The 115,343-nt window shown below is 72.8% G+C and carries 91 protein-coding genes and 2 pseudogenes (1 of these 93 cut by a window edge); 34 read left to right on the top strand and 59 right to left on the bottom strand.

Translation table 11 applies throughout. The features are described from left to right. Positions 1–189: 189 nt before the first annotated feature. A complete protein-coding gene (locus tag ACWDVB_RS00960; protein ID WP_451513408.1) occupies positions 190–558 on the bottom strand; it encodes an NTP pyrophosphohydrolase in 369 nt (122 codons plus the stop codon). A gap of 67 nt (positions 559–625) precedes the next feature. On the opposite strand from ACWDVB_RS00960, the gene ACWDVB_RS00955 reads away from it, so the two are divergent. After that, positions 626–1,708 carry a hypothetical protein gene (locus ACWDVB_RS00955; RefSeq protein WP_451513407.1) on the top strand — a complete coding sequence of 361 codons (1,083 nt, stop codon included), beginning with the start codon at positions 626–628 and terminating at the stop codon, positions 1,706–1,708. A 103-nt stretch (positions 1,709–1,811) separates the two neighbouring features. On the opposite strand, the gene ACWDVB_RS00950 is transcribed toward ACWDVB_RS00955, so the two are convergent. From ACWDVB_RS00950 to ACWDVB_RS00930, 5 genes are all read right to left on the bottom strand, one after another. After that, positions 1,812–3,944, bottom strand: a complete 2,133-nt coding sequence (locus tag ACWDVB_RS00950) for a 3-hydroxyacyl-CoA dehydrogenase NAD-binding domain-containing protein (protein WP_451513406.1) — start codon at positions 3,942–3,944, stop codon at positions 1,812–1,814. Next, positions 3,941–5,167 (bottom strand): thiolase family protein, encoded by a 1,227-nt coding sequence (locus tag ACWDVB_RS00945; protein WP_451513405.1) that lies wholly within the window; start codon positions 5,165–5,167, stop codon positions 3,941–3,943. The genes ACWDVB_RS00950 and ACWDVB_RS00945 overlap by 4 nt, the downstream gene beginning before the upstream one ends. A 362-nt stretch (positions 5,168–5,529) precedes the next feature. Next, complete coding sequence (locus ACWDVB_RS00940) at positions 5,530–6,795, bottom strand: ribonuclease D (protein ID WP_451513404.1); 1,266 nt, start codon at positions 6,793–6,795, stop codon at positions 5,530–5,532. 78 nt (positions 6,796–6,873) lie between these two features. Continuing rightward, positions 6,874–7,536, bottom strand: coding sequence for a response regulator transcription factor (locus ACWDVB_RS00935; RefSeq protein ID WP_030687574.1), 663 nt, complete (start codon positions 7,534–7,536; stop codon positions 6,874–6,876). Between the two features lie 271 nt (positions 7,537–7,807). Further along, complete coding sequence (locus tag ACWDVB_RS00930) at positions 7,808–8,473, bottom strand: DUF3000 domain-containing protein (protein WP_451513403.1); 666 nt, start codon at positions 8,471–8,473, stop codon at positions 7,808–7,810. A gap of 85 nt (positions 8,474–8,558) precedes the next feature. Between ACWDVB_RS00930 and hemE the strand changes: the two genes are divergently transcribed. Next, positions 8,559–9,632 carry a uroporphyrinogen decarboxylase gene (hemE, locus tag ACWDVB_RS00925; protein WP_451513402.1) on the top strand — a complete coding sequence of 358 codons (1,074 nt, stop codon included), beginning with the start codon at positions 8,559–8,561 and terminating at the stop codon, positions 9,630–9,632. Positions 9,633–9,667: 35 nt separating this feature from the next. Here hemE and ACWDVB_RS00920 read toward each other — a convergent pair whose 3' ends face one another. The 10 genes from ACWDVB_RS00920 to ACWDVB_RS00875 form a co-directional block, all read right to left on the bottom strand. Then, on the bottom strand, positions 9,668–10,462 hold the full coding sequence (locus ACWDVB_RS00920) for an endo alpha-1,4 polygalactosaminidase (protein WP_451513401.1): 795 nt from the start codon (positions 10,460–10,462) through the stop codon (positions 9,668–9,670). Further along, the gene (locus tag ACWDVB_RS00915; protein ID WP_451513400.1) at positions 10,459–11,124 is read right to left on the bottom strand and encodes a spherulation-specific family 4 protein; all 666 of its coding nucleotides are present in this window, start codon (positions 11,122–11,124) and stop codon (positions 10,459–10,461) included. The genes ACWDVB_RS00920 and ACWDVB_RS00915 overlap by 4 nt, the downstream gene beginning before the upstream one ends. Beyond that, complete coding sequence (locus tag ACWDVB_RS00910; protein ID WP_451513399.1) at positions 11,121–12,047, bottom strand: NAD-dependent epimerase/dehydratase family protein; 927 nt, start codon at positions 12,045–12,047, stop codon at positions 11,121–11,123. Before ACWDVB_RS00910 ends, ACWDVB_RS00915 begins: the two co-directional genes overlap by 4 nt. A 7-nt stretch (positions 12,048–12,054) precedes the next feature. Continuing rightward, positions 12,055–12,768 (bottom strand): nucleotidyltransferase family protein, encoded by a 714-nt coding sequence (locus ACWDVB_RS00905; protein WP_451513398.1) that lies wholly within the window; start codon positions 12,766–12,768, stop codon positions 12,055–12,057. Between the two features lie 48 nt (positions 12,769–12,816). Beyond that, positions 12,817–13,818, bottom strand: coding sequence for a GDP-mannose 4,6-dehydratase (locus ACWDVB_RS00900; RefSeq protein ID WP_451513397.1), 1,002 nt, complete (start codon positions 13,816–13,818; stop codon positions 12,817–12,819). Between the two features lie 122 nt (positions 13,819–13,940). Then, entirely contained in the window at positions 13,941–15,398 is a 1,458-nt protein-coding gene (locus ACWDVB_RS00895) for a hypothetical protein (protein ID WP_451513396.1), read from the bottom strand. Continuing rightward, entirely contained in the window at positions 15,395–16,930 is a 1,536-nt protein-coding gene (gene pelF / locus ACWDVB_RS00890) for a GT4 family glycosyltransferase PelF (protein WP_451513395.1), read from the bottom strand. The genes ACWDVB_RS00895 and pelF overlap by 4 nt, the downstream gene beginning before the upstream one ends. Before the next feature lie 285 nt (positions 16,931–17,215). After that, positions 17,216–19,375 carry a hypothetical protein gene (locus tag ACWDVB_RS00885; protein ID WP_451513394.1) on the bottom strand — a complete coding sequence of 720 codons (2,160 nt, stop codon included), beginning with the start codon at positions 19,373–19,375 and terminating at the stop codon, positions 17,216–17,218. Positions 19,376–19,935: 560 nt separating this feature from the next. After that, positions 19,936–21,327, bottom strand: a complete 1,392-nt coding sequence (locus ACWDVB_RS00880) for an FAD-dependent oxidoreductase (RefSeq protein WP_451513393.1) — start codon at positions 21,325–21,327, stop codon at positions 19,936–19,938. Positions 21,328–21,346: 19 nt separating this feature from the next. Beyond that, entirely contained in the window at positions 21,347–22,339 is a 993-nt protein-coding gene (locus tag ACWDVB_RS00875; protein ID WP_451513392.1) for a DUF4349 domain-containing protein, read from the bottom strand. Positions 22,340–22,464: 125 nt separating this feature from the next. Here ACWDVB_RS00875 and hemG point away from each other — a divergent pair, with 125 nt between their 5' ends. Together hemG and hemQ are read left to right on the top strand one after the other, a co-directional pair. Beyond that, entirely contained in the window at positions 22,465–23,928 is a 1,464-nt protein-coding gene (hemG, locus tag ACWDVB_RS00870) for a protoporphyrinogen oxidase (RefSeq protein ID WP_451513391.1), read from the top strand. A 4-nt stretch (positions 23,929–23,932) separates the two neighbouring features. Beyond that, positions 23,933–24,652 carry a hydrogen peroxide-dependent heme synthase gene (gene hemQ, locus ACWDVB_RS00865; protein WP_451513390.1) on the top strand — a complete coding sequence of 240 codons (720 nt, stop codon included), beginning with the start codon at positions 23,933–23,935 and terminating at the stop codon, positions 24,650–24,652. Positions 24,653–24,683: 31 nt separating this feature from the next. Here hemQ and ACWDVB_RS00860 read toward each other — a convergent pair whose 3' ends face one another. The 10 genes from ACWDVB_RS00860 to ACWDVB_RS00815 form a co-directional block, all read right to left on the bottom strand. After that, a complete protein-coding gene (locus tag ACWDVB_RS00860; RefSeq protein ID WP_451513389.1) occupies positions 24,684–26,285 on the bottom strand; it encodes an alpha/beta hydrolase in 1,602 nt (533 codons plus the stop codon). A 108-nt stretch (positions 26,286–26,393) separates the two neighbouring features. Then, positions 26,394–27,170, bottom strand: coding sequence for a TIGR04222 domain-containing membrane protein (locus ACWDVB_RS00855; protein WP_451513388.1), 777 nt, complete (start codon positions 27,168–27,170; stop codon positions 26,394–26,396). Between the two features lie 137 nt (positions 27,171–27,307). Then, positions 27,308–28,057, bottom strand: coding sequence for a DUF4142 domain-containing protein (locus ACWDVB_RS00850; RefSeq protein WP_451513387.1), 750 nt, complete (start codon positions 28,055–28,057; stop codon positions 27,308–27,310). A gap of 119 nt (positions 28,058–28,176) precedes the next feature. Beyond that, on the bottom strand, positions 28,177–29,361 hold the full coding sequence (locus ACWDVB_RS00845; protein WP_451513386.1) for a TIGR04222 domain-containing membrane protein: 1,185 nt from the start codon (positions 29,359–29,361) through the stop codon (positions 28,177–28,179). Positions 29,362–29,365: 4 nt separating this feature from the next. Then, entirely contained in the window at positions 29,366–30,691 is a 1,326-nt protein-coding gene (locus ACWDVB_RS00840) for a DUF692 domain-containing protein (protein WP_451513385.1), read from the bottom strand. Between the two features lie 128 nt (positions 30,692–30,819). After that, the gene (locus ACWDVB_RS00835) at positions 30,820–31,587 is read right to left on the bottom strand and encodes a DUF4142 domain-containing protein (protein WP_451513384.1); all 768 of its coding nucleotides are present in this window, start codon (positions 31,585–31,587) and stop codon (positions 30,820–30,822) included. 67 nt (positions 31,588–31,654) lie between these two features. Then, positions 31,655–32,419 (bottom strand): TIGR03086 family metal-binding protein, encoded by a 765-nt coding sequence (locus ACWDVB_RS00830; RefSeq protein WP_451513383.1) that lies wholly within the window; start codon positions 32,417–32,419, stop codon positions 31,655–31,657. Beyond that, the gene (locus ACWDVB_RS00825; RefSeq protein WP_451513382.1) at positions 32,416–32,841 is read right to left on the bottom strand and encodes a hypothetical protein; all 426 of its coding nucleotides are present in this window, start codon (positions 32,839–32,841) and stop codon (positions 32,416–32,418) included. The genes ACWDVB_RS00830 and ACWDVB_RS00825 overlap by 4 nt, the downstream gene beginning before the upstream one ends. Before the next feature lie 89 nt (positions 32,842–32,930). Further along, positions 32,931–33,581 (bottom strand): TetR/AcrR family transcriptional regulator, encoded by a 651-nt coding sequence (locus ACWDVB_RS00820; RefSeq protein ID WP_451513381.1) that lies wholly within the window; start codon positions 33,579–33,581, stop codon positions 32,931–32,933. 390 nt (positions 33,582–33,971) lie between these two features. Beyond that, on the bottom strand, positions 33,972–34,721 hold the full coding sequence (locus tag ACWDVB_RS00815; protein ID WP_451513380.1) for a peptidyl-tRNA hydrolase: 750 nt from the start codon (positions 34,719–34,721) through the stop codon (positions 33,972–33,974). A 124-nt stretch (positions 34,722–34,845) separates the two neighbouring features. On the opposite strand from ACWDVB_RS00815, the gene ACWDVB_RS00810 reads away from it, so the two are divergent. Both ACWDVB_RS00810 and ACWDVB_RS00805 read left to right on the top strand, forming a co-directional pair. Beyond that, entirely contained in the window at positions 34,846–35,844 is a 999-nt protein-coding gene (locus ACWDVB_RS00810) for an ABC transporter ATP-binding protein (RefSeq protein WP_451513379.1), read from the top strand. After that, complete coding sequence (locus ACWDVB_RS00805) at positions 35,841–36,509, top strand: ABC transporter (protein WP_451513378.1); 669 nt, start codon at positions 35,841–35,843, stop codon at positions 36,507–36,509. The genes ACWDVB_RS00810 and ACWDVB_RS00805 overlap by 4 nt, the downstream gene beginning before the upstream one ends. Positions 36,510–36,755: 246 nt before the next feature. Here ACWDVB_RS00805 and ACWDVB_RS00800 read toward each other — a convergent pair whose 3' ends face one another. Together ACWDVB_RS00800 and ACWDVB_RS00795 are read right to left on the bottom strand one after the other, a co-directional pair. Next, complete coding sequence (locus tag ACWDVB_RS00800; protein WP_451513377.1) at positions 36,756–36,974, bottom strand: hypothetical protein; 219 nt, start codon at positions 36,972–36,974, stop codon at positions 36,756–36,758. A gap of 10 nt (positions 36,975–36,984) precedes the next feature. After that, positions 36,985–37,860 (bottom strand): polysaccharide deacetylase family protein, encoded by an 876-nt coding sequence (locus ACWDVB_RS00795; RefSeq protein ID WP_451513376.1) that lies wholly within the window; start codon positions 37,858–37,860, stop codon positions 36,985–36,987. 1,023 nt (positions 37,861–38,883) lie between these two features. Here ACWDVB_RS00795 and ACWDVB_RS00790 point away from each other — a divergent pair. The 3 genes from ACWDVB_RS00790 to ACWDVB_RS00780 all read left to right on the top strand — a co-directional run bounded on the left by ACWDVB_RS00790 (position 38,884) and on the right by ACWDVB_RS00780 (position 41,768). Beyond that, on the top strand, positions 38,884–40,404 hold the full coding sequence (locus ACWDVB_RS00790; RefSeq protein WP_451513375.1) for a glycosyltransferase family 39 protein: 1,521 nt from the start codon (positions 38,884–38,886) through the stop codon (positions 40,402–40,404). Between the two features lie 141 nt (positions 40,405–40,545). Beyond that, positions 40,546–41,115 (top strand): hypothetical protein, encoded by a 570-nt coding sequence (locus ACWDVB_RS00785; RefSeq protein WP_451513374.1) that lies wholly within the window; start codon positions 40,546–40,548, stop codon positions 41,113–41,115. A 155-nt stretch (positions 41,116–41,270) separates the two neighbouring features. Continuing rightward, complete coding sequence (locus tag ACWDVB_RS00780) at positions 41,271–41,768, top strand: GNAT family N-acetyltransferase (protein ID WP_451513373.1); 498 nt, start codon at positions 41,271–41,273, stop codon at positions 41,766–41,768. A 120-nt stretch (positions 41,769–41,888) separates the two neighbouring features. Here ACWDVB_RS00780 and ACWDVB_RS00775 read toward each other — a convergent pair whose 3' ends face one another. Next, a complete protein-coding gene (locus tag ACWDVB_RS00775) occupies positions 41,889–42,581 on the bottom strand; it encodes an alpha/beta fold hydrolase (RefSeq protein ID WP_451513372.1) in 693 nt (230 codons plus the stop codon). On the opposite strand from ACWDVB_RS00775, the pseudogene ACWDVB_RS00770 reads away from it, so the two are divergent. Further along, positions 42,517–42,924: pseudogene (locus ACWDVB_RS00770) on the top strand (ATP-binding cassette domain-containing protein); the annotation flags it as partial. The gene ACWDVB_RS00775 and the pseudogene ACWDVB_RS00770 overlap by 65 nt on opposite strands. A 366-nt stretch (positions 42,925–43,290) precedes the next feature. Here the strand turns inward: ACWDVB_RS00770 and ACWDVB_RS00765 are convergent. Further along, positions 43,291–43,473: pseudogene (locus ACWDVB_RS00765) on the bottom strand (ATP-binding cassette domain-containing protein); the annotation flags it as partial. Between the two features lie 214 nt (positions 43,474–43,687). On the opposite strand from ACWDVB_RS00765, the gene ACWDVB_RS00760 reads away from it, so the two are divergent. The 4 genes from ACWDVB_RS00760 (at position 43,688) to ACWDVB_RS00745 (ending at position 46,872) form a co-directional block, all read left to right on the top strand. Continuing rightward, positions 43,688–44,905, top strand: a complete 1,218-nt coding sequence (locus tag ACWDVB_RS00760) for a Cmx/CmrA family chloramphenicol efflux MFS transporter (protein ID WP_451513371.1) — start codon at positions 43,688–43,690, stop codon at positions 44,903–44,905. A gap of 47 nt (positions 44,906–44,952) precedes the next feature. Then, positions 44,953–45,531 carry a TetR/AcrR family transcriptional regulator gene (locus ACWDVB_RS00755; protein WP_451513370.1) on the top strand — a complete coding sequence of 193 codons (579 nt, stop codon included), beginning with the start codon at positions 44,953–44,955 and terminating at the stop codon, positions 45,529–45,531. Between the two features lie 117 nt (positions 45,532–45,648). Next, on the top strand, positions 45,649–45,735 hold the full coding sequence (locus ACWDVB_RS00750) for a tryptorubin family RiPP precursor (RefSeq protein WP_451513520.1): 87 nt from the start codon (positions 45,649–45,651) through the stop codon (positions 45,733–45,735). Positions 45,736–45,822: 87 nt separating this feature from the next. Next, entirely contained in the window at positions 45,823–46,872 is a 1,050-nt protein-coding gene (locus ACWDVB_RS00745; RefSeq protein ID WP_451513369.1) for a cytochrome P450, read from the top strand. On the opposite strand, the gene ACWDVB_RS00740 is transcribed toward ACWDVB_RS00745, so the two are convergent. Beyond that, on the bottom strand, positions 46,869–47,615 hold the full coding sequence (locus tag ACWDVB_RS00740; protein WP_451513368.1) for a class I SAM-dependent methyltransferase: 747 nt from the start codon (positions 47,613–47,615) through the stop codon (positions 46,869–46,871). The genes ACWDVB_RS00745 and ACWDVB_RS00740 overlap by 4 nt on opposite strands. A gap of 184 nt (positions 47,616–47,799) precedes the next feature. On the opposite strand from ACWDVB_RS00740, the gene sph reads away from it, so the two are divergent. Continuing rightward, positions 47,800–48,801, top strand: coding sequence for a sphingomyelin phosphodiesterase (gene sph / locus ACWDVB_RS00735; RefSeq protein ID WP_451513367.1), 1,002 nt, complete (start codon positions 47,800–47,802; stop codon positions 48,799–48,801). Positions 48,802–48,866: 65 nt separating this feature from the next. Here sph and ACWDVB_RS00730 read toward each other — a convergent pair whose 3' ends face one another. Both ACWDVB_RS00730 and zapE read right to left on the bottom strand, forming a co-directional pair. Beyond that, complete coding sequence (locus tag ACWDVB_RS00730) at positions 48,867–50,228, bottom strand: alkaline phosphatase PhoX (protein WP_451513366.1); 1,362 nt, start codon at positions 50,226–50,228, stop codon at positions 48,867–48,869. 113 nt (positions 50,229–50,341) lie between these two features. Further along, complete coding sequence (zapE, locus tag ACWDVB_RS00725; protein WP_451513365.1) at positions 50,342–51,484, bottom strand: cell division protein ZapE; 1,143 nt, start codon at positions 51,482–51,484, stop codon at positions 50,342–50,344. Between the two features lie 36 nt (positions 51,485–51,520). On the opposite strand from zapE, the gene ACWDVB_RS00720 reads away from it, so the two are divergent. The 4 genes from ACWDVB_RS00720 to msrB all read left to right on the top strand — a co-directional run bounded on the left by ACWDVB_RS00720 (position 51,521) and on the right by msrB (position 54,981). Continuing rightward, a complete protein-coding gene (locus ACWDVB_RS00720; protein ID WP_451513364.1) occupies positions 51,521–52,297 on the top strand; it encodes a pyrimidine reductase family protein in 777 nt (258 codons plus the stop codon). A gap of 132 nt (positions 52,298–52,429) precedes the next feature. Further along, complete coding sequence (locus tag ACWDVB_RS00715) at positions 52,430–52,903, top strand: indole-3-glycerol phosphate synthase (RefSeq protein ID WP_451513363.1); 474 nt, start codon at positions 52,430–52,432, stop codon at positions 52,901–52,903. 232 nt (positions 52,904–53,135) lie between these two features. Then, complete coding sequence (gene murC / locus ACWDVB_RS00710) at positions 53,136–54,539, top strand: UDP-N-acetylmuramate--L-alanine ligase (protein WP_451513362.1); 1,404 nt, start codon at positions 53,136–53,138, stop codon at positions 54,537–54,539. 34 nt (positions 54,540–54,573) lie between these two features. Beyond that, positions 54,574–54,981 (top strand): peptide-methionine (R)-S-oxide reductase MsrB, encoded by a 408-nt coding sequence (gene msrB / locus ACWDVB_RS00705; RefSeq protein ID WP_451513361.1) that lies wholly within the window; start codon positions 54,574–54,576, stop codon positions 54,979–54,981. Positions 54,982–55,212: 231 nt separating this feature from the next. Here the strand turns inward: msrB and ACWDVB_RS00700 are convergent, their stop codons facing one another. Beyond that, on the bottom strand, positions 55,213–58,245 hold the full coding sequence (locus ACWDVB_RS00700; protein WP_451513360.1) for a BTAD domain-containing putative transcriptional regulator: 3,033 nt from the start codon (positions 58,243–58,245) through the stop codon (positions 55,213–55,215). Between the two features lie 217 nt (positions 58,246–58,462). On the opposite strand from ACWDVB_RS00700, the gene ACWDVB_RS00695 reads away from it, so the two are divergent. Continuing rightward, complete coding sequence (locus ACWDVB_RS00695; RefSeq protein ID WP_451513359.1) at positions 58,463–60,991, top strand: tetratricopeptide repeat protein; 2,529 nt, start codon at positions 58,463–58,465, stop codon at positions 60,989–60,991. Here the strand turns inward: ACWDVB_RS00695 and ACWDVB_RS00690 are convergent. The 8 genes from ACWDVB_RS00690 to ACWDVB_RS00655 form a co-directional block, all read right to left on the bottom strand. Beyond that, positions 60,909–61,289 carry a hypothetical protein gene (locus tag ACWDVB_RS00690; protein WP_451513358.1) on the bottom strand — a complete coding sequence of 127 codons (381 nt, stop codon included), beginning with the start codon at positions 61,287–61,289 and terminating at the stop codon, positions 60,909–60,911. The genes ACWDVB_RS00695 and ACWDVB_RS00690 overlap by 83 nt on opposite strands. Next, a complete protein-coding gene (locus ACWDVB_RS00685) occupies positions 61,286–62,515 on the bottom strand; it encodes a hypothetical protein (RefSeq protein WP_451513357.1) in 1,230 nt (409 codons plus the stop codon). Before ACWDVB_RS00685 ends, ACWDVB_RS00690 begins: the two co-directional genes overlap by 4 nt. Before the next feature lie 111 nt (positions 62,516–62,626). Beyond that, positions 62,627–63,931, bottom strand: coding sequence for a M28 family metallopeptidase (locus ACWDVB_RS00680; protein ID WP_451513356.1), 1,305 nt, complete (start codon positions 63,929–63,931; stop codon positions 62,627–62,629). 221 nt (positions 63,932–64,152) lie between these two features. Continuing rightward, entirely contained in the window at positions 64,153–64,542 is a 390-nt protein-coding gene (gene rbsD, locus ACWDVB_RS00675) for a D-ribose pyranase (protein WP_451513355.1), read from the bottom strand. Then, on the bottom strand, positions 64,539–65,543 hold the full coding sequence (locus ACWDVB_RS00670; protein ID WP_451513354.1) for a ribokinase: 1,005 nt from the start codon (positions 65,541–65,543) through the stop codon (positions 64,539–64,541). The genes rbsD and ACWDVB_RS00670 overlap by 4 nt, the downstream gene beginning before the upstream one ends. Before the next feature lie 71 nt (positions 65,544–65,614). Further along, complete coding sequence (locus tag ACWDVB_RS00665) at positions 65,615–67,567, bottom strand: ABC transporter permease/substrate-binding protein (RefSeq protein ID WP_451513353.1); 1,953 nt, start codon at positions 67,565–67,567, stop codon at positions 65,615–65,617. Next, the gene (locus ACWDVB_RS00660; protein ID WP_451513352.1) at positions 67,557–69,098 is read right to left on the bottom strand and encodes a sugar ABC transporter ATP-binding protein; all 1,542 of its coding nucleotides are present in this window, start codon (positions 69,096–69,098) and stop codon (positions 67,557–67,559) included. The genes ACWDVB_RS00665 and ACWDVB_RS00660 overlap by 11 nt, the downstream gene beginning before the upstream one ends. After that, positions 69,095–70,168, bottom strand: coding sequence for a LacI family DNA-binding transcriptional regulator (locus ACWDVB_RS00655; RefSeq protein WP_451513351.1), 1,074 nt, complete (start codon positions 70,166–70,168; stop codon positions 69,095–69,097). Before ACWDVB_RS00655 ends, ACWDVB_RS00660 begins: the two co-directional genes overlap by 4 nt. Positions 70,169–70,638: 470 nt before the next feature. On the opposite strand from ACWDVB_RS00655, the gene ACWDVB_RS00650 reads away from it, so the two are divergent. Beyond that, positions 70,639–71,091: a lactococcin 972 family bacteriocin gene (locus ACWDVB_RS00650; protein WP_451513350.1), complete on the top strand. Its 453-nt coding sequence runs from the start codon at positions 70,639–70,641 to the stop codon at positions 71,089–71,091. 157 nt (positions 71,092–71,248) lie between these two features. Continuing rightward, positions 71,249–71,875 (top strand): DUF6518 family protein, encoded by a 627-nt coding sequence (locus ACWDVB_RS00645; protein ID WP_451513349.1) that lies wholly within the window; start codon positions 71,249–71,251, stop codon positions 71,873–71,875. 27 nt (positions 71,876–71,902) lie between these two features. On the opposite strand, the gene ACWDVB_RS00640 is transcribed toward ACWDVB_RS00645, so the two are convergent. The 3 genes from ACWDVB_RS00640 to ACWDVB_RS00630 all read right to left on the bottom strand — a co-directional run bounded on the left by ACWDVB_RS00640 (position 71,903) and on the right by ACWDVB_RS00630 (position 75,404). After that, the gene (locus ACWDVB_RS00640) at positions 71,903–73,243 is read right to left on the bottom strand and encodes a DUF1266 domain-containing protein (protein ID WP_451513348.1); all 1,341 of its coding nucleotides are present in this window, start codon (positions 73,241–73,243) and stop codon (positions 71,903–71,905) included. A gap of 89 nt (positions 73,244–73,332) precedes the next feature. Further along, on the bottom strand, positions 73,333–74,607 hold the full coding sequence (locus ACWDVB_RS00635; protein WP_451513347.1) for a cytochrome P450: 1,275 nt from the start codon (positions 74,605–74,607) through the stop codon (positions 73,333–73,335). Further along, positions 74,604–75,404, bottom strand: coding sequence for an alpha/beta fold hydrolase (locus ACWDVB_RS00630; protein ID WP_451513519.1), 801 nt, complete (start codon positions 75,402–75,404; stop codon positions 74,604–74,606). The genes ACWDVB_RS00635 and ACWDVB_RS00630 overlap by 4 nt, the downstream gene beginning before the upstream one ends. Before the next feature lie 258 nt (positions 75,405–75,662). Here ACWDVB_RS00630 and ACWDVB_RS00625 point away from each other — a divergent pair, with 258 nt between their 5' ends. The 4 genes from ACWDVB_RS00625 to ACWDVB_RS00610 all read left to right on the top strand — a co-directional run bounded on the left by ACWDVB_RS00625 (position 75,663) and on the right by ACWDVB_RS00610 (position 81,129). Next, the gene (locus tag ACWDVB_RS00625; protein WP_451513346.1) at positions 75,663–78,047 is read left to right on the top strand and encodes a GTPase-associated protein 1-related protein; all 2,385 of its coding nucleotides are present in this window, start codon (positions 75,663–75,665) and stop codon (positions 78,045–78,047) included. A gap of 122 nt (positions 78,048–78,169) precedes the next feature. Further along, positions 78,170–78,829: a vWA domain-containing protein gene (locus ACWDVB_RS00620; RefSeq protein ID WP_451513518.1), complete on the top strand. Its 660-nt coding sequence runs from the start codon at positions 78,170–78,172 to the stop codon at positions 78,827–78,829. Further along, entirely contained in the window at positions 78,826–79,737 is a 912-nt protein-coding gene (locus ACWDVB_RS00615) for a protein phosphatase 2C domain-containing protein (RefSeq protein WP_451513345.1), read from the top strand. Before ACWDVB_RS00620 ends, ACWDVB_RS00615 begins: the two co-directional genes overlap by 4 nt. 42 nt (positions 79,738–79,779) lie before the next feature. Further along, on the top strand, positions 79,780–81,129 hold the full coding sequence (locus ACWDVB_RS00610) for a protein kinase domain-containing protein (protein WP_451513344.1): 1,350 nt from the start codon (positions 79,780–79,782) through the stop codon (positions 81,127–81,129). Positions 81,130–81,165: 36 nt separating this feature from the next. Here ACWDVB_RS00610 and ACWDVB_RS00605 read toward each other — a convergent pair whose 3' ends face one another. The 9 genes from ACWDVB_RS00605 to ACWDVB_RS00565 are packed head-to-tail and all read right to left on the bottom strand — an operon-like array spanning position 81,166 to position 98,771. Next, a complete protein-coding gene (locus ACWDVB_RS00605) occupies positions 81,166–83,271 on the bottom strand; it encodes a hypothetical protein (RefSeq protein WP_451513343.1) in 2,106 nt (701 codons plus the stop codon). A gap of 3 nt (positions 83,272–83,274) precedes the next feature. Beyond that, positions 83,275–83,766, bottom strand: a complete 492-nt coding sequence (locus ACWDVB_RS00600; RefSeq protein WP_451513342.1) for a hypothetical protein — start codon at positions 83,764–83,766, stop codon at positions 83,275–83,277. Further along, positions 83,763–85,991, bottom strand: a complete 2,229-nt coding sequence (locus ACWDVB_RS00595) for a hypothetical protein (protein ID WP_451513341.1) — start codon at positions 85,989–85,991, stop codon at positions 83,763–83,765. The genes ACWDVB_RS00600 and ACWDVB_RS00595 overlap by 4 nt, the downstream gene beginning before the upstream one ends. Before the next feature lie 51 nt (positions 85,992–86,042). After that, complete coding sequence (locus ACWDVB_RS00590; protein WP_451513340.1) at positions 86,043–88,028, bottom strand: Hsp70 family protein; 1,986 nt, start codon at positions 88,026–88,028, stop codon at positions 86,043–86,045. Then, positions 88,025–90,169, bottom strand: coding sequence for an Hsp70 family protein (locus tag ACWDVB_RS00585; protein ID WP_451513339.1), 2,145 nt, complete (start codon positions 90,167–90,169; stop codon positions 88,025–88,027). The genes ACWDVB_RS00590 and ACWDVB_RS00585 overlap by 4 nt, the downstream gene beginning before the upstream one ends. Beyond that, entirely contained in the window at positions 90,166–90,624 is a 459-nt protein-coding gene (locus ACWDVB_RS00580; RefSeq protein ID WP_451513338.1) for a nucleotide exchange factor GrpE, read from the bottom strand. Before ACWDVB_RS00580 ends, ACWDVB_RS00585 begins: the two co-directional genes overlap by 4 nt. Beyond that, a complete protein-coding gene (locus ACWDVB_RS00575) occupies positions 90,617–90,976 on the bottom strand; it encodes a hypothetical protein (protein ID WP_451513337.1) in 360 nt (119 codons plus the stop codon). Before ACWDVB_RS00575 ends, ACWDVB_RS00580 begins: the two co-directional genes overlap by 8 nt. Beyond that, positions 90,973–97,443, bottom strand: a complete 6,471-nt coding sequence (locus ACWDVB_RS00570) for a CHAT domain-containing protein (RefSeq protein WP_451611932.1) — start codon at positions 97,441–97,443, stop codon at positions 90,973–90,975. The genes ACWDVB_RS00575 and ACWDVB_RS00570 overlap by 4 nt, the downstream gene beginning before the upstream one ends. After that, positions 97,440–98,771 carry a hypothetical protein gene (locus tag ACWDVB_RS00565; RefSeq protein ID WP_451513334.1) on the bottom strand — a complete coding sequence of 444 codons (1,332 nt, stop codon included), beginning with the start codon at positions 98,769–98,771 and terminating at the stop codon, positions 97,440–97,442. Before ACWDVB_RS00565 ends, ACWDVB_RS00570 begins: the two co-directional genes overlap by 4 nt. Before the next feature lie 582 nt (positions 98,772–99,353). On the opposite strand from ACWDVB_RS00565, the gene ACWDVB_RS00560 reads away from it, so the two are divergent. Further along, positions 99,354–99,761 carry a hypothetical protein gene (locus tag ACWDVB_RS00560; RefSeq protein ID WP_451513333.1) on the top strand — a complete coding sequence of 136 codons (408 nt, stop codon included), beginning with the start codon at positions 99,354–99,356 and terminating at the stop codon, positions 99,759–99,761. A 436-nt stretch (positions 99,762–100,197) separates the two neighbouring features. Here the strand turns inward: ACWDVB_RS00560 and ACWDVB_RS00555 are convergent, their stop codons facing one another. Next, entirely contained in the window at positions 100,198–100,668 is a 471-nt protein-coding gene (locus ACWDVB_RS00555) for a hypothetical protein (protein WP_451513332.1), read from the bottom strand. A 222-nt stretch (positions 100,669–100,890) separates the two neighbouring features. Here ACWDVB_RS00555 and cyc2 point away from each other — a divergent pair, with 222 nt between their 5' ends. Next, the gene (gene cyc2 / locus ACWDVB_RS00550) at positions 100,891–103,056 is read left to right on the top strand and encodes a germacradienol/geosmin synthase Cyc2 (protein WP_451513331.1); all 2,166 of its coding nucleotides are present in this window, start codon (positions 100,891–100,893) and stop codon (positions 103,054–103,056) included. A 49-nt stretch (positions 103,057–103,105) separates the two neighbouring features. Here the strand turns inward: cyc2 and ACWDVB_RS00545 are convergent, their stop codons facing one another. Continuing rightward, on the bottom strand, positions 103,106–103,852 hold the full coding sequence (locus ACWDVB_RS00545) for a CTP synthase C-terminal region-related (seleno)protein (RefSeq protein ID WP_451513517.1): 747 nt from the start codon (positions 103,850–103,852) through the stop codon (positions 103,106–103,108). A gap of 113 nt (positions 103,853–103,965) precedes the next feature. Between ACWDVB_RS00545 and ACWDVB_RS00540 the strand changes: the two genes are divergently transcribed. Together ACWDVB_RS00540 and ACWDVB_RS00535 are read left to right on the top strand one after the other, a co-directional pair. After that, positions 103,966–104,835, top strand: a complete 870-nt coding sequence (locus ACWDVB_RS00540; protein ID WP_451513330.1) for a LysR family transcriptional regulator — start codon at positions 103,966–103,968, stop codon at positions 104,833–104,835. A 49-nt stretch (positions 104,836–104,884) separates the two neighbouring features. Next, positions 104,885–105,550: a PDZ domain-containing protein gene (locus tag ACWDVB_RS00535; protein ID WP_451513329.1), complete on the top strand. Its 666-nt coding sequence runs from the start codon at positions 104,885–104,887 to the stop codon at positions 105,548–105,550. A 103-nt stretch (positions 105,551–105,653) separates the two neighbouring features. Here the strand turns inward: ACWDVB_RS00535 and treZ are convergent, their stop codons facing one another. Continuing rightward, on the bottom strand, positions 105,654–107,399 hold the full coding sequence (gene treZ, locus ACWDVB_RS00530; RefSeq protein WP_451513328.1) for a malto-oligosyltrehalose trehalohydrolase: 1,746 nt from the start codon (positions 107,397–107,399) through the stop codon (positions 105,654–105,656). Positions 107,400–107,571: 172 nt separating this feature from the next. On the opposite strand from treZ, the gene ACWDVB_RS00525 reads away from it, so the two are divergent. Beyond that, positions 107,572–108,123, top strand: coding sequence for an FHA domain-containing protein (locus ACWDVB_RS00525; RefSeq protein ID WP_451513327.1), 552 nt, complete (start codon positions 107,572–107,574; stop codon positions 108,121–108,123). A 9-nt stretch (positions 108,124–108,132) separates the two neighbouring features. Here ACWDVB_RS00525 and treY read toward each other — a convergent pair whose 3' ends face one another. After that, complete coding sequence (gene treY / locus ACWDVB_RS00520; protein WP_451513326.1) at positions 108,133–110,568, bottom strand: malto-oligosyltrehalose synthase; 2,436 nt, start codon at positions 110,566–110,568, stop codon at positions 108,133–108,135. Between the two features lie 81 nt (positions 110,569–110,649). Between treY and ACWDVB_RS00515 the strand changes: the two genes are divergently transcribed. Beyond that, complete coding sequence (locus ACWDVB_RS00515) at positions 110,650–111,915, top strand: MFS transporter (protein ID WP_451513325.1); 1,266 nt, start codon at positions 110,650–110,652, stop codon at positions 111,913–111,915. Here ACWDVB_RS00515 and glgX read toward each other — a convergent pair. After that, a complete protein-coding gene (glgX, locus tag ACWDVB_RS00510) occupies positions 111,890–113,998 on the bottom strand; it encodes a glycogen debranching protein GlgX (protein ID WP_451513324.1) in 2,109 nt (702 codons plus the stop codon). The two genes, ACWDVB_RS00515 and glgX, sit on opposite strands and share 26 nt — an antisense overlap. Positions 113,999–114,156: 158 nt before the next feature. Here glgX and ACWDVB_RS00505 point away from each other — a divergent pair, with 158 nt between their 5' ends. Both ACWDVB_RS00505 and ACWDVB_RS00500 read left to right on the top strand, forming a co-directional pair. Beyond that, the gene (locus ACWDVB_RS00505) at positions 114,157–114,948 is read left to right on the top strand and encodes a Tat pathway signal sequence domain protein (protein ID WP_451513323.1); all 792 of its coding nucleotides are present in this window, start codon (positions 114,157–114,159) and stop codon (positions 114,946–114,948) included. 64 nt (positions 114,949–115,012) lie between these two features. After that, a protein-coding gene (locus ACWDVB_RS00500) for a copper amine oxidase (protein WP_451513322.1) crosses the window boundary here: on the top strand, positions 115,013–115,343 show its beginning. The gene runs 986 nt beyond the window's last position; the window shows 331 of its 1,317 coding nt (coding positions 1–331); it begins with the start codon at positions 115,013–115,015; the stop codon falls past the right edge of the window.

Below are 115,343 nucleotides of genomic sequence, written 5' to 3'. Positions count from 1 at the left end.
GCGTTCGCCGCGGAGCGTCGCCCCGGTCGCCTGGGTCCTGATCTCGACGCGAGCCCGGGGACTGGGGGCCGGGGCACGGACTAGTGCCCCTCTGGCCAAGAACTGTAGGCCCGGGGAGCCGGGGCCGGAGCACCGAAAACTGGCCTACTTGGCGCGCCGCCGATGCCGTGCGGGACAGGGAGGGCGGCTTCAAGGGCGTACGGTCCGTGGGCCCACGCACTCGGCGCCCGACTCCGCGACCCTGCGGCGCAGTTCACGGTCGGCCGTGACCACCACGCACGGCCGGCCCGCCGCCTCGGCGGCCACCTCCACGATGCGGTCGTCGCCACTGCCGGGCGCGCTCTCGACACGTACGCCGGGCACCGGATCGACGCCTCTCGCGGCCCCCTCGACGACGAGGACCATGTCCAGCGGCCCCGGATGCCCCGGGATGCCTTCCTCGGCGTACGCGACGAGCCGGTCGCGCAGCCGCTCGGCGGCCCCGCGGCGGTCGTGCCACCAGCCGTCCGGCACGGAACCGACGACGTTCGCGGCGTCGACGACGACAAGAGTTCTCATACGGCAAACGTAAACTAATGGGCAGAACGCTGTGCGCACGTGAACGTGGAAGGGTTGCCGCCGAGTCATGCCGTCGAGGACGAGGTACGTCAGCACCGGTGCCCCGGAGACCGCCCGCTGGCTGCTGCGCGGCAGCGGCGGCCGGCTCACCGCGTACGCCCGTACCGAAGGCGGGCTGCTGCGCTGGACGGAGAGCGCGCCCGGCGGCCCCGACTGGACGGGCCCCGACTTCTTCGAGGCGCCCGACCTGACGTATCTGACGCTGGCTCAGGGCGCCGACGGATACGTGCACTTCGTGGGCCGCCGTGAGCGGCGTGAAGCCGACGGCGAGGGCGTCGTCGACCTCGTGCACTCCATCCAGTACCAGACGGGGCGGCCGCTCATGGACTGGCGCTCGCTCGGCAACCCGCACACCAAGGCCGTCGAGCGCGCGCCGCACCTCGGCGCGCCCGCCGCCGCCGTGGACGCCGCGGGCACGGTCCACGTCTTCGTGCGGGACGCCGTGAACAGCGTACGGATGCGGCGTGAGGGCAAGGGCGGCAAGTGGGAGGGCTGGAAGGACTTCAAGGTCCGCGCGGCCCTGGACGGCATCGTCGCCCTCGCCACCAGCGGCGGCCGCGTGGAGGTCCTCGCGCCCGGCGCCGAGGCGACGCTGCGCTGGGCCCAGGAGAAGCAGGGCGGCGAGCTGCTGCGCGCGGACGACATCCCGCTCGCCCCGGCCCCCGGCTCGGGCGCCGCCCTGGAGACCGCTCCCGACCGTCTCACGTACTACGCCGCCGATGTCCTCGGCGGCGGCATGCTCGCCCACCGTCCGGCGGACGCCGGTCCCGCGACCGTGGTCCCGCTCGGCGGAGCCCCCGGTACAGGGCCCACGGCGGTCCTGCGGACGACCATAGACGGCCATGACTGCACGGTCCTCGCGCACCGCGCGAAGACCGGCCGCCCCGCGCTCGCCGCGTTCCCCACGGAGGACGAGGGCGCGGGCCTGTGGTGGGCCGAGACCGGCGAACGGTGCCTGGGCGCACCGGCGCTGGCGCTGGACGCGCGGGGCCGCGTCGTCATGGCGGCGATCGGCCTCGACGGCACGCTGCGTCTCGCCCGCCAGAAGGCGGAGCCGGGCCTCGCGCTGGAGGCGTGGGCCCGGGTGTGAACAGACGGGTGTGATCAGACGGGTGTGAACAGCCGGACGTGAACAGACGACGGTGGGCCGTACGGGTCGACTCCCGTACGGCCCACCGTCGTTGCCGTGCGCGTTACGCCGGGACGCTCGCCACGCCCTGCGCCAGGAACCGCTTGCCGTTCACCCGCTCGCTGACGCCCTCACGGTCCAGGTACGGCGTGATGCCGCCCAGGTGGAAGGGCCAGCCCGCGCCGGTGATCAGGCAGAGGTCGATGTCCTGGGCCTCGGCGACGACGCCCTCGTCGAGCATGAGCCCGATCTCCTGCGCCACCGAGTCGAGGACGCGGTCCCGCACCTGCTCCTCGGTCAGGACGACATCGCCCTGCTGGAGGAGAGCGGCGACCTCGGGGTCCAGCTCCGGCTTGCCGGAGTCGTAGACGTAGAAGCCGCGCTTGCCCGCCTTGACGACGGCCGCGAGGTTCGGGGAGACCGTGAAGCGCTCCGGGAAGGCGCGGTTGAGCGTCTCCGAGACGTGCAGACCGATGGCCGGGCCGACCAGCTCCAGGAGCACCAGCGGCGACATCGGCAGACCGAGCGGCTCGATGGCCTTCTCGGCGACCGCGACCGGGGTGCCCTCGTCGATGACGTTCTGGATCTCGCCCATGAAGCGGGTGAGGATGCGGTTCACGACGAACGCCGGGGCGTCCTTCACGAGCACCGCGGTCTTCTTCAGCTTCTTGGCGACACCGAACGCCGTGGCCAGCGAGGCGTCGTCGGTCCGCTCGCCGCGCACGATCTCCAGGAGCGGCAGGATCGCGACCGGGTTGAAGAAGTGGAAGCCGACGACCCGCTCGGGGTGCTTCAGCTTCGACGCCATCTCGGTGACCGACAGCGACGAGGTGTTCGTGGCGAGGATGGCGTGCGCCGGGGCGACGGCCTCGACCTCGGCGAACACCTGCTGCTTGACGCCGATCTCCTCGAAGACCGCCTCGATGATGAAGTCGGCGTCGGAGAAGCCCTCGGCCTTGTCCAGGACACCGCTCACCAGCGCCTTGAGGCGGTTGGCCTTGTCCTGGTTGATGCGGCCCTTGCCGAGCAGCTTGTCGATCTCGGCCTGGACGTAGCCCACACCCTTGTCGACGCGCTCCTGGTCGATGTCGGTCAGCACGACCGGCACCTCCAGGCGGCGCAGGAAGAGCAGGGCGAGCTGCGAGGCCATCAGACCGGCGCCGACGACGCCGACCTTGGTGACCGGGCGCGCCAGGTTCTTGTCCGGGGCGCCGGCCGGCCGCTTGCCGCGCTTCTGCACGAGGTTGAACGAGTAGATGCCCGCGCGCAGTTCACCGCCCATGATGAGGTCGGCGAGCGCCTTGTCCTCGGCGTCGAAGCCCTTCTGGAGGTCACCGTCCTTGGCGGCCTCGATGATCTCCAGGGCGCGGTAGGCGGCCGGAGCGGCGCCGTGCACCTTGGAGTCGGCGATGGCACGGCCGCGGGCGACGGCGGCGTCCCAGCCCTCGCCGCGGTCGATCTCGGGACGCACGACCTCGACCGAGCCGGTCAGGACGGAGGCCGTCCAGATCAGCGACTGCTCCAGGAAGTCGGCGCCCTCGAAGAGGGCGTCGGCGATGCCGAGCTCGAAGACCTGCTTGCCCTTGAGCTGACGGTTCTGGTTGAGCGAGTTCTCGATGATGACCGAGACGGCCTTGTCGGCGCCGATCAGGTTCGGGAGCAGCGCGCAGCCGCCCCAGCCCGGGACCAGGCCGAGGAAGACCTCGGGCAGCGAGAAGGCGGGCAGCGCCTTGGAGACGGTGCGGTAGGAGCAGTGCAGACCGACCTCGACGCCACCGCCCATCGCGGCGCCGTTGTAGTACGCGAAGGTCGGCACGGCGAGCCCGGAGAGCCGCTTGAAGACCTCGTGGCCGCCCTTGCCGATGGCGAGCGCGTCCTCGTGGCGCTTCAGCAGCTCGACGCCCTTGAGGTCGGCGCCGACGGCGAAGATGAACGGCTTGCCGGTGATGCCGGCACCGACGATGCTGCCCTCGGCCGCCTCCTTCTCGACCTGGTCGATCGCCGTGTTCAGGTTGGCGAGGGACTGCGGCCCGAAGGTGGTCGGCTTGGTGTGGTCGAAGCCGTTGTCGAGGGTGATGAGCGCGAAGCGGCCCGCACCCTGGGGGAGGTCGAGGTGGCGTACGTGCGCCTGCGTGACGACCTCGTCGGGGAACAGCTCGGCTGCACCCTTCAGAAGCTCAGTGGTCGTGGTGCTCACTTGTCGCCTCCGGCGTCCTTGTGGTTCGGGTTCTCCCAGATGACCGTCGCGCCCATGCCGAAGCCGACGCACATGGTCGTGAGGCCGTAGCGCACCTCGGGCTGCTCCTCGAACTGCCGCGCCAGCTGCGTCATCAGGCGTACGCCGGAGGAGGCGAGCGGGTGGCCGTACGCGATGGCGCCGCCGTACTGGTTGACGCGCGTGTCGTCGTCCGCGATGCCGTAGTGCTCCAGGAAGGCGAGCACCTGCACGGCGAACGCCTCGTTGATCTCGAAGAGACCGATGTCGGAGATGGACAGGCCCGCCTGGGCGAGCGCCTTCTCCGTGGCCGGGATCGGGCCGTAGCCCATGACCTCCGGCTCGACGCCCGCGAAGGAGTACGAGACGAGGCGCATCTTGACGGGGAGGTTGTTCTCCCGCGCGAACTCCTCGGAGGCGATGAGGGAGGCGGTGGCGCCGTCGTTGAGGCCCGCGGCGTTGCCCGCCGTGACGCGGCCGTGCGTACGGAACGGCGTCTTCAGCCCGGCGAGGTTCTCCAGGGTGGTGCCCGGACGCATCGGCTCGTCGGCGGTGGCGAGGCCCCAGCCGGTCTCACCGGCCTCTTCGTTGGTACGGCGTACGGAGACCGGCACCAGGTCCGCCTGGATCTTGCCGTCGGCGTACGCCTTGGCGGCCTTCTCCTGCGAGCGCACGGCGTACTCGTCGGCGCGCCGCTTGGTGATGCTCGGGTAGCGGTCGTGCAGGTTCTCGGCGGTCATGCCCATGAAGAGGGCGGACTCGTCGACCAGCTTCTCGCTGACGAAGCGGGGGTTCGGGTCGACGCCCTCGCCCATGGGGTGGCGGCCCATGTGCTCGACGCCACCGGCGATGGCGATGTCGTACGCACCGAAGGCGACGCTGCCCGCGACCGAGGTCACGGCGGTCAGGGCACCGGCGCACATCCGGTCGATGGAGTAGCCGGGCACGGACTGCGGGAGCCCGGCGAGGATGCCGGCGGTGCGGCCGATCGTCAGGCCCTGGTCGCCGATCTGCGTGGTCGCGGCGATGGCGACCTCGTCGATCTTGGCGGGGTCGAGGTCCGGGTTGCGGCGCAGCAGCTCCCGGATGGCCTTCACGATGAGGTCATCGGCACGGGTCTCGTGGTAGATGCCCTTCGGACCCGCCTTGCCGAACGGGGTGCGGACGCCGTCCACGAAGACGACGTCCCTGACGGTACGAGGCACGATGGCTCTCCTCCAGGGTGCGGGTGCGCCACGCCTGCGGCGCGCTTCCGGGGTCCATGCTACTTGTCGGTAACTAGGCTGCCCAGTCCTGGCTCGGGGAGGCGAAGGTCACACTTGCCTGGCGGCGGGCCTTGGCGGGGTTTTCTGGGCCCGGGCCGGCCTCGCCCCTGTGCCGCCCTGTCGGCCGGTGGGGGTGGCCCTGTACCGCCGCTCCGCGGCGGATCTCCCCCACCCACCCGCCCGTTTGCCCTGCACCAGCCCCGCAACGCAACCACCCGTCCGCCCCTCGATGCGGGGTGAACGGGTGGGTGGGTGGGAAACCTCCGCCGCGGAGCGGCGGCACAGGGGGCGACGGGCCGGGGTCAGGACAGAGCCGTGACCAGGGCCGGGGTGACCTGGGTGATCTGCCAGTGGCGTGCGCCGTGGGTCGCGAGGGCCGTGGATACGGAGTCCGCGTCCACCTGAGCCGGAGGCTCCCAGCAGACGCGACGGACCGTGTCCGGAGTGATCAGGTTCTCCTGGGGCATGTTCAGCTGCTCGGCGAGCGAGGAGATGGCCGCCCGCGCCGCGGAGAGCCGCGCCGCGGCCGCGGGGTCACGGTCCGCCCAGGAGCGGGGCGGCGGCGGCCCGCTCACCGTCTGTCCGGGCTGCGGAAGCTCGGAGTCGGGCAGCGCCTTGGCGCGGTCCACCGCGGTCTGCCACTGCTCCAGCTGGCGCCGCCCCATGCGGTGCCCGAACCCGGGGAGAGCGGCGAGCGCGTGCACGTTCGGCGGCAGGGCGAGCGCCGCCTCGACGATCGCGCCGTCGCTGAGCACCTTGCCGGGGGAGACGTCGCGCCGCTGCGCGACCTGGTCGCGGGCGGTCCACAGCTCCCGTACGACCGCCATCTGCCGGCGCCGCCGCACCTTGTGCATGCCGGACGTCCGGCGCCAGGGGTCCTTGCGGGGCGGCGCGGGCGGCGCGGAGGCGATGGCGTCGAACTCCTCGCGGGCCCACTCCAGCTTGCCCTGGCGGTCGAGCTCCTTCTCCAGGGCGTCGCGCAGGTCGACGAGGAGCTCGACGTCGAGCGCCGCGTACCGGAGCCAGGGCTCGGGCAGCGGCCGCGTCGACCAGTCGACGGCGGAGTGCCCCTTCTCCAGTACGAAGCCGAGTACGCCCTCGACCATCGCGCCGAGCCCCACCCGCGGGAACCCGGCGAGCCGCCCCGCCAGCTCCGTGTCGAAGATCCGCGACGGCACCATGCCTATTTCGCGCAGGCACGGCAGGTCCTGGGTGGCCGCGTGCAGCACCCACTCCGTGTCGCCGAGGGCCTCGCCGAGAGCGGAGAGGTCGGGGCAGGCGACGGGGTCGATGAGCGCGGAGCCCGCGCCCTCGCGGCGGAGCTGGACGAGATAGGCGCGCTGGCCGTACCGGTAGCCGGACGCGCGTTCGGCGTCGACGGCCACGGGGCCGGTGCCGCGGGCGTAGGCGGCGATCATCGCGGCGAGGGACTCCTCGTCGGCGATCACCGGCGGAATGCCGTCGCGCGGCTCGAGCAAGGGGGTCGGCGCCGTTTCGACGTCGTCCGGAGGGGCGCCTCCGGTGGTTCGCAGTGAGCTGTCTGCTGCGGTCTCTTGGGCGTCGGTCACCTGTCAAGGGTATCTGTGTATGCGCGGCACCCGTCGACGGAACGTTCCGTCGACGGGCGGGGGAGGGTTGTAAATCAGTCAGTGGATGATTCCGGTGCGCAGCGCCACCGCCACCATCCCGGCCCGGTCACCCGTGCCGAGCTTGCGCGCGATCCGGGCGAGGTGGCTCTTCACGGTCAGGGCGGACAGGCCCATGGAGACGCCGATGGCCTTGTTGGACTGGCCTTCGGCGACGAGCCGGAGCACCTCGACCTCGCGGCCGGACAGCTCGCGGTAGCCGCCGGGGTGGCTCGGGGCGCCCGGCGGGCGGCGGTGCATTCGGGCGGCGGCCGAACCGATGGGAGCGGCGCCGGGGCGGGTGGGGAGTCCGACGTTCGTACGCGTGCCGGTGACGACGTAGCCCTTGACGCCGCCCGCGAGGGCGTTGCGCACGGCACCGATGTCGTCGGCGGCGGAGAGGGCGAGGCCGTTGGGCCAGCCTGCCGCGCGGGTCTCGGAGAGAAGCGTCAGGCCGGAGCCGTCGGGGAGGTGGACGTCTGCGACGCAGATGTCACGGGGGTTGCCGATGCGGGGACGAGCCTCCGCGATGGACGAGGCTTCGATGACGTCACGTACGCCGAGCGCCCACAGATGGCGGGTGACGGTGGAACGGACGCGGGGGTCGGCCACGACGACCATGGCGGTCGGCTTGTTCGGGCGGTAGGCGACCAGGCTTGCGGGCTGCTCGAGGAGAACGGACACCAGGCCTCCTGGGGGGAGCGGGGAGGGGGGACGGGACCGGCTCGGGGATGAAGCCGGGACGAACCATGCTTTTCAAGGTCACAAACCTCTTCGGCAGCAAACCCGCCAGCCTTTAGGGAATGATCACGATTTGATGAGTGTCAATCGGGGCAATTAGGACACCCACTCGACCACCCGAAGACCATTCCGAACCCTCACCCTCCCGGGCGACACGAGAAAGCCCCGCGACAAGCCGCGGGGCGGACGGACGAGCGAGTGGGGCGGGCAGCCGTCAAGGCGAGAGCGGGCCCCGCCGCTGGGGCAGGGACACCACGGACCCGTCCCCGGCGCCGGACCCGACCGGCGGCAGCCCGGCCACCTGGCAGAGCAGCTCACACCACGCGCCCAGATGCTCCCCCGTGTCCGGAACCCCGTCGCTCCCCTCCCGAGGCGTCCAGGAGGCCCGGATCTCGATCTGGGACGCGGGCGGCCGCTCCGCGAGCCCCCCGAAGTAGTGCGACCCCGCACGGGTCACCGTGCCGCTCGCCTCCCCCACCGAGAGCCCGCGCGCTTGCAGCGCCCCGGTCAGCCACGACCAGCACACCTCCGGCAGCAGCGGATCCGCCGCCATCTCCGGCTCAAGCTCCGCCCGTACGAGCGTGACGAGCCGGAAGGTGCCCTGCCAGGCGTCGTGCCCCGCCGGATCGTGGAGCAGCACGAGCCGCCCGTCGGCGAGGTCCTCCTCGCCGTCCACGACCGCCGCCTCCAGCGCGTACGCGTACGGCGCGAGGCGCTGCGGCGGCCGCGTCGGATCGATCTCGATCTCCGGCCGCAGCCGTGCCTCCCGCAGCGCCTCGACCGCCGCGCGGAAGGGCGGCGGAGCCGCATCCGCCACCTTCCCCTCCGAACCGTCCATCTCTCCAGCGCCGTCCGACCGTTGTTCCTGAGCCGCAGCCATGCGGGGAAGGTTAAGGGGAATGGCGCCTTCGCGCAGGGAGAGACACCCGTGAGGGGGTTCCCGGTCAACGTGCGAGACTTTCCGCGTGAGTGCCAACAACAGCCAGAGCCCCAAGGGCCGGCAGAACGCAGCGACGTACGACTCCGCCTTCATGAAGGCGTGCAGGCGCGAGGCCGTGCCGCACACGCCGGTCTGGTTCATGCGGCAGGCGGGGCGCTCACTGCCCGAGTACCGCAAGGTCCGCGAGGGCACCGCCATGCTGGAGTCCTGCATGCGGCCCGACCTCGTCACCGAGATCACGCTGCAGCCGGTGCGCCGCCACAACGTGGACGCCGCGATCTACTTCAGCGACATCGTCGTACCGCTGAAGGCGATCGGCGTCGACCTCGACATCAAGCCCGGCATCGGGCCCGTCGTCGAGAACCCCATCCGCTCGCGCGCCGACCTCGCGCAGCTGCGGGACCTCACGCCGGAGGACGTCCACTACGTCACCGAGGCGATCGGGATGCTGACGGGCGAGCTCGGCTCGACGCCGCTCATCGGGTTCGCGGGCGCGCCTTTCACCCTCGCGAGCTACCTCGTGGAGGGCGGCCCGAGCCGCAACCACGAGCACACCAAGGCGCTCATGTACGGCGACCCGCGGCTCTGGGCGGACCTGCTCGACCGGCTCGCGGAGATCACCGCCGCCTTCCTGAAGGTGCAGATCGAGGCGGGCGCGAGCGCCGTGCAGCTCTTCGACTCGTGGGTGGGCGCGCTCTCGCCCGCCGACTACCGGCGCTCGGTGATGCCCGCGTCGACGAAGGTGTTCGACGCGGTCGCCTCGTACGGCGTGCCGCGCATCCACTTCGGCGTCGGCACGGGCGAGCTGCTCGGGCTCATGGGCGAGGCCGGCGCCGATGTCGTCGGCGCCGACTGGCGGGTGCCGCTGGACGAGGCGGCGCGCCGCGTCGGGCCCGGCAAGGCGATCCAGGGCAACCTCGACCCGGCCGTCCTCTTCTCCACGCGCGAGGCCGTCGAGGCCAAGACGGACGAGGTGCTCGCCGCCGCGAGCGGCCTGGAGGGCCACATCTTCAACCTCGGCCACGGCGTCCTGCCGACCACGGACCCCGAGGCGCTGACCCGACTCGTGGAGTACGTCCACACGCGCACCGCTGTCTGAAGAATGTCCGAAAACGATCCCTGCCCGTCCGTCGTTCAGCTGGGGCAGGGCTCGCGCCACGCGTCCAGCTCCAGGCGCTTGCGCATGGAGGAGAAACCGAGGCGGCGCGTCTGCGGGCAGAACCTCTCGCGGGGCACGGCGTACTCCACGTGCAGCACCGCCTTTCCCGCCTGCACGAACGGTGTGAGCGAGGCGCACTCCTCGTACTGGGCGCACTCCTCGTTCACGGCGAAGTCGAAGTCGTCGACGAGCCGTGGGATCTGCGGGAGGTCGTTCTTCAGGCCGACGGACAGGCCGCGCTCGTGCGCGAGGCGGGCGACCATCCGGTTGAAGGCCAGCTGGTGGCGGGCCTTCAGTGGGAAGCCGGTGCGGTTGAGGTAGCCGTCGAGGAGGTCGGGTTCGATGGCGTCGAACCCCTTGCGGCGGCACATGTCGAACCGCTCCGCGAGGAGCGGGCGGAGCACATCGAGGCGCCGGATGTCGAGCCAGCGCTCCCCTTTCCAGCCGTTGGCCCGGCCCAGGACGGCGGCCGGGAAGTCGCCGCTGTCGGGGCGGAACGACTCCCAGGCGCCGGCATTGACGTAACAGATGACGCGGCGCCCCTCGCGGTGCAGCCGGGCCACGTCCGACGCGCGGTTCTCGAACCCGTCGATGTCGTACACCGGGACGTCCACACGCGGGTCTGCGCGGCCGTCGAGCTGCCACTGCCACGCGGTGCCGGGCCGGGGCCGCCAGCGCTCCGGGCCACCGCCGTCCCGCGCGGCCGAGGAGCAGCCGACGAGCAGCAGGACCACGCCGAGGAGCGCGACCGCGAAACGGCGGTACGTCATGGCCCGCTCCCGGGGTCGGGCAGGTGCGGCGGCCGCGTCCACGGATTGGGCCCGGCCCCCGGCACCGCGCAGTGCACCCCGGCGCCGCGCAGCACGGCGGTCCGCCCGGCGAGGCGGGCCAGCGCGGGCGGCACGCCGTAGACGAGGTGGCAGAAGCGGTCGGGGGAGTGCCGCCCCGTCCAGGACGGCGCGGTGAACGACCGCAGATACGTCGACCAGTGCCCCTCGAACGTGACGAGCAGGTCGGCGGCGCGGGCGTACCCGGGCGCCGGGTGCACGCCCGGGTTGAGCACCACCGTCCGCGCGCCCCGCTCCCGCGCCGAGCGGACCAGGCGCCGGCAGTGCCGCAGCTCGCGGCGGCCGGGGGAGACCTGGTCGAAGAAGCAGCCGTCCACCTCGTACCAGGCGCGGTGCTTGTCCACGTCGTCGGCGACGGCGTCCGGCGGGCGGCGGCCGTACGCCGTGTCGACGTACCCGAGGACCCGCGCCCCCGCCTCGCGCAGCGCCCGCGCCGCGTCGGTGAAGGCGGGGTCGGGGGCCGCGCCCGGGCCGTCGGCGGCGTTCAGGACGACGCCGTACAGCTGGGGCGCGGCCGCCACGAGCGTCCGCCAGGCCGCGGGGTCCGCGGCCGGATGGACGTACAGCGGGACCAGCAGGGTCATCGCGGGTCCCCGGTGGCGGGCGCCGGGTGCGGGGCGCCGTCGGAGGCCCAGAGCGCGCCCAGCGACTCCCGCAGGGAGAACCGCGGCCGCCAGCCCAGCTCCCACTCCGCCGCCGTGATGTCGGAGCACTGCCAGGACACCGCCGTCGAACGGCCCACCGGGCCGAGCGTCTCCTCGACGTCCCCGGTGAAGCCCGAGACGGCGACCAGACCCTGCGCCAGGTCGCGCACCGGCGCGGCCCGGCCGCCGCCGATGTTCAGCAGCCGCGGCAGCCGCCCCGGCAGGGCCAGCGCGAGCGCCACGGCCTGCGCCACGTCGCGTACGTCGACGAAGTCCCGGTGCGCGGACAGGTCACCGACGCGCACCGCGCCGTGCGGGGTCCGGGCGACGGCACGGGTCAGCTCGGCGGTGAGGCGGCCCGGCAGCCCGGCCGGGGAGGCTCCGGGGCCCACCGGGTTGGTGATCCGCAGCACGAGTGCGTCGAGCCGCGCGTCCAGGACGGTGAGGGTGCCGGCCAGCTTGGTGGCGCCGTACGGGGTGACCGGGCGGGCGGGGGAGTCCTCCGTGGTCCGCTCGCCGACGCCGCCGGGGCCGTACTCGGCCGCCGAGCCGAGGTGCACCAGGCGCGCGGTGGGCACCGCGTCCCGCAGGGCCTGGCAGAGGACCGCGGGGCCGCGGGAGTTGACCTCGGCGAGCGGCAGCGGGTTGCCGCCGACCGCGCCCGCGCAGTTGACCACGGCGTCGGGCGCGGCCCGCAGCAGCTGTTCGGCGAGCGCGTCGGGGGTGATGGTGGCGAGGTCGATCCGGTGGTCGTCGACGGGGGCACGGCCGCCGCGCAGCAACCGCACGCCCGGCAGGGCGCGCAGCCGCTCGGCGACGTGCCCGCCCAGGTATCCGGTGGAGCCCAGGACGAGTATGCGCACGGTCTCGTCACGCTCCCTTGAGGAGCAGCGAGCGGTGCGTGGTGAACTCCGCGTTGGCCCGGTCGTAGTCGTCGGGACGGCCGATGTCGAGCCAGTAGCCGTCGAACTCGTAGGCGTGCGGCGGGGTCTCGGACTTCAGGAGGTCGAGGACGAGTTCGTCGAACCCGAGGGGGAGGCCCGGCGTGTAGGGGGCGAGCGTGTCGCGCGAGACCCCGTACACGCCCATGGAGACGCGGTAGTCGATGCTCGGCTTCTCCGTGAAGGCGACCACGCGCTCCGACTCGGTGGTGAGCACGCCGAAGTCGATGCGCACCTCGCGCGCGTACGTCGCGATGGTCAGCGGCGCCCCCGAGGCGCGGTGGCGGCTCAGGACGTCCGCGTAGTCGAGGTCGGTGAGGACGTCGCCGTTCATCACGAGGAAGTGCTCGGGCAGCCGGTCCATCATCGTCAGGAGCGGGCCCATCGTGCCGAGCGGGCTGTCCTCCGTGGAGTAGCCGACGCGCATACCCCAGCGGGAGCCGTTGCCGACGTAGGCGCGGATGATGTGGCCGAGGTGGCCGATGGCGATGGTGCAGCTGGTGAACCCGGCGGACGCCAGCTGGCGCAGCACGATCTCCAGGATCGCGTACTGGTCACCGATCGGGACCAGCGGCTTGGGCAGCGAGGTGGTGTACGGCAGGAGCCGGACGCCCTTGCCTCCGGCCAGGATGACTGCGTGCATGGTCGTTCTCCCTTGCGCAGTGGGCGGGTTGCTTGACGTGTCGGGGCGTCAGATGTTGTAGATGTCGGTCTTGTAGCGGGCCAGGCGGGCCGGGTCGCGGAAGAACTCGACGGTGCGGGCCAGGCCCTGCTCCAGGTCGTGGGCCGGGGCCCAGCCCGTCGCGTCGCGCAGCCGCGTCGCGTCGGCGACCAGGCGCATCACCTCCGAGGCGGCGGGGCGGATACGCCGCGCGTCCTCGCACACGTCGAGGTCGGCGTCCATCACCTTGCCGATGAGCCGCACCAGGTCGCCCACCGAGATCTCACCGCCGGTGCCCGCGTTGAACGTGCGGCCCACGACCGTCTCGGCGGGCGCGGTGCCGACGGCGAGGAACGCCTGTGCGGTGTCGGTGACGAAGGTGAAGTCGCGGGTGGGGCGCAGGTCTCCGAGCGTGATCCGCCGTGAGCCGGACGCCACTTGGCCGATGACGGTCGGGATGACGGCCCGCATCGACTGGCGGGGCCCGAAGGTGTTGAACGGGCGCAGCGTCACCACGGGCGTCCCGAAGCTCGCGTGGTAGCTGTCGGCGAGCCGGTCGCCGCCCGCCTTCGAAGCGGCGTACGGCGACTGGGTGTTGATGGGGTGGTCCTCGGTGATCGGCACGGTCCGCGCGGTGCCGTACGTCTCGCTGGTGGAGGTGTGGACCAGGCGGGGGATCTCCAAGTGGCGTACGGCCTCAAGGACGTTGAGCGTGCCGGTGACGTTCGTGTCGACGTAGCTGTGCGGGGCCTGGTAGGAGTACGGGATCGCGATCAGGGCGGCCAGGTGGTAGACGGTCTCGGCGCCGGCGACCAGGCCGCTGACGGAGCCCGGGTCGCGTACGTCGCCCAGGACGATCTCGACCTCGGCGAGGACATCGGGTGCGAGCGAGTCCAGCCAGCCGTAGGACGAGAAGGAGTTGTACTGCGCCATCGCGCGGACCCGGTGGCCGGAGGCGACCAGGGCCTCGGTGAGGTGCGAGCCGATGAAGCCCTCGGCTCCGGTGACGGCGACGAGCGGTGCGGATGTCATGGGTGCTCCTGGTGATGGACGATCGGGGATGGGTGAGGGGTGAGGGGTGAGGGGTGAGGGGGGCGGTGCGCGGCGGTGCGGGTGTGGTGGTGAGGCCGCGCGGCGGTGCCGGTGGGGGCGGCTCAGGCGTGTGCCGTCGGTTTACCCAGCTGGTGGACGGCGACGGCGAGCAGCGCGAGTGCGGCGGCCGCACAGCCGATGAGCTGTGCGGCCGGCGCGGCCAGGGTGCCGGTGAGGGGGAGCGCCGTGGCGGTGGCCGCGGCGGCCAGGCAGGGCACGGCGGACGGCCATGCCGTGCCGAACGCCTGGAGGAGCAGCGCGAGCCAGAGCACGGCGCCCAGCAGCAGGAGCGGGGCGAGGCGCGCGCCGACCAGGACGGCGCCCAGGGCGAGCGGGGCGAGATAGGCCGCGCCGCACACGGCCAGCGCGCGGGCGGCGCGGAGCCGGAATCCCCGGGGCGTGGCCGACGCGTGCAGGGCCGCCACGGCGAGCCCGCGGTAGCGGTGCAGCAGCCACTCCGCGGGACCCATGCTCAGCGTCAACACGATGACGGAGTAGGGCTCTTGGTGTCCCGCCACCGCCGTGAGCACGCCCGCCGCCAGACCGAACAAGCCGTACGGGACTGAGTGCGCGAGGCGCGGCGCGGGCCCCGGCGCCGGGGCGGCCCGCAGCGCCGAGCGCAGCGCGTACCCGGCGGCCGCCGTCGCCAACACCACGGTGAGCAGCGGCAGTCCGGTCGTCAGCGGTCCCGGCGGCTGCCACCACGGCAGCGCGGCGGCACCCGCGGCGACCGGGAGCAGCGCCGCGGCGAGGAGCTTCTCGCGGCCGAGGACCAGCAGCACCCCGGCCGCCGCCAGATAGCAGGACTGCCCCGCGGCGAACAGCGCGGCGGCCCCGGGCCCCGCGACGAGCAGCCCTGTGCCGGATGCGGCCGCGATGCCGAGCGGGGCGCCCGCCAGCAGCGTGCGCCCGGCCTCGTGCCGCCCGGCGGCGAGCCGTACGTACGCCCGGTGGCTCAGCGCCTGTGACCAGGCCCAGGACACCAGGGCCGCGGCGATCAGGCCGTGCAGCCCGGCCGTCGCCGACCAGACGCCCTCCGTCAGCAGATACGCCGTGCCGGGAAGCGCGAAGAGGAGGCCGCGCAGGGCGCAGCGCAGATGGTCGGGCCGCCAGGGGTCGGGCGGCGCGGGCGGCCTCGGGTGGCTGCGCGGCACCCGCCGGAAGACGGCTTCGGCGAGCGAGAACAGATCGGGGTGCCCGTACCTCTCCTGGATCCGGTCGCCCGTCAGACCCTGCGACTCCAGGAGCGCGGCGACCTCGTAGGGGTGTACGGCCGCCCCGGCCTCCTCGGCGAGCTCGGCCGCGAGGTGGTCCACGGGGTCGTCGGCCCGGGCCGGCCGCAGCGCGCCCCGGGTACGCGGCCTGGCGGGGTTGCCGCCGCCGTCCGTGGTGGTGCGGGGCGGGCGGGCCAGGCGCAGGGTGAGGGTGTCGTCCGTGTGGCGGTGTTCACGGTGGTCCTCACGGTGGCCCTGGCGGGGGCGGGTGTGGGTGTGGGGGCGCAGGGGGAGAGGGCCGCTCATCCGGCCACCTCGGTGGGGGCCTCGTGGTGCGGCAACTCGGTGCGGGTACAGGCGCGTTGGTGGGCCGACAGCTCCCCGTATATCGCGCGGAAGGCGTCCACCGTCTGGCGGAGCGTGAACTGTTCGATCACTCGCAGGCGGGCCGCCTCGCCCATCGCCGCCCTGCGCGGCGGGTCACGGAGCAGTTCGAGCGCGGCCCGCGCCATGGCGTCCGGCGCGCGCGGCGGCACCACGAGGCCGGTGGGTCCCACGGCCTCCCGCACCCCGCCGACGTCCGTGGAGACCGTGGCCCGGCCGCACGACATCGCCTCGATCAGCGTGAACGGGAAGCCCTCGCTGATGCTGGAGAGCATGACGACGCTGCCCGCCGCGTAGGCGTCCTTGATGTGTTCGACGCGGCCCTCGAAGACCACCGCGTCGCCCTGTCCCAGCTCGGCGGCCAGTGCCTCGCACCGCTCGCGGTAGGCCTCGCCGCCGCGCGGTGTGCCGCCGAACAGGCGTAGCCTCGCCTCCGGTATCTCCCGTCTGACCTGCGCGAAGGCGCGGATCAGCGTCTCCAGGTCCTTGATCGGGTCGACGCGGCCCGCCCAGCTCAGGGTGGGGTTCCGCGGCTCGGGCCCGGCGGGCGGGAACGCCTCGGGGTCCACGCCGTTGTAGACGGTGCGGATGAGGGCCGGGTCGGCGCCGCCGCGCTCCTCCCAGAGGCGGTTGTAGCGGTTGCCCGGGGTGATCAGGGCGGCCCTGCGGTACGTCTCCTCGGCGAGCAGCCGGAAGAAGCCGAGCAGCAGGGCCTTCACCGGCCAGCTGTACGGTCCTGTGCGGTAGCCGAGGTAGCGCTCGCGCAGATACACGCCGTGCTCGGTCAGGAGCAGTGGTACGCCGTGGAGTTGCTGGGCTATCAGGCCCGGCATCGCCGCGATGCCGCCGCTCACCGCGTGCGCCACACCGTGTTCGGGAGGGCGGGCCGCGAGCGGGCGCAGTGCGTGTTCGAGCAGGCCGGTGGCGGTGACGGCGTCGTGCAGCGTCGGCCGTGCCTCGGCCGCCGCGAGCCCCGGGGTGTTCCACACGGACGCCAGGACCCGCACCGCGCGGTCGGTGCGCAGGGCCGGGGTGAGTGTGCCGTCGCGGGCGTGCCGGGCCAGGTCGTGCAGGGCGGGCGCGAAGCCGTCCTCGGCGGTCGGGTCGAGGAGGGCGGTGAGGAACTTCTCGTAGGAGCTGTGCAGTTGGCGCGCTCGGCGGCCTCGCGGGGTGTGGCCGGGCGGGGTCGGGCCCCACATCGGCAGACAGACGGGCTCGTCGACGTGTGCCGGGAGGTCCCAGGCGAGGGGTTCGCGGCCGGTGCCGGTGACGGCGAGGACGCCGAAGTCGATGTCGGGCATGCCGCGGACGAGCTGGTCGCACCAGACGCTGACGCCGCCGTGGCTGTGCGGGTAGGTGCCTTCGGTCAGGAGGGTCACGCGGGTTCGCGCCGGGCGTGGCGGGCGTGCGGTCAGGGGTGCCGGTATCGGTACCGGTGAGGGCGAGTCGGGCATCGTGGGGCTCCGCGGGTGTGGATGTGAGCGTGAGGGGGCGGCCGGTCCGGTGGCGGTGGCGGTGGCAGTGGGGGCTGCGGGTCGCCGGCCGGCGGGGGCGCCTCGTGCGTTGTGGGGCGGGGCCCCGGCGGTATGTCCGTCCTCGCCATCTCGGCGCGGGCGCCCGTTGGCTTCGGCGCCCGGCGCCGCACCACTGTGCTCCGGGCGGACATACCGCCGTGTCCCCTCGGGTGCCATCGCGGCTTTCCCTCGGTGGGTGGTCTCCGTCTCGGGAGACGCCGGGGGTCAGCCGTCTGTCGGCAGGCGGCGTGGTGGTTCGCCGGATGTGCCCGGCCTCACGTATTGCGTCACGCCTGAGGGGAGCGGGAGCTTCTTGGTGGCCTTCTGGCGTTCGGCTCGGGCGGGGGCCGTTGTGGCGGTCGGTGGTGCCGTGGGCAGGGTCAGTGTGATGCGGTCCTGGAGGACCGATGGGGAGGCGCCGCCTGAGGTCCTGCCCGCGTATGCCGTGCCGAACGGGGTCGTGCCGAGCAGTTGTTGCTGCACCGTGCCGGTCGGCATCGTGGCTCGGGCGGTGACGCCGGAGGGGGTCTGGACCGTGACGGTGTCGCCGACGCGGTAGGCGGTGACGCGGCCCGCCTTGACGGCCGTGTCCCAGGCCGCGCGGGAGCGCAGCTCGCCGCCGATGTCGGACATCCGCAGGTTGACGACCGGCGTGTTGTCCGCGAACAGCGCGTCGTACGAGTCGAGGACGCGGTTCAGGACGGGGTACGCGATGCGGTCCTCGGCGAGGTTCGACTGGTGGATGAAGTGCGGTCGCGGGTCGTTCGCCAGGACGTGTCCGAGGGCGATCGTCGACTCGACGGGCACGATGTGGTCCTGGTAGCCGGTCGTGAGGTCGAGGGGCTGCTCCAGGCAGGTGGCGACCGGGGAGTTCTCGCAGACGCCGCTGCCGCCGTCGGCCTCGCGGGTGTAGATCCAGTTGTACTCGTCGACCTGCTCGTCGGCGCGGCCCGCGTTGTAGAAGACGTTCATCGGGAAGCGCGGCACGGTCAGCGCGGCGCCCACCTGGCGCTGGGCCCTGTCCCGGGAGTTGTCCGAGCCCAGCCAGGTCACGCCGTTGTCCCGCAGGGCGCCGCTCAGGTTGGGGTTGTCGTCCGGCTGCTGGGGCAGCACCTTCAGGCCCGAGTGTTCGCCCGTCACCAACTCGCCGTTGGTGAGCGGGAGCCCCGCCCGTTGTCCCCAGGCGCGGTTGTCGGAGATCTGCTGGGAGATGTCGGCCCGCGAGACGTAGCGCGTGCTGCCGTCCGCGTTCCGCGCGCACTTCCACGGCACGGCGCCGACGTCCTGGACGCAGCCGAGGAAGGGGTGGTTGTAGGTGTGGTTGATCCAGCGGTGGTCGGCGCGGTCGGCGATGAGCCGGTCGGCGAGGGGGTCCGCGCCGCCGTTCTCCTCGCGGTGGAGCTCGCTGCCGCCGCCGTTGAAGGCCATGTCGAGCGGGAACTCGCGGCTCCTGGACCACTCGGCGGCGTACGCCGCGTCGTCCGGCGTCATCCGGATCGGGTCGGGCGTGCCCTGGCCCGGCGGGCAGTCCACGTCGCCCGGCGTGCAGTTGAGCTCGGTGTCCCAGCGGTCGTCGGCGCCGAACACGTCGTCGACGTGCACGCCGAAGTAGTTGCGGGACGAGCCCAGGTGGACGCCCTGCGTCAGCCAGTCCACGATGCCCCGGGCCAGGAGGCGGAACTGCCGCTGGTGCTCGTTGTAGACGAACGTCACCACCAGCTCGCGCCGCCCGTCGTGCCGGTACTCGCCCACGAGCGATCCCCGGCCGGAACCGCCGGGGATCGGCGCGTCCACGTAGCTGGTGAAGTCCGCGCCCGGCGCCGGTTCGGCCAGGAAGCCGTAACTCTCGCCGATCGTTGATGAGTTGTCCTCGAAGGGCACCTGGCCCGCCAGGTAGCCGAACGGGCCGCCCTTGCCCGCCGGTGTCACCTGGGCCCGCACACCGTCGAGGGAGCCGCTGTACTCCGGTGCTTTCAGGCCTGCTTCGGGGCGGGCGTAGGTGTACGCGTCCACCTGTGGGATCGCGTACGTCTGCTCGTACGACGCCAGGGCGGCCGGCTCCGCCGAACCGGCCCCGAACGGGTTGTCGTTCGGCAGGACGACCGCTTGGAACTTGGCCCGTGCCCTGCCGTTCACGGTGTCCGCGAGGAACGCCCTGTCGATGACGGGGCGCCCGCTCCGGCGCAGGTCGACGGTGGTGTACGGCGTGCCCTGGCCGTCGAGTTCGGCGGTGATCGCGGCGGTGGCGGGGCCTCCGTCGGTCACCACCAGGACGCGCAGGTCGATGCGGGGCGGCTCGGCGGCCGAGGCCGGAGCGCCGGGCAGCGAGAGCGCGAGAAGCAGAGCGCCGGCGCCGAGAGCCGACGCTCGCGCGGTGTGATTCATGCGGTGTGTGGTCCCCTCCACGGTCGGGCCGCGGGGGTGTCTCCACCCCACGGCCCGCCCCCCAACGGCGCGGTCACCTGTCGCAGTGTGTGTCCGCGCCGCTCTGACGGGTCACATAGTGCGGCCCACCTGCGGGATCTGTGCTGATCCTGTGAAACCTTGGCGGAAAAGAGATGGCGGACCCCTAGGGGTGCGCGAGCAGCCGAGGGAAGCATGAGGCTCCCCGGAAGCGGAGCTTCCGGGGAGGCCGTGGCCGCTCAGAGGGGTCGCCGGTTCCCGCGCGGGCGATGGGTGGTGGATGCATGTGCCGTTCGTGGGCGGGCTCCCACGGCGTGCGAAACAAGTACGCCCCGAACCGCCCGGAATCAGCCAACGGGGGGAGAGCGCCGGGCGGTCGCTTCTCCGCAGCAAGCGCGTGCTGACCTGCGCTGTAAGCGCGTTCTGCGTCGGCGGAGGGGGCGCAAAACAGGGCGTGTTCGGGGGCGCGGGAGGGGCGCTCTTGCTTGTTCTCCCGAATTAGTACTTGCGCATCATGCGCAGTTGCTTCGGGCGGTGCCGCTTCAGTTGGGGGCCGTGTCCGCCCGTACCGCCGCCACCGCCTTGCGCGCCGCCACCAGAACCGGGTCCCACACCGGCGAGAACGGCGGCGCGTACCCGAGGTCGAGCGCCGTCATCTGTTCCACCGTCATCCCCGCCGTCAGCGCGACCGCCGCCACGTCGACCCGCTTGCCCGCGCCCTCGCGCCCGACGATCTGCACGCCGAGGAGCCTGCCCGTGCGCCGCTCGGCCAGCATCTTCACCGTCATCAGGGCCGCGCCCGGGTAGTAACCGGCCCGGCTCGTCGACTCGATGGTCACCGCCACGTACCGCAGCCCGGCCGCCAGCGCGTCCTTCTCGCGCAGGCCCGTACGGGCGATCTCCAGGTCGCACACCTTGCTGACCGCCGTGCCGACCACACCGGGGAACGTCGCGTAACCCCCGCCCACGTTCGCGCCGATGACCTGCCCGTGCTTGTTCGCGTGCGTGCCCAGCGCGATGTGCCGCTCGCGTCCCGACATCAGGTCCAGGACCTCCACGCAGTCCCCGCCCGCCCAGATGTCCTCGTGCCCGCGCACCCGCATCGCGAGGTCGGTCAGCAGGCCGCCGTGCTCGCCCAGCGGCAGCCCCGCTTCGCGGGCGAGCCCGGTCTCGGGGCGTACGCCGAGACCGAGGATCACCACGTCCGCCGGGTACTCGGCGTCCTCCGTGGCCACCGCCCTCACCCGCCCGCCGTCGCCCGTGAGGATCTTGGTGACCTCGGCGTCGTTGACCATCTCGATGCCGAGGCCGGTCATCGCGTCGTGCACGAGGCGGCCCATGTCCGGGTCGAGCGTCGACATCGGCTCCTTCCCGCGGTTGACGACCGTCACGGCGTAGCCGCGCTTGATCAGCGCCTCCGCCATCTCGACGCCGATGTAGCCCGCGCCGATGACCACGGCGCGGCGGCCCTCGGTGCGGGTCAGGGTGTCGATCAGGGCCTGGCCGTCGCCGAGGGTCTGCACGCCGTGCACGCCGGGGGCGTCGATGCCGGGCAGCGGCGGGCGCAGGGGCCGGGCGCCGGTGGCGATGACGAGCTTGTCGTACGCCGTCCAGTACTCCTCGTCCGTTTCGAGGTCGCGGGCGAGCACGCGCCGGCCCGCCACGTCGATCCGGCGCGCCTCGGTGCGCATCCGCAGGTCGATCGCGCGCTCCCGGTGCTTCTCGGGCGTACGCGCGATCAGATCGTCCCGCTCGTCGACGGCGCCGCCCACCCAGTAGGGGATGCCGCACGCCGAGTACGAGCTGAAGCCGCCGCGCTCGAACGCGACGATCTCCAGCTCGTCCGGGCCCTTGAGCCTGCGTGCCTGCGACGCCGCCGACATCCCTGCCGCGTCGCCTCCGATGACCACCAGTCGCTCTCGTGTGCTGCTCATACGGACACGCTACGGCGCGTCAGCCCCGCGTCGGCGGAGCGGGGGACGTCCCCGCGGATTCGTTGTCGCCGGGCGCGCCGCTTCCTTCAGGGTGCCCACCGCACCGCGTCAGGCGGGGGCGCAGAGACCGCTGCCACAGCAGGAGCAGCAGCGCGGCCACCGCCGCGAACGGCAGGACCGCCGCCAGCGCGATCCCGATCCAGCGCAGCACCGTGACGAACGCGTCCCAGCCGCCCGTGAGCGCGTCCCCGAGCGTCGGGTCGTCGTCCTCGGCGGCCGCCTTCTCCGGGCGCCGCTCGGTGAGCGACAGCGTGATCGTCGCCATGGTCGTACGGTCCTTCAGCGAGGCCCGCTGTGCGAGCAGCGACTCCAGGTCGGCCTGACGGGCGCTCAACTCCCCTTCCAGGGCGACCACGTCGCTCAGCTTCGTGGCCTCGTCCATCAGCTCCCGCACGCGCGCCACGCTCGCCCGCTGGGACTTGACGCGGCTCTCGACGTCCACGACCTCGTCGGTGACGTCCCGCGCCTTGGCGTCGCGGTCGACCAGCCTGCCGGTCCCTTCGAGGGCGGTGAGGACATCCTCGTACGCGGCCTGCGGGACGCGCAGCACGACGCGGGAGCGCTCACGGCCCTCGCCGTCGCGCGAGGTGCTCTCGTTCCCCACGATGCCGCCCGCGTCATCGGCCGCCGCGCGGGCCTCCTCCAGCGCCTTGGGCACGTCCTTGACCCGGACGGTGAGCGTCGCGGTGCGGATGATGTGGGTGTCGGTCGGCTTCGGAGGCTTGCGCGCGCCGGACTTGCCGGACTGTGCGCCGGCGGCGTCCTTGGCCCCCTCCTGGGCGGCGGGGCGGTCGGCCGCGCTCACCCCCTTGCCGTCCCCGCCGCTGCTGTCGGTGTCGCTGCCCGCGCTGCACCCGGTGAGCGTGAGCGCCACCGCCAGGAGCAGCCCCGAGAGGGCGTGGGCCGTGCGGTGCCGGGACCTGCGGTGGTCGGGCCTGCTGGACTTGTGCATCGACGTACCCCCCGAGGGACGTGGCCAGTGATGCTCCTACGACGCCGGGGCGGGGCACGACGGTGGTTGCCGACCGGTCCCGATGCGGTCACGGTCGGGACTCGGCGGTCTGAGAGAGTGGAGGCATGCGCGAAACGGACACACGTACGGGTAGCGGTCACGCCGTCGTCATCGGAGGCGGGATCGCCGGACTCGCCGCCGCGCACCGGCTGCTCGCCACCGGTCCGACGACCCGCGTCACCGTCCTGGAGGCCTCCGGCCGGCTCGGCGGCAAGCTGCTCGCCGACGAGATCGCCGGGGTCCGCGTCGACCTCGGCGCCGAGTCGATGCTCGCCCGCCGCCCCGAGGCCGTCGCCCTCGCCCGCGAGGTGGGCCTCGCCGACCGGCTCCAGCCGCCCGCCACGGCGACCGCCGCGATCTGGACCCGGGGCGCCCTGCGCCCCATGCCCAAGGGCCACGTCATGGGCGTGCCCGGCGACGCCTCCGCCCTCTCCGGGGTCCTCTCCGACGAGGGCCTGCGCCGCATCGGGCGGGACCGCGAGCTGCCGCCCACCGAGATCGGCGACGACGTCGCGGTCGGCGAGTACGTCGCCGCGCGTCTGGGCCGCGAGGTCGTCGACCGCCTCGTGGAACCGCTGCTCGGCGGGGTGTACGCCGGGGACGCGTACCGCATCTCGATGCGCTCGGCCGTCCCGCAGCTCTTCGAGGCCGCCCGCACGCACACCTTCCTCACGGACGGTGTCCGCGACATCCAGGCCCGCGCCGCGAGGAATCAGCAGACCGGGCCCGTCTTCATGGGCATCGACGGCGGCATCGGCCAACTGCCGCTCGCCGTCGCCGAGTCGCTACGCGCGCGTGGCGCCCGGATCCTCACCGACACGCCGGTCACGGAGCTGCGCCGCACCGGCGACGGCTGGCGCGTGGTCACCGGAAGCGGCGTCCACGAAGCCGACGCCGTCGTCCTCGCCCTGCCCGCGCCCGCCGCCGCGAAGCTCCTGGACGCCGAGTCGCCCGCGGCCGCCGCCGAACTGCGCACCGTCGAGTACGCCTCCATGGCGCTGATCACCCTCGCCTACAAGCGCGCCGAGACCGACCTCCCCGAGGGCAGCGGTTTCCTCGTCCCGCCCGTCGACGGGCACACCATCAAGGCGTGCACCTTCGCGAGCCGCAAGTGGGGCTGGATCGACCGCCAGGACCCGGAGCTGCTGGTCCTGCGCACCTCCGTCGGACGGTTCGGGGACGTCGCGGACCTGGGCCGCGACGACGCCGACCTCGTCGCCGTCTCCCGGCACGACCTGCGCGAGGCCACCGGCCTCGCCGCCACCCCCGTCGCCTCCCGCGTCACCCGCTGGAACGACGGCCTCCCGCAGTACCCCGTCGGGCACCACGCGCGCGTGGCCCGCGTCCGCGCGCACGTCGCCGCCCTGCCGGGCCTCGCGGTCTGCGGAGCGGCGTACGACGGCGTGGGCATCCCCGCGTGCGTGGCGAGCGCCAACGCGGCCGTCGACCAGCTGGCCGGGGATCGCGCCGGTGTGGAGCAGCTCACCCGCCACCCGGTGCAGAGTCCGCACGGCGGCGGAGGAGAATAGCCGCATGAGTGACGACGCCCCCGCCAAGACCCCCAACGCCGGCAAGAAGGCCAAGGACCTCAACGAGGTCATCCGCTACACGCTGTGGTCCGTCTTCAAGCTGCGTGACGTGCTCCCCGAGAACCGCGCCGGCTACGCCGACGAGGTCCAGGAGCTGTTCGACCAGCTCGCCGCCAAGGACGTCACGGTCCGCGGCACCTACGACGTCTCCGGCCTGCGCGCCGACGCCGACGTCATGATCTGGTGGCACGCCGAGACCGCCGACGAGCTGCAGGAGGCCTACAACCTCTTCCGCCGCACCAAGCTGGGCCGCGCCCTGGAGCCGGTCTGGTCGAACATGGCGCTGCACCGCCCCGCCGAGTTCAACAAGTCGCACATCCCGGCCTTCCTGGCCGACGAGACGCCGCGCAACTACATCAGCGTCTACCCCTTCGTGCGCTCCTACGACTGGTACCTCCTGCCCGACGAGGACCGCCGCCGCATGCTCAAGGACCACGGCATGATGGCCCGCGGCTACCCCGACGTGCGCGCCAACACCGTCGCCTCGTTCTCCCTCGGCGACTACGAGTGGCTGCTCGCCTTCGAGGCCGACGAGCTGTACCGCATCGTCGACCTGATGCGCCACCTGCGCGCCTCCGAGGCCCGGATGCACGTACGCGAAGAGGTGCCGTTCTACACCGGCCGCCGCAAGTCCGTGGCGGAGCTCGTGGCGGGCCTGGCGTAGTTCCCCCTGGCCCCCTCCGGGGCTCCGGGACTCAGAGCGCCCTGGGACGTGCCGCCGCCCGCTCGCCGGACTGCGGCCGCGGCTCCTGGCGCGGCGCGCACGCCGCGTGCCGCACCGGGAGCCGGCCCTCCAAGAGGTACGCCTCCAGGTGACCGTTGATACACCGGTTCGGGCCGCCGCCGACGCCGTGCGTGCCCGCGCCCCGCTCGGTGACCAGGACCGAACCCTCCAGCCTGCGGTGCAGCTCCAGCGCCCCCTCGTACGGGGTCGCCGCGTCGCGCTCGGCGGCCAGGATCAGCGTCGGGGCCAGCTCGCCCCCGGCCGCGCGCACGTCGACCGGCCGCTGCCGGGGCGCGGGCCAGTAGGCGCACGGCAGGTTCATCCAGGCGTTGTCCCAGGTCTCGAAGGGCGCCACGCGCGCGAGCTGCGAGTTGTCGCGGTCCCAGGTGGCGAAGTCCGTCGGCCAGGAGGCGTCGTTGCACTCGACGGCCGTGTAGACGGCGTTGCCGTTCTCCTCCTCGGCCGCCGCGCGCGGCTCGGGCCCGGCCTGCTCGATCAGCGGCTTCGGGTCGCCCTTCACATACGTGGAGAGCGCCTTGGCGCGCCTCGGCCAGAAGTCGTCGTAGTACCCGGTCTTGAGGTACGCGGCCTGGAGCTCACCCGGGCCCACCTTGCCGCCCGCGGGCTTGCGGGCCAGCTCGGCGCGGACCTTCTCGTAGTTGTCCAGGACCTTCTCGGGCGTGGCGCCCAAACCGTACGTCCTGTCGTGCTTGGCCACCCAGGCGCGGAAGTCCGCCCAGCGCCGTTCGAAGGCCAGCGACTGGTCGAGGTTGTTGCGGTACCAGATCTGCGCCGGGTCGGGGTTGACCGCCGAGTCGAAGACCATGCGGCGCACGTGCGTCGGGAAGAGCGTCGCGTACACGGCCCCGAAGTAGGTGCCGTACGAGGCCCCCAGGAACGTCAGCTTCTTCTCGCCGAGCGCGGCCCGCAGCACGTCCAGGTCGCGTGCGTTGTTCAGCGTCGTGTAGTGCCGCAGGCCCGGGTTGCGGGCGGCGCACCCCTGCGCGTACGCCTTCGCCCGCGCGACGCGCTCCCGCTTGTACGCCTCATCGGGGTGGGTCGGCGCCTGCGTGGGCGCCCTGCCGAACTTCTTCGGGTCCTCGCAGGACAGCGGCGCCGAGCGGCCGACACCGCGCGGGGCGTAGCCGACGAAGTCGTACGCGGCCGCCAGGCGCTTCCACTCCGGCATGACGCCCGCCAGCGGGAAGTACATGCCGGAGGCGCCGGGCCCGCCGGGGTTGAAGACGAGCGCTCCCTGCCGCGCGACGGCCCTGCCCGCGGCCTTCCGCTTCGCCTCGGCGCGGCTGACGGTCAGTCTGATCTGCCGGCCGTCGGGACGGGCGTAGTCCAGGGGCACGGAGACCGTGCCGCATCGGACGGAAGGGGGCAGGCTCTCGGCCTTGGCACAGGTGCCCCAGCGGATCCCGGCGGCCTCGGCGCGCTGCGCGGCGACGGCGGTGCCGTGCGTCTCAGGGGAGGGCGGGGCGGCGCCCGCGCTTCCCGCGGGGGCGGCGACGAGGGCGGTCAGGACCAGGGATCCGGCGGTTCCATAGCGGGCGGCTGCTGCTCTCATCGCGCTTCTCTACCTCTTTTGTCCGGACATGCGTTCCAGCGATCTTCGAACAAAAGGGATGATTCGTGTGATATTCGGAGAAGTAAAGCACCGACTGCCGGTGTCGGCTCAATGCCCCCCTTGCGCGGCCTCCCGCCGTCCGGCCCGGTGGGAGAAGGCCTCCCGCAGACCCGGGTCTGCGACCGCGCGGACCCCGCGCACGGCCACGGCGGTGAGGTGGTCGCCCCGCGCGGACAGCCCGCCCAGAAGCCGCTGACCGGCGGGGGACGCCCACCGCGTGTACGGATGGACCTCGACGCGGGCGATCACCAGACAGCCCACGCACATGAGCAGCGGCAGCCCGAACCAGACCGCCACCGGCACCTGCCCCTCCGTCCCGCGCTCCTGTCCCGGCATCAGGACCGCCGCGGCGCCGAGCGCGAGCACCACGACCGTCGCGGCCCGCACCTGCCGCACGGCGGCCGCGAAGCCCGAACCGACGCTCTCCGGGACGGCGAGGCCCGCGGCGGTGAGCCGGTCCGCGAGCGCCCGCACGGCGTCGGCGGTGGCCGCGCCCCGGCGTATCGGCGCTATCCGCGACTGGCCCGCCGGGCCGATCGTGCCGAGCACCGAACGCTCCATCTCGTCGCGGCCCACCGGGTCGACCACGGTCGCCCAGCCGGTGTGCGCGATCAGCAGCCGCCGCGCCCGCGCCATCGCCACGAGCGTCACGTCGGCGACGCGGGCGGGACCGCCGGAGAGGAACGCGGCTTCGTAGAGGGTGAGTTCGTGTCCGCGCGGCGCGGCCGTCTCCTGGGTGGCGGCGCGGCTTGCGGCCAGGCAGAGCCGCCCGCAGGCGAGGCCGGTCACAGCCCAGGCGAGGAGGAACAGAGGGACCCAGAGCATGGCGGTGTTCTATGCGAAGGCGCTGCCGCGCGCCACGGCTTATTCACCATGCGGACGCCCGGTGACGGGTAGGTAACGTTCCGTTTGCCGCCCGGCCGGACGCTCGGCTGCGGCTGCGGCTGCGGCTGCGGCTGTGGCTATGGCTGCGGCCTCGGGCGGGACGCGGCGGGCGGCAGCGGGAACGTCGGTGACGGGGTGACCGGCGCGGCAGGGTCCGGTGACGCGGTCGGGCCCGGCGGTGCGGGGGAGCGGGTCAGGGGCGGCGGGCCCGCGGTCGCCGCGTCCCGGGCGATGCCGTCGAAGTCGACGAGGCCCGTCTCCTCCAGGACCGTGATGTGGTCCAGGACGGTCGTGTTCGCGTCGTCGGCCAGCGCCCGCACCAGCGAGTTGCGGGTGTTCGCGCGGGCCTCCGCCACCACGGAGAAGACCTTGCCGTGCGCGAGGCGCAGGATGTTCGCGAACCTCTGGTTGTACGTCTCGCCGCGCGAGCCGCTCAACTCGGCCAGCCACTCGCGCTGTTGCTCGCTCGGCCGGCTGGGCAGTTCGAGGCTCAGCCGGGTCGCGACCTCTCGTACGCGCGCGTCCAGGAACGTATGGCCCTCGACGAGGTGCTCGCCCGCGGTCCGCACCGCCTTCGTGGTCCCGCGCTCCTCGGCCTGCTGCCCGGCGGGCAGCTCCCACAGGCCCGCCAGGCGGACCTTGGCGATGAAGTCCCGGTCGTGGGCGGACAGCGGCCCGAAGTCGGTCGACACCGTCTCCGCGTCGAGTCTGTCGAGGCCGGTCCCGGAGCGGTCCTCGTAGGACCAGAGGGGGAAGAGCAGCGCGGCCAGGGTCGCGACGAGGCCCGCGACGACGAGGCCGGTTCCGTTGACGGTCGGGAATCGCATGGTGCCTCCTGTTGCGGCACCGCACGTTAGTGCGCCTCGGGTGGGGGATGGTGCGTTACGGCGGGGTGTACGTCAGTCGCCGTACGTCCGCGCCGAGTCGCCGACCGTGCCGGGCACCCTCAGGATGAGGAGGACGAGCTGCTGCAACTCGACCCGCCGCCTCCGCTGCTGGAGCAGGAGGAGCCTCCGCCACTTGAGCTGGAGGAGCCGCTGCTGCTTGAGCAGGAGGAGCCTCCGCCGCTGGAGCAGGCCGAGCCGCCTCCGCCGCTCGAACACGCCGAGCCGCCTCCGGAGCAGGCGGAGCCGCCGCCTCCGCCGCCCCCTCCGCCCGAGCACGCGAAGCCACCGCCGCCCCCGCTCCCGCATCCGGCGCTCGCCGCGCACCAGACCGCGGCTCCGGAGCCCGCGTTCGGCAGGATCGGGTACTGGTACTGGTACTGGTACTGGTATGGAGCCGGGTAGGGGCTCCCGGAAACCACCGGCCGGACCGACCGGACCGACCGGACCGACCGGACAGGCCGGATCCGGGCGGCGGCGACCAGCTGGGCGCGCAGGTCGGGGTGGGCCGCCGCGAGGCCGCGGGTCGCCACCAGGTGGGCCGCGCCCGTGAGGTGGCGTGCCGAGGCGACGTACTCGCGCAGGGCGTACCGCCCGGCGACGGTGAGCTGTTTCGAGGTGACCGACAGGCAGATGATGCTGCTCACCATGCCGAAGGCGGCGGCGGGCAGCAGTTGGAGGACACCATCCGTGACCTGGTCGAACTCTCCCGGGTCCGCCGGGTTCGCGTACTGGGCGATCGTCAGCATGGCGGCCACCGGGAACCCGACGAAGGTCAGAAAAAGCTGCGTCGCCGCCCAGCGCCGCCACTTCCGCTGCCTTCCGGGCCGCACCAAGAGGCCGCGGCCGGCGAGTGCCTCGCCCGTCTCCTGCACCGGCCCGCTGCGCATCACGGCCACCCGCAGCCAGTGCAGCGCGCCGCTGGGAGCGGCGGTGTGGGCGTCGATGACCGCCTGCTCGGCGGCGTTCCTGGCCGTCGGCCGCGTGATGCCGACGACGCCGGGCCCGGCGACGACCAGGCGGCCGTCCTCGTGCAGCCCCGCGATCAGCGAGTCGGCGGCGCGGGCGGGGCCGCCGGAGAGGAACGCGGCCTCCAGCGTGCCCCGCACGAACACGCCGTGCTCGGCGTCCAGCGGGGGCCTGGCCTGGTACGGGGACCGGGTGCGGCGGGCCGCCGCCACGCCCCGGATCAGCTCCACGGCGGCGAGCGAGACGAGGACCGTGTAGATCATGCCGGCGATGCTCATGGCGTCACCGCCTCAGCAGGACGCGGCGGGTGGCGTGCAGCAGCCTGGCGGCGGACCGCCGGGAGCGCGGCGCGGGCCCCGAACGCTCCAGCCACCAGTCGCTCAACCGCCGCCGCGCCTCGGCGTCCTCAGGCTGCCCGGCGAGCAGCAGATGCTCGGCGAAGCCCAGCGCGTCGTGACGGTAGCCGCCCGTCATGGGCCGGGACTGCGCGTAGGCCAGGAAGGCGGCGCGGTACGTCGCACCGAGGATGCCCGGCAACTCGGGCGCCACCTTCGCGACGACATCGGCCCGCTTGGCGACCAGCGCGTTCCCCTGCACCTTCAACCGCGCGTGGTCGAACCCCTCCGGCACCGGAGTCCCCGCGACGAGCGCGGACAGCAGGGCCACCTGTGCGAGCGCGGTGCGCTGCCGGGCGGCGTCGGAGGCGGGCGGGACGTCGGCAGTCTCGGCAGTCCCGACGGGGAGGCCGGCGGGTGTGCTCGTACCGGGCGGGGTGGGGAGGGGGCCCGAGGAGTTCACCGTGGCCCGTATCGCGTTCAGTTCGCGCTCCAGTTCGGCCGGTTCGGGGAAGTTCTCGTCCCGTTCCAGGAGGACGCCCGGTGGGGCCACCCGGGAGGCGAGGTCGGACAGGATCGCGAGGACCGGGGCCGGCACCGGGTGCGCGTGGCTGTCGTGCCAGACGCCGTCCCGCTCGAAGCCGCCCGCCACATGGACGTACGCGATGGCCTCGACCGGCAGTTCGTCCAGGGCCTTCGCCGGGTCCTCGCCGCGGTTGACGTGGTTCGTGTGGAGGTTGGCGACGTCGATGAGCAGGCGTACGCCCGTCCGCTCCACCAGCTCGTACAGGAACTGCCCCTCCGTCATCTCCTCGCCCGGCCAGGAGATCAGCGCCGCGATGTTCTCCACGGCGAGCGGCACGGGCAGCGCGTCCTGCGCGATACGGACGTTCTCGCAGAGCACGGCGAGCGCGTCCCGGGTGCGGGGCACCGGCAGCAGGTGCCCCGCTTCGAGGGGCCGCGTCGCGGTGAGGTCGCCGCCGGCCCGCACGAACGCGATGTGCTCGGTGACCAGCGGCGAGCCCAGCGCCCGCGCCCGCTCGGCGAGCGCGGTCAGACGCCCCTCGTCGGGGCGGTCCGCGCCGCCCAGCCCCAGCGAGACCCCGTGCGGCACGACGGTCACGCCGCGCTCGCGCAGCCGCAGCAGGGAGTCGGGCAGATGCCCCGGACAGACGTTCTCCGCGACGGCCTCGACCCAGTCGATGCCGGGCATCGCCTCCACGGCGTCCGCGATCTCCGGCCGCCAGCCGATACCGGTCCCCAGACGCTGCATATCGCTCGCTCCCCCTCTTGTCCCCCGGTCTCCCGGTCTCCCGGTTCCCCGACCGGTCCCCCCGGCCCCCGTCCCCAGGTCTTGCACCGGGGCGGGGCCGACGAACCCCGAGGGTGAGACGTTCAGAGCTACATTTGAGGTTCCGGACGCCCGGTGTTGATCCGGCCGGGCGGTGGCGGCGAGGGGCGGGACGTGGTGGACACCTCGCCGCTCGGCCCGGCGGGCACGGGCTCGGCGGGCGTGGCGCCGGACGGCGGGGGAGGCCCGGCGGGGCTCGCGGTCGCGGTCGACGCCGCGCCGTTCGCGATGCCGTCGAAGTCGACGAGCCCGGTGGCCTCCAGCATGGTGATGTGGTCGAGGACGGTCTGGTTGGAGTCCGTGGCCAACTGCCGGATCAGGGAGTTGCGCGTGGTGTCGCGCACCTGGGCGATCACGCTGAAGACCTTGCCGTGCGAGACGCGCAGCAGATTCGCGAACTTCCGCTGGTACGTCTCACCGCTCGCCTCCGTCAACTCCCTGAGCCAGCCCTGCTGTTGCTCGTTCGGCTGATTGGGCAGCTCCACGCCGAGCCGCCCGGCGGCCACGCGGACACGCTGGTCGAGATCGGTGTGGCCGACGATGAGGTGGTCGCCCGCCTCCTTGATGGCCTCGGTCGGCGCGCGCTCCACGGCCTGCTGTCCGGCGGGTATCTCCCAGAGCCCGGCGAGCCGGACCTTGACCAGCAGATCCCGGTCGGCCGCCGAGAGCGGCCCCCACTGCGTGGCCACGGACCCGGCGGCCAGATTGGCGGGCCCGGTGCCGGAGCGGTCGGCGTACGACCACACGGGGAACGCGATCGCCCCCAGCGTGGCGACGAGTGCCGCGATGATCAGAGCCGTGCCGTTGACGCGCCGCAAGGTGCCTCCCGTGGTGCTCCGGTGCCGCCGGTGATACCGGGGAGTACGGAAGATACGGGCGGGGCGTTCAACCGCGCGAGGTCTCGTACGTGTTGTCGTACGCGGTGTCGTATGCACTGTCGTGTGTATTGCCGTACGCGGTGCCGTATGCGTTGTCGTGTGTATCGCCGTACGCGGTGCCGTATGCGTCGTTGGTGGGTACGCGTCCCAGGAGGGCCAGCGTCTCGTCCATGGGCGAGGCGCCCGGCGGCACCGGGACGGGCGGCGCGAACGCCGCGCCGGGGCCGCGCCGCCCCGTATCCGTCGGCACGCGACGCGCGACGGCGAGCGCGGCGTCGACGACATCGCCGGGCAGCGCGACGGTGACGCCGAGCGTGCTCGCGACGTCCCACGCGTGCACCGCGTAGTCGAGGAGGTGGAAGCCGACCGCGACGCGCCCGGGGAAAGCACGGCCCAGCTCGGGAAGGACGAACTCGCGCTCCACCACCTGCCCTTCATCCTCGGCGAAGGCGGCGAGGACATGCCGCACGGACTCCTCGTAACGCGTCAACGGATCGCTGCCGAGGTCGTGCTCGATCCAGTACGTCCGGTCGTCCCCCGCACCGCGCGCCGCCGCCGCGAAGCCGTGGTGCTGGGCGGTCATGTGCGTCACGAGGCGGCGCAGCGTCCAGCCCTCGCACGGGGTGGGCCGCTCCCAGTCGTCCACGGCCCGGGCGGCGGCCAGAACGCGGAGCGATTCCTGCACGGCGATGCGGTCGAGGGCGACGAGATCGCGGACGGCGAGGTCGCGGACGGTTAGCTCGGGGACGACGAGGTCGGGGAGGTCGGTCATGACGCGCCTGCTTCCTTGAAAGGGGCCGGGTCCGCGAGCATGGTGAGCGCGGTCGCCCAAGCGCTGTCGGCGTCGAACCGGTCGGCGTGCCAGGAGGTGGCGCGCATGGAGCCGCGCCCCTGGTGGGCGCGCACGATGCGCAGATGGTCGGGGCGCCCGACGAACGCCCGCAGCGCGGCTTCGTCCTCCCAGAAGGAGACGGACCCCGAACGCTTGCGCACCGGATCGGCCCACAGCCACATGCCGACGGCCCCGGGCGTGCGCGGCCAGCCGCGGCGCAGGCGCAGGCCCGCCAGGGCGATGGGGCCTGCCTGGCTGTGGTGGAGTGCGGTGAACTCGGTGAGGCTGACCAGGACGGGGCCCGTGGGGCGCGGAGCGGGCGGGCCGTTCTTCCATCTCGTACGCAGGATCGGTGAAGGCATGGGGCGAGCCTAAAACTAAACGAACGATCGTGCTGTCAATTTGCCGAAGTGCGCCACCTCGGTCGGGCGAGCGACAAAAGCAGTCCGGGTCAGCGGAGTTGAGGCACCCATGACGGATCCGTCGCCGCGGCGCGCAGCCGGGCCGTGATGGCGACGTCCGCCCTGTGGTACGCGTCCGGCTCGCCGTGCAGGACCGAGTGGGCGTTGGCCGTCTCCATGACGGAGATGAACTCGAAGGCGAGCTGGCGGACGTCCGTGCCCGGTCGCAGCCCGCCGCTGTCGAGGGCCTCGGCGAGGCAGCCCTCCACCTGCGCGGTCCAGTCACGGTTCGCGCGCACCAGCGCGTCGTGCACGGCGCCCTCGCGGGCGTCGAACTCGGCGATCGCCCCGTAGAAGAAGCAGCCGCCGGGAAAGACCCGGCGCTCCGAGTACTCCAGCCAGCCCGCGCAGAGCCGCTCCACGCGCCCGATGCCGGGCGGGACCTGCCGGGCCGGCTCCACCACCGCGTCGAGGAAGATGCGCCCCGCGGCCCTGACGGTCGCCAGCTGGAGCTCTTCCTTGGACCCGAAGAGCGCGAAGACCCCGCTCTTGCTCAGCTTCAGTTCGGTGGCGATACGGCCCAGGGAGAGCGCTTCCAGCCCTTCGACGGAGGCGATGTCGACGGTGCGGCGCAGTACGAGGCGCCGGGTCTGGTTCCCCCGCTGGACCCGCCCGTCGAGCCGGGAGCCGACGCCGGTCACGGCCGGGCCTGTGCGCTCGTGCGCCTGCGCCTGCGCGTGCGCGTGACCATGCGGGAGACCTCCACTCGACTTCACCACTGACCGTTATTCGCTGGCGGCGTCCTGGCGATGCTGCCACATCCGCTGCGCCGGGATGACGAATTGCTCTCTGCGAGGTTCCGGCAGCGCATATGTGCGGCCGCTATGTGTGGCCGCCGGGCAGAGCCTTGAAGCGGCCACTTTCCTGGCCCCACGGGCCGGTGTGCCGCCGCAGCCGTGAGCCCGGAGCCTCGGGGGCGGTGAGCACCGGGGTGTCCCTCCTCCTCTGCGTACGGGCGTCATACGGCGTCATACGTGCGTCCGCACACGGGGTTGTAAGCCGAGCGGGGTGAGCGCGGGCGGCGGCGGCCGTCACCGCCCGTGCAGGGCCGGGTGGTCCGCGACGACCGTGGCCGTGCCCGGCCGGATCTCGGTGAAGCCCGCGTCGCGGACCACCGGGAGGCCCCTGGTGGTGAGCGCGCGCCAGGCGGCGGCGTCCGGGGTGCGGACGGAGAGCGGGAAACCGGCGTCGCGCCAGGCCGCGCGGTCCTCGTCCCCCAGCTCCCACCAGGCGAGTTGGGCGCCGTGGCCCGCCTGGGCCATCGCCTTGCCCGCCGACATGTCGACGTCGGGGTTCATCCACAGGACGGGGTGCGTCCGGTCGACGTCGGCCGGAGGCTCGGGGTCGTCCAGGTCGGTGCCCGAGACCTGGAGCCGCGCCAGGTCCTTGGGCCAGCCGTCCAGCGGAACGGGCGGGAAGACGCGGACCTCCGCCGACTTGCCGGTGACCGTGATGCCGGGCAGCGCCTCGGCCCTGCGCCACTCGGCGCCGCGGGCTCGGCGGACCACCTTGCGGATGCGGGCGTCCTGCCACTCCCGCATGGCCCGCGCCCACTCTCCGTCGCCGAGGGAACGCTCGTCGCTCAGCATCACCAGGACGGCGCGTGCCGCGGTCTCCAGGGCGTCCGTGCGGGCCGGGGGAGCGGCGCGTTCGATACGGGCGACGAGGGGCAGTACGAACTGCGGGGCCTCGTCGCGCGAGGTGCTCGCGCCGTTCTGCGGGTCGGGTTCGGGTTCGGGTTCGGGTTCGGGGCCGGGGTCGGTCGTCTTGTCGCTGCTCACGGGGGTCAGTCTGCCAGGCGAGGATCGTGCGCGGCCCTGCGCTGCTGTGGGCGGCTGTGGGCGGCTGTGGGCGGCCGTGAGCGGCGGTGGGCGGCTGTGCGCCGCGTGCGCGAGGATGGCCCGTATGGAACGTGATCTCGTGGTGCGGCTGGGCGGGGTGGGCAGACGCTACGGCGTCCGCGGCCCCTGGGTGCTGCGCGGTGTGGACCTCGGCATGAGAGCGGGCGCCCTGATACGAATGGAGGGCGCCAACGGCAGTGGCAAATCAACCCTGTTGAGGCTGCTCGCCGGTATCGACGCGCCCTCCGAGGGGCGGGTCACCGGGCGCCCTCGCACGGCGTTCGTCCCCGAACGCTTCCCCGCGGCCATGCCGTTCACGGCGATTGGCTACCTCACGCACATGGCCCGCGTCCACGGCCTCGCGCGGGGCGCGGCGGGGCGGAGCGCCGAGCGGTGGCTGGAGCGCTTCGGCGCCGGCGGGTACGCGCGCACGCCCCTCTCGGAGCTGTCCAAGGGCAGCAGCCAGAAGGTCGCCGTCGCTCAGGCGTTGCTGGCCGCGCCCGACCTGCTCGTCCTCGACGAGGCGTGGACCGGCCTGGACGCCGCCGCCCGCACCGAACTCGACCGCGCGGTCGCCGAGCGTACGGCGGCGGGTGGCGCGGTCGTCTTCGTGGACCACGACCCGCGCCGCCTGGTGGGGGCGGTGGACGAGACGTACGAGGTGATCGATACGGAAGTGAAAGGGCGTACTCCCAGCGGGACTCGCGGCGATAGGGGCGAGCCGACGGTCGTCATAGTGACGCGGGGTCCGCGGGGTCCGCGAGGCGTCAAGCTTCCGGGCCCGGTCGCCGCGGCGGTAATCGCGACCGACACCGTGACCGACGCCGTGACCGACGCCGTGACCGACGCCGCGACCGACGCCGGGGCCGACGCCGGGGCCGGGGCCGGGGCCGCCGAGGGGGCCATGCGGCTGACGGCACCCGAAAGCCACTCGGACTTCATCCTCCGGGAACTGCTGACGGCGCGGCCACCCTGGCATGTGGTGACGGTGGAGCGCGGCGCCCGGACGCGACCGGAAGCGGCCGCGACGTCTGAGGATGAAGGGCAGGCGGCCGGACGATGAGCGCTCTGCTCCACTATCACGTCGCCCTGTTGGCGCGCTCGCAGCGGTGGCTCGCTCCGGTGATCCTGTACGCCGTTTTCCTCGCCGTCGGCGTACAGAGCGGGCAGCCCATCCTGGACTCGCTCGCCTACGCGGCCGCCGCGCTGTTGCCCGTCACTGCCTGGTTGGTGCGTATATGCACGAGCAACGAGCCTCCCGCGGCGCGCAGTTGTTCCGCCGCGGCGGCCGGGCCGGGGCGGGCGCATCTCGCCTCGCTGCTGGCCGCGTTCCTCGCCGCGTCCGCGCTCGGCGCGCTGGCCGTGCTCGTCGTCACGGTCATCAGCGAGGGCGAGAGCACGAACGGACGACTACCCGTGCCCCGCGTCCCCGCGGGCGCCGCCGGACTGATCGCGATGCTGGTCAGCGCGTTGCTCGGCACGGCGGTCGGCGCACTCACCAACTGGCCGCTGCTGCGCTCCACGGGAAAGGCGGTACCCACGATGCTGCTCGCCGCCCTGCTCCTCCTGGTCACCACGGGCTCCCCCGCCCAGTCGGCCCTGACGGCCCTGACCACGGGTTCACGGGAGGGCGCCGTACCGTATCCACTCGGGTCCCTGGCGGTAGCGCTGGCGGCTGCGGCGACGGCAACGTGGACGGCGTGCGTACTCAGCTCACGCCGAGACTGACGCCCCGCCTCCCCCGCACCGGCCTGCCGCCCACCGCCCACCATCCACCGCCCACCATCCACCGCTCACCGTCCACGCCGGGCCGTTGCCTGCCGTCTGTGTTTCCGACCTGGGCGCGCCAGCCCCGGGCGCGCGGCGGGCGCTACGTTTCTCGTGTGATGCGGAGTGAACGGGCGGGTGGGAGATCCCCGCGAAGCGCCGCTCGGCGGTGGATTCGGACACGGGTTGGCAGACGGAACCGTACCCTCAGCCCCCGCACATCCCCCGCTGAGCCTCCAGCCACTCACAGACAGGGCAGAGCGTGACGCCCCTGTAGGACTCCGCGTACTCGGTGGGTGCCTGGCACAGCACACACTCCGCGAAGGTCCCCTCGGCCGGGCCCGTTTCACCGGCGGCCGGCGCTGAGGCAGCCGCCGGCTCCACCCTCGTACCCGTAACCCCGCAATAGTCGTCGTCATCCGCCATACCGCCCAGCCTAGCCCCGCGCCGCCGCCCGCACGGAGCCGATCTGCTCCGACACCCGCACGAACCGGAACCCCCGCTCCCGCAGCTTCGGCACGATCGTCCGCAGAGCGCGCTCCGTCGTCGGGGCGGCGCTGCGCGTGCAGTGCATGACGACGACCGACCCCGGCCGCACCCCGTCGAGCACCTGCCGGGCCACCGCCTCGGCGTCCGTGGCGAAGGCGTCGCCGCTGACCACGTCCCACTGCACGGCGGTGACGCCGCCGGGCGCGAGCGCGCGCAGGGCCTGTTGGTCGTAACAGCCGCCGGGGAAGCGGAAGTACGGCGCGGGTCGCTCGACACCCGCCTTGCGGAAGGCGTCGAAGGCGCGCTCCATGTCCGCCCGCATCCGCTCCTGGGGGATGGTCGGCAGGCCGTAACAGCCAGGGGCGAACGCGTGGTGGCTGTACGAGTGGTTGGCGACCTCGAAGAGCGGGTTACCGCCGATGGCCCTGGCCTGGTCCGGATACTCCTCCGCCCAGCGCCCCGTCATGAAGAAGGTCGCGGGCACCTGCAGCCGGCGCAACGTCGCGACCAGCGCGGGATGGTCGAACCGCTCACCGGCCGCCGCGCGCGTCCCCTGGTTCGCGGTCATGTCCGCGTCGAAGGTGAGCGCGACGGTACGGCCGTGCGTGCGGGACCCGTTGGTGAACACGGGGGTGAGGCCGGAGGGGCCGGGCGCGAGCGTGGGCGGGGCGGACGGCGAGGCGGAGGCGTTCGCCGCCGCCCGGGCGGGGCGCCCCGGGTGGCCGGGGGGCGCCTTGGTGTCACCGGACGAGCAGCCGGTGAGGACGGTGGTCAGAGCGCCCAGAGCGCAGAGCGCGGCGCGTCTCCGTACGAAAGTGATCACGAGGTGACGATATGTGTGCGAATGCGATAAATAGGTTATCGCCTCGCACGGCTGCCCCATAGCCACCCATCTGGGCCGGAGCCATCCCACCGCTCCCCGTCTGCGCGGGACCTGTGCCGAGGCTCTCCGTCTGCGCCGGGGCCGTCTCGCCGCTTCCTGGCTTGCCGGGCCTGTGCCGCCGCTTACCGTCTGCACTGGGGCCGTTCCGCCGCTCCCTGTCTGAGCCGGGCCTGATCGCCGCTGCCCGTCTGCGCGGGAGCTGTGCCGAGGCTCTCCGTCTGCGCTGGGGCCGTCTCGCCGCTCTCTGCCTGGCCGGGCCTGTGCCGCCGCTGTCCGTCTGCGCTGGGGCCGTTCCGCCGTTCCCTGTCTGGGCCGGGCCTGTTCGCCGCTGCCCGTCTGCGCGGGAGCTGTGCCGAGGCTCTCCGTCTGCGCTGGGGCCGCTCCGCCGTTCCGCCGCTTCCCGATTGCGCCAGGGCTGTCCCGCCACTACCCGTCTGGGCCGTGGGCATCCCACTGCTCACCGTCCGCGTCGGCCTGTTCCGCCGCTCCCCGTCTAGGCCGGAGCCGTCCCGCTGCTCCCCACCTCGCCGTCCCGCCCCGCCGCTCCCGTCCGCGCTGAGGTCGCCCCGCCGCTGCCCCTCTGGGCCGGGGCTCTCCCCGACGGCCTACGCCGCCGGGGCCGTCTCGCCGCTCCCGTCTGTGCCGAGGGTGCCACTCTGGGCCGAAGCCCTCCCCGACGGCCTCGGGGGACACCTCACTGGCCCAGGCCGGGCCGGTGATGCGGTAGGCGTGCGGGTGCGCGAGCGCGTGTCCGTGACCTGTCTGAAGGACTGAAGGACTGAAGGACTACGTCCGACGGCTGACGCCGGGCGCCTTGTAGTCCTCGCGGCGGACCCCTGAGGGTCGTCATCGCAGGTGACGACCTTTAGAGGCCCGCCTCTTAGCGTGTTGCGCGTGATCGGGATCGTCCGGCGACAGCCTGGCGCTCCGGTCGCTTCCTTCACGCCGACGCGGGGATTTGGCATGCCCAAAACGGTCTGGGGGGCTGCCGTGCCCGCAGCCCTCACCGTCCTTCTCGGCCTGTGGGGCATCACGCGCGAACACAGCATGTGGCGCGACGAGGCAGCGACCTGGCAGGTGGCCCACAGGACCGTCCCCGAGATCTGGCACCTGCTGGACCGGGTCGACGCGGTCCACGGTCTGTACTACTTCTTCATGCACGGCGTTTTCGCCGTTTTCGGGGACAGCCTGGTCGTCCTGAGACTGCCCTCCGTCCTGGCCATGGCGGGCGCCGCCGCCCTGGTCGGCCTCCTGGGCGCACGACTGGCCGACCGGTGCACGGGGCTGGCCGCAGGCCTGGCCTTCGCCCTGCTCCCCGCGATCCAGCAATACGCCCAGGAGGGACGTCCGTACGCTCTGGTGACCGCCTGCGTGGCACTGGCCTGCTGGCTGCTGGTCGCGGCGGTCGACAGTCCGGGCGCAGGGCGCTGGACGGCGTACAGCGTGACCGTACTGATGGCCGCACTGCTCAACTGGTTCTCGCTCCTGGTGCTTTTCGCACACGCGGTGACGATCGCCCTCGCCCGCCCGCCCCGCGCGACCGTCCTGCGCTGGGGAGTCGCCTCGACCACCGCCGTGATCGGCACGCTGCCCCTCATCATGGCGAGCAAGACCCAGTCGGAACAGGTCGCCTGGATCCCCCCGATCACCCGGAGCACACTGCTCGGCCTCCTCCTGACGCTGCTCGCGGGCGTGTTCTGCGCGTGGCTCGCACGGCCGAAGGAGAGTCCCCGTCACTCACCTCGTGGCGTCCATCACCCGCCTCGTGGCATCCACCGCCCGCCTCGCGGGGTTCGGCTCCCGCTGACCGCGGTGGCCCTGCCACTGCTCGCCCTCCCTCCGCTCCTGCTGCTGGTCGCCTCCATGGCCCGCCCCATCTACCTCGCCCGCTACGTCCTGTTCACCCACCTCGGTCTCGCGCTGCTCATCGGCGCGGCGTGCCACGCCCTCGCGGTCCGCCTGCGCACACCACCCCGCCGGACGATCGCCGTCGTCATGGCGCTCGCCTTTCTCGGAGTGCTTCCCCTCCAGTCGTCACTGCGCAGCGCGACCAGCCGGGTCGACGACGTGCTGTCCACGGCCGAGAACGTCGCCGCGGTCCGGGAAGCGGGTGACGTGGTGCTGTACATCCCCGCGGCGCGCCGCGACACCGCCCTCGTCTCGCCCGCCGAATTCACCGGCATCAGGGATCTGGCACTGGCCCGCGGCCCGCTGGAGTCCGGCACCTTGAAGGGCCTGGAGGGCACTCCGAAGCAGATAGCGGACGCCATGCTCCTCGCGCATCGCATCGTGCTCGTCAGCGACGCGGGCACGCCACCCGCCACAACAGCCCGCGACCGGGCCAAACGGCGTGTCCTGGGAACGCACTTCGTCCGCTGCTCCGAAACCACCGAACGGGGCCGCCGGGTCGCGGTGTACCAGCGCCGGGGCAGCCGATGCGATGAACAGGGCGTCGACGCGGCACCCCGAAGATCCCTACGATGACGATCGCCGACGTGGGTCGACCGGACGGGGTGGGATGTGGGCGAGGTTCCGTACACGGCGTGGCCGCAGATCGGGGGTCCGACTCCCTGGACCGCGCTGGACGAACACCTCCTGTACACGTGCCATGTCGTCGACGACCTCGTGCGGGGCACGCTCGGCGACCGGCCGCCGGTGCCTTCGATGGCCCGACTGGGGCCCGGTGAACTGTCCGTGGCGGTAGGGCCTGCCTCTCGTTCCACCTGGCGTGCTCTCGGTGACGGCTCGTACGCGCACAACACGACGCTGGCCATTGGACGGCCCGGGTTCGTGATCGGGAGCATGGTCGGTTCGGCGCTGGGCAATGCCGCGCGCCGACGACAGGCGGCTGCGGATGCCCGGCCGCGCTGGGTGGCGGATGGCCATGGAGAGGTGACGGTCACCGACCGGCGGGCCCATTTCGGACATCCGCAGAGCTGGCTGAGCCTCGAATGGGGCGGCCTCGACGCGGCGGACCTCGTCGCGCCCGCGGTCTTCCAATGCTCCTTTCGGGACATGTACAACGGTTCACCACAGATCATTCAACTCCACGGTCTCTGGGCGTCATTGATTTTCACCCTGGCCGCCCACACCGCCTTCCCCGCTCACCCTCGGCTCCTGGGCGGAGGCTGGCTGCCGCCGGGCTTTGAAGACAAGTGCCGGGCGTTCGGGCGGACTTGCCCCCGAGTCCGCTGAGCCGGTGCCATGGCTCGGGCACTACGATCGCGGGCCATGGAGTGCTTTGCCGCTTGGCGTACCCGTTACCGAGAGTCTGGCTCGCCGCCGATCCCATAGGTCAGGAGCCCCATAGGCCAGCATTCCCATAGGTCAGGAGCGGGTCGGCCGATGCCTTGTTTCGCCGGGTTTTCAGCTCTCTCAGCTCGAAAGGCGCACTTCCATGTTCATTCGCGCGTTCACCCCCGCACGACCTGGCACCACTCACCGAACCTGACCATCGCGACGTTCCGGCCGTTCTACGAGAACTCCTTGCGCCCCCTGTTGGGCGAAGGCGAAGCCGTCTTCACCACCCAGCACGGCGTCACACATACGTCGCCGTCGCCGTCGCCGTCGCCGAAGTCGACGACGGAATCGCGGGCTACGTTGCGTGGAGTGTCGACCCGGCCCGCAGGAAGGGCAGCGTCACGATCCTCGCTGTCTCGGCCGAGTACCGCCGTCGCCACGTGGGCACCACGCTGTGCGAGCACGCTTTCGCACAGATGCGGAGCCTCGGAGCGGAGGCAGCCGAGATCGGTACGGGCGGAGACACCTTCCACGCGCCGGCTCGGGCCCTCTACGAAGGGCTCGGATTCACACCACTGCCGGTCGCGGTCTACTCCCGGCTGCTCTGAGCCCTCGGGGCGGGCGCCCTCGCGCACCCGCCCCGGGTCCGGTGACCGCACATCAACCCCGAGCAGGCCCATCCACGGCCTTCCGGCGCGGAAGCAACGGCTCGGTCCTCGCCCGCGAGTTCACACCCACCCCTCCAACGAAGCCATGAACGCCCCGAAATCGTCACGATGAATGGTGTGTCCCGCACCCTTGACCGTACGCACCTCGAAGCCGCGCCGCGTCAGCTCGGCCTTCAGTGGCTCGTCGACGAGGGGGCTGGGGTCCGCGACCTGTACGAGCGAGGGCACGACGGGCCTGGCCGGGATGCGGTCGACGGCGTACGGGCCGGAGAGGGAGAGTGCGGTGTCCGGGTCCCAGGCGGCCAGCGTGGCGAGCTCGATGTCGATGTCGACCTCCTCCCAGCGCGGGTTGAAGTTCGCGATCGCCGCGCGCGTGGCCCCCTGGAACTCCACGAACACCGCGGGGTCCACCGCCTCGCCCCCGCCGAGCGCCCACGCCGGATCGGAGAAGACCGCCCGCGCGGGCGCGAGGCGTTCGGCGGCGAGGGCCAGCGCCAGCCCGCCGAGCGAGTGCCCTATCGCCAGCTCCGCGCCCGCCGGGAGCGTCTCGACGAGGTCGTCCGCGAAGACCTCCGCGCCGTACGCGCCGCGCCCGCTCGCCCCGTGCCCGCGCAGGTCCACGCCGATCACGCGGTAGCCCTTGTCGGCCAGCGCGGGCCCCACGCGCCGCCAGGTGCGGTGGTCCGACATGATGCCGTGGACCAGGAGGGCGACGCGGTCGCCGGTTCCCCATTCGTGGGTGTGCAGTTTCATGGTGGTGCCCTTCTCTCGCGTGAGCCGGTCGGCACACATCGATCGATCTTGGACGATCCGGTACGGGGCTCTGTCAGCGCACCCCTCGGATCGGTTGCGCCGCCTCATCACCGAGGTCGCCGTCGACCGCGGCCCCGAGGCGCTCCGCGCCCAGCTGGAGGAGGTCCGCCTCCCCGTCGGCCAGGGTCTGGAGAACCGCCGCACGGGCGAGCTCTCCGGCGGTCAGCAGCGCCGCGTGGCCCTCGCCAGGGCGCTGGCCCGGCGGCCCGCCGTCCTCCTCCTCGACGAGCCCACCGCGGGCCTCGACCCGGAGGTGCGGGACGAGATCGCCGAGCTGCTGCGGCACTTGGCGGCCCACCACCGCCTCGCGGTCGCCCTCTCCTGCCACGACACGGACCTCATCGCACGCCTGGCGGACGACGTCGTCGACCTGTCCGGGTCCGGTGAAGGGGCGCCGCCGATACCTCTGTCGGCGCCCCGTCCTCGTACGGCCGACGCCCAACTCCCGGCCGACGGTATCCCCAAGCTCGCCGTCGCCGGACTGTCCGCCGCCTTCGCCCACCGCGGCCGCGGCGTCCCCGTCCTGCACGGCGTCGACCTCACCGTCACCGCCGGCTCCAGCACCGGCGTCGTCGGCGAGGGTGCCGAGCGGGTCCTGCGGCACGAGCTGGAGCGCGCGGCGCTGGTCGCGGGTGCGGCCGTGGGCGGCGGGGTGGAGGCGTACGCCGTCGAGCGTGACCGTGCCCTCGGCGGGCCGGTGCAGCCCGACGACGGCGCGTACCAGTGTGGTCTTGCCGGACCCGGAGGCGCGAACCGCACGGACGCGCTGCTCGTCCTCGCGGCGGGCCGCGCCGTGGAATCCGGCGCCACGGAGCGGATCCTCGCGGTCCACTCGACGCGGGTCGTCAAGGGCTGACGCAGTCTCGGCCGAGGTCCGCGCCGCCCGCCTCTCCCCCCGGTTCTGAAGCGTACGCTCCAGAATGTGTTAGCGTCCTCACTCGTCAGTTCTGAAGCGAACGCTCCAAAAGCGAACGCCTCAGTACGCCTCAGTACGTCTCAGTACGTCTCAGTGCGTCTCGTCACGTCTGATCGGGAGGACCGATTCCATGCCACCTGCGGTGTACATAGTGGGGCTCGGCATCTTCACCCAGGGAACCTCGGAGTTCATGCTGTCCGGCCTGCTGCCGGGCATGGCCGAAGACTTGGGGGTGTCGATCCCGGACGCCGGGCTGCTCATCTCGGCCTTCGCCATCGGCATGGTCGTCGGCGCGCCGCTGCTCGCCATCGCCACGCTCCGCTGGCCGCGCCGCACGGCGCTCGTGTCCCTGCAGGCCGCCTTCGTCGCGGCCCATGTGGCAGGCGCGCTCGCGCCCGGCTACACCGTCCTCTTCGTCTCACGAGTCGTCGGCGCCCTCGCGTACGCCGGATATTGGGGCGTCGCCGTGGCGACCGCGGTGGCGCTCGTCCCGGCGGCGGCCAAGGCGCGGGCGGTCGCCGTGGTGGCGGGCGGGCTGACGCTCGCCACCATCGTCGGCGTCCCCGCGGGCACCGTGCTGAGCCAGTACTCCAGCTGGCGCGCCGCGTTCTGGGCGGTGGCCGCGGCCACCGTGGTCAGCCTGGTCTGCACCCTGCTGCTGGTCCCCGGTGGCCGCGGCGAGGGCGAGCACCCCTCCGTCAGGGCCGAACTGCGGGGCATGGCACGGCCGCGACTGTGGCTCTCGTACGCCATCACGGCCTTCGCCTTCGGGGCGGTCATCGTCACCTTCAGCTATCTGGCGGCGCTCCTGACCGAGGTCAGCGGCGTCTCCGAAGGGTGGGTGCCGGTGATCCTCGCCCTCTTCGGCGTCGGCGGCATGGCGGGCATCGTGATCGGCGGACGCACGGGCGAGGCTCGGCCCCTCGCCACGCTGGGCATCGGGCTCGGCGCCCTCGCCCTGTTCTCCGCGCTGCTCGCCCTGACGGCGCACGTGACGGCCGTGGTGGTCGCCCTGGTCTTCCTGCTCGGCCTCGTCGGCTACGTCACCAACCCGGCCCTCCAGTCCAGGGTGTTCACCCTCGCGCCGGGCGCCCCGACGCTCGTCGGCGCCACGAACACGGCCGCGTTCAACGTCGGCAACACCGTGGCCCCGCTGCTCGGCGGCCTGACCATCGACGCAGGGTACGGCTACCCGTCCGTGGCCTGGGTCGGCGCCGCGCTGGCCACCGCGGGGGCGGCCGGGGTGCTGTGGGCGGCGCGCCTCCAGCGGTCGGGGCCGAAACGGGTGACGGTGCCGGGCCCGCGTACGACCGTGACCGCCCACGAGACCGTCAAGGCGGAGGCGTAAGCGCCGGGGGTTTTGTGAGTGTGTTCCAAAACGTTTACTGTGGGGCCATGGCCAGGCCACGAGAGTTCAACGAGGACCGCGTCGTCACCGCGGCCATGGAGACGTTCTGGCGCCACGGGTACGAGGGCACCTCGACGCGCGACCTGTGCGACAGCACCGGCCTCGGCCCGTCGAGCCTCTACAACACCTTCGGCGGCAAGCGGCAGCTCTACCTCCGCGCCCTTGAGCGCTACCACGACACCGCCACCGCCGAACAGGTCGAGATCCTGCGCGGCCCCGGCCCGGCCAAGGAGCGGCTGCGCGCCATGATGCTGCACGCCGTCGACGCCGACCTCGACGCGGCGGACGCGCGCGGCTGCTTCGCGATCAACGCCGCCGTCGAGGTCGCCGGGCTCGACCCGCGGGTCAAGGACGCGGTGCGGCGCAGCTTCGACCGGGTCGAGGACGAGCTGTGCGCGGTCGTGGAGGAGGGCCGCCGCGCGGGCGGGATCCGCTCCACCGGCGACGCGAGGACCGTGGCCCGCCGGGTGCAGAGCACGTACTACGGGCTGCGCGTCCTCAGCCGCGTACACGACGAGAGGGAGATCCTGCTCGCCACGGTGGACGGCGCGCTCGCCGACCTGTGAGGTGCGCCGCGCTCACGCGTCGCTCACGTGGTCTCTCCCTGTTTATTGGTTGTTGTTCGGTTCCTTGCACGCTCCGCTCGTCCGAGTCCGTCGGAACCAACGGAATTGACCGGAGGTATGTGCATGAAGATGGTCCGCACGCTCAAGAAGAGGATCACCGGAGAGAAGAGCCTGAAGGCGTACGCCTGGTACCACTGGTATTAAACCGGCGAATCGCCCATCCGCCGAGGCCCGTGTCCGGTGTGCCCGAGCGGCCGCCGGACGCGGGCCTCCCGCCCTTGGAGACCACCGATGGCCCTCTCCGGTACCGACCGGTCCACCCGGAGCACCGTCTTCACGCCGCGACTCCACGCCCTGCTGCGCGACCACCGCGGCGAGGACGTGTTCCGCCTGGACGCCGACACCGTGGGCGTCGCCGGACCCGAGCTGACCGACCGCATCCTCGCCGAGCGGCCGGCCACCGAACACGAACGCCCGACGTTCAAGCCCCTGCACGGACGCTCCATCCACCGCACGGAGGCGTCGAACGTCATGCGGGCGATAGGCCGCGACGTACGCGCGGCGCTGCGCGCTCCCGTGCCGGGGGACGTCGACCTCACCGGTGAGTGGCCGCACGCAGGCCACGTCCACCTGCGCGACCTGATCCTCGGCGCCGACCCCTACCGGCTGCGCATCCTCATGGACCGCACCCTGGAGCTGACGCCCAAGCTGACCTGGACGGTCATCGCCGTCGGCGCCGCGCTGCCCGGCGGGCTCCGCCCGGGAGCGCCCGTGACCGAGATCGCGGGCCTGACCGCCGACGCCGCGAACTACAGCGACCGGCGGTACGCGATGGGCCTGTACCGGCGGGCGGCGGCGCCCGTCTGCTTCACCGTCTCCACGCTCGTCGCCGGCGCGTACTGGCTCGGGGCGCCCTTCGACGACGACGTGCCGAACGAGCACATCCTGTACGAGGCGATGCGCCTGCTGCCCCCGTCCTGGAACATCCTGCGCAACGCGTCCCCCGAGTACCCCGCCCTCGACGCCCGCATCGGCGTGGGTGACGACGTCCTGCTGCTGCCGCTGCTCAGCCACCGCGACCCGGCGCTCTGGGACGACCCCGACGTGTTCCGCCCCGAGCGCTGGGCCACCCTCGACCCCGACGACCACCCCGGCTACCTCCCCTTCGGCCACGCCTCCGAACGCTGCTGGGGACGGCACATGGTGATGCCCCTGGCCGGGATGCTGCTCGACATGCTGCGCGCCGAAGGACTGACCGTCGATCCACGCCAGACCACCGCCAAGGTGCCGCTCGCGGGGCTGCTGGGCGTCGACAAGGTGCGGCTCGTGCGGCGGGGCTAGGGGGTGCCCGACGCGCGGCGGAAGAGGCCCGTCCAGAGGAAGGGCTCGCCGAAGTGCGCGGAGTCGGCGGGCTCGTCGCGCATGCGGCGCAGTTCGACCTCCGTCAGATCACCGAAGATCCGCCGCAGCGACCCGTCCTCGTACGCGATGCCGCCGTGCAGCGCGGACTGCCGGTAGAAGTCCGCGTCGGGCAGCTCGGAGCCCATGCCCGCCGCGCCGGCCGCGAAGCAGGTGAGGGCGTAGTGGCCGCCGGGGGCCAGGACGCGGTCCAGCAGGGCGAGGTAGCTGACGCGGCGGTGCGGCGGCAGGTGGTGGAAGCACCCCGAGTCGTAGACCAGGTCGTACGGTCCGGCCAACTCGCCCTGAGTGAGGGCGAAGGCGTCGCCCTGATGGAAACGCACGTCGGCTCCCGCGTCGCGGGCGCGGTCCGCGGCCCAGGCGAGGGCGGCCGGTGACAGGTCGACGGCGTCCACCTCGAAGCCCAGGGCGGCGAGGTGGAGGGCGTTGCGGCCGGGGCCGCAGCCGAGGTCGAGCGCGCGGCCCGGCGCGACGAGGCCCCGCTCCACGTACGAGACGAGGTTCTCGTCCGGCTTCGCCACGAAGAACGGCACGGGCTTGGTGCGGTCCGCGTAGAAGTCGTCCCACCAGGCGGCGCCGCCGGTCGTCCAGCGGTCGGCCTCCGGTGCGAACAGGCCGTCCAGGAGGTTCATCACGTCGTCGATCGTGCGGATGTCGCGGTCCATCAAGTCCCCTCTCGCGGTGAGGTGATTGTAGGTCGCGGGCCGGGCGGGGAATCGAACGGCGTGTTCACGTGAAGTATCCCCAGAAGTAATCACAGCTGGTTGGATGTGCGGGCGCCGTGCCCACGGCCGCTTCCGGCACGGCCGGAACAGCAGCAGCAACAACCCCCCACTCCCAGGAGTTTCAGTGCCGCACTCAGCGCTGCGCAGGTCCCACGCGGCGGCGATCACCACCGTCCTCGCCGCCGCCACGCTCGCCGCCGTCGCCCCGTCCGCGACCGCCGCCGACGCGTCCACCGCCGAGGCGTCCGCCGCGACGCCCTCGCTCAAGGTACTCACGTACAACACGTTCCTGTTCAGCAAGACGCTCTACCCGAACTGGGGCCAGGACCACCGCGCCAAGGCCATACCGGCGGCGGACTTCTTCCGGGGCCAGGACGTCGTCGTCCTCCAGGAGGCGTTCGACAACTCCTCGTCGGACGCGCTGAAGGCCGACGCCAAGGACCGCTACCCGCACCAGACCCCGGTGATGGGCCGCGGCAAGACCGGCTGGGACGCCACCGGCGGCGCGTACTCCTCGGTGACGCCGGAGGACGGCGGCGTGACGGTCCTGAGCAAGTGGCCGATCCAGCGCAAGGAGCAGTACGTCTACAAGGACGCGTGCGGCTCCGACTCGTACTCCAACAAGGGCTTCGTCTACACCGTGCTGGACGTGAACGGCACCAAGGCGCACGTGGTGGGCACGCACGCCCAGTCCACCGACCCGGGCTGCGGCGGCGGTGAGGCGGCCGCGACGCGCGCGAAGCAGTTCAAGGAGATGGACACCTTCCTGGACGCCAAGAACATCCCGGCCGGCGAACAGGTCATCGTCGCGGGCGACTTCAACGTCGACTCGCACAGCTCCGAGTACGCCTCGATGCTCGCGGACGGCGGCTTCGCGCCCGCCGACGCCCGCACCGGCCACCCGTACTCCTTCGACACCCGGGACAACTCCATCGCCGCCGAGCGCTACCCGGACGACCCCCGCGAGGACCTCGACTTCGTCCTGCACCGCAAGGGCCACGCCCGCCCCGCCACCTGGCACAACAACGTGATCAAGGAGCAGAGTGCCCCCTGGACGGTCTCCAGCTGGGGCAAGAAGTACACGTACACGAACCTGTCGGACCACTACCCCGTGACGGCGTACTAGCCCGTCGCGTCGGAGCCGTACCCCGCGGGCTCGTCGGCCCGCGGGGTACGGCCGGGGAAGCGTCGCTACTTGTGCCAGGGGCCTGTCACCGCGAACGTCGTGCCGGGCGTGTAGCAGTTGAGGTACATCGTGTCGTGGTCCGGCGAGAACGAGGCGCCCGCGAACTCGCCCCACTCGGGCTTGTCGGGGGTGCCTATGTTCTGGCGGTTGCGGGCCATCTGGTAGAGCTCGCCGCGCCGGGTGAGGCCGTAGACGTGCTGGGCGCCGTCGCCGTCCTCGCACACCATCAGGCCGCCGGTGGGCGCGAGGCAGATGTTGTCGGGGGACTCGCCGGGCAGCTGGATGTCGGTGCTCGGCCCGAACACGATGACGAGAGTGAGACGGCGCCCGGACGGGTCGTACCGCCAGATCTGGCCGAAGTGGTCACCCGCCGAGCCCGCCGCCCTGTGCGCGAAGGACGAGACGAAGTAGACGGACGAGCCGCCCCAGTAGCAGCCCTCCAGCTTCTGCGCGTGCGTGATGCCCTTGGGGCCGAAGTCCTGGTCACGTATGGGTGTCCGAGCGGCGAGCGGATCGGGGACGTCGACCCACTCGACGCCGTCGAAGCTCGCGCCCGTCTCCTGGATCGAGGACAGGTCCGGTACGCCCGGCACGCGCATCGCCTGCAACGTGCCGCCCGCGCGCAGCGAACCGCGGCCGCCGTGGGGCTTGTCGGGCAGGAAGCGGTAGAAGAGGCCGAAGGGCTTGAGGAAGGCGTCCTCGGTCTCGTAGACGACGCCCCGCTTCGGGTCGACGGCGATCGCCTCGTGCTGGAAGCGGCCCATCGCGGTGAGCGGCACGGCACCGGTGCGGCGCGGGTCCACCGGGTCGACCTCGAAGATGAAGCCGTGGTCCTTGGTGTAGCCGTTCGTGCCGGCCTTGTCCTCGGTCTCCTCGCAGGTGAGCCAGGTGCCCCAGGGGGTCGGTCCGCCCGCGCAGTTCACGGCGGTCCCTGCTATCGCCACGCGCTCGCCCAGGACGTTGTTCCTCCGGTCGAGCGACAGCGCCGTACAGCCGCCCTTGGCCGCCGGATCGTACGTGAGTCCCTCGACCGTCGGCACGCCTATCTTGCCGGTGACGCGGTTCTCGTGGTTGCGCACGAGGTGGACGCCGCCGTTCCTGCCGCGGAAGGCGTCCATGCCGTCGTGGTTGCTCGGCACCCTGCCCTCACCCGACCGGAGGTCGTCGCCCTCGCGCGAGAGAACCCGGTAGCGGAAACCTTTCGGCAGATCGAGCAGGCCCTTGGGGTCGGGGACCAGGGGGCCGTAACCGGCCTTCCCGTGCGCGGCGGCGGTGCCCGCGAAGAGTTCTGACAGAGCGCCGGTGAAGGCGATTCCCGCACCCACGGCACCGGTACGGGCGAGAACCTGACGTCGAGTGGCAGACATGATGGGCAACCTCCTGCTGGCGGACAGGAATATGACCGGATGTGTGTACCACGCGCCCTGGTGCTCGGGAACCACGCGCGTAGCCATCACTTCGACGTGGTGCCCTGCTCGGTCTACTGGCCTACGAGCCCCTTGGCATCGCGGGCGAGCGCCGTGAGCCGGGATATGGCCCGGAAGTACTTCTTCCGGTACCCGCCGTTCAGCATCTCCTCGCTGAACAGCCGGTCGAAGGGCACACCGGAGGCGAGCACCGGTACCTCCCGGTCGTACAGCCGGTCGGCGAGCACCACGAGGCGGAGCGCGGTCGACTGGTCGGGCACCGGCGTCACCTCCGTGAGACAGACGGCCGTGAGCTGGTCGGTCAGCGCGCCGTACCGGCTGGGGTGGACCTTGGCCAGGTGGGCGAGCAGATGCGGGAAGTCGTCGAGCGAGGCGCCCTCGGTCGCGTACGCCGCCTTGGTGACCTGCTCCTCCGAGTACGGCGCGGGGGCCTTTGGCAGACCCCGGTGGCGGTAGTCGTCGCCGTCGATGCGCAACGCCTTGAACTGCGCGGAAAGACCCTGGATCTCCCGCATGAAGTCGGTGGCGGCGAACCGGCCCTCGCCGAGCTTGCCCGGCAGCGTGTTCGAGGTCGCGGCCAGCGCCACGCCCTGCTCGACGAGCTTGGCCAGCAGCGAGGAGACGAGCACCGTGTCGCCCGGGTCGTCGAGTTCGAACTCGTCGATGCAGAGCAGTCGGTGATCGCTGAGCGTACGGACCGTCTGCTGAAAGCCGAGCGCGCCGACCAGGTTGGTCAGCTCGACGAAGGTGCCGAATGCTTTCTGCTCGGGGGCCGCGGGGGTCGCGTGCCAGAGGGAGGCGAGGAGGTGAGTCTTGCCGACGCCGTAACCGCCGTCGAGATAGACGCCGCGGGGGCCCGTGGGGGCGGGTGCCTTCTTCTGGAACCACCGCCCGCCCGTCTCCCACCACCGCCCTTCCGAGGAAGCGCTGCGCGCCTTTCTGTTCTTCCCCGCCCCGGAAGCATGCGCCCCGCCGAGCCCCGCCGCGAAGCCGCTCAGGACCTGGACCGCCTCGCTCTGGCTGGGCTGGTTCGGATCCGGGATGTACGTATCGAAGCGGACCGAGTCGAAGCGCGGCGGCGGCACCATCTCGGCGACCAGGCGGTCGGCGGGAACGTGGGGCTCGCGGGCGCACAGGGACAGCGGGGCCACTTCGGGAAGGGCGCCATGAGCGTGGGCGGCGGTGGAGGACGACACGGTTCCCCAGCTTAAGGGGCGTGCGAGACTGCGGATATGCGACGCCTGTTCCCTGTGACCGACCAGACAGCAGACTCGAACGCGCGGGAGTGGGGGCTCGGCGAACTGGCCGAGGCCTACGCCTACCCCGCCGGGGTACCGTCCGGGGCAGTGACCTGGCTGCGCGCCAACATGGTCTCCACGCTCGACGGCGCCGCCCAGCACGACGGCCGCTCCCAGCCGATCTCCAGCGACACCGACATGCGGATCTTCGGCACTCTGCGGGGCCTCGCCGACGCCGTCATCGTGGGGGCGGAGACGGTACGCCTGGAGGGTTACCGCCCGGCACGCGCGCGTGAGGCCTTCGCGGAGCGCAGGGCCGCGGCAGGACAGACTCCGGCGCCCGCCATCGCGATCGTGAGCGCGAGCCTGGACCTGGACTTCTCCCTTCCGCTCTTCACCGAGCCCCTGACGCCCACGCTCGTGGTGACCGGGGCCGCCGCGCCCGCCGACAGGATCAGCGCCGCCGAGCAGTCGGGCGCCGTCGTGCTGATCGCCGGCGAGGGCGCGACCGTGGACCCGGGGCGCGTGGCGCCCGTCCTGGCCGAGCGGGGGCTCACCCGGCTGCTCACCGAGGGCGGGCCGCGTCTGCTCGGGCAGTTCGTGGCCGCCAAGGCGCTGGACGAGCTCTGCCTCACCGTCTCGCCGATGCTCACCGCGGGGGACGCGCAGCGGATCGCCGGCGGGCATGCGCTGGCGACGCCCGATCAATTCGCACTTACGTCCGTACTGGAGGAGGACGGGTTCCTCTTCACCCGATACCGTCATATCTGACAATCAACGGAACCAGCCGTTCCGTATTGCTTCGGCTGGGCACACTAGATGTCGCAGACCCCGTGCGGCCACGGGGCAGGATGGTTTCCGCAAGGGCCTCAGGACGGCCCACGGATGAGAAGGGCGCCTGTCGTGTTCACAAGCGTATTGATGATCGAGAAGGCCCTGACCTCCGCCGACGTGGAGTTCGTCACCACCTTGCACGGGGACGAGCCGGTCACCTTCCACGTGCTGCTCCAGCCCCGGGGCGACCAGGCGGACCGTCTGCTGCGGGCCATCGACGACGTGGCCCTGGGCGAGCTCGACGAGGCGGCGCGCGAAGGGGAGACGCCCGAGGGGGCGGCGGCGACGGGGCCCGGCGAGCAGGCGCTGCGGGTCTCGCTGACGGCGCTGCGGGCGGCGGGTTGCGAGGCGCAGGGGCGGCTCATCGAGGACCACCCGCTGGATGCCCTGAAGACCCTGGTGGCCGAGGCGGACGCGGACGAGGTCATCGTGCTGACGGACCCCCACTACGTGGAGGAGTTCTTCCACCGGGACTGGGCCTCGCGGGCGCGGCACAAGGTGGGGGTGCCGGTGCTGAAGCTGTTCTCGCACAGCGAGGCGTAGGCGCTCCCGCTGTGGGTGGGCGGTTCCTTTTCTGCGGGTTGGCTGTGGCTGGGCGGGGTCCCTCGTATTTCTGATCCGCGGGTTCGCTGTGGCTGGGCGCGCAGTTCCCCGCGCCCCTATGGGGCGCCTCGGCCCGGCGCCGGGTGGTTCTGTGTAGGGAATAGGCTGGGGGCGTTCACACGTCACGTCGTACGCACGCGGCATTCGTCGCAGCACCAGGGGAGACACACGCATGGCACCCGGCCTGCCCCAGTCCATGGCCGACATGGACCGACCGCACTTCATCGGCATCGGCGGCGCCGGAATGTCGGGCATCGCCAAGATCCTGGCCCAGCGCGGTGCCAAGGTGGCGGGGAGCGACGCCCGGGAGTCCGCCACGGCCCAGGCGCTGCGCTCGCTCGGCGCCACGGTGCACATCGGGCACGACGCCGCGCACCTCGCCTCCGACGCGACCTGCGTCGTCGTCTCCTCCGCGATCCGCGCCGACAACCCCGAGCTGGCCCGCGCCGCCGAGCTGGACATCCCGGTCGTGCACCGCTCGGACGCCCTGGCGTCCCTGATGGACGGCCTGCGTCCGATCGCGGTGGCGGGCACGCACGGCAAGACGACCACGACGTCGATGCTGGCCGTCACCCTGGCCACCCTCGGCCTGGACCCGTCGTACGCGATCGGCGGCGACCTGGACGTGCCGGGCTCGAACGCGCTGCACGGCGAGGGCGACATCTTCGTCGCCGAGGCCGACGAGAGCGACCGCAGCTTCCACAAGTACGCGCCCGAGGTCGCCATCGTCCTCAACGTGGAGCTCGACCACCACGCCAACTACGCGTCGATGGACGAGATCTACGAGTCCTTCGAGATCTTCGCGGGCAAGGTCGTCCCCGGCGGCACGCTGGTCATCTCGGCGGACCAGCAGGGCGCCGTCGAGCTGACCAAGCGCGTGCGGGACCTGGGGCAGCTGAAGGTCGTCACCTACGGCGAGTCCGACGGCGCCGATCTGCGCATCCACAAGATCACCGCACGCGGCCTGACCAGCGAGGTCACGGTCGTCCTGAACGGCAAGTTCCTGACCTTCCAGGTGTCGGTGCCCGGCCGCCACTACGCGAACAACGCGGTCGCCGCCCTCGCCGCGGGCATCGCCCTCGGCATCCCGGCGCACAACCTCGCCTCCGCGCTCGGCTCGTACACGGGCGTCAAGCGCCGCCTCCAGCTCAAGGGCGAGGCCGCGGGCGTCCAGGTCATCGACTCCTACGCACACCACCCGACCGAGATGACGGCCGACCTGGAGGCGATGCGCTCCGCCGCGGGCGACGCCCGCATCCTGGTCCTCTTCCAGCCGCACCTCTTCTCGCGCACCCAGGAACTGGGCACCGAGATGGGCCAGGCGCTCGCCCTCGCCGACTCCTCCGTGGTCCTGGACATCTACCCGGCCCGCGAGGACCCGATCCCCGGCGTCACCAGCGCCCTGATCATCGACGCGGCCCGCGAGGCGGGCGCCGAGGTGGTGGCCGCGTCCGACAAGGCGGCGGCGGTCGCGGCGGTCGCGGGAATGGCGAAGCCCGGCGATCTTGTTCTCACCATGGGAGCGGGCGACGTCACGGACCTCGGCCCGCAGATCCTGGCCCAGCTGTCCAAGTAAGTCGGAGTTAAGTCGGAGTAAGGGGATGTCATCCATGTCGTACGACGTCGAGAAGCCGGACGAGCAGTGGCGCGCGGAGCTGACCCCTTCCGAGTACGCGGTGCTGCGCCAGGCCGGCACGGAACCGGCTTTCGTGGGGGAGTACACGGACACCAGGACGAAGGGCGTCTACTCCTGCCGCGCGTGCGGCGCGGAGCTGTTCACCTCGGCGGAGAAGTTCGAGTCGCACTGCGGTTGGCCGAGCTTCTTCGACCCGAAGGACACGGACGCGGTCGAACTCGTCCAGGACACCTCGCACGGCATGGTGCGCACCGAGGTGCGATGCGCGCGCTGCGGATCACACCTCGGACACGTATTCGAGGGCGAGGGCTATTCCACGCCGACGGATCAGCGGTACTGCATCAACAGCATCTCGTTGCGGCTGGCGGCCGACGAGGGCTGAGGGGCGCCGTCAGGCGGAGGGGCGGAATCCCGAAGGCATGCAAATCAGTATCACAATGGCGGTTGCCGTAAGCCCGATGATGGGGACCGACAGGATGTGCTTCAGGATTCCGGTGTAGTGCTTACGTGCCATGCGTGGACGTACTCCAACCTTTTTCATTGGTGTGGTGGGACGAGGTGAACATACCCTCCGGGCGTGGCGGTCGTACGGGGAATCAAGAATTCCCGCGGATCACACCGGCTGTTCCGGTTTCCGGGCTGGAATGATGGGTTCCGCCTCGATGTCCGCCAGTGTGGCCCTCGCCCGCGCCGCCTCGTCCGCCGCCCCCGTGCGGTCCGCGGTCGCCACGGCCGCGGCGAGGTGGCCGGCCGCCGACGCCGGGTCGCCCAGGCGGTGTTCGGCCGCCCCAAGGCCGTGCAGGGCCTGCACCTCCTCGTGTGCCGCGCCGATGCTCCCGGCCAGCTCCAGTGCCTGCCTGTGGTGCTCGGCCGCCTCCTGGAACCGGCCGGCCGCGTGGAGGGCCAGCCCCATTCCGTTCAGGGTTATCGACGCGTTGCGCCGGTCGCCGAGGCGGCGGAAAGCGCTGAGTGAGTCCCGGTACATGTCGAGCATGGCGTGTAATTCCCGCGGGGAATCCATGGTGTTGGCGAGATTGACCTGCGCCATGGCGTGTTCCGCGGTGGTGCCCGACGTCGCGAGTATCTCGCGGGCCTCCTGGAGGAAATTCCGCGCAGATTCCCTTTCGCCGATGCGCAGCTGGAGATCCGAGAAATTGTTGAGGACATGCGCCTCTTCATGCGTGTCACCGGCCGTGCGGAATCTGTCGAGCGCGGAGGAGAAGTGCTCGTGAGCGGCCGCGAAATTGCCCAGATAGAGGTGGGTGATCCCGAGGTTGTTCTGCGAGCGGGCGATCTGCCACGGATCACCTGAACGCCCGCGCAGTTCCAGGGTCTCCTCCTGGTCGGCGAGCGCCTCCGGCAGCCGGCCGAGGTTCCAGCGCAGCACGCCCCTCGCGTGCAGCACCTCGGCCACCGTGGTGTCGTCGATGCCCCGGGCCGTCCGCAGCGCTCGCCCGAGTACGCCGAGGGCCTGGTCGTAGTGGCCGCTCCGCGACAGCGCGGTGCCCTGGTCGACCAGCGCGTACACCTCCGCCTCCGGCTCGGCCCGGGCCCGCCAGTGCTCCGCGGCCGCCCGGTGCATGCCCTGCGCGTCGCCCGCGTACTTCTCCTCGAGGAGGAAGCCCGCCAGTGATCCGGCGAGCAGCGCCGCCTCGTGCGGACGGCCGTGGACCCGGCAGTGGCGCTCCGCCGCGATGAGCCCGGAGCACTCCGCGGACAGCCAGCGCCGCGCGTCGGCGGCGCCGTCCCACACGGGCATCCGATAGGCGCAAAGGCGGCGGGGAAGGTTCGGGCGCGGGCGGCGCGGGGCGATCAGTCTGTCCGCCGCGTCGGATGCCTGGACATAGAAATTGATCAGTCGGGACAGGGCGCTTTCCCGTTCGGCTGCCGCGAGCATGCGCGAGTATTCACCGAGGAGATCATGAGTCGTATACCGCTCGGGCGCCGGTTCCTGAATGAGATGGGCGTCCAGGAGATCTTCGAGGGCGTGCTCGGTGCGGTCGAGCGGGAGGTCCGTGAGTGCGGCCGTCGTAAACGCGTCGTAATCCGGGCCGAGTTGCAGACCGAGGAGACGGAAAACGGATCTTTCCTCGGCGCCGAGTGTGGAGTACGAGACTTCGAAAGCGCGGGCCATCTCGTGATTGCCGTCCCGGATCTCCCGCAGTCGGCCGTGCCCGTGGGTGAGCCGGTGCAGCAGGTGGCCGGTGGTCCAGGAGGGGCGGGAGGCCAGGCGTCTGGCGGCGATCTCGATGGCCAGGGGGAGGCGCCCGCAGAGCTGGACGATGGCCGTGACCTCGCGGACGCGCGTGGTGCGCGGCTCACCGGCCAGGTCGCGGAACAGAGCGACGGCGTCTTCCTCGGGAAGCACGTCCAGGAGGACCGGCCGGACTCCGGGCAGCCCGGAGAGGCCCCGGCGGCTGGTGACGATCATCAGTGAGGGGGAGGGGCCGGGCAGCAGCGGGAGCACGTGCTCGGGGTCGGCCGCGTCGTCCAGGACGATGACGGCGCGGCGGCGGCTGAGCAACGTACGCCACAGGCTGACGAGTTCGTCGAGCCGGTCCGGCAGGTCTGCCGCCGGGACCCCGAGCATGCGCAGCAGCGCCCCGAGGGCGGACGTGGCGGACAGGGGTGCCTGGCCGGGGGAGTGGGCGCGCAGATCGAGGTGGAGCTGGCCGTCGGGGAACAGCGCTTCCATGCGCCGGGCCGCGTGCAGGGCGAGCAGGGTCTTGCCGACCCCCGCCATTCCCGAGATGGCCTGCAACGCGATCACCGTGCCGGACCCCCGCCCCGCCGCGCGGACGATGGATGCCAGTTCCTTTTCACGGCCCATGAGTTCGGCGTGGCGCGGCAAGGTGTGCGGAGTCGCGGCGGGGAGCGTCCTGCGGGGGAGCAGTTCGTGGGGTGGGGCGCCGTTCAGGACCAGGCGGTGCAGCCGTGCCAGGGCCTCGCCGGGGTCCGTGCCGAGGTGCTCGCCCAGATGGCGGCGGACCGTGTCGTACACGCGCAGGGCGTCGGCCTGTCTGCCACAGCCGTACGTCGCCGTCATGAGCTGGGCGGCCAGTGTCTCGTCGCCGGGGTGCTGTTCGAGGAGTGCTGCGATGTCGGGTACCAGCTCGGCGAAATGGCCCCGGCGCAGCTCCGCCCCGATCCGGACCAGGTGGGCGGCGAGCCGCTTCTGCGACAGGCTCGCGCGGACGTTCTCCGCCCACAGTCCGCCCAGCCCGGCGAGCGGCTCGCCGCGCCACAGGCCCGCCGCCTCCCGCAGGAGTTCGAGGGCCGCGGTGTCGTCGGCGCCGTCGGCCAGGGAGCGGGCCCGGGCGGCGATCTGCTCGAACCGGTGGCAGTCGACCTGGTCGGGGCGGATGTCGAGCAGGTAGGTGTGGGCCCGCTGGACGAGCAGTTCGTCGCCACCGCTCTCCCGGAGGCGCCGGCGGAGCCGGGCGGCGTAGGTGTGCAGGCCCGCGCGCGGCTTGGCGGGCGGGGAGTCGTCCCACAGACGGTGGATCAGGGTGTCCAAGGAGACCGGGCGGCCCGCGTCGAGTGCCAGCGCCGCCAGCACCAGACGTTCTTTCGCGGAGCCGAGGAGATCGAATCGCCCGTCGCATTCCAGTACGACGGTTCCCAGGATGCGAATGCCGATCTCCATGAGCGCCCCCGTCCGCCGGCCGGCTTGTGCTCTGAATAGGCGACAAAGAATCGCATGAGGTCAATACCGTTCAAATAGTGACGGTCGTTGAATCACTTCATTGGCTTGTTTTGGCGTAATCGCTCTTCCGGGGTGAGTGTCCGGTCTGACGTGAGCGTCGGAAGGGTAGGACGCAGAGGCGCGGCGTGAGCCGCGGATGTCGAGAGAGGGCGGCGCGATGGACCAGGTGACGGCCCTGGAACTGACGGCCGCCCTGACACTGGCGGCCGCCCGGCAGGGGGCGGGTCGCGCGCTGCTCGACAGGGTCCGCGGATCGGCGGACCCCGCGACGGTCGGTCTGGTCCGTGCGTGGGCGTCGGCGGAACTGGGCACCGAGACCGGCGAGTTCATCGGGCGACTGGCCGCCTCCCTCGCGGAACAGGCGGCGGAGCGGCCCCCACTGGCGCGGGAGTTGCGGGCCTGGTTCGCCGCGATGCCCGACCCCGCCCCCGACCCCGCCCCCGACCCCGCGCGGGCGGCGGATGTCGCCAACTCCATCGGCGGAACGGCCCGGGTCCAGGGTCCCGTCGTCCAGGCCCAGGGCATCTACGGCGCGGTGCACATCCACCCCGCCGCGCCCGGCCCCGCCGCGGGCCGGGGCTTCGCCGTCCCGCGGCAGCTGCCGCCCGTGCCGGTCCACTTCACGAACCGGGTGCGCGAGCTGGCGGAGCTGGACCGGATGGCGGCGGCCTCGCCGGGCGCGCCGGTCATCGCGGTCATCAGCGGCCCCGCCGGGGTCGGGAAGACCACCCTGGCGCGCCGTTGGCTGCTGGGCATGGCCGACGCCTTTCCCGACGGCCAGCTGTACGCCGATCTGCGCGGCCACTCCGAGGGCGGCCCCGCGCGGCCCGGGGAACTCCTGGGACAGTTCCTGCGGGCGCTTGGGCAGGAGCGGATCCCCGTGGACCTGGCGGAGCAGTCCGCCTTGTGGCGCTCGGCCACCGCGGGCGCGCGAATCGCTCTGCTGCTGGACAACGCTCTGAGCGCCGCGCAGGTCCGCCCGCTGCTGCCCGGAGGCGCCAGGGCGCTGACGGCGGTGACGAGCCGGGGGCGGCTGAGCGGCCTTGGCATGGACGGCGCCGCCTTCCATCCGCTGGACGTACTCGGCACCCACGACGCGGTGGAGCTGCTCGGCCGCCGGATCGGCGCCGACCGCGTCATACGTGAGCCCGAGGCGGCCCTGGCCGTGGCGCGCGCCTGCGCGGGCCTGCCGCTCGCGGTGTGTGTCGCCGGGGCCCGTGCGGCGGCGCGCCCGCGGCAGCCCCTGGCCGCGATGGCGGGAGCGCTGCGCGGCGGAGGAGGCGGTGCGCTGCACGTGCTGAGGGTCGAGGGGGAGTACGCGGTGCGTGCCGCGCTGGACGCCTCGTACCGCCAGCTGAACCACGAACTCGCCCGCACGTACCGACTGTTGGGCCTGTCTCCGGTGCCGCTCCTCGGTGTCGGGACCGCCGCCGCGGCCTGCGCCCTGAGCGCGGAGGAGGCGGACCGTCTGCTGGACGAGCTGGCCGAGGTGAACCTCCTCGAAGACCTGGGCCCCGACCCGAGGACCGGCGCCGGACGCTACCGGTTCCACGATCTGGTCAAGGCCCACGCGCAGCAGCTCGCCGCCGAGCATGAGGGGGCCGCCGACAGGGAGGCGGTGGTGCGGCGGGTCGTGGACTTCTATCTGGCCGCCGCGACCGAGGCGGAGACGTTGCTCACGCCCAGCCACCGGATCCTGCCGCGCCGTTACGCGCCCCACCACCACGCCCGCCCCGCACCGTTCGTCGACGCGTCCGGCGCGCTCAACTGGCTCGACGCCGAGCGGGTCCACCTGATGGCCGCGTTGCGCACCGCCGCGGAGCGCGGCTGGCACGACACGGCGTGGATGCTCGCGGACGCCATGTGGCCGCTCTTCCTCCGTCTTCGCCCCTACGACCTGTGGGTCGAGGCCCATGAGATCGGACGCGAGGCGGCTTCCCGGGCGGGGAACACGGAGGCCGAGAGCCAGATGCTCACCTCCGGAGGCGCCGGGCTGCGCAACGCGGGACGCCATGACGAGGCGGTCGTCTGGTTCGGCCGGGCGCTGGAGGTGGCGCGGGAGAGGGTGGCGGCGTCACGGGCCCCTGGAGGAGACGGGGGCGGACTGACGGCCGCCCGCCGGGCCGAGGCCCAGGCCCTGCACGGCCTGGGGCAGTCCCACAGGCTGGCAGGACGGCTGACCGAGGCCGTGCGGTACTTCCGACGTGCCCTGCCGCTGCGTGAGGCGATCGGATACGGGCGCGGCGCGGCCCTGACCAGGATCTGTCTGGGCGACGTGGCGCTGGCCGACGGCCGCCCCGAGGAGGCGCTGTCCGAGCTGACCGCCGCCCGGGCCGCCCTGGTGGCCGAGGACGACCCCTACGACGCCGCCCGTGCCCTGGCCTTCCTCGGGCAGGCCGCGCTGCGGTGCGCGGGGGACGACGCGGCCGCCGTCGAGGCGGCGGAGGGCCAACTCACGCAGGCGCTACGCGAGTTCGAGGCGACGGGCTCCGTCCACTGGCAGGCACGCGTGTGGGAGATGCTCGGTGAGGCGGCCGAGGACCGCCGGGAGCCGGAGCGGGCCAGGACCCGGTACGGCCGGTCCCTGGCTCGCTACAGAGCTGTCAGCGCTCCTGATGTGCGGCGGATCGAGGAGCGTCTGAGCGGCCTGGGCGGATCTCCGCGTACCACTGGCACATCAGAGTGACGACATCACGGCCCGCCAGGTCCGAGACGCGCACGGCGGCTTCGGCCCGGTGGACGCCCCGGCGGATGCCGGTGATCCGGTCGACCCGGCGTACCACCACCAGCGCGCAGCCCGGATAGCGCTCCAGGGTGCGTGAGGCCAATGGCGCGGCGTCGGCGCCACGGCGCGGGCGGCCCGCGTAGAGGACATCGGCGCACTGCCGCCACGTCTCGTCCCCGGGACGGCCCGTGACGCGGCAGAGGTGGCGGCAGTCGAGGCAGACGATCACCGGTTCGGCCGGGACGACGGGGGCGTTCATGCCGGGATCCCGCCGGTGGCCTCCGCGTCCGCGCGGAACACCGGGACCGGCAGCAACGGCAGCGACGCCTCGTAGGCGGGCTGGCCGATCCCGAGGAGCCGGTACATCAGTCTCCGTGTGTTGCGGGCGAACCGGCCCGGCTCGGAGGTGATGCGGCGGCCGATCCGCGCGTACTCCTCGGCGGGGTACTCGGCGCGCGCGTAGGCGAGCTGCTCGGACAGCGGATGCGCGGGGGACAGCGCGGGCGCGGTCGTGGCCAGTTCGGCGGCCGGGGACGCGGGATTGACGTCCGCGGACGGGTATCGCGCCAGCAGGATCACCGCCCGGGTCAGCGTGGCGTACAGCGTCACCGAGCCATGGTCGCCGATCACCCAGTCCGCGGCGATCAGCGGAACGCGCCAGTCGGTGTCCGGCGGCAGCACGACGATGCCTTGCCGCTGGGCGGCGGCCAGCCAGGACCGGACCTGCCAGCCGCCGTGTCCCGACCAGACGTTGGGGTGCACCAGGACCGCTGTGCGGTGCCGGGCGGGGTCGAGCTCCGTCAGGAGCCGGGGCAGGAGCGCGTCCAGACGGTTGAACGACGAGCCGAGCCCCCACGTGGAGGAGACGAGGACCAGCCGCTGCCCGCGGCGCAGCCCCAGGGCCGTGCGGTAGCGCCGCCGCAGCGGGAGGCCGGCCACGATCCGGTCGTGGCAGGCGTCCCCGACCACTTCGCTGACGGGCAGCGCCTCGGGGCAGGTGCGCGCCAGGGTGGCCAGCTCCTCGCGGTGGGCCAGGGCCAGCGCCTTCGGCACCACCTTGCCGTTCCGTGTCAGGTACTGCCGCCCCAGCGCGCCGACGGTCCGGGGCGCCCCCGGGTCACGGTCGTCCGTCGTCCGGGACAGCTTGATGTGCCCGGCGCCGTGCGGCATCCGCAGCAGGGGCCCGCGCAACCGGTCGATGCCCTGGGAACCGGCCGCGAGGACCAGGTCGAACTCCTGGCGCACCGCCTCCTCCCACGGCAGCACGGTGCTGTCCAGCGCGCGCAGGATGCGCTCCGCTCCGGCGTTGAAGGCGTGCGGCGCGATCGTGAAGTGGGTCTGGATCCGGAGGTCCGACTCCAGCAGCGGGAGCAGGTCCCGCAGCCGGCTGCCGTACACCTCGGTGTGGACGACGACGAGTACACGCTTGCAGTTGGTCAGGGTCAGCCACTGCGAATCGCGCCCTGATCTGCTCTCAACCGCCATTGAATCCCCCGGTGTCGTGGGCTCCTGGTGTGCTCGGGCTTCGGGCCGGGGGATGCCCCGAAGTCCGGGCGCAAGGCTTGCGCGACGCTTGCGGAACCCTTGCAGCCGGAGCTAGAAGGTGAGCTTCCAGCTGTTGATGTACCCCGTGTCCTGCGCCGCCACGTCCTGCACCCGCAGCTTCCAGGCGCCGTTCGCGCTCTCGCTGGACGCGTCGACCGTGTACGTCGCGATGACGTTGTCCGCCGAGTCGTTGCCGCTGGAGTTCTTCAGGCGGTACGCGGTGCCGTCGGGGGCGAGCAGGTCGACGACCACGTCGCCGCGCCAGGTGTGGCGGATGTCGACGTCCACCTTGAGGGCGGCCGGGGCGTTGCCGGTGCGGCCGGTCACGTTCACCGTCGAGGTCACCGCGGCGCCGTTGTCAGGGACAGTGACGTCCGTGGTGTTCTCGTAGCTGTCACCGGGCGGGACCGGGGTGTCCGTGCCGAGGGTCCAGACCGCGTGGGCGATGGCGTCGCTGTTGCGGTCCAGGGCGGTGTCGTTGATGTTCGACGTGGTGTCGCACGACGAGTGGTAGCAGCGGTCGAAGGCCTGGCCCGCCGTGCCGCCCCACTTCTGCGCCTGGGCGCTGGTCTTGGCGCGCTCGGCCCCGCTGAACAGACCGCCGACCGGGATGCCGACGTTCTTGAACGGGGCGTGGTCGGAGCGGCCGTCGCCGTCGGTCTCGATCTCGGTCGGGATGTTCAGACCCGCGTAGTAGTCCTTGAAGGTCTTCTCGATGGTCGGGTCGTCGTCATAGACGAAGTAGCCGGCGTTCGGCGAGCCGATCATGTCGAAGTTCAGATAGCCGCTGACCTTTGAACGCTCCGTGGTGGGGAGGTTGTTCACGTAGTAGCGGGAGCCGACCATGCCGAGCTCCTCGGCGCCCCACCAGGCGAACCGCAGGTGCTTCGTCGGCTTCAGCTGCGCGCGGGAGACGGCGAGCGCGGTCTCCAGGACGCCGGCCGAGCCGGAGCCGTTGTCGTTGATGCCGGGTCCGGAGGAGACGCTGTCGAGGTGCGCGCCCGCCATCAGGACCTTGTTGGGGTCGCCGCCCGGCCAGTCCGCGACCAGGTTGTATCCGGTGGCGCCGCTGGACGTGAACTGCTGGACGGTGGTGGTGAATCCGGCCGCGTCCAGCTTGCCTTTCACATAGTCGATGGAGGCCTTGTAGCCGGGGCGTCCGTGTGCGCGGTTGCCGCCGTTGGCCGAGGCTATGGACTGGAACTGGGAGAGGTGCGCCTTGACGTTGGCGAGCGGCAGGTCGGGTGCCGCGAGCGTCGGGGAGGGGGCCGCGAGGGCCGTGGGCGCGGCGGTGGCGAGCAGGCCGCCGATGGCCAGCGTGGCGGCACCGGCGGCCGCCCGTCTGAGGAATCTCATGTGTGGGGCTCCGTATTCCGGACAACGAGTGGGGACGGAACGTGCGAGGCGCCCCGTGACGCGGGTGCCGCGGGGCGCCATTGGAGCTGTGCGTTGCCTGATGTTGAATCCCGCTCGACTTACCGTCAAGGTCGGAAACCGGTCAGAATACGGGGAGTTGTGTTCAGATAGCGGACAACTGCGCTATAAGCGCCGGGTGCCGGGCACGGATGACGTGCGGGTCAGAAGAACACTCCGCAGCGCAGCAGCACATTCGCATACGGCCGCGCCTCACCGGTGCGGACCACCAGACGGGCCTCCGCCGAGCGGCGCTTCACCTCCTCGTGCGGGACCAGCTCCAGCGCCGGAAGGCTCTCCCGCAGCAGCCGTGCCGTCTCCGGGTTCGCCTCCCGGATCTCGTACGCCGCCGTCCCGCCCTCCACCACCAGCTCGGCGAGCAGACCGTCGAGGACCTCCGCGAAGGCGGGGACCCCGGCGCGGAACGCCAGGTCCACCACGCGCGGGCCCGCCGGGATCGGCATGCCCGCGTCGCAGACCAGGACCGTGTCGCCGTGCCCCAACTCAGCCAGCGCGCCCGCCAGATGCCGGTTGAGGATGCCCGACTTCTTCACGGGGACGGAACCTCTGACGCCTCCCGCGCGGCCGGAGCCAGCTCCGCAGCCGTCGGGTACGAGTCCTGCGCACCCTTGCGGGTGACCGCCGCCGCGCCCACCCGCACCGCGTAACCGGCCGCCGTCGCGAGGTCCTCGCCGAGGCCGAGGCGCCAGCCGAGCGCGGCGGTGAAGGCGTCGCCCGCGCCCGTCGTGTCCACCGCGTCGACCTTCGGGCTCGGGACCCGTACGACGTCGGAGCCGTCCGCGGTGAGCGCGCCCGCCGAACCCAGGGTGATCACCACCGAGCGGGGCCCGAGCGCCAGCAGCCCGCGCGCCCACTCCTCGGGGGTCTCGCCCGCCTCGCCGCCGAGGATCACGCGCGCCTCGTGCTCGTTGACCACCAACGGGTCACAGGCGGCGAGGACTTCGGCGGGCAGCGGGGCGGGCGGCGAGGGGTTCAGGACGAAGCGGGCGCCGGGCCGCAGCGCGCGGACGACCTCGGCGACCGTGTCCAGGGGGATCTCCAGCTGGGTGGAGACCACCCGCGCCGCCGCCAGCAGGGTGCCCGCCGCGCGGATGTCCTCGGGGGTGAGGCGGGCGTTGGCGCCGGGCGACACCACGATGCTGTTGTCGCCCGACGGGTCGACCGTGATCAGCGCGACGCCGGTGGGCGCGCCGCCCACCAGGACGCCGACGGTGTCCACCCCGGCCGCGCGCTGCGCGTCAAGGAGGAGCGTGCCGTGGGCGTCGTCGCCCACCCGGGCGAGGAGCGCCGTGCGGGCGCCGAGCCGGGCGGCGGCCACCGCCTGGTTGCCGCCCTTGCCGCCCGGGTGGACGGCCAGGTCCGAGCCGAGGACCGTCTCGCCGGGCGCGGGACGGCGCTCCACACCGACCACCAGATCGGCGTTGGCGGAGCCCACGACAAGGAGTTCGTAGTCGGCGGTCTCGGCGGTCTCGGCGGTCTCGGCGGTGTCCGTGGTGTCCGTGGTGTCCGCGGTCTCGGCGTTTTCGTCGTTCATGTGCTGCTTCCTGCTTCCGTACGGTGATGACGTGGGCCCGGCGAGGCGGTTCCGGGCGGTGTTCCGGTAGGTCAGGAGAAATCCTGCACGTTCTTCGACGTGACGACCTTCACCGGCACCTTCACCATCTCCCGTACCTCCTTGCCCCGCGCCGCCCGGACCGCGTTCTGCACGGCGATCCTGCCGAGCTCCTTGGGCTGCTGCGCCACGGACGCGTACAGCGTGCCCGCCTCGACCGCCTTGAGGCCGTCGGGGGTGCCGTCGAAGCCGACCACCGGCACCGACGTGCCCGCCTTGTCGCCGAGCGCCTTGACCGCGCCGAGCGCCATCTCGTCGTTCTCGGCGAAGACGCCGTCGACGCCCTTGTGGGACTGGAGGAGGTTCGTCATGACGTCCAGGCCCTTGGTGCGGTCGAAGTCCGCGGGCTGCTTGGCGACGACCTCGATGCCGGGGTACGCCTTGATGCCCTCGGCGAAGCCCTGCCCGCGCTCGCGGCTCGCGGAGGTGCCCGGCGTGCCCTGGAGGACGACGACCTCGCCCTTGCCGCCGAGCTTCTCGGCGAGGGTCCTGGCCGCGAGCCTGCCGCCCGCCACGTTGTCGGAGGCGACGAGCGTGGCCGTCTCCGCCTTGTTGACGCCGCGGTCGGCCGCGACCACCGGGATGTCCTGCTTGTTGGCGCCGCGCACGGCCGGGGCCGCCGCGTCGGAGTCCACCGGGTTGACGATGATGGACTTCACGCCCTCGCCGGTGAAGTTCTGGAGTTGGTTGGACTGCTGGGAGGCGTCGTTCTGCGCGTCGGTGACGGTGAGGTCGACGCCCGCCTTCGCGGCCTCGGCCTGCGCGCCCTCCTTCATCTGGACGAAGAAGGGGTTGTTGAGGGTGGAGAGCGACATGCCGATCTTCGTCGTCGTGCCCGAGGAGCCCGAGTTGAAGAAGGACACCGCGCCGACCACGGCCGCCACGACCACGGCGGCCACCGCGTACTTCGCCGCCTGCGGCCCCTTGCGCCCGGCCCCCGCGGCCCCGGAGGAGGCTCCCGGAGTCGCCCCGGCCCGCCGGCGCAACGTATCCAGGAGAACCGCCAGCGCGATCACGACCCCGATCACGACCTGCTGCCAGAAGGCCGACACGGAGAGGAGGTTGAGGCCGTTGCGCAGCACCGCGAGGATCAGCGCGCCGATGAGCGTGCCGGACGCCTTGCCGACGCCGCCCGCCAGGCTCGCCCCGCCGATGACGACCGCGGCGATCGCGTCGAGTTCGTAGCCCTGTGCGGCCTGCGGCTGCGCGGAGACGAGACGGGAGGCGAGCACGATGCCCGCGACGGCCGCGAAGAGGCCGGAGAGCGCGTAGATGACGAGCTTCTGGCGCTTGACGCGCAGCCCCGACAGACGGGCCGCCTCTTCGTTTCCGCCGATCGCGTACATGGAGCGGCCGATGAACGTACGCCCGAGGACGACGGCCGTCACCAGCCCCATCACGACCATCACGATCACCGGGATCGGCAGCCGGCCGCCCACGGTGTCTCCGAGGTGCGAGACCGAGTCGGGGAACGCGATCGGGCTGCCCTGCGAGATCACCAGGGAGAGGCCGCGGGCCACCGACAGCATCGCCAGCGTCGCGATGAACGACGGCAGCTTCCCGTACGAGACGAGCAGGCCGTTGACGAACCCGCACGCCATGCCCGTACCGACGGCGAGGACCACCGCGAGCCAGACCGGCAGCCCCTGTGAAGTGGCCGTCCAGGCGAGGACGGTGGCCGACAGCGCGGCGACCGAACCGACCGACAGGTCGATGCCCGCCGAGACGATCACGAACGTCACGCCGAACGCGAGGATCGCCGTCACCGCGGCCTGCACACCGACATTGAGCAGGTTCTGGGTGGTGAGGAAGTCGCCGGAGAGCAGCGACATCGCCACGACCAGGACTATCAGGGCGCTCAGCGCGCCGTTGTCGAGCAGGACGCGGCGGAGCGTCGCCGCGCCACCCGCGCCACCCGCGTCGCGCTTCAGGGTTTCAGTGGCCACGGGAGCCCTCCGCTTCTTCTTCGTTCTGTACGTCCGTCGGGGACGCGGTGCTGACGGCGAGCGCCATCACCGCGTCCTGGGTCGCCTCGTCGGCGGTCAGCTCACCGGCGATCCGGCCCTGCGCCATGACCAGGACCCGGTCGCTCATGCCGAGCACCTCGGGCAGGTCGCTGGAGATCATCAGGACGGCGTGCCCGGAGGCCGTCAGTTCATTGATCAGCTGGTAGATCTCGACCTTCGCGCCCACGTCGATGCCGCGCGTCGGCTCGTCGAGGATCAGCACCTTGACGTCGGCGAGCAGCCACTTGCCGATGACGACCTTCTGCTGGTTGCCGCCGGACAGCGTGCGCACGTGCTGGCCGAGCCCGGCCATCCGCACCCCCAGCTGCTCGGCGATCCGCGCGGCGGCCCTGCCCTGCGCCTTGAGGTCCACGAGCCCGGCCCGGGTCGCCGAACGCAGCGTGACCAGGCCGAGGTTCTCCCGCACCGAGGCGTCGAGGACCAGGCCCTGACCCTTGCGGTCCTCCGGTACGAGACCGATGCCCGCGCCCATCGCGGCGTTCACGTCATGCCGGGGAATCCGCTCGCCGCGCACGTCGACGCGGCCCGCGTCGTACGGATCGGCGCCGAAGACCGCGCGCGCCACCTCGGTGCGCCCCGCGCCGACGAGCCCCGCGAGGCCGACGACCTCACCGGCCCGCACCTCGAAGCTGACGTCGTGGAAGACGCCGTCGCGGGTGAGCCCCTCGACCGACAGCAACGGCGGCCCGGTGTCGGGGCGTTGGCGCGGATACTGCTGCTCGATGCTGCGCCCCACCATGAGACGTACGAGCTCGTCCTCCGGCGTCGAGGCGGGCACCTGGTCGACGCTGCGGCCGTCCCGCAGGACGGTGACGCGGTCGCCGAGCGCGGCGATCTCCTCCAGGTGGTGGGTGATGAAGACGATGCCCACCCCGTCCTCGCGCAGCGCGCGCACGATGGCGAAGAGCTTGTCGACCTCTTCGGAGGTGAGGACGGCGGTCGGCTCGTCCATGATGAGCACGCGCGCGTCCAGGCTCAGCGCCTTGGCGATCTCGACCATCTGGAGGCGGGCGATGCCCAGGTCACGCACCTTGGCGCGCGGGGACACCCGGACGCCGACCCGCTTCAGCAGCGCCTGCGCGTCGGCCTCCATCTTCTTCCGGTCGATCAGGCCGAAGCGGCGCGGCTGGCGCCCCAGGAAGATGTTCTCGGCGACCGTCAGGTCGGGGACGAGGTTGAACTCCTGGTAGATGGTGGCGATGCCGAGCCGCTCGGCGTCCTGCGCGCCGTGGATGCGTACGTCCTTCCCGTCCACGACGATGCGGCCGCTGTCGGGGCGGTAGGCGCCGGAGAGCATCTTGATGAGGGTGCTCTTGCCCGCGCCGTTCTCGCCGAGCAGGACGTGCACCTCTCCGCGCCGCAGATCGAAGTCGACGGCGTCCAGCGCGACGACGCCGGGGAACGTCTTGCGGATGCCTTCGATGCGCAGCACTTCGTCGGCGTGGCTCACGGCTTGCTCCTTCGCGTGCTCGGGTCCGTGTTCGTATGCGTGCTCGTATGCGTGCTCGGGGCGGGCTCGCCGCAGGAACGCCGGACGACGAGGCGGGCGGGCAGGGTCACGGACCGGGGCTCCCGGCCCTCGATCCGGTCGATCAGCGCGTGCACGGCGGCCCGGCCGAGGTCGCCCGTCGGCTGGGCGATCGCGGTGACCGGCGGGTCGGTGTGCACGAACCAGGGGATGTCGTCGAAGGCCGCGAGCCCGATGTCGTGCGGGACCCGCAGGCCGTGCGCGCGGATCGCGTCGAGGGCGCCGAGCGCCATCAGGTTGTCGGCGGCGAAGACGACCTCGGGCGGGTCCGGCAGGGCGAGGAAGCGCTCGGTGGCGCGGCGCCCGCTGTCGGCCTGGAAGTCGCCCTGGCCGATGTAGGCGTCGGGCAGCGCGATGCCGTGCTCGCGCAGCGCCTCGCGGAAGGCCTCGACGCGCTCGCTGCCGGTCGTGGTGGCGGCCGGGCCCGCGATGATGGCGAGCCTGCGATGGCCGAGCCCGTGCAGATGGGCGACGAGGTCACGGACGGCGCGGCGCCCGTCGGAACGTACGACGGGCACGTCCACGCCCGGAATCCACCGGTCCACGAAGACCATCGGGGTGCCGGCGCGCACGGCGTCGAGCATCAGCGGGGAGCCGCCGTCGGTGGGGGAGACGAGCAGGCCGTCGATCCGCCGGTCCAGGAGGGTGCGTACGTGGTGGTCCTGGAGTTCGGGGCGCTCGTCGGCGTTGCCGATGATCACGCTGTAGCCGAGCGCGCGGGCCGCCTCCTCGACCGAGCGGGCCAGCTCCGTGAAGTACGGGTTGAGTACGTCGCTGATGACCAGGCCGAGGGTGCGGGTCTGGTCGGTGCGCAGGGACCGGGCGACGGCGTTCGGCCGGTAGCCGAGCGCGTCAACGGCGGCGACCACGCGGGCGCGGGACGCGGGGCTGACCGAGGGGTGGCTGTTCAGCACGCGCGACACGGTGGCGACGGAGACGCCGGCTTGGGCGGCGACGTCCTTGATGCTCACGGAGCCCGAGCTTGAAGCCATCGTCGGTCCACCTCCTTGTGGAATCGATTACACGGACGATTGGAAACGATTACACGCCCGTGTGGCAAGGGGGTGAGGGGGAGGCGCGGGGGAGTGAGACCTGATCGTGATGAAGGTCCGGGAGGGCCGGGGGTGGCAGGGAGGCGGGGGGCGCCTGGCGTGCCGCCGGGGTTCGGCCTGCCGGGAGTGGCCGCGTTCCGCCGCGTTTCCGCATCGTCCGAAGTGGGGGAGTCAGAACGACTCTCCCGAAAATTTTGGTCGCTATTTTCGTCGACTTTGTCCCCGAGTGAAGTACAGAAACGCCCGAATTGGCGCGTTCTCGGCGCCGTAGGTCGTGTTAATCCGAGCGGAATTTCCCCTGGGCAGCCTTTACAGAGTGATCAACATCGGCACAGAATGGCCATGTCAACTTGTCGCATGTGAGCTGTGCATGAGGAGACTGTTCTGACCACCAAAAGGCAGGAAACTTAATGAAGCAGCCCGGAAAGTTCACCCTCGTCGCCGTCGCCATGGCGGCCGCCGCTGGAGCCCTCGCGACTGCGGCGCCGGCCACTGCGGCCGCACCGGCCGCCCCGCAGGTCCACACGTTTTCGGCAGCTGAGGGAGACACTCCGCCGGCCTCGCTCATAGGCCCGAACGGTCAGAAGCCCCGCGAGTGGGGCGTGGTGTCCTTCAAGAAGGGCGCTCCCATCCAGGCGAAGGTCAGCAAGGGCGGTGGCACCTGGAACTACGGCACCTCCTCGGCCGGCTTGGACGGGAAGCACTGCTACTCGAACTACATCCACCCCACCAAGAAGCACTCGGCCAGTGTCGCCATGGCGAGCGGGACCGACAAGGACATCAGGGAAAAGGACATCTGGGCGAAGGCCAGGGTCACGGCTGGTGCCGCTTACACCTGCAACGCCTACTGGGGCGTCTACTAAACACTGATTAGCTTGCTCTCTCATTGACCGAAGGCCTGGCCAGCAGCCTCCATGGAGCGAAATGGCCGGGCCTTCGCGTTTTCTGTCTCCCTGCCTGGCGGCATCCCCGGAAAGTCAGTAGGATGCCAAGCCCCCCACACACTTCGAGGTTGTGCACGTGCGCTCATCACTCTCGGCCGTCGCGCTTCCCCTTGCAGGCGGCTTGATTGTCGGAATCTCCGGCCCGATGCTTGAAGCAATGAGCGGGCGGGTGAGCCATGCCGCAAGTGTCACCTTGGTTGCCGGCTGGATGTATGCTCTGGTCGCCTTCATTTCCGGAATGGTGTCCAGGTCCAAGAGCGCTGCGGCCGTCCTGGGTTTCGTTTCTCTGATAGTGACCGTTTTCGCCTATTACCTGACGAAGGCGACCCAAGGTGACTTCGTGGCAATGGATTTCAGCGATCCGACCGGAAGAACCACGTCTTTCGCATGGGGCGATTTCCTCTCGATGCTGGCCATCTGGTGCATCGCGGCCCTCATCCTGGGACCGGTCTGTGGAGTCGCCGGATATTTCGCACGCACCGGCCCCTACCGCCTGGCATTCCAGCTGCTGGTTCCTGCGGTAATTCTCTGTGAAACCTCTATGCGATTGTCTGTCGAAGCGGGAAGCCAGGAATCACTGGTCGGCGCCACCTGGAGTGTCACCCGTGCTCTGGCCGGGGTGGTCATTTTGCTCCTGGTGTGTGTAGCAGCCACGGGCCTCTTCCGTCAGCGGTCCGCTCAGGAAAGCTCCCCAAGGCGGTAGTCGATCCCTGAGCCGACCGTCTCGGGCTCAGCCCGTCGCGAACGGCACCGTCAGCCAAGGGCTGTCCGGATCCGTCGTCAGCGCGCGATGGGCGTGCAGGACGTCGGTGTACCAGGAGCCGAACGACTCCTCGTCGAAGTGGAGACAGCGGCCCAGGACGTACCCCGCAGAGAACTCCTCCCACGTGGAGTACGAGGCCCGCGCGGCGTGCGACACCCGTTCGACGGCGGCACGCAGTTCCGCCTCGGTCGCGTAGCGCGCGCCCCGGCCCCAGCGGGCCATCTTGGAGGCGCGGCCGATGTCCCAGGCCGCGACGGTGCGGACGAAACCGTCCGGTGGCAGCAGCTCGTCGGCGCGGAAGCGGGCCTCGTAGCGCAGGACCTTTCCGACCAGGGCGCGCATGGCGGCGACGAAGTCGTCCAGTTCGGGGTCGTCGCCCGGCCGGTGCGGGGTGTCGGGGCCGCCGGTCTCCACGACGCGGTTGCGCAGCGTCACCTCGACGCACTCCCGCCACCGCTCCGGGTCCAGCCGCGGCCCGACCTCGGCGATCACCGCGAGCCGGGCGCCGAGGACGAAGTCCCAGTACCAGGGGCTCACTTCGCGGGTGAGCAGGCGCTCCTGCGTGGCGAGCCACTGCTCGCGGCTGCCCACACCCCAGGACTCCGCGAGGCGGCCCACCTCGTTGCGGTGGCCGGCGCCGTGCCAGTCGAGCGTGTTCCACGGGTCGCCGTTGGCGAAGCACAGGTGCGCGCCGCAGGCGAGGCCGTGCAGGAGCGGGCCGGGCCCGGGCGCCCCGGTGCGGCGGGTCTCCACGCGGTCGCCGAGGCCGCCGTCCCGGTGGTGGCGCTCGTGCAGGTCGGCCCAGACCTGCCGCTCCTCGTCGGTGGTGAGGTAGTACTGCTCGCACGGCGTCGCCGCGTTGATCACCAGGATGTCCACGTCGTCGGGGCAGCCCTCGGCGAGCGCGCCGAGCGTGACGAACTCGTACACGACCGCGGGGTGCGGGCGCGGCAGCAGCCCCGCCGTGTACACCTGCGCCGCCTTCCGGCCGTCCGGCAGGTCGACGGTGAGCAGCGGGCTCGCGTCCGCGTCGGGGTCCTTCTCGTGCAGCGCCACCGGCCGGTACAGGCCCTCCACGGCGACGGCCCGCAGGTAGGTGTACGCGTCGTCGGCCTCGCAGAGTTCGTACAGATGCTCTTCGAGGTCGGCGGGCGCCTGCCAGCGGCTGCCGTCCGCCGGGGCGGGCACGAAGGGGAAGACCTCGTCATGGAACTCGTCCCCGGTCTCCTCCTCGGACTCGTCCCCGGCCTCGCCCCCGGTCCGCTCCCTGGCCTCGTCCCCGGCCCCTTCCTCCGCTGCCGCGTGCATCGTCGTTCTCCGCTTTCGGGTCCGTGTTCCTGGTACGCGTCGTTCCGGGTACGTGTCCGGGCGTAGCGGTACGTGAATGATCTTGCACCTTACTCGGGCACCTCAAGGCGTAGCGACTTCAGGCCGTTGATGAAGTGCGAGACCAGTCGGCGGGGCGGCGCCGCGAGACGCGGCAGCGGCAGCGCACGGGTCACCTCCTCGTGGAACACGCGCAGTTGGAGGCGGGCGAAGTGCGCGCCCGGGCAGACGTGCGGGCCCTCGCCGAACGCCACATGGGGGTTGGGCGAGCGGGACAGGTCGAGGCGGTGCGGGTCGGTGAAGACGCGCTCGTCGTGGTGGGCGGAGGCGTGGAAGACGACGACCTTGTCCCCGGCCGCGATCGGCGTTCCCGCGAGGTCGGTGTCGCGCGCCGCGGTGCGCCGGAAACTGAGCACCGGCGGGTGGCTGCGCAGCAGTTCGTCCACGGCCGTGGCCATTCCTGCCGTGCCGTCACGCAGCCGCTCGTACTCGCCGGGGTTCTCGGCGAGCGCGAGCAGCCCGCCCGGCGCGGCGCTCCGCACGGTGTCGTTGCCCGCGACGGTGAGCAGGAAGAAGAACATCTCCAGCTCGGGGGCATCGAGCTCGGGGTCCGTGGCGAGAGTCGTCAGGATGTCGTCCTCGGGGTGGTCGCGCTTGTGCGCGGCCAGCGTCCGGGCGTACGCGAACATGTCGCGCAGCATCGCGGGCGAGCGCGGATCGACGGGCCCGCCGCCGGGGCCGGGCGCGGCCGGGGCGGCCTCGTCCGGGTCCTGGTAGCCGATGACGCGCCGCGTCCAGTGCAGCAGGAGGCCGCGGTCGTCCGACGGGACGCCGAGCAGGTCGGCGAGGTTGAGCAGGGCGTACTCGTCGGTGACCTCGGTGACGACGTCGAAGGTGCCGTCGCCCGTGCGCGCCCCCTCCAGGGCCGCGGCGATCAGGGCACGGGCCCGCTCACGCGCCCGCCCCTCGAAGCGAGCGACCCGCTTCGGCGTGAACGCCCGACTGACCAGCCTGCGCAACCGGCCATGGGCGGGCGGGTCCTGATTGAGCATCATGCGACGGATGAACGGCAGGTCGTCGGGGGCGGGGTCGCGGATCTGCGTGGCGCCCAGGTACGAGGAGAAGGTGGCCGGATCCTTCAGGACGCGGACGACATCGGCGTGCCGAGTGACGGCCCAGAACCCGGGCCCCGCGGCCCAGCCGAACACCCCGGGCTCCTCCTGCCAGGCCACCGGGTGGTGGTCGCGGAGCACGCGGTAGCGGTCGTGGGGGACGCCATGCGCGTACAGGCGAGGGTCGAAGACGTCGGGGACGGGCGGGGTCGTCGGCGAAGCGCGGGGGCTCATGCGCTGGGGGTCCCGGACGCCCCGGGCCCCCTGTCCGCGCGCAGGAAGTCCTCCACCGTGCGGATCAGTTCGAGCGGCGCCTCGTCCATCGCGTAATGACCGGCCCCCGGCAGCTCCGCCAGCTCCCCCTGGGGGTACGAACGCAGCCACGTGCCCCGCATGAGGTCCGCCGACAGTGCCGGGTCGAGCGTGCCGGTGACGGCGAGTGCGGGCACCGGCGACCCCTCGACCTCGGAGTGGAAGTCCTCGTCCGCCCAGGAGTCCAGCCAGGCGCGGAACGCCTTGGCGTCGCTGACCGCGAGGGAGCGCTCCACCATGCGGTCCAGCCACGCCCCGGGGCGCACGCCACCCGTGGTGAAGTCGATGATGGCGCGCCGGTTCGCCGGAAGGTGCGCGGCGGAGTCGAACAACTCCCGCTGCTCCGGCGGCAGTCGCAGCCCCGACGCGGGCACGGGCGACACCCCGACGAGACGGCGCACGCGGTGCGGGGCGGCGGCCAGGACCCGCTGGGCCACGCTGCCGCCCATCGAGTGGCCGATCAGCGAGAACCGCTCCCAGCCGAGCCGGTCGGCGAGATCGAGCACGTCGGCCGCGCCCTCGCCCGTCGTGTACGAGCCGACCGCGTCCTTCGCCTCGCCGTAGCCGCGCAGATCCACCAGCGCGTACTGGAACGCGCCGCCGTCGAGATCCGCGCGCACCGGATCGTACGCCGACCGGTCCGCGAACCAGCCGTGCACCGCGATCACCTTGTGGGGACCGTCGCCGAGCAGGGTGTGGGGGAGCAGGAAGGAGGCCACATCGACTCCGATCGCCGGCACGGTCCGACGCCTACACCGACACGGTCCGACACCGGCATGGTCCGGGCGACGCCGGTCGACGCCGGCCCGCGACCAAGGTGACCCGAAGCGTACGGTCGCGCAAGGGCGCCCTCAGGGCTGAGTGCGCCTCAGGGGCGCGCCGACGAGAACGTCACCGGTACGGGTGGTGCGCGTGGAGGCCGGGGCGAAGTTGCCGGACGGCCTGCGGCCGGGCGCCGCGGTTGGTCAGAATGTGGCATGGCCATCCGTCGCCTCAGTTACCGGCTCGACCAGGAGCCGGACACCGGAGCCGTCCGTCTGATCCCCGCCGGGACGCGAGGACGGGGATCAGAAGGACAGGAACCGGCACAGGACCCCGATGAGTTCGGCGCCGCCGTCGAACGCGTCATCGGGTCGGGCTCCGAGCTGAGCTACAGCCTGCTCCCGGACGGCGGCCGCCTCCTGTGCGCGGCCGTGCCGGGACAGCGACGCGTCGAGGCGCTGTACCTGAGCGCCGACACCCCGGGGCCGGGGCCCGTGTGGCCGATCGACACCTGGCGCTCCGCGACCTGGGAGCCGGGCGCCGAGGAGACGCTCGGCGCCGGGTTCGTCGAATCCGAACTGCCCGTGCCCGAGGCGCACTTCGACCGCGGACTCCTCGTGGACCTCGCCCGGGAGCGTGCGGACCGCGTCGCGCCCTTCCTCGCCGATGTGCGCCGCCTCTTCGAGGACCCCGCCGGGCGGCAGATCGTCCTCGTCGAGGAGGACCCCGAGACCGTGGCCCGCTGGGTCGCGCTCGCCTGCGCCTCGCTGCCCGAGGCCTACGTCCCCGCGCTGACGTTCACCACCTGGACCGCCCACCCCCACCGCGCCCCGCAGCAGATCATCGGCACCGGCCCGGACGCGGACTTCGACCGCACCGACGCGGCGACCGTCGAGTACCTCTACCGCGTGCACGACGCCACCGGCGGACCCCAGAGCCCGCCCGCCGAGTTCGACGCCTGGGCCCAGCTCACCGCCGAGCGGTGGATCTCCGGGAACCCGCCGCACCCCGCACCAGGCGTGGGGGCACGGGCCGACGACGCCTTCGCGCTGCTCCCGCTCATCTCCGGCACGACCGACGGCACGGGCAGGGGCAGGACGCCTTCCGGCGCCGACCTGGCGGGACTCGGCGGCGACTGTCTGAGCGCGGTCTTCGACGCCCTCACCCGCACCGTGGCCCGGGGCGAGGCCGACTCCCGCGCCCTCGACGAACTCGACCGGCTCTGCAGAGGACTCGAAGGCGACCGGGCCCGCGCCGCGCGCCCGCTGGCCCTGGCCCTCGTCAAGCACCGCCTCGACACACCCCGCGCCCGCGACGCGCTGCCCGACCTGACCGCCTTCGAAGGGCTGCCGCTCGGCCAGGATGCCTGGCGGCAGCTCCGCGAGGAGTACGGGGACCGCGCCGACGACGCCCTGCGCCGCGGGCTGCGCGGCGCCCTCCCCACCTGGACGGAGCCGCTGCGGCTCGCCCTCGCCGTGGGCGCCGACGGCGGACCCGGAATCGCCGAGGCCATGGACCGGCTCGCGGGAGCGCTGCTGCGCCCCGACAAACGTGACTGCGCGCACGCCGTCCAAGTCCTCGAAGAGGTCGACCACCTGCCCCTCACCCGCCGGGTGCTGCACCTGCTCACCGTGGACTTCACCGAGCGCAAGCTCGACCGCCTGCGGGAACTGGCCGACTCCCCGCAGGGCGACTGGCTGCGCCGGCACATCGAGGAGGCGCCGCTCACCGTCCGCCTCGCCGCGGCCGCCGCCCACTGGCACGGACCCCCCGACCACCTGCGCGGCGCCGAACTCTTCAGGCGCCTCACCGAACTCCTGCCCGGACAGCGGGTCGAGAACAAGGTGACGCTGGCGCTGCTCTGGCACATCGTGTGGCGCAACGACCCGCCCGACCGCGCCGAGCAGTCCTGGATCGCCCGCACCTGCACGCCCCGCCTGATCGTCGAGGCGGATCTCGGCCGCCGCGTCATCGGCTGGCTGAGGGACCCCGACCGCTGTGACCCCGAACTGGTCGCGTTCGCCCGGCAGATGCGGGACGACGGCAAGCTGGGCGCCGGTGACCGCCACACCGCCGCCCTCCTCGTGGCCGCCCAGGACCTCGCCGACGGCCGGCTGCCCCTCACCCGGCCCTCCATCGACCGCCTCGCAGAACTGTTCCGCAAGGCCCCGCCGCCGGGCCCGGTCCTGCGGCAGGGCATCGACGAGCGGGTGGGCCGCGCCCTCGCCGGAGCCAACCCTCTCGACGTCTGCGAGTCCCACGGAGTGCGGATCCTCTTCGCCGCCGGACCCGAGCTGCTGCGGCCCTACCGCGCGTACTTCCTGGACGACCGCACCCACGACCGCCTCCTGCGCGAACTGCCCGAGCAACCCGCCGAGTTGGCCGCGTACTTCCACATCTGGCGGCCCCGGCAGCGGTACGGCGTCAGCGCGGAGTGGCGCTCGGTCGCCGCGGAACTCCTCGACCAGGTCCTCGCGCCGGTCCTCGCGCACGTGGACGACCATCACCTCGGCCGCGTGGCCACCGTTCTCCAGCGCGAGAACCAGGACGTACAGGGCTGGACGGCCTGGCGCCACCAGATCAAGCACCGGGGCGAGTGACCCGTACGCCCACAACACCCACCCCCACAAGCACCCTTCACCGCACCACCGCACCACAGGAAAGGACCAGAGTGAGCGACACCACCGACACCGTCGTCGTCGACAACTTCCCCGGCGGCAGTATGGCCAGCCGCCCCGTGCACTTCATCTGGATGCTCGACTGCTCGGGCTCCATGGGCGTCAACGGCAAGATCGGCGAGCTGAACTTCGCCATCCGCGAGGCCATCCCCGAGATGCAGCAGGCCGCCCAGTCCAACCCCGCCGCCTCCCTGCTGGTGCGGGCCATCACCTTCGCCAGCGGGGCGAGCTGGCACGTCAGCGACCCGACACCGGTCGACCGGTTCTCCTGGGAGGACGTGCACATCTACGGCGGCACGGACATGGGCGCCGCGTTCAAACTGGCGGCCGGCGCGCTCCAGACCCCGCCGATGCCGCAGCGCGCCCTGCCGCCGGTGCTCGCGCTCGCCTCCGACGGGCAGCCCACCGACGACTGGCGCGCCGGGCTGCGCGCCATCGACGGCACCCCGTGGGGCAAGCGGGCCGTGCGCGTCGCGGTCGCCATCGGTGACGACGCCGACAAGAGCATGCTCAAGGAGTTCCTCGGCAACCCCGAGCTGGAGCCGCTCCAGGCGAAGAACCCCCGCCAGCTCGCCGCCGCCATCCGCTGGATGTCCACCGCGGTCGTCAAGGACGCCTCCACCCCGAAGGTCGACGACGGCGCGAAGCCCGCGACGCCGATCGACGTCCCGTCGATGACCAAGGGCGAAGACGACATCTGGTGAGCGGACCGCAGACAGCGACCGGACCGGATCCGGTGTCGGGCCACCGGACGGCCGCCGCGCCCTGGGAGCTGCTCAGCGGCGCGGTCAAGGGAGTGGCGAAGAAGTACAGCCAGGACCGCGGCGCCGCCCTGCCCGTCGCCGGGGGCCGCGCGATCGTCCTCGCCGTCGCCGACGGGCACGGCAGCGCCGCCCACTTCCGCAGCGATCTCGGGGCGCTCTGGGCGGTCGAGGAGTTCACGGCGTGCGCCAGGACCTTCGCGTACGAAGTGGTCCGCGTCGGCGGTGACGCGGCGGCCTGGACCGCACTGCGCGAAGAGGCGCGCCGCCTACCGCGGCAGGTCGGCCACCGCTGGCACGAGCGGGCCCTGCTGCACGACCGCAACTCGCCCGCGCACGGCGCCCGTCCGGTGACGGCGTGGCACGCGGCGACGGAGCGCGACCGCAAGGAACCCCCGGACCTCGGCGCGTACGGCAGCACCCTCATAGGCGCGGTGCTCACCGAACACATGCTGTCCTGTTGGCAGTTGGGCGACGGCGACATCGTGCTCGTCGACGACGCGGGCACCCCGCACACCCCCCTCTCCACCGGACCCGACATGGGCGACGAGACCGACTCGCTCTGCGAGTCCGAGCCCTGGCGCAAGACCCGCACGCACTGGCAGCCCTTTACGGGCGGCGCCCCGCCCTGCGTGCTGCTCTCCACCGACGGGCTCTCCAAGAGCTTCGCCGACCACCAGGGGTTCCTGGACTTCGCCACCGGAGTCGGCGACCGCGCCGCCGAGCAGGGCGTGGCGGCGGTCCAGAACCAGCTGCCGGACTGGCTGACGCGGGCCGCCGCGTTCTCCGGGGACGACACGACACTCGTGGGCGCCGTCGCGGCGGGCCCACGGCGCGGCGACGAACCGTAAGAGCCAAGGCATCACAAGAGCAGAAAGGCAGAGAGGAACACAATGGTGAACGGCATGCTCGCCGCCGGAAAGACCCTGGTGGCCGAGTCGGGGGAGAAGCTCAAGGTCGCCGAACTCTTCGGCTCCGGCGGCCAGGGCGAGGTCTACCGCGTCAAGACGCCCAGCGGCGACCGCGCGGTCAAGTGGTACTACCCCCAGCTGGCCGACGCCCGCCAGCGGGAGATCCTCGAAGGGCTCATCGCCAAGGGCTGGGACGACGACCGGTTCCTGTGGCCGCGCTCCATCGTGATGGACCCCGAGGGCAAGCAGCCCGGCTTCGGCTACCTCATGGACGTACGTCCCGCCCGCTTCTGCGACCTGCCCGCCCTCTTCCGCCGTGACCCCTCGGTGTCCGCCGCGACGATGCGCACCCTGGTGACCGTGGCGCTGCACACCGTCGAGGCGTACCGCGCCCTGCACTCCCGGGGCATCGCCTACCGCGACATCAACTGGGGCAACATCTTCTTCGACCCGCGCACCGGCGACGTACTGGTCTGCGACAACGACAACGCCGTCGTGGAGGGCGCCGAGGCGGGCGTCGCGGGCACCATGGACTTCATGGCGCCAGAGCTGGTGCGCGGCGACAAGGGCACCCTGCCCGGCACCCAGAGCGACCTGCACTCGCTCGCCGTGCTCCTCTTCTACCTGCTGATGAACGATCACCCGTTCAACGGGGCTCTGGAGTTCAACATCCGCTGCCTCGACATGGCGGCCAAACGCAAGCTGTACGGCACGGACCCCGTCTTCGTGTACGACCCCCGGAACACCCGCAACCGCCCGGTGCCCAGCGAGCAGCCGACCGTCGTCGCCGGCTGGAACGCGCTGCCCCAGATCCTGCGCGACCTGTTCGTCCGCACCTTCACGGACGGCCTGCACAACCCGTCCCTGCGGGTACGCGAGTCACAGTGGCGCGAGGCGCTCAGCCAGGTCCTCGACGCCATCACGCAGTGCGGCACCTGCGGCAAGCAGAACCTCACCCAGCCGGACGGCGCGCCCCCCGAGTGCTGGAAGTGCCGCACCACGCTGACCCTGCCGCCCCGCCTCGAACTGGTCACCGGCACCGGCACCTTGCGCACCCGGCGGGGCATCCGGCTCGCCCCGAGCGCCCGCGTCTACGCCCACCACCTGCGCGACGACCCCGAGCGCCACGACTTCACCGCCGTGGTCGGCGAGGTCACCGAACACCCGCAGCAGCGCGGGCGGTTCGGCCTCACCAACCGTACGAAGTCCGTGTGGACGGCGCGCAAGGACGACGGCACCGTGCGGGACGTGGACCCGGGCAGGACGATCGCGCTGCGGCCGGGGCTGCTCATCGAGTTCGGGGGCGGCACGGAGGCCGTGGTCAAGGAGTAGCCCCCGGACCGCCTCACGCCCCGGCCCCCTCACCCCTCATGGCCGTGGACGCCGCCGGCGCCGCCACCACGCCCACCACCGGGGCGGCGGGAGCGGCGGCGGAGGCGGTGGCGATGGCGGCGGAGGCGCCGCCGGCAGGACCGCGCGGGCCGGGGGCGTGTCGATGGCCACGGCGTCGGGGCGGGGCAGCGGCACCGCGGTGACCGTGCACCGCTCGGCGGAGACAGGGATCTCCACCCGCCCGGCCAGCAGCGCGCTGCGTGCCACGCGCCGCTCACCGTCCCGCACCCCGTCGCTCCACGCCACGCGCACCAGAACCGCCGGCTCCGGCCACTCGAAGCGCACCTCGGCACGGCCGGGCCTCAGCCGACGCACCGCCAAGTCCCCTATGGCCGCCGGGTGCTCGATGACGACACTCGGTCCGGACACGGCCCGCTCGCCGAGCACGCTCACCGCCGTCACACGGACGCGCTGCTCGGGCCGCGGTGCCAGCTCGGCGCACGACTGGGCGCCGACCGACGTCGCCGGGATGCGGTCCACCGCGCCCACGAGGTCCGACACGTCCGTGCCCGGCGGGACGGGCCCCGCCGTCCACGGCAGGAGCAGTCCGTCACCGATCGCGGGCGGCCGCCAGGCGATGGTCACGCGCCCGCCGTCCGCGTGCCGCCGCACGGTGAGCTCCTCCACCGGCGAGGGCCACTGCTCGGCGCGCGTGGTGACGGTGACGCCACGGGACCACACGAGGTCGCCGTCCGGATCGCGGTAGCCGCAGCGCACCTCATAGGTGTACGTCCCCGGGGCGAGCGGCACGTCGAGCAGCCGGTCGTGCTCGCAGTCCACCCGAACCAGCGACGCCCCGCCCCAGCCGTCGGTGTCGTCACCCGTGCCCGAGCGCGTCACCCGCACCTCGGCGGCCGCGGCGTCGGGCCGCCAGCGCAGCCGGACACCGCCCGGTACGACGGCGGCACGCAGCTCCGTCACGACGGGGGTGAGCAGCACAGGTCCGGTGACGCGCGGCACCCCGGCGATGCGGTCGCGGCGCAGCGGGAACACGGCGTACCGCAGGGGGCGGCCCACCGGGGCGTCGGCGTCGGCGCTCCACGGCCCCGGCTCGCCCGCCGCCGTCTCGACCGCCAGGTCCGGCGCGCCGTCGGGGAAGCGCAGGACGCGGTACGTGACACCGGCCGCGCGGCGCGGCGGCGCGCACCAGGACAGCCGTACGGTCCGCTCGTCGGTCACGGCGCTCACCTCGGCCTCCGCCGGGGCGAAGGGGTCGTCGGCGAGGAGCGCGGCCGCGCGCAGCAGCCCCGTCTGGGCGTTCGGGTCGTCCCTGGCCAGGCGGAGCGCGCCGAGCCAGGCGGTGGCGGCGGCGCGCAGCGCGCCGGTGGCCTCCGACCTAGCGCCGTCGGCGGCGAGCCGCTCCACTTGCGCCGCTCGCGCGCGGACGGCGTCGACGAGCGCGGTCAGCCGGTGGTCGTCCGGCCCGTCCGGGTGGACGGAGCCGCGCGGCAGCCGCGCCACGATCCGCTCCGCCTCGCGCAGCCGCACCCCCGGCCATACGTCGTTGAGGATCTCGGCGGCGTGCCGGGCGGGCCCCGGTCCGGGGAATCCGGCGGCCACCGCGGCGGCGAGCTGTCCCGCCTCGCCGCGGTGCACGCCGAGGGCGACGGCCTCGGCGGCTCCCGGGGTGCCGCCGTCGTCCGTGAGGAGGCAGCAGATCTCCCACAGGACGATGCGTCGCAGGCCCATCGCGTCGTCGAGCAGGACGGTCTCCAGTACGTCCACCAGGGCCGCGGCCTCGTGGGCCCGTGGCTCCCCGGAGGTCCGCCACCGGGCGCTCGCCTCCTGGACGTACGGCCGGTCGACGCGCCGCCAGATGCCGCCCCGGCCGGGGAACCAGAGGCCGTCGAGGACCCGGAAGCCGTCGTCCGTGTCGGCCCTCGGCAGCGTGCCGAAGAGGGCGTCCGTCGCGGGCGCGGGCGACGGGGCCCGCAGCACGTCCGCCGCATGCCGGAAGCCCGACTTCCGCATGGCCTCGCGCAGCGCGACGTACCCCCGCATGCCGGGGCAGCGGGGCAGGGCGGGCAGCGGCGCGCTGCCGCCGCTCGCCCTCGGGTGCTCGCCGGGGCGCAGGACCGCCATGTCTCAGCCGCCCGGCGCCGTGTAGAAGTAGACCCGGACCACGGCGGTCTCCGGGCTCTTCCCGAGGTTGTGGAAGTCGTCCGTCGCCGTCTTCTTGGTGAACATCTCCGGACGGCCCTTGCCGAGCAGCGCGTTGACGCGGTGGGCGTAGACGGTGCCGTTCGGGCCGCCGCCGAAGGTCAGCACGAGCGCGGCCGTGCGGCCCGGCCACTTCCGGGTGCCCTTCGAGATCTGCGAGACGAGGGCGCCCTTGTCCCCGCCGGACACCCGGAACTCCTCCGGGTTGCGGTCCACCGAGCGGGGCCCGGTCGGGGTCGGCGACGGCGTACCGCCCCTCGACGGCGAGGGCTTCCGACGGTCGTCGGCCTGCGGGTCAGGGCGGTCGGCCATCGACACGAGCGCGAGCACGAGCAGCAGATCGGCGAAGAGCCACCCCGCGAGCACGACCACCCCGAGCCGCCGGCCACGCCGGCGCGCCACCCGCCCTCGACTCACGCGACGCCTCCGTCGCGCGGGGCGGAGGGCGGGGGCAGCCGGGTCGTCCAAGGATCATCGAACGAAGGATCCGGCGGAGAATCCATGACCGGCTCAACGGGCCACCCCGGGTCGGGCACGGGCGTGCCGTCAGCGGCCAGACCGCCGGGCCCCACATCACCGCGCGCCATGTCACGCCGGGACCCACCCACGCTGCCCCCATACGACGGGCCCACTCCACCACCGAACGCCTGCCCGGAGCTGCCGCCGGGCGTCTGGGCTGAGGTGCCGCCGTATGGCCGTCCCGGGCTGTGAGCGGTCGGTTGGGCTGGGCTGGCGTCAGGCGTCTGGGCTGAGGCGCCGCCGTACGGCTGGGCTGGGCTGGCGCCGTAGGCCTGGGCTGAGCTGGCCGCCTCAGGTGCCCCGGGCGAGTTGCCGCCGGTCGCGCGGGCTGAGCTGCTGCCGTAGGGCTGGGTTGGGCCGGCGCCGGGCGTCTGCGGCGAGCTGCCGCCGTACAGCTGAGCTGAGCTGTCGGCGGGCGTTCCGTCTGAGGTGCCGCCGTATGTATGGCCCGAGCTGTCAGCGGACGGTTGGGCCGAGCCGTTGCCGTATGTCTGGCCCGGACTGCTGCCGTACGGCTGGGCTGAGCTGCCGCCGTACGATCCGGCCACGTCCCCGTGTGCTCCGCTCGGGCTCCCGCTCACGCCGTACGAGCCGCCGTTCGCACCGTGTGCTCCACCGTCGGAGCCGTACGACCCGCCGCCCGCGTCGCCGTTCGCCGCATATGCGGCGCTGCCGGAACCGTACGACCGGCCATCCGCGCCGCCGTCCGCCGCGTACGCCCCGCCGTCCGCGCTATGCGCCCCGCCGCCACTCGCCGCGTACGCCCCGCCGTCGGAGCCGTACGTCGTCGCGCCGCCCGTGCCATGCGCCCAGCCGTCCGCGCTGCCGTACGTCCCGCCGTCCGCGCCGCCGCCACTCGCCGCGTACGCCCCGCCACTGAACGCCGGCGGCCCCGCGCCCGCGCCATGCGTGCCGCCGCCCAGCGCGCCGTACGACGCGCCGGGCGGCGTGCCGCCCTCCAGTGGCAGCGGTAGCGGCAGGGAAGGCAGGGCGGAGGCCAGTGTGTCCATGCGGGCGTCGAGGCGGGCCGCTGCGTCCTGCCAGTGGGCCGCCGCCGCGTCCCAGCGCTCCGTGGCCTCCCGCATGCCGGCCACCGCGTCGACCGTGCGGCCGGTGCTCGACACCAGGGCCTGTGAGGCCAGTTCCGTCGCCTTCGCCACCGACTCGGACTTGGTGACGAGCGACTGCTGCGCGGCGACCAGCGCCTTCAGGGAGGCCTCGACCGTGTCGCCCGCCGCCTTGACGTGGTCGGCGATCCCGCGCGCCGCGAGCGTGTTGTCCCGGCCCGCCTTGGCGGTCGCCGCCGCGCCGTCGCGCAGGGTGGTGTCGATGCGGTCCGCCGCGTCGCCGAGCTTCGGCACCTCCTTCGTCAGGGACAGCGCCGCGTTCTTCAGCGCGTCGGTGGCCCGGCCCACGGACGTCGTGGCACCGCTGAGCGCCTTGTGGCTCTGCTCCGCCTTCGTCGCGAGGTCGCCCATCTCCTTGGCGGCCTTCGTCAGCTCCGCCGTGAACTGCTGCGGGGTCGCGCTGCGATGCGGCGCCAGCACCATCTGCGTACGGGTCAGTACCGATGCCAGCTCGGCGAGCAGCCGCTCCCTGTCCGCCTCCTGCGCCGCGTCGTCCCGCTCCGCGCGCACCCTCACGCGCGCGTGCCACACCGACACCGCCACGAGCAGGGCGATGAGGAGTACGGCCATCAGCGCCACGTTCTCGAACCGCCCGAGCGACGAAAGATGCCCGCCGAAGCCCGACTGCCACAGCTGGAGGAAGGGGCGCGTCGCCTGCTTGGGTTCCTCCTCGGCCAGCTCCCCGTACGCGCGCACGGCCTCCCGCAGGCCGAACCAGGTGATCAGCAGCGGGATGAAGACGAGCACCCCGAGGGCCGCCTCCAGGAGGCGGTCGCGGCGCCCCGACGACTGTTCGGGCGGCGTACGTACGCTCTCCGGGCGTACGTACGTCCGGACGAGGTCGACCTCCGCCCACCGGTCGAGCTGCGACATGCCGCCCAAGTCCTTGTGGAGCACGCTCAGTTCGGCCGAGCGCGGCGCGAGCGCGGACAGGGCCGCAAGCCGCCGCAACTCCTTGATGATCAAGGTTTTGTCGAGCAGTTCTGCGGGCGTCAAGCGGGTTCCTCCCTGACTTGCGGGGTGGCTTGAGACATGGCTCACAGGGCTCTAGCCGAGGGCGTCACCCCTGCCACGCCGGTTCCTGCCGTCACGGCCGATCCGCCGCAACAGCGTCTCGGCGTCGGCGTGTTCAGGGTCCCACGTCAGACACTTCCCCAGGGCCTCAATGGCCTCATCCCGCTCCCCGCGCCGGTCCAGTTCCACCGCGTGGCGGTAGGTGCGCTCGGCGAGCAGCCCGCGCACCCGTACGTTCGTCGGATCGTGGTTGTACGCGCAGTTGAGCCACCGATCGGCGTCGGCGAAGTGCTCCGGCGACATGTCGGCCATCGCGGCCGCGCAGTGCACGTCGATCATCGCGTCCAGCATGTCCGCGCCGGCCGGCCTGGTCGCCGCGTCCTGCCAGGCGATGTGCGCGGCCTGCACGGCGTGGTCGTACCGGCCGAGGGACAACAGTGCCTGCGCGCGCGCCAGTTGGCGCTGCGAGGCGTAGTCGAGGGACGGGGCGGGCGCGGGCTCCGGTGGGGTCGCCGGGGCGGGCGGTGTGGGGGCGGGGCGGGGCGCGGGGCGGGCCAGGTCGTCGAGCAGCTCCTGGGCCTGAGCGATGATCTCGCGCAGCAGGGCGGCAGCCTCTCCCGGCCGCCCCTGGCGGACAAGCAGCCGCGCCCCCTCCACGTCACGGACGCCGCCGTGCCCGCCGTGGTCATCGGGTGGCGCCTCGCGCGGGGCAGCGGCCTCCCGTGGATCACGTACGTCATCACGTACGGCATCTCGTACGTCATCACGTACGGCTTCTCCCGGGCGACCCGCACCTCGTACCGCACCCGATTCCCGTACGACCCGAGGGTCCACCAACGTCGCCGTGAGCGGCGGCGCGTCCGCGAGCGTGTCCTGCGTGGGCGCCGCCGGTTCCAGCGGGCCCTCCTCCAGGGCGGAGGGGCCCGAGGACGCGGCGCCGCCCGCGAGCCGCACCGCGTGTTTCAGCGCGCCGAGCGCCAGCAGCTCGGGCGGCGCCTGCACGCTCCGCTCACCGAGCCGGGCGACCCGCGAACGCACCTGTTCCATACGCGTGCTGCCGCCCACAAGGAGCAGCGTGTCGACGTCCGCCGACCGCATCCCGGACTGGTCGAGCAGCGCCCCCGCCCGGTCGAGGGTGCGCCGCGCATGCCGGTCCAGGTAGGCGTCGAGGTCGGGACGGGCGATCCGCACCCACAGCGGGGGCCCCGCGCCGAGTTCCAGGTCCAGTACCGCCTCCTCCGGGCCGCCCCGCGCCCCGAGCGTCTCCCGCGCCTCCTGCCCGCGCGCGCGAAGCTCCTGCCACACGGCCGCGTCGAGCCCGGTGACCGAGCCCGGACCGCGGTGCCTGCGCAGCAGCCGGACCGCCGAGGACAGCATCTCCGCGTCGAAGGCGCGACCCCCGGACGTCGTACCGCCCTCGTAGCCGAGGGAGCGGAAGTGGCCGCGCACACTGCGGATCAGGCCCAGTTCGAACCCCTCGTACCCCATGCCGTAGACCAGGCACGTGCCGCTGTCCCGCTCCGTCATATGGCCGATCACCGCCGCCATGGAGTCGCTGACGAGCCGCGCCGGCTCAAGGCCCGCCTCGCGCGCCGCGTCCCGCAGCGCCGCCCGCTGCGCCGAGCCGAACCGTGCGGGCACACTGATCACGGTCTGCGCCACCCGCCCCGGCGCCGCCGCCTCCACGCGCTCGCGCAGGGACCGCAGCAGGCGCACCACGAGCGGGTCCGCGTCGCACGCCTCGCCCCCCACCCGCACCGGACGTCCGCTGCCGAGCCGGCTCTTGAGGCTGGGGAAGGTCACCGGCAGCTCGCCCGTCTCTGCGGGCTCGCACAGCAGCAACGGCCCTTCCCGCGGCCCGTCCTTCGCGCCCGCGTCCAGCCGCCGCGCCGGCCGGTCCGGCAGCGCGAAGAGCGCCCGCAGCCCCGTGGCGCCGAAGTCGACCCCGAGACTGACGGGGGCCGCCCCGGCCGTCGCCCCCGGCGCGGAGCGGCGGCCGTCCTGGCGCGCCCGCGTCATCCGCCGGCCGTCTCTTCGGCGAACCGCAGGATGCCCTCGTAGTCCGGCTTGTCGGGGAGGGTCGGCACGGCGCGCTCGGACTGGGCGACCGCGACCAGGTTGACGAGGTTGCGTGCCTGCTGGGCGGTCTGTACGCGGTTGCCCTGCCGGTGGGCCTGTTTGACGTACTCGACCGCTTCGTTGATCTGCCGGACCGTCTCGCGCGGCGCGCCCTCCGAGGCCAGTTCGGCCTGCCGGAACTGGCTCGCAAGACCGCACTGGCGGTACATGTCGTCGAGCAGCAGCTCGGTGAGGCGCTTGTACTCGCCGCTGTCGCCCATCGCGACCGCCCGCTGCGCCTGCTCGATGTCGCGGCGCACCTTCATCGCCTGCACCGGCTCGATGTAGGGCCCGTACCGCTTCAGGAAGTGGTCGGCCTCCCGCTCGGCGAGGGCCAGCTGCTCGCGCAGGACCGCGCTGTCCACCAGCTCCTCCACCGGCTCGGGCGGCGGGGTGCGCGGCTTCTCCCGGTTGGGCGTGGCCTCCAGGACCATGTCCGTGCCGCGCACGCTGATCCTCACCGTGATGATGCGGTCCGCCGAGTAGTTGAAGGAGACGTCCACCTGGCGGTTGACCTCGATCTCCTGCGGCAGCTCGAACTCCACCACGCCCTGCTCGTGGTTCTCGCTCGCCACCTTGCTGTGGCCCTCGTACACCGGCACCCGGATGCGGCGGCTGTCCGTCGCGTGGAACGTGCGCCGGCGCGGCTCGGAGAGCGGGTACGGCGAGCCCGCCTCGATGATCTCGACGAACACGTCGCGCTGACTGCCCTTGATCGCGGCGATGCCCATCGCCATGGGCGTCGACTCGTACAGACCCGTGTCGCCCTTGGAGCGGCCGTCGGCCAGGCTCCGGCCGCAGGCCGCGCAGGCGTCCGCGCCGTACTCGTTGAGCCTGGCGCACGCCGCGTCCGAGCACTCCACGCCGCGCAGCGTCTCGGCGAGGACGCCCGCGCCGAAGGCGACGCACTCCATCGGGTTGATGTTCCTGCGCACCTTGTCCGTGCCGAAGAACCCCTCGACCGCCTCGTACACGGGCCGCGTCAGCGTGCCGCCGCCCACCAGGAGCACATCGGAGATGTCGTCCGTGGACAGTTCGTAGCGCGCGAGGGTCTCTTGGACCAGCACCATGGTGCGGGCCACCAGCGGCGCGATCATCGCGTGGAACTCGGCGCGCGTCAGCTTCATCTCGACGTCGATCACACCGTCCTGGCCCCGGTACGCCGCCGGGATGACGATGTACGTCTCCTCCATGTCGTTCAGCTCACGCTTGGCGCGCTCGGCGGCCTTCTTCGCCTGGAAGAGGAACGCCTTGTCACCGGCCGGGTCCACGTGGTGCTGCGCGCGCATCCACCCGATGATGTGCTCGACGACGGTCAGGTCGAAGTCGTCGCCGCCCAGCCAGATGTCACCGGCCGAGCGCAGCACCTGGAACTGGCTCCTGCCCTCCTGGTCCTTGACCGCGTTCAGGACGGAGATGTCGAACGTGCCGCCGCCCAGGTCGTAGACGAGGACCCGGCTGCGCGCCCCGCCGGGCTTGTGCAGGCCGAAGGCGACCGCGGCGGCCGTCGGCTCGTCCACGATCTTCTTCACCACCAGGCCCGCCTTCTCCGCGGCCTCGCGCGTGGCGGCGCGCTGCGCGTCACGGAAGTAGGCGGGCACGGTGATCACGGCGTGCGTCACCGGCTCGCCGAGCGTGCGTGAGGCGTCCCGCACCAGCTTGTCCAGGATGACGCTGGAGATCTCGGCGGGGGTCCGGGCCCGGCCGCCGAGCACCACGTGCGCCCGCGGGTCCTCGTCGGGGCCCGCGACGATCTCGTAGCTCATCCGGTCGCGCGCCCGCGCCACCGAGGCGTCGGCGAAGTCCCGCCCCATCAGGCGCTTCACGGAGGCGATGGTCTCCTTGGGCTGTCTGGTCGCCCAGTTCAGCGCGTCCTCGCCGACCAGCGGCTGGTCCTTGCCGTCGCGGTGCATGACGCCGACGACCGACGGGGTGAGCCGCTCGCCCTTGCTGTTGGTGAGCACCGCGATGTCCGCGCGGTGCGGGTCGTGGGCGGCGACCGCGCTGTTGGTGGTGCCGAGGTCGATGCCGATGGCCTTCATTCCCGTTCCGTCCCTTGCTCCGTGCCGCCGTCCACGGCGACGACCACCCGGGCGGCGCGCAGCACGTGCCCCCGGTATCGATACCCGCGCCGCAGAATCTCAAGGACCTCGTCGTCGGCGGTCCCGGGCGGCGCGGCGCGCACCTCCGTCACGTGGTGCGTCGCCGGTTCGGCGCGCTCACCGACCCGCCCCACCCGTTCGAGCCCCTCGTCGGCCAGGGCGGTCTCCAGCTGTCCGGCGATCAGCGCCAGGCTTCCGCGGTACGTCTCCACATCGCTCGCCGCGCCGTCCGCGAGGAGCCGGTCGAAGGAGTCGAGTACGTCGGCACAGCGCAGCAGCAGCCGTTCGGTGAGCGCCTGATGGGCGGCGTCGCGGGCGGCCAGGTCGCGGGCGTGCTCATAGGCGAGGCGCGCCGTGACGGCCGCCCCCGCGTGCTGCGGCGCCGGCTCAGACATCAAAGCGGATCAGATCGTCGAAGAGGCGCGCGGCGGCCTCCGGAAGAAGCGGGTCCGGTGGCGTCTCCTGTGCGGTGACGGCGGCGAGCTGTCGGTCGATCTCCGCGAGGGCCAGCGGGAGTTCGGCGTCGAGGTCCACGTCGTACAGGAGCAGGTCGACGAGCATTCTGCGGCGTACGCCGCGCAGCTCGTCCCACGCCTGCTGGGTGACCGGCGTCATCAGATGCCGGGCGAGCAGCTCGAAGGAGACGTCCCTCATGTCGGCGTGGGTCGTCCAGGGCGTCACACCGGCCGGGGCGAGCGCGTCGTAGGGGAAGGGGCCCTCCCAGCTCGCGTCGGGGTCCTTGATCACGCGACACTGCCTCCTGCTTCGTTCTCGGGTGCTGCGTTCCCGGGTGCTTTGTCCTCGGGGTTGTTCTGCTCGGGGTTGTTCCGCTCGGGCCTCAGCTCGGTGAGCCAGCGGCGCACCGCGTCGAGCAGGGCCCGTCTGATCCGGCTGTTGGTGGGGTCCGCGCGGGTCGCGCGGAACAGATGGTGCAGCGCCCACAGGGTGTCCCCGCGGCGCAGCGCGCGCTCCGCCTTGTCCGTCAACTCCGCCGCCCAGGACGGCAGGTCATCGTCGTCGGGCGGGGTCTCCTGACCGTCGCTGCGGATCAGATCACCCATGCCGCCGACGCCGATATGCCGGGTGAGGAGCTTCTCCATCTCGTCGAGGGCCTCGCCGAGCGTCTCGCGGTAGCGGTGCGTCAGGGCCTGGCCGAGGCCGACGTCCAGCAGGTCCAGCGCCTCGTGGAGCAGCTCCAGGCGCTCGGGCACCTCGTACGTCCGGTCGTCCAGGGTGAAGACGAGGGCCCGCGCGAGGTTGTCGCGGGCGTGGCTCGACTCCGGGTTGAGGGCGAGGGCGCGGCGCAGGTCGGTCTCCGCCCCGTACACGTCGCAGCGCATGCCGTGCTTGGTGCGGGTGTAGCCGCGCCACACGCCCCGCATGGACAGCAACGCCGACAGTCTGGCGTGCAGTTGGCCGAGCAGCTCGCGGTCGAGCGGATGCAGTACGGCGGTGGCCGACTCGACGAGCGTGACGGCCTCGTCCAGGCAGGGCCCGAGCTGGACGCCGTCCTCGTCGGTGAGCGCCTCCACCCGTCCCAGAACGGTGCGGATCACGGCCTTCTTCGAGCGGGCCTGCATCCCCGCGTCGCGGGACACCCGCACCAGCTCCCGCCAGTGTTCGAGAGCCTCGTCAAGCCCGCCGTCGCCGCGCGTCAAGGCGGCCCTCGCGAGCGCAAGCCGGACGTGTACGGCCAGTTCGACGCCGTCCTGGAGGAGGCGGGCGTGGCGGCGCGGCAGCCGCACGTAGGCGGGGTTGCGCCGCAGGAAATCCTGGCAGTGCCCGCACCTTTCGGTGTGCCCGGCCGCGGCCGACGCGGGGCCCGCGCAGTCGTCAGGCAGGGTGCTCAGCGTGCGCAGCACGGGCAGGGCGCGCAGCGCGTGCCCGAACTTGCGCACCTCCGAGAGGGCGAAGCTCCGCGCCAGCTCCGAGAAGGCCCAGCGCAGCTCGCGCACCGCGTACTCGCCGGGGTCCTTGCCCTGCTGGGCGGCCGCGTCCAGGCTCGCCACGAGATCACCCAGGGGCGCCTGGAGGCCCAGCAGCCGCAGATAGCGCGGCCCGCAGGCGAGCGTGGCCCCCGCGCCCGGCACGGCCGGCAGACCGCCCACGTCCTTCAGCACCCGCGCGCCACCCAACTCGGACTCCAAAACCCCCGCCAACCCCTGATAAGCCGCAGCCTGTTCGGGCCGTCCCTGCTCGGTGTGCCGCTGCTCGTACGCCGACAACTGGCCGAAGAGGTGCTGGCTCAGCTCCCAGCGCAGCGACGCCATGTCCTCGTGGGTGAGATCGCGTTCGTAACGAGCGGCCCGCTCGGCACGCCAGCCGTCCCAGTACCCGTCGTCGCTCAGCAGCGTCGCCCAGTACGCGAGCGCCGACTCCCAGGCGCTCACCGCGTGCTCCCACGCGCCGCTCTGCTCCAGCTCCTGCGCCTGCCACAGCCGGGCCGCGGCCAGCCCGTGCACCACGGCCATGTCACCGGGCGCCTCCCTCAAGCGCCGCTCCCACTCCGTGGCGGCGGCCTCCCGGCCCCGCGCGAGGAGCAGCAACAAGGGGGCGTCACGCGGGAAGCGCTCGCACAGGGCGTCCAGCAGCCCCGGCCCCTCATCGGGCGACAGCCCGGCGAGAGCGTCGCGCAGGGCTTCGGGGGAGTGCCAGCGGTACAGCAGCGCGTCGAGCCGCAGCCGCCGGCCCGGCAGGCGCAGCCGCTCCAGGGCGACGCGCTCGTGCCACGACAGGGAACCGCGCTCAAGCAGCGCGTACGAGGCGTTCTTCACCACGTCCATGGAGGCACCGGGGTCGACGCCCGCGTCCCGCAGCGCGAGATACGGGAACGCCTGGTCCCGCACGGCGAAGGGGTCGGCGACCAGGGGAGCGCCGGTGAGACCGTCCGCCCAGGGGAGCAGCCCGATGAGCCGCCGCAGCCTGCGGCACCGCACATCGGCCCGGTCGAGGGCGCCGCGCGCCCGCTCGTACGCGGTGACGGCCGCGCTCCACTTCCCCGCCGCCTCCAGCGACCGCCCCTCGGCGTACGCGAGATGCGCGTCGGCGTCCCGGTGCCCCGGGCACCGCCGGAACGCGTCGGCGGCCCGCTGCCACTCCTGGTGCGCGTCGGAGAGGCGCCCGCGCGCGTAGGCGGCGACGGCGGGCGCGTCCCGGTACGCGCCGAGGGCCTCCGCCTCGGCGACGGCACAGGCCCAGTCCCCCTCGGCCTCGGCGAGCCGCACGCGCGCGTACCGCCCCCGCGTGGCGGCGTCCACCCCCTGGGCTTCGGCCCGCTCCAACTCCTCGTACGCCAGGACGACCCGCCGCCAGGCGTCGCTCCCCTCGGCGCCCTCGTCGGCGCCTTCTTCGGCGATCCGCACCCGGGCGTAGCGCTCACGCGCGGCGACATCGGCCCAACTGCCGTCCAGGTCCTGGTAGACACCCAGCGCATCGTGCCACTGCCCGGCCAGCTCGTGGGTACGGGCGAGGGCGTAGCGGTAGAGGTGGGCGGCTTCGTTCGGGGGGTGGGGTCTTGAGTTCGGGGGGTCGGGTGGCCCCGGTGGCCCCGGTGGCCCCGGTGGAGCAGGTGGCCCGGGTGGAGCAGGTGGGTCTAGTGGGCCGGGGGGTTCTGGCGGCCCAAGTGGACCTGGCGGGTCCAGTAGGCCTGACGGGTCTGGCGGGATTGACGGACCTGCTGGGCCTGGCGGGCCTGGCGGGCATGGCGGGTCCAGTGGGTCTGGCGGGCCTGGCGGACATGGCGGGTCCGGGACGCCCCCGGGGAACGCTCGGGCGTAGATCTCGCAGGCCCTCGGCCAGTCGTCCGCCTCCTCCGCCTGGCGGCCCTCCGCCTTGCGGCGCAAGGCCGCCACCGCGCCGTCGCGGGCGTCGTCCGGGACGCCGGTGAGCAGGCTGAGTACGGCTGTCCAGTCGGCGCGCAGATCGGCGGCGACGCGCGCACGTGCGTAAAGACGCCGAACGCCAACCTCTCCGTCCGCGTACGTGTCCGGCAGCCTCCCGAAGCCGTCGATGACGCCGGTCCACTCGCCCCGCTCGTCGGCGGCCCGCCCACGCGAGTACAGCACTCGGTCCGGTACGTCTGTCAACGCGGACGGCAGCCCCGCGAAGTGCGCCAGCGCTTGCGCCCAGAGCCCCCGCTCCTGGCAGAGACGGCCCTGGGCGTACGCGCGCAGATGGGCCGCGTCGGAGGGCAGGCCGTCTTGGGGGTCGGCGTCGGCCACCTCCCCGAACGCCTCCGCCGCCGCTCCCCAGTCACCCCCGACCACCGCCGACCGGCCTTCGACGTAGCGTCGCAACGCCCCCGTGACTCGGTAGTCGGCAGGCAGGGGGGCCAGGTGGATGAGCGCGGCCGACCATTCGGCGGACTCCGTCGCCGCGAGGGCGGCCTCGTACGCGCGGTGGCGCAGCTCACCGAGCCATGGCTCCGTCTCCAGGCCCCGCGCGGCCGCCGCCGACAGATCGGTGAGCGCCTCGACGACGCGACCGGCGTCCGCCGCACCACGCCCCCGCGCGAACAGCAGCCGCCCCCCGCTGTCGAGAAAACCGCCCGCCGCCGCATATCCCGCCACCGCCTCGGCCCACGCACCGCCCACCTCCGCCGCCCGCCCACCCGCATACGCACACCACGCACCGAGGTCGGGCCCCACTTGGCCGGGCTCCGCCTGGTCGGGTCCTGCCTGGTGGGGCTCCGCCTGGTCGGGTCCTGCCTGGTGGGGCTCCGCCTGGTCGGGTCCTGCCTGGTGGGGCTCCGCCTGGTCGGGTCCTGCCTGGTGGGGCTCCGCCTGGTCGGGCCCCGCCTTGTCGGGCTCCGCCTGGTCGGGCCCCGCATTGTCAGGCCCTGGTTGGTCAGGCCCCGCTTGGTCGGGCCTCGCGTTGCCCGGCCCTGCCTCGTCGGGCCCTGCTTGGGCGGGCCCCGCCTGGTTGGGCCCTGCCTTGCCGGGCTCCGCCTTACCGTGCCTCGCGTTATCGGGCCGAGCCCTCCCGTGCCTCGCGTTATCGGGCCGAGCCCTCCCGTGCCTCGCGTTATCGGGCCGAGCCTTGCCGTGCCCCGCGTTATCGGGCCGAGCCTTGCCGTGCCCCGCGTTATCGGGCCGAGCCTTGCCGTGCCCCGCGTTATCGGGCCGAGCCTTGCCGTGCCCCGCGCTATCGGGCCCCGCCTCGGCGAAGGCGTCCCGCGCGGCTGGCCAGTCGCCGTCTCGTGCCGCTGCCCGGCCCCGCGCGTACGCCGCCCGTCCCGCCGCGTCCCCCAGCCCCGCGCACGCCTCGTACGCCGCCTGCGCCGCCCCCCAGTCCTCGCTCTCCTCGGCGGCCCGCCCGCCCACGTACGCCGCCCACGCCGTGGCCGTCCCGTGGTCCGGGCGCAGCGTGAGGACGGTGGCGTACCCGCGCGCGGCCGTGGCCCAGTCGCCCGCCTGCCGCGCCCGCTCGGCGGCCTCGCAGGTGCGCACCACGTGGAGCTCGTCCCGCGCGGCCGCCAGCCGCTCCACCACGTCCCGCAGCCCGCCGGGCCGCACGGCGAGCACCTCCTCGTAGCGGGCGATGGCGGTCACCCAGTCCGCCGACGCCGACGCGGCCCGCGCCGCCCCGACCAGCGCGGTCACGCGCTCCAGCTCGGCCACCTCCGCCGCGAGGCAGCCCGGCACCGGCCCCGGCAACTGCTCGCGGACCACCGCGAGCTGCGCCGCGGCGGCCACCGCGTCCCGCTCCCCGGCGAGCAGCGCGCACAGCCGCTCCACCTCGGGCCAGGCCAGTTCGAAGGCGGCCTCGGCCCGCATCCGCCGCTGCTCGTCGGCGTAACTCCGGGTCGGCGTGCGCAGGATCCGCTGGACCTGCGCCCAGCGCCCGCGGTCCCGCTGGAAGCGCGCCGCGCCGATCAGGACGGCCGAGCCGACATGGCCGACGGGGCTCTGAAACGTCCGCAGCGCGTCCGCGCCCTCCCGCAGCGGATCCGCCACCGCCCCGGGGCCGAACTCGTCGTCCCGCACCTCACGCGCCTTGAACAACCAGCCCTGCCTGCACTCCTCGTGCAGGAACAGCGTGGGCGTCGCCCACTCCACCGCCGTGTGCTGCGGCTGGTGGGAGATGCGCAGCCGCGCCGCGGCCATGGACTCGTCGACGGTCTTGTTGGCCGCGATGCCCTTCAGAAGCTCGGGGCTGAACGCCCCCGCCGACTCGTCGCTGACCAGCCCCCGCATCGCCACCACCGCCGGCACGCCCCCGCCGATCAGCGCCTGCGCGAGCCCGGAGAACGGTTCGAGGTGCGAACTGTCCGCTCCGAAACAGAGGTTGAGCGCGACCAGCCGCAGCCCCCGCGCCTTCAGCAGGATGCCGCTGAGCAGATCCGACGGCACCCGGTCGACGCCGCCGCCCTCCGTCTCCAGGGCCACCACGCCCTTGCCCAGCTCATGGTCGTACGTCCCGTGCGCTATCAGTGCGACCGCCGTGGGGAGTTCGGGGTGCGCGCCGACCGCCGCCTCCAGGCTCGCGCGCGTGGCCCGCTCCAACACCGTTGTCTGTACGGCGACTTCAGGCAGGCCGTGACGGAGCGCCGCCACCTCCGCCGAGGTCCGCAGCCGCGTGAGACCGCCGGGCGACGCGCAGGCCACCAGGAGCCGGATCACGCTCGGCTCGTCGGCGGGTTCGGGCAGCCGCTGCCCCAGCGGCCCGCCCGGCAGTGAACGCGCAAGCGAGTAGCCGTGGTTGAGCGCGAGGGCCTGCTGAGGGCTGCCGGGTGGCGCGCACAGCGACTCCAGGGGGAGGTCGCGCAGCTCGGGCGGCAGATCGAAGCGGAGACGGAGCCCGTGCGGCGGGCGCATCCGCTGGGCGCGGTCGAGCGCGGCGGCAACGCAGTCGCCGACGCGGTTACAGGCGCGGGCGTCGAGGCCACCGCCCGCGTGATCCGTACCCGTACCCGTATCCGTACCCGTATCTGTATCGCCGTCCGCCGGTGCCTTCCCCTCGCCGCCGAACAGCAGGCCGTATACTCCGCGCCCCAGCTCCCGCAGCCGCGCCACGGTGTGCCGCTCACCCATCGGCGCCAGCCCCAGCTCCGCTGCGACCAGCTGCTCCCACTGCTTGCGGAGCACCGCGGGCTCCCCGTCGACCGCGATGACCTCGGCAGCGGACGCCGGGCCGTTGGCCGTGACGAGATAGCGGTCGGCGCCGACGCGGCGGACCCGGATGCGCAGTTCCTCGTACGCGAGCACGGCCGTCACTGCTCGCTCTCGTCGGGCTGCCACCTGGCGTGGTCGAGATCGGCGACCGCGGCTTCCCGCTGCTCCTCCAGGTCGGGGTCGTCGGGGAAGTGCGCGAGCGCGGCGTCGAGTTGGTCGATGGCCTCGCGCAGGGTGGCCCGCGCGCCGGACAGACTGCCCGAGCCATAGCGGGCCGCGGCGAGCCCGCGCAGCACGATGCCGAGGCTGATCTGCGCCCGCAGCAGGTGCGGGTTGAACGCGACGGAGCGCCGCAGGTCTGCGGCGGCCTCGTCGAGCAGGGCGTCTTCGTCGTTGGCGACGGAGACGCCGCGGTCGGCCAGTACGCGCGCCAACTGCCCCTCCAAGCGCCCCCGTTCATTGGCACCGATCACCGAACGGGTCGCCTCCAGTGTGGACACCGCGCGGTTCACCCGGCCCGCGCGGTGCGCGTCGCGGGCCGCGCCGAGCGCCATGTCGACGATGGCGGTCTGCGTCTCGCGGTACCGCTCAAGCTCCCGGCTGTGGACCAGGGCGCGCCGCCAGTACGCTGCCGCCGCCACGAAGTCGGGTCTGGTGGCGGTCATCTCGGCGCGGCCCATGCTGAGCCGCGCCTCCAGGGCCAGGCCCCGCGCGCCGAGGGAGAGCCTGTGGTGCTTGTCCGCGAGTCCGGCGTACCCGGGGTTCAGCTCGTCGAAGCGCGCGCACTCCGGCTCGCATACGGCCGCCGCTCCGGGCCCGCCGCCCCGCGCCCGGCAGTCGGGGCAGCGCAGCTCGGAGAGCGCGGCGAGGGCGTCGGCGGGCTTGCCCTGGCCCAGCAGCAGCTGGGCGAAGCCGAGTTCGGAGAAGGCATAGGTGAGGGAGGCGTACGTCGATGAGGTGCCGGGGGTCGGGAGGGCGGCGCCGGCGGTGGCGGACGTGGCCTCGGCCGGGGACAGGGCATCGGCCTGAAGCGCCCTCGCCTCCCGTACCGCGGCGAACGCGCCGAACTCGGCCGACCTCCCCAGTTCCGCGATGCGCAGCGGCCCGCAGAACAGGGGCACGCCGCCGCCTTGAGCCGACGGGAAACCGCCGACGGCGGCGAGCAGCTTCGCGGCGTCGGCCTCACGCTGGAGCAGCGGCCCCGGTGCGACGCGTGTACCGGCGTCGTCACCGGGCATGCGCCGCTCCAACGCCTCGCGCAGACCGGCCCGCAGGACGGGCACGAGCGCCGCCTCCACGGCGATGCCGTACCGCCGGGCGGCGGCGGCCCGGGCCCGCTCCCAGAACCCCGCGTCGTACAACAGGGCCGCCCAAGCGGCGACGCACGGCTCCCACGCGTAACCAGGCCCCGTCCCCGGAGAATTGAGCAAGGCCAAAGCCAATGTGTGGGTGCCCCTGTGATCGGCGGGATCGCGCCGAACGGCCTCCCTGAGCAACTCCACGGCGTCGACCCGACGACTACCACGCACAAGCACGACGCCATACAGCGAAGCGAAACCCCCCGTCTCCCGGTCAAGCCCCTGAGCCGCCCCCACCAAGGCCCCGGCCTGCTCCCACCGGGGATGTTCGGCCTCGCACCGGGAAGGTTCGGGCCCGCGCCCGAGAGACTTGGTCTCGCGTTGGGAGGACTCGGGCGCGCATTGGGGAAACTTGGTCTCGCGCGGGGAAGGCTCCGGCTCCCGCCGGGGAGGCTTCGGTTCGTGCGGGGAAGGTTCCGGTTCGCACCGGGGAGGCTTCGGTTCGTGCGGGGAAGGCTCCGGCTCCCGCCGGGGAGGCTCCGGCCCGCACCGCGAGGGCCCCGGCTCCCGCCCAGAAGGCGCCCGCAGCCCGGGGCGACCCTCACCCATCAACCCCCTGAGCGCCGCCCTGCGCAGCCGCAGTGCCACCTCCCGCGCGGAGCGGCCCGACAGCGCAGCCATGACCCAGCGGGCCTGGTCGTCCAGTGGCGCGATGTGGGACGCGGCGCGCAGGTCGCTGAGGGCGGCTTCCGGATCACCCGCGCGGGCGTGGACGTAGGCCCGCTGGACCAGGCTGCGGCTGTGCGGAACGGCGCAGGCGAGGGCCGCGGTGAGATGGGTCTTCGCGGCGGCGAGGTCACCGCGGTGCGCGGCCGCGCAGCCCAGCCAGTGCAACGGCCCCGCCGCCGCGGGCCGCAGCCGCCGGGCCCGCTCGAACTCCGCCACGGCCGCGTCGACATCACCGGCGGCAAGCCGCACACGCCCCACCCCGGTACGGGCCCGAGCCACCACCCGCCCCGCCCTCCCGCCCCCGACCCCACCACCATCGGAGGCACGGCCCCCGTCACCGACGCCGCGCCCGCCGTCACTGGCGTCGTCACCACTGCTACTACCGGCGCCTAGGCTGCCATCACCGGAGTCCGAGGCACGGCACCCGTCGCTGAAGCCGCGTCCACCACCAGCACCGAGGCCCCCGCCGTCGCCACCTCGGTCACCACCGCTACCACCGCCGCCATCCGAGCCACCGCACCCGCCTCCATCAGCCCCGACTCCGCCCCCGTCGCCACCAACCTGCCCAGCCACCCCCGACCTCGACCCCGACCCCGACGCCACCCCCGACACCAACCCCAACGCCTCCCGAAAGTGCCCCTCCGCCGTCGCGCCATCGCCCCGCGCCAGCGCCGACTCCCCGTCGGCGCAGGCCCGTTCGGCGCGGCTCAGTGCCGCGTCGGACGACGCGGCGGACGCGTCCGTCATGCCCGCGGTGCTCGCGGTCTGCGCAGTCACAGTCAGCCCCCGATCCGCGGCGCACGTCCCGCCGCGTCCTTTGGCCGGCGGATCAGCCGGCGGCCTCGTCAAGGAACGAACGCCAGCGGCCCTGGGCGCGGTCATAGTGCAGCGGCCCCACCGTGAACTCCGTCAGGTCCAGCGCGACAAGCGACTCGTACGCCTCGGCGGGAAGGTCGGGTTCCAGCACGATGCTCAACCCGCCCGACGGATCCTGGAGCACCAGTGGCCGGGCGGCCTCGCCGGCCCCCGCCCCGGGGCGCGCTGTTCTTCGTACGACTGTCTTGAACGCCGCGTACGCGTCCTTGACGGCCTCCGACCCGAGGCCGCTGAGGAACGCCTGCAAGGGCAGGGACGCCAGGACGATCCAGGGGATGTCGGCCACCCCTCGGTGGGCGAGGGCGCGGCGGACGCGGACCGGTGGGGCGCCGAGTCCGTCGAGGGCGGCGACCAGTTCCTGGCTGAGGTCTTCGGGGACTTCGCGGTCCAGGAGCAGCTCCGCCCGCAGCGGCGCATCGGTCATGGAGGTGATTCCTTCCGGGGACGTGGACCGCAGCCTAGAGGCGTGAGCCGTGCGCACGCGGGGAAAGCCCAGCAATTCACGAGTACAGGTGGGTCAGGAAGAGGCGCCGCCCCATACCCCCGTACGCACTCTTCGCGCCCCCTCACGTTCCCGATTCACGCGATGGTGTGATCATGTGCCGCCATCCGGATGACGGCACAGACCTCCGGGTAGGGCCGGGCCATGACGCAGCCGTTCGAACTGCCGCACTTCTACATGCCGTATCCCGCGCGGCTCAACCCCCACCTGGAGGAGGCACGCGCGCACTCCTCCCGGTGGGCGCACGACATGGGCATGCTGGAGGGCTCCGGCATCTGGGAGCGGAGCGACCTCGACGCGCACGACTACGGCCTGTTGTGCGCCTACACCCACCCGGACTGCGACGGCCCCGCACTGTCGCTGATCACCGACTGGTACGTGTGGGTGTTCTTCTTCGACGACCACTTCCTGGACATGTACAAACGCAGCCAGGACCGGGCGGCCGGCAAGGCGCACCTGGACCGGCTCCCCCTCTTCATGCCGATGGACCTCGCGACCCCCGTGCCGGAGCCGTGCAATCCGGTCGAGGCCGGGCTCGCGGACCTGTGGGCCCGCACGGTCCCCGCGATGTCCGCGGGCTGGCGCCGCCGCTTCGCCGAGTCAACCGAGCACCTCCTGAACGAGTCGATGTGGGAGCTGTCCAACATCAACGAAGGGCGGGTCGCCAACCCCGTCGAGTACATCGAGATGCGCCGCAAGGTGGGCGGCGCCCCCTGGTCGGCGGGGCTCGTCGAGTACGCGACCGCCGAAGTCCCGCAGGCCGTCGCCGGTTCCAGGCCGCTGCGCGTGCTCATGGAGACGTTCTCCGACGGCGTCCACCTGCGCAACGACCTCTTCTCGTACCAGCGCGAGGTCCAGGACGAGGGCGAGCTGAGCAACGGCGTGCTCGTCCTGGAGACCTTCTTCGACTGCACGACCCAGCAGGCCGCCGACGTCGTCAACGACATCCTGACCTCGCGCCTGCACCAGTTCGAGCACACGGCGGTCACCGAGGTACCCGCACTCGCCCTGGAGAAGGGCCTCACCGCGCCCGAGGTCGCCGCGGTCGCCGCGTACACCCGTGGGCTCCAGGACTGGCAGTCGGGCGGCCATGAGTGGCATCTGCGCTCCAGCCGTTACATGAACGAGGGCGCGCTCACCGCCTCGCCGCTCGCCGGTCCCACCGGCCTCGGCACCTCCGCCGCCGACATGGGCGCGCTGTTCGCGGCCGCCGGGGCGCAGCGGCTGCGCGCCTTCACCCACGTCCCGTTCCAGAAGGTGGGCCCCTCGCTCCTGCCCGACTTCCACATGCCGTTCGAGCTGCGGCTCAACCCGCACCTGGACGCGGCACGGCGCCGGGTCACCGGCTGGGCGCACGCGATGGGCATCCTGGAGGAAGGCGTCTGGGACGAGGACAAACTCGACGCGTACGACCTTCCCCTGTGCGCGGCCGGAATCGGCCCGGACGGCACGGCGGAAGCGCTCGACCTCAGCTCGCAGTGGCTGGCCTGGGGCACCTACGGCGACGACTACTACCCCCTGGTCTTCGGCCACCGCCGTGACTTCGCCGCGGCGAAGCTCTGCACGGAGCGCCTCGCCGGGTGCATGCCGATCGAGGGCGCACCGGCCACGCTGCCCGCGAACGGCATGGAGCGCGGCCTCGCCGACCTCTGGCTGCGCACCACCAAGGACATGTCACCGGAGCAGCGGCAGACGGTGCGCGACACCGTCGTGGTGATGACGGAGAGCTGGGTGTGGGAGCTGGCCAACCAGTTCCAGAACCGTATCCCGGACCCGGTCGACTACCTGGAGATGCGCCGCGCCACGTTCGGCGCCGACCTCACCATGAGCCTGTGCCGGATGGGCCACGGCCCGTCCGTGCCGCCCGAGATCTACCGCAGCGGCCCCGTCCGCTCCCTGGAGAACGCCGCCGTCGACTACGCGATGCTCCTCAACGACGTCTTCTCGTACCAGAAGGAGATCGAGTACGAGGGGGAGATCCACAACGGCATCCTCGTCGTGCAGAACTTCTTCGGCTGCGACTACCCGACCGGGCTCGGCATCATCCACGACCTGATGACGCAGCGCATGCGGCAGTTCGAACACGTCGCCGCGCATGAGTTCCCCGTGCTGTACGAGGACTTCGAGCTGTCGGCGGAGGGGCGTGCCGTCATGGACGGCTACGTCACCGACCTGCAGAACTGGATGGCGGGCATCCTCAACTGGCACAGCGGCTGCCGGCGCTACGGCGCGGAGGACCTGGCGAGGCGGGCGCACAACTTCCTGCCGGACCGTGCGCCGAGGATCCCCTCGATCGCCGGGCTGCGCTGACGCCACCCGGCGACCGACCGATCATGGCCCACTACGGCTGCGGCTACGGCTATGCGGGCACGCGCGCGTGGTGCACTGCGGCTCGCGCCAGCGCCCGCACGACCGGGTGCGGGCGCGAGCCGTCGCCGAACAGCTCGGGCTGGAAGAGCGTGGCCAGGAAGAAGGGGTGGCCGGGGAGCTCGGCGATCCTGACCCGGCCTTCCTCGTCCTCGCCCGTGAAGCGCAGACCGTGCGCGCGCAGCGTGTCGAGGTGGGGTCCCGGGCCGTACATGCAGTGGTAGCGCTCGACGGACCGGTCGGCACCGAGTACCGACTCGGCGAGCGAGCCGGGGGTGAGCGTCACCGTGCCCTCGTGGCCGACCAGCGAGCAGGCGAGTGGCTCGATGAGCAGGTCGTCGGCGCCGGGGTCGTTCTCGGCGTGCGCGACACCGGCCAGGCCGCAGACGTTGCGCGCGTATTCGAGCAGCGTGTGCTGGAAGCCGCCGCAGGTCCCGAGGAAGGGGATGCCCTCCTCACGCGCCGTACGGATGGCGGTCAGCGCTCCCGCCTCACTGCGGTACGGGCTGCCGGGCAGCACCCACACCGCGTCGAAGCCGCGCACGGCGCCCGCGTCCTCGGCGTCCTCGGTGGACACCCAGTACGCGTCGAGGACGAGGCGGTCGTGAGCGGCGAGGGCGTCCAGGAGGAGCGGGATCCGGCTGTGGGACGTCACGTTCGGCGAGCGCTCGCCGATCAAGGCGATGCGGGCGGTGGGGGCAGCAGGGGCAGTGGAGGCGTGGACCGAGTCGTGGGTCATGGCTGCGTCAGTCGTCATGCCGATCATCCTCCACGCGCCTCCCCGTTCACGTCCAACGATGAAAACTGCACCCCCCATAAGCGTTGCTGATGGAGTGGGCGATCCTTGGGCCCATGGATCCGCACCTCCTGCGTACGTACGTGACGGTGGCCCGCCTCGCCTCCTTCTCCGAGGCCGCGCGCGAACTCGGCTACACCCAGTCCGCCGTCTCCCAGCACATCGCCGCCCTGGAACAGGACCTCGGCGCCGCCCTGCTGACCCGCCGCCCCGTCACCCCCACCCCGGCGGGCACGCGCCTCCTGGAGCACGCGGGCCCCCTGCTGCTGCGTCTCGACGCGGCCCGCGCCGAGGTCGTGCGCATGGCGGCCGCCCCCGAGCAGGGACTGAAGCTGGCCGCCACACCGACCGCGCTCACCCTGCGTACGGCCAAAGCGCTGCCCCCGGCGGGCGTCACCCTGTCCGTGCTGCCCCGCGACGAGATCCCCGCCGCCGTCGCCACCGGCGCCGTCGACCTCGGCCTCGTCGACGGCCTCTCCGCGCCGAACGACCCCCTGCGCCTGCCCGACGTGGCCCCCCTCACCGCGCGCGGCATCGGCCAGGAGCCCGTCGCCGTCCTGCTTCCCGAGGGCCACCCGCTGGCCCGCCGCGCCGGACTGCGCCTCGGCGACCTCGTCGACGCCCGCTGGATCGACGCGCCCGGCACCGGCCTGCCGCTGGCCCAACTCCGCGCCGCGAACGGCACGTCGGGCTTCCGGCCCGCCCTGCGCTACGACGGCACGGACCTGCGTACCCTCGCCGCGCTGGCCGCCGCGGGCCACGGCCTGACGCTGCTGCCGCGCTCGGCCGCCGCCGAGGCGCCGGGCACGGTCGCCGTGCCGTTGACGGCGCCCCGCGTCGTCCACCGCACGGAGCTGCTCCACGCGGGCGCCCTGCGCGGGCCCGCCGCGGCGCTGGCCGCACAGCTGGACGTCACCCGTTCGTGAGGCATCGCCGCCGGGCCGGGCCGGGTAGAGCTGTGGCCGGAGGCGAGCCATGGATCAGACAGCGTTGCGTCCCAAGCCGATGCCGGGCCGGAATTCCGGCCGGGTCCCCGGCGACAACCCCCGCCGGAACTCCGGCGACAACCCGCACACCACGAGGCGTGGCGGCCGACGCCTGACGGCCGTACTGTCCGGTGTGCTCCTCGCGGTGCTCCTGGTGCTCTCCGGGATCGGCATCGGCACGGTGGGCACCACCCTCATCAGCATGAGCAAACTCGCCGAGATGCAGAAGGCGGCGCCCCCGCCGGGCGCGCCACAGCCGCCCGCCGCAGGGGACGGCGGCCCGGCCCTGGAACCGGAGGCTCCGCACCCCGGGGCGCCGAAGCCCGGGCCCAAGCCGGGGCCGAAACCCGGGCCGGGCCCCGGGAAGCCGCCCAGGACCGCCACCCTCGGCATCGAAGCCGTCGACGTCCCCGGCACCGCCCCTGGCGGCCCGGGAGCCCTGATCGTCGGCGTACACATCCCGGGCCCCGGCCACACCGCCGGTCTCGTGCGCGGTGACACCCTGCTCGCGGTCGGCAGGACCCGTATCGGCTCGGCGGCCCGGCTGGCGTCGGCGGTCGCCGCCATCCGGCCGGGCAAGGTGGTGACCCTGACGGTCCGCCACAAGGGCGGCGGCCGTCAGGTCCTCTCGGTCAGGCCGGGCGTCGTGACCTGAGCGGGCCCGCGGGGCGAAAGGCCGTGGCCGCGTCCAGACGCCGTGCAACGCGCACCGCGCCAAACACGAGGGCCCGTCCGGGGAAACCCGGAGCCCGGCCGCCTCAGCGCGCGCCCACGACGGCGCACGACTCGGCGGGCAGCCGCAGCACGCCGTCCGTGCCGGGCGGCTCGACCGGCTCCCAGGCGGCGAGCACGCGCGCGTGGTTGTGGCCCAGGGGGACGGCGGCGGGCTCCTCGCCGAGGTTCACGGCGACCTTCAGGTCCCCGCGCCGGAACGCGAACCAGCGGGCCTCCTCGTCGTACACGACCCGCACCGCCGCCAGATCGGGATCCATCAGGTCGGCGCGTTCGCGCCGCAGGGCGATCAGCTCGCGGTGCCAGCCGAGCAGGCGCGCGTGGTGGCCGGACTCCGGCTGCGACCAGTCGAGGCAGGACCGCGCACGGGTCGCCGGGTCCTGGGGGTCCGGAATGTCCTCCTCGGCCCAGCCGTGTGCCGCGAACTCCCGCCGCCTGCCCCGCCGTACGGCCTCGGCGAGCCCGGGATCGGTGTGGTCGGTGAAGAACTGCCAGGGCGTCGTGGCCCCCCACTCCTCACCCATGAACAGCATCGGCGTGAACGGGCCCGTCAGCGTGAGCGCGGCCGCGCAGGCGAGCAGCCCGGGGGAGAGCGAGGCGGAGAGCCGGTCTCCCTGCGCGCGGTTGCCGATCTGGTCGTGGGTCTGCGCGTAGCCGAGGAAGCGGTGGGCGGGCGTCCGGGCGCGGTCCACGGGGCGGCCATGGGCGCGGCCCCGGAACGTCGAGTACGTCCCGTCATGGAAGAAGCCGCGCGTCATCGTCTTGCCGAGCGCGGCCAGCGGGACCCGCGCGAAATCCTCGTAGTAGCCCTGCGACTCACCGGTGAGCGCGGTGTGCAGCGCGTGATGGAAGTCGTCGTTCCACTGCGCGTGCAGACCGAGGCCGCCGCTCGCGCGCGGGGTGACGACCCGCGGGTCGCCCAGGTCGGACTCGCCGATCAGCGACAGCGGCCTGCCCAGCTCACCGGCCAAGGAGTCGACCGCCGCGGACAGCTCCTCCAGGAAGTGGCACGCGCTCGTGTCCCGCAGCGCGTGCACCGCGTCGAGTCGCAACCCGTCGAGCCGGTAGTCACGCAGCCAGGAGAGCGCGCTGCCGATCAGGTACGCACGCACCTCGTCCGAGCCCGGCGCGTCCAGGTTGACCGCCGCGCCCCAGGGCGTCTGATGCGTCTCCGTGAAGTACGGGCCGAACGCGGGCAGGTAGTTGCCCGACGGGCCGAGGTGGTTGTGCACTACGTCCAGGACCACGCCCAGACCGTGCGTGTGCGCCGCGTCGACAAATCTCTTCAGCGCCTCGGGACCGCCGTACGGCTCGTGCACCGCCCACAGCGACACCCCCTCGTACCCCCAGCCGTGCCGCCCCGGGAACGGGCACAGCGGCATCAGCTCCACATGCGTGACACCCAGCTCGGCGAGGTGCCCGAGCCGGCCGGCCGCCGCGTCCAGCGTGCCCTCGCGCGTGTACGTCCCCACGTGCAGCTCGTACAGGACCGCTTCCCGCACGCCCCGTCCCGCCCAGGGCGCCCGCCACTCGTACCGGTCGTGCTCGACGACCGCGCTCAGGCCGTCGGGGCCGTCCGGCTGACGCCGCGAGCGCGGGTCGGGCAGGAGCGGGCCACCGTCCAGTGAGAAGCCGTAGCGCACCCCGTCCCGCGCCTCCGCGTGCACCGTCCACCAGCCCGCGCGGTCCCCGTCACGCTCCATCGCCCGCGCGGCGCCCGCGCACTCCAGCGTGACCTGCTCGGCCTCCGGCGCCCACACCTCGAACTTCACCGACGTTCCCCTCGTCCGCTGTTCGTGTCTTCGCCTGTTCGTCTGTTCGTCTGTTCGCCACACCTGCGCCCCATGGTGCGTCAGAAGTGCTCCGTCCGTGGGCGGAAGTGATCGATCGGCCGCCGCCCGGCCATTCTGGACACCTGGGCCGACAGTGCCCGACAATCGGCTGGTGACATCCTCTTTCGAGTTCTCCACATACCCCGCGCGGGTGACGGACGCCGAGCGCGACCGGGCGCTGGACGCACTCAAGGAGGGCGCGGCCGTCGGCAGGCTCTCGCACGACACCTTCCTGCGGCGCATGGAGCTGGCCCTCGCCGCCCGCAGACCCGACGAACTGGCCGCCCTCACCGCCGATCTGCGGACCGAGGGCCGCTGGTCGCGCATGGTGCTCGGCAGCGTGGAAGCGGTCTCCGGGTTCACGATGAAGTTGCGCAGGGCCTGGCAGGCCGAGCGCCTGCCGAAGCTTCTGCTGCCCTCGCCCGAAAGCCCCTACCCGCTGCGGATAGGCCGCGACCCGGCCAACGGCCTGCGACTCAGCCACGACACGGTCTCCCGCGTGCACGCCGAGCTGCGCCGGCAGGGCGGCATGTGGGTGCTGCGCGACCTCGGTTCCACCAACGGCACGTCGGTGAACGGCCGCAGGGTCACCGGCGCCGCCCTCGTCCAGGACGGCGACCTCGTGAGCTTCGGCCGGATGGCCTTCCGCCTCGCCACGGCCTGAGCGTCGGCGCTACTCGGTCTGCGGCACCCGCTCCAGCAGCGCCACCGGCGACTCGGCGAACAGCTCCTCCACGCGCGCGTGCCCCTCGAACCCGCGCCCGGAAGCGAGCAGATCCGCCCACCGCCCCGCCGGGAGCGGCAGCTCCGTCCCCCGCCAGCCGCCCTCCTCCGCCAGGCGCAGGGACAACCGCGTCGCCGCCACCACGACCTCCCCCGAACGCGCGTACGCCACACAGTGCGCGGCGCCCGGCCCTTCGGCCACCAACGGCTCGTACGTCGCCGCGTCCCCGAACAGCTCCGGACGCCGCCTCCGCAGCCGCAGCGCCACCGCCGTCAGCGCCAGCTTCTCCTCCGAGAGATCCCAGCACTCCCGCCGCGCGTCCAGCCGCTCCAGGACATGCGGCTGGAAACGCGCGGGCTGCCGATTGTCCGGATCGACCAGCGCCCGGTACTCGCCCTCCGTCCCCTGATACAGATCCGGCACCCCGGGCATCGTCAGATGCAGCAGCGCCGCCCCCAGGACGTTCGCCCGCACATGCGGAGCCACCTCCCGCGCGAACGCCGCGACCGCGTACAGCGGCGGCCCGCACGGCCCCGCCTCCACGAAGGCTCCCACCGCCTTCTCGTACGCCTCGTCGGGCTCCGTCCAGCTGGTGTGCAGACCCGCCTCGCGCACATGCTTGACCAGCGCGTTCTGCAACCGCCCGTCATAGGGGAAGCCGAACCCGACCGCCGTCTGCCAGGCCGCCCACGCCACTTGGGGGTCCGGGGCACAGACACCGCCCTCGCGCGCGGTCTGCTCGGTCAACTCGGCGAGCAGGTCCGCCCAGCGCTCCGGACACTGCGTCAGGACCGAGATGCCCGCACGCACGTCCGCGCTGCGTTTCGTGTCATGCGTCGTCAGGACCGTGCCCGTACAAGGCCAGTCGCGCTGCACGCGCGTGCAGTACGCGTGGAACTCCTCCACCGGGACCGCAGGGCGCTCCGGCGCGCCCCCCACCTCCGTGGCCGACAACAGCGGCGCATGCCGGTAGAAGGCCGTGTCCTCGACCGCCTTCGCACGCAGCGCGGACGCGGTCTGCGCGAAACGCGCACGGAACGCCGCCACAGCGTCCCCTGAACCCCCGTCCGCCGTCCTCACCTGGCCCAGCGCCATATCCCGTACGACATCGACGGTCGCGGCCTCCTCCGGCACCGTGAACGCCGCCCTGGCCTCCTCGGCCGCCCGCTCCGTGAGCACCGTCTCGGGGGCCGCGCCCCCGGAGACGTACGGCCGGTAGACCTCAAGCCGCACCAGCAGCTCCCGCAGCGCCGTCCGCAGCGCCCACGGCGCGTGGTCCCGCAGCGCCGGGTCGGCCGCGCAGACCGCCGCCGCCGTACGCGTGAGGCGGTCGATCTCCGCGGCCAGCTCGTGCGTGACGACCTTGTACGCGGCGCGGCGCACCGTCGCGCCCCACTCGCCGCCCCGGTCGGCGGGCGGCGCGGCGAAGCGGCGGTACTGGCCGAGGAGTTCCCCCGCGCCCGCCGGGTCGGTGAAGACGCCGTCGAGGTGGCGCAGCGCGTCGTAGCCCGTGGTGCCCGCCACCGGCCAGGCGGCCGGCAGCCGCTCGCCGTCGGCGAGGATCTTCTCGACGACCGTCCAGCGCCCGTCCGTCGCCTCGTGCAGCTTCTGGAGGTACGCGCCCGGATCCGCAAGCCCGTCCGGATGATCGATCCGCAGCCCGTCGAAGACCCCCTCGCGGAGCAGCCGCAGAATCGTCCCGTGCGTCGCCTCGAAGACCTCCGGGTCCTCGACCCGCACCCCGATGAGGTCCGAGATCGTGAAGAACCGCCGGTAGTTGAGCTCCGTACGGGCAAGCCTCCACCACGACAGGCGGTACCACTGCGCGTCCAGGAGCTCCGGCAGCGGCAGCTCCCCGGTGCCCTCGCGGATCGGGAACACGTGCTCGTGGTAGCGCAGTACGTCACCGTCGACCCGCAGCGCCGTCAGCTCGTCCCCGAGCCTGCCGCCGAGGAACGGCAGCAGGACGCGGCCGCCGCCCGCGTCCCAGTCGATGTCGAACCAGCGCGCGTACGGCGAACCGGGGCCCTCCCGCAGCACCTCCCAGAGCGCGTGGTTGTGCTTCGGCACCGCGGCCATGTGGTTCGGCACGATGTCCACGACCAGGCCGAGCCCGGCCTCGCGGGCGGTGCGTGCCAGCGACCGCAGCCCTTCCTCACCGCCCAATTCGTCCCGCACGCGCGCGTGGTCCACCACGTCGTAACCGTGCGTCGACCCCGGGACCGCCTCAAGGACCGGCGACAGATGCAGATGCGAGACACCCAGCGAGGAGAGGTACGGAACAGCCGCCTCGGCGGCGGCGAAAGGGAACCCCGGCTGCAGTTGCAGCCGGTACGTGGCGGTCGGCGAAGGAGGCACCGCGGGCCTGGAGCGCTCTGACGTCATGCGAAGGTACGTACCCGCCCCGACGGCTTTCGTGTCATCCGCTCATGCGTGTGCGCACCACGGCGTCGTTAGCGTCGGACGATGGCTCAGAGCACGCGCAACGCGTATCGCACAGTGATCGGCATGACCGGGCCGCTGCTGCCCGTCGTCTCGTTCTTCGGCCGGCTCCCCGTGGCCATGATCCAGTTCGGCAGCGTGCTCCTGGTGACGGAGACCAGCGGATCGCTGGCGACCGGCGGCGTCGTCGCCTGCGCGCTCGCGCTCGGCCAGGTCGCCCTCGGACCGTACGTCGGGCGCCTCGCGGACCGACACGGCCAGCGCACCGTCGTCCTTGCCTTCTCGCTCGTCAACGCCGTGGCGATCACCGCGTACACCGCGGGCGCCGTCGCGGACCTGCCCACGCCCGCCCTCGTCGCCCTCGGCGTCCTCGCGGGCGCGACCATCCCCGGCATCGGCCCGCTGGCCCGGGCCCGCGTCGTCCCACTGGTCAGGCAGAAGGGCGGCGACGACCGGCTCGCCGGCACGGTGCTGTCCCTGGAGAGCACCATGGACGAACTGTCCTTCGTCCTCGGCCCCGCGCTCGTGGGCCTCGCGTCCGTGGCGGGCCACCCGGCGTACGCGTTCAGGGCGGCGGCGCTGCTGGTCGCCGTCTGCGGCACGGGCTTCGCCCTGCATCCCACGGGACGTACCCCCAAGGCGGACACCGCCGGGCCGTCACGCGTGCGTGGGGCGCGTCCGCGGCTGCCACGCTCGGTGTACGTGGTGCGGGTCGGGCTCGTCTTCCTGGGGGTGCTGCTCGGGGCCTGCGGGGCGGGCATCACCGCGCTGACCGAGGAGCTGGGGCAGCGGGGACAGGCCGGGCTCGTCTATGCGGCGATGGGCGTCATGAGCGCCGTGGTGGGTCTCTCCATGGCCGCGCTGCCGGAGCGCTTCGGGCTGCTCGCACGCTGGCGCGTGGCGACGGCGGCCGCGGCGCTCCTGTCGCTGCCCCTGGTGTGGACGGACACCCTGGCGGGCCTCTACGTAGTGGTCACCTTCTTCGGCGCGATCTACGCCCCGAACCTCATCACGGGCTTCGCGCTGACGGAACGCGCTGTGCCGCAGCAGCGGCTCGCGGAGGGCATGACGTTCGCGGCGAGCGCGTTCATCGGCGGCCAGGCGGTGACGCTGGCGGTGGCCGGGCGGCTTGCGGAGGTGTACGGGGCGGGGGCGGCGTTCGGGCTGGGGAGCGCGGCCGCGGCGGTCGCGTTCGTCATCGCGATGATCGCCCGCCACGAGCCGCCCCGCGCCGCGACCCCCGCCCAGCCGCCCCGCGCCTCCGTCACGCCGGACGTTGCAGCACCGTAAGGCTCCGGTCGGCCAGCCTCACCCGGTCTCCCGCCCGCACCTTCGGCCCCGCCTCCGACGGCACCCCGTCCGCACACGCCGTGTCAACGACGACCTGCCACTGCCGGCCGTGGTTGACCGGCACCACGAACTCCAGCGGCCTCGGCGACGCGTTGAACATCAGCAGGAACGAGTCGTCGGAGATCCGCTCGCCGCGCGGCCCCGGCTCCGAGATCGCGTTGCCGTTCAGGAACACGCTCAGCGCCCGCGCCTGCGAGGCGCCCCAGTCGCGCTGCTCCATCTCCTCGCCCTCCGGCGTGAACCACGCGATGTCGGACAGCTCGTCGTGCGTGCCCTGCACCGGGCGGCCGTGGAAGAACCGCCGCCTGCGGAACACCGGATGGTCCCGCCGCAGCATCGCCATCGCGCGCGTGAACGCCAGTATCGGACTCTCGCCGTCCGGCCAGCGCACCCACGCCACCTCGTTGTCCTGGCAGTACGCGTTGTTGTTGCCGCCCTGCGTGCGCGCGAACTCGTCGCCGTGGCTGAGCATCGGCACGCCCTGGGAGAGCATCAGCGTGGCGATGAAGTTCCGCATCTGCCGCTCCCGCAGCGCGAGCACGTCCGGATCGTCCGTGGCGCCCTCGGCGCCGCAGTTCCAGGAGCGGTTGTGGCTCTCGCCGTCCTGGTTGTTCTCGCCGTTCGCGTCGTTGTGCTTCTCGTTGTACGAGACGAGGTCGTGCAGGGTGAAACCGTCGTGGCAGGTGGTGAAGTTGATCGACGCCAGCGGGCGGCGCCCGTCGTCCTGGTAGAGGTCGGACGAACCGGTCAGCCGGGACGCGAACTCCGCGAGGGTGCGCTGCTCGCCCCGCCACAGATCGCGCACGGTGTCGCGGTACATGCCGTTCCACTCGGTCCACAGGGGCGGGAAGTTGCCCACCTGGTAGCCGCCCTCGCCGACGTCCCATGGCTCGGCGATCAGCTTCACCTGGCTGACCACCGGGTCCTGCTGTACGAGGTCGAAGAACGACGAGAGGCGGTCCACCTCGTGGAACTGCCGCGCGAGCGTCGCCGCGAGATCGAAGCGGAAGCCGTCCACCCGCATCTCCGTGACCCAGTACCGCAGCGAGTCCATGATCATCTGGAGGACGTGCGGCGACCGCATCAGGAGCGAGTTGCCCGTCCCCGTGGTGTCCATGTAGTAGCGGGGATCGTCCATGAGGCGGTAGTACGAGGCGTTGTCCAGGCCCTTGTAGGACAGGGTGGGGCCCAGGTGGTTGCCCTCGGCGGTGTGGTTGTAGACGACGTCGAGGATCACCTCGATATCCGCCTCGTGCAGCGCCTTCACGGCCTGCTTGAACTCCAGTACCTGCTCGCCCCGGTCGCCCCAGGAGGCGTACGCGTTGTGCGGGGCGAAGAATCCGATGGTGTTGTAGCCCCAGTAGTTGTTGAGGCCGATGTCCACCAGACGGTGGTCGTTCACGAACTGGTGGACCGGCATCAGTTCCAGCGCGGTCACGCCCAGCTCCGTGAGGTGCTCGACGATCGCCGGGTGGCCGAGCGCCGCGTACGACCCGCGCAGCTCGTCCGGGAGGTCCGGGTGCAGCATCGTCAGGCCCTTCACATGGGCCTCGTAGAGCACGGTCTCGTGGTACGGGGTGCGCGGCGGCCGGTCGTCGCCCCAGTCGAAGTACGGGTTGACGACCACCGACGTCATCATGTGCGGCGCCGAGTCGAGGTCGTTGCGCTTGCCGGGGTCCTCGAAGTGGTAGCCGTACACCTCCTCGCCCCACGCGATGCGCCCGCTCACCGCGCGCGCGTACGGATCGAGCAGCAGCTTCGCGGAGTTGCAGCGGTGCCCCCGCTCGGGTGCGTAGGGGCCGTGCACGCGCAAGCCGTACCGCTGTCCCGGCATGATGCCGGGGACGTAGGCATGCCGGACGAACGCGTCGGACTCGCGCAGCTCGACGGCCGTCTCCGAGCCGTCGTCGTGCAAGAGGCACAGCTCCATGCGCTCTGCGGCCTCGGAGAAGACCGCGAAGTTCGTGCCGGCTCCGTCGTACGTGGCACCTAAGGGATACGCCTGCCCAGGCCAGACCTGCATGAATAAGACTCTTTCACTAACGCCCCCTCGGGTCGGGGCCACTTTGGCCAGAGTCTGCCCAAAAGTGGGGCAACCACCTGGGAGTTGAACCCGTCTATCCGTCTGACCACATACTCGGCATGCCCATGAACAGGGCGCCAGGGGAGTAGGGGGAGTAAGTGCGAGAGATAGTCAGACGCCACCTGGGGAAGGTGGTGGCGGGCGCGGCGGTCGCGTCGGCCGCCACCGCCGTACTGGTGGGCGTCAATCTGTCCGAGTCGCAGGCGGACGCGTCGGGGGACCGTCCGGCCAACGCGGCAGCGGCGAAGCAGGACGCCATCGCGAAGGACGGCGTCATCGAGGCCGCGCCCGAGGAGGGCGCGAAGGGCATCGGCAGCGATCCGCTGACCGACGAGGAGATCGAGCGGGCCGAGAAGGTTTCGGTCAGCGGCCAGATGCGCTCCAGCGCCCGGGACGTGGAGGGGGACCGCGGTCCGCAGCTGCTGTCCACGAACCTCAGCGAGCCGGACCCGACCGACGTCGGTGCCGCGGCCCCGCGCAAGGCGGAAGTCGTCTACTACGACTACAAGAAGGACGCCGTCATCACCAAGACGGTCAATCTGGAGACCGGCAAGGTCGACGACTCGACCACCGCACAGAACGTCCAGCCGCCGCCCAGCCAGGAAGAGCTGACCGAGGGCGCCAAGCTGCTGATCGGCGATCCGCTCGGCAAGGGCCTGAAGAAGGACTTCAAGCACGCCACCGGCAAGGCGCTGGCCGGCCCCGACCAGCTGCAGCTGAGCGGCATGGTCTTCCGCAAGGAGACCGTGAAGCACGTGCCGTCCTCTCTGACCGAGTGCGGCAAGCACCGGTGCCTCCAGGTCGTCACGAAGGTCAAGAGCGGCCCGTGGATCGACACCAGGTCGCTCGTCGTCGACCTGAGCACCCGCACCGTCGGCCGCCTCGGCTGATTCCGGCCATCCGCGCACGACACCACAGACCAACTTCTCCTCGTACGAGGGAGTGCACACCACCATGCACGTCAAAAGACTTTCGCGCGCCCGCGACCGGGCCACCATGGCCGTCGCGGTCTCCGCGCTCCTCGGCGGCGCCCTGAGCGTCGCCGCCCCCGCCTCCGCCGCCCCGCAGGCGCCGAGCGCGCCCACCGCGGCGGCCGACTGCAGTGACGCCTACAAGATCGAGCAGACCGTCGACGGCGGCACCACCTGGCGCATGTGCTGGCACTACAACACGCTCTCCGGCCTGATCCTCGACAAGATCAGTTACCAGCCGAAGGGCGAGGCGAAGCCGATACCCGTCCTCACCAGCGCCCGGCTCGCCCAGGTGCACGTCCCCTACGACGACG

This window comes from Streptomyces sp. NPDC003379 (assembly GCF_053589195.1).
This window is presented reverse-complemented; position numbering and strand designations above follow the sequence as displayed.

Excerpts from the sequence above, each read along its gene's own strand:
- ACWDVB_RS00905 (WP_451513398.1), bottom strand. The coding sequence starts at position 12,768 with ATGCACGCAGTCATCCTGGCCGGAGGCAAGGGCGTCCGGCTCCTGCCG.
- ACWDVB_RS00860 (WP_451513389.1), bottom strand. The coding sequence starts at position 26,285 with ATGAGAGCAGCAGCCGCCCGCTATGGAACCGCCGGATCCCTGGTCCTG.
- ACWDVB_RS00840 (WP_451513385.1), bottom strand. The coding sequence starts at position 30,691 with ATGCAGCGTCTGGGGACCGGTATCGGCTGGCGGCCGGAGATCGCGGAC.
- ACWDVB_RS00920 (WP_451513401.1), bottom strand. The coding sequence starts at position 10,462 with ATGACGTACCGCCGTTTCGCGGTCGCGCTCCTCGGCGTGGTCCTGCTG.
- ACWDVB_RS00750 (WP_451513520.1), top strand. The coding sequence starts at position 45,649 with ATGTGCATGAAGATGGTCCGCACGCTCAAGAAGAGGATCACCGGAGAG.
- ACWDVB_RS00830 (WP_451513383.1), bottom strand. The coding sequence starts at position 32,419 with ATGACCGACCTCCCCGACCTCGTCGTCCCCGAGCTAACCGTCCGCGAC.
- ACWDVB_RS00535 (WP_451513329.1), top strand. The coding sequence starts at position 104,885 with ATGGATCAGACAGCGTTGCGTCCCAAGCCGATGCCGGGCCGGAATTCC.
- glgX (WP_451513324.1), bottom strand. The coding sequence starts at position 113,998 with ATGCAGGTCTGGCCTGGGCAGGCGTATCCCTTAGGTGCCACGTACGAC.
- ACWDVB_RS00695 (WP_451513359.1), top strand. The coding sequence starts at position 58,463 with ATGGACCAGGTGACGGCCCTGGAACTGACGGCCGCCCTGACACTGGCG.
- ACWDVB_RS00720 (WP_451513364.1), top strand. The coding sequence starts at position 51,521 with ATGCGACGCCTGTTCCCTGTGACCGACCAGACAGCAGACTCGAACGCG.
- ACWDVB_RS00680 (WP_451513356.1), bottom strand. The coding sequence starts at position 63,931 with ATGAGATTCCTCAGACGGGCGGCCGCCGGTGCCGCCACGCTGGCCATC.
- ACWDVB_RS00885 (WP_451513394.1), bottom strand. The coding sequence starts at position 19,375 with ATGAATCACACCGCGCGAGCGTCGGCTCTCGGCGCCGGCGCTCTGCTT.
- ACWDVB_RS00690 (WP_451513358.1), bottom strand. The coding sequence starts at position 61,289 with ATGAACGCCCCCGTCGTCCCGGCCGAACCGGTGATCGTCTGCCTCGAC.
- ACWDVB_RS00755 (WP_451513370.1), top strand. The coding sequence starts at position 44,953 with ATGGCCAGGCCACGAGAGTTCAACGAGGACCGCGTCGTCACCGCGGCC.
- msrB (WP_451513361.1), top strand. The coding sequence starts at position 54,574 with ATGTCGTACGACGTCGAGAAGCCGGACGAGCAGTGGCGCGCGGAGCTG.
- ACWDVB_RS00515 (WP_451513325.1), top strand. The coding sequence starts at position 110,650 with ATGGCTCAGAGCACGCGCAACGCGTATCGCACAGTGATCGGCATGACC.
- treY (WP_451513326.1), bottom strand. The coding sequence starts at position 110,568 with ATGACGTCAGAGCGCTCCAGGCCCGCGGTGCCTCCTTCGCCGACCGCC.
- ACWDVB_RS00670 (WP_451513354.1), bottom strand. The coding sequence starts at position 65,543 with ATGAACGACGAAAACGCCGAGACCGCGGACACCACGGACACCACGGAC.
- ACWDVB_RS00900 (WP_451513397.1), bottom strand. The coding sequence starts at position 13,818 with ATGACATCCGCACCGCTCGTCGCCGTCACCGGAGCCGAGGGCTTCATC.
- ACWDVB_RS00555 (WP_451513332.1), bottom strand. The coding sequence starts at position 100,668 with ATGACCGATGCGCCGCTGCGGGCGGAGCTGCTCCTGGACCGCGAAGTC.
- ACWDVB_RS00790 (WP_451513375.1), top strand. The coding sequence starts at position 38,884 with ATGCCCAAAACGGTCTGGGGGGCTGCCGTGCCCGCAGCCCTCACCGTC.
- ACWDVB_RS00825 (WP_451513382.1), bottom strand. The coding sequence starts at position 32,841 with ATGCCTTCACCGATCCTGCGTACGAGATGGAAGAACGGCCCGCCCGCT.
- hemG (WP_451513391.1), top strand. The coding sequence starts at position 22,465 with ATGCGCGAAACGGACACACGTACGGGTAGCGGTCACGCCGTCGTCATC.
- ACWDVB_RS00875 (WP_451513392.1), bottom strand. The coding sequence starts at position 22,339 with ATGCACAAGTCCAGCAGGCCCGACCACCGCAGGTCCCGGCACCGCACG.
- ACWDVB_RS00730 (WP_451513366.1), bottom strand. The coding sequence starts at position 50,228 with ATGTCTGCCACTCGACGTCAGGTTCTCGCCCGTACCGGTGCCGTGGGT.
- ACWDVB_RS00620 (WP_451513518.1), top strand. The coding sequence starts at position 78,170 with ATGGCCAGCCGCCCCGTGCACTTCATCTGGATGCTCGACTGCTCGGGC.
- ACWDVB_RS00960 (WP_451513408.1), bottom strand. The coding sequence starts at position 558 with ATGAGAACTCTTGTCGTCGTCGACGCCGCGAACGTCGTCGGTTCCGTG.
- pelF (WP_451513395.1), bottom strand. The coding sequence starts at position 16,930 with ATGCCCGACTCGCCCTCACCGGTACCGATACCGGCACCCCTGACCGCA.
- ACWDVB_RS00775 (WP_451513372.1), bottom strand. The coding sequence starts at position 42,581 with ATGAAACTGCACACCCACGAATGGGGAACCGGCGACCGCGTCGCCCTC.
- ACWDVB_RS00915 (WP_451513400.1), bottom strand. The coding sequence starts at position 11,124 with ATGACCCTGCTGGTCCCGCTGTACGTCCATCCGGCCGCGGACCCCGCG.
- ACWDVB_RS00640 (WP_451513348.1), bottom strand. The coding sequence starts at position 73,243 with ATGCACGCGGCAGCGGAGGAAGGGGCCGGGGACGAGGCCAGGGAGCGG.
- ACWDVB_RS00540 (WP_451513330.1), top strand. The coding sequence starts at position 103,966 with ATGGATCCGCACCTCCTGCGTACGTACGTGACGGTGGCCCGCCTCGCC.
- cyc2 (WP_451513331.1), top strand. The coding sequence starts at position 100,891 with ATGACGCAGCCGTTCGAACTGCCGCACTTCTACATGCCGTATCCCGCG.
- ACWDVB_RS00685 (WP_451513357.1), bottom strand. The coding sequence starts at position 62,515 with ATGGCGGTTGAGAGCAGATCAGGGCGCGATTCGCAGTGGCTGACCCTG.
- ACWDVB_RS00850 (WP_451513387.1), bottom strand. The coding sequence starts at position 28,057 with ATGCGATTCCCGACCGTCAACGGAACCGGCCTCGTCGTCGCGGGCCTC.
- ACWDVB_RS00740 (WP_451513368.1), bottom strand. The coding sequence starts at position 47,615 with ATGGACCGCGACATCCGCACGATCGACGACGTGATGAACCTCCTGGAC.
- ACWDVB_RS00650 (WP_451513350.1), top strand. The coding sequence starts at position 70,639 with ATGAAGCAGCCCGGAAAGTTCACCCTCGTCGCCGTCGCCATGGCGGCC.
- ACWDVB_RS00760 (WP_451513371.1), top strand. The coding sequence starts at position 43,688 with ATGCCACCTGCGGTGTACATAGTGGGGCTCGGCATCTTCACCCAGGGA.
- ACWDVB_RS00845 (WP_451513386.1), bottom strand. The coding sequence starts at position 29,361 with ATGAGCATCGCCGGCATGATCTACACGGTCCTCGTCTCGCTCGCCGCC.
- ACWDVB_RS00635 (WP_451513347.1), bottom strand. The coding sequence starts at position 74,607 with ATGAGCCCCCGCGCTTCGCCGACGACCCCGCCCGTCCCCGACGTCTTC.
- ACWDVB_RS00855 (WP_451513388.1), bottom strand. The coding sequence starts at position 27,170 with ATGCTCTGGGTCCCTCTGTTCCTCCTCGCCTGGGCTGTGACCGGCCTC.
- ACWDVB_RS00810 (WP_451513379.1), top strand. The coding sequence starts at position 34,846 with ATGGAACGTGATCTCGTGGTGCGGCTGGGCGGGGTGGGCAGACGCTAC.
- ACWDVB_RS00800 (WP_451513377.1), bottom strand. The coding sequence starts at position 36,974 with ATGGCGGATGACGACGACTATTGCGGGGTTACGGGTACGAGGGTGGAG.
- ACWDVB_RS00880 (WP_451513393.1), bottom strand. The coding sequence starts at position 21,327 with ATGAGCAGCACACGAGAGCGACTGGTGGTCATCGGAGGCGACGCGGCA.
- ACWDVB_RS00745 (WP_451513369.1), top strand. The coding sequence starts at position 45,823 with ATGGCCCTCTCCGGTACCGACCGGTCCACCCGGAGCACCGTCTTCACG.
- ACWDVB_RS00930 (WP_451513403.1), bottom strand. The coding sequence starts at position 8,473 with ATGGCTGCGGCTCAGGAACAACGGTCGGACGGCGCTGGAGAGATGGAC.
- ACWDVB_RS00610 (WP_451513344.1), top strand. The coding sequence starts at position 79,780 with ATGGTGAACGGCATGCTCGCCGCCGGAAAGACCCTGGTGGCCGAGTCG.
- ACWDVB_RS00895 (WP_451513396.1), bottom strand. The coding sequence starts at position 15,398 with ATGAGCGGCCCTCTCCCCCTGCGCCCCCACACCCACACCCGCCCCCGC.
- hemQ (WP_451513390.1), top strand. The coding sequence starts at position 23,933 with ATGAGTGACGACGCCCCCGCCAAGACCCCCAACGCCGGCAAGAAGGCC.
- ACWDVB_RS00700 (WP_451513360.1), bottom strand. The coding sequence starts at position 58,245 with ATGGAGATCGGCATTCGCATCCTGGGAACCGTCGTACTGGAATGCGAC.
- murC (WP_451513362.1), top strand. The coding sequence starts at position 53,136 with ATGGCACCCGGCCTGCCCCAGTCCATGGCCGACATGGACCGACCGCAC.
- ACWDVB_RS00585 (WP_451513339.1), bottom strand. The coding sequence starts at position 90,169 with ATGAAGGCCATCGGCATCGACCTCGGCACCACCAACAGCGCGGTCGCC.
- ACWDVB_RS00545 (WP_451513517.1), bottom strand. The coding sequence starts at position 103,852 with ATGACCCACGACTCGGTCCACGCCTCCACTGCCCCTGCTGCCCCCACC.
- ACWDVB_RS00605 (WP_451513343.1), bottom strand. The coding sequence starts at position 83,271 with ATGGCGGTCCTGCGCCCCGGCGAGCACCCGAGGGCGAGCGGCGGCAGC.
- ACWDVB_RS00955 (WP_451513407.1), top strand. The coding sequence starts at position 626 with ATGCCGTCGAGGACGAGGTACGTCAGCACCGGTGCCCCGGAGACCGCC.
- ACWDVB_RS00805 (WP_451513378.1), top strand. The coding sequence starts at position 35,841 with ATGAGCGCTCTGCTCCACTATCACGTCGCCCTGTTGGCGCGCTCGCAG.
- ACWDVB_RS00625 (WP_451513346.1), top strand. The coding sequence starts at position 75,663 with ATGGCCATCCGTCGCCTCAGTTACCGGCTCGACCAGGAGCCGGACACC.
- ACWDVB_RS00590 (WP_451513340.1), bottom strand. The coding sequence starts at position 88,028 with ATGACGCGGGCGCGCCAGGACGGCCGCCGCTCCGCGCCGGGGGCGACG.
- ACWDVB_RS00655 (WP_451513351.1), bottom strand. The coding sequence starts at position 70,168 with ATGGCTTCAAGCTCGGGCTCCGTGAGCATCAAGGACGTCGCCGCCCAA.
- ACWDVB_RS00580 (WP_451513338.1), bottom strand. The coding sequence starts at position 90,624 with ATGTCTGAGCCGGCGCCGCAGCACGCGGGGGCGGCCGTCACGGCGCGC.